The sequence below is a fragment of the Sphingobacterium sp. UBA2480 genome (assembly GCF_002341965.1).
GTDB lineage: Bacteria > Bacteroidota > Bacteroidia > Sphingobacteriales > Sphingobacteriaceae > Sphingobacterium > Sphingobacterium multivorum.
The window spans coordinates 749,728-865,070 of record NZ_DDPA01000001.1 but is presented as its reverse complement, the minus strand read 5'-3'; the positions used below and the strand labels follow the sequence as shown (position 1 = coordinate 865,070).

Below are 115,343 nucleotides of genomic sequence, written 5' to 3'. Positions count from 1 at the left end.
CGAGTCAGGATATTTATGGACACACCATTGAGCAGTACGCTGCTGACACTGCCGAACTTGTTGAATTCCTTGATCTCAAAGATGTCATTCATATCGGTCACTCAACAGGCGGAGGTGAGGTCATTCGTTACGTGAACAAATATGCTAATGGAAGAGCAAAGAAAGCTGTACTTATCAGTGCTGTTCCTCCGATCATGGTACAAAATGAAAGTAACCCCGATGGTGTGCCAATGGAGGTATTCGATAATATCAGGGATCAGACTTTGAACAATAGACAACAATTTTATATCGATCTAACACTTCCTTTTTACGGTTATAACAGAGCGGGAGCCGATATTAAGGAAGGAATTCGGAGAAACTGGTGGAGACAGGGTATGATGGGGGGAATTGTTGCCCATTATGAGGGTATCAAAGCTTTTTCTGAAACAGATTTCACAGAAGATTTGAAAGCAGTTGATATTCCTGTCCTGGTGCTGCACGGTGAGGATGATCAGATTGTTCCTTATGAAAATGCCGGCGTTAAATCTGCTAAACTCTTAAAGAACGGAACGTTGATTACTTACCCGGGGTTTCCCCACGGTATGCCTACGACTGAGGCTCCTACGATCAATAAGGATATCCTAGCTTTTATTGAATCCTAAAACAGCCGTACCAAAAAGTATAAAAAAGTGAGCTCCATGGCTCACTTTTTTTGTTAAGGAGCAATTAAGAATGGTACCTCAATTTTATAAGCCTTTCAACTAAACAAAGTTTTATTGCGCTAATGAACGAGTACCATGCTATCTCAATAGATCAACTTTTTAAAAAATAAGTCTAAAAGCTACTCCAATTCATAATAATGTGAATGACGAATGTTTTGTTACATGACTCGTTCAACGATCATATTTGCCTGTTCACCGAAAGCCAGTATCACTCGCGTCCTTTCTTCGGTAAATTTACTTTAGTAACAAACAGGAATATCAATCGTTAAAAAGAATATTATGAAAACGACATCATTAAGCTTCAAGTATGAATTAGAAAAAAAAGAACCACGCACAAATGATGGTGGTACCACCAGAGGTGCTTCTGTAACCGACTTCCCGGCTTCTATCGGAATCGCGGGTGTGTCGATGCGATTACAGCCGGGCAGTATGCGAGAGCTCCATTGGCATGCAAATGCTGCTGAATGGGCCTACGTCATTTCAGGAACCGTTCGTACGACCATTATTCATCCGGACGGTCATAGCTATACCGACAATTTTGAACCGGGTGATGTATGGTATTTTCCTAAAGGTTATGGACATTCGATCCAGGCAACAGGAACTGAAGAGTGTCACTTCATCCTGATATTTGACAACGGTAATTTTTCTGAAGACCACACGTTTAGCGTAACTGACTTCGTTGCCAGTATGCCTCCAGAAATTGTCGCACAGAATTTGGGGTTGACATTGGAAGAAGTTGCTGTACTGCCGAAAAAAGAAGCCTATTTCGCCGCCGGTATTGTCCCGGATGAATTGTCATTTAATGCCACTGCAAGACCAGATGAATCAGACATAGAACTTACTAATCTACACCGTTACCCGCTTCATGCTCAACAGCCTAGAGTCATTCCCGGGGGTGGTATTCAGCGACTGGTTACAAGTAAGGAGTTTCCGATCAGTACGACCATGGCCGGTTCTGTTCTTGAATTGCAGCCTGGGGCACTTCGGGAAATGCACTGGCATCCGAATGCCGACGAGTGGCAGTATTATATTTCGGGCCAGGCGCAGATGTCTGTTTTTCTTGCCGAGGGTACTGTAGTCACCGAACAGTTCAATGCAGGTGACGTAGGCTATGTACCTATGGGAGCTGGACACTACATTAAAAATACGGGTGATACGGTGTGCCGTGTTCTTATCGGATTTAACAGCGGGAAATACGAGTCTATTGATCTGAGCGAATGGCTTTCGGGCAACCCTAAAGATGTGGTGGTGACAAACTTTGGGCTTACAGATGGCGAGATAGAAAAATTTCCAACAAAAAAGATTTTTATTCAACCTAAAAAGTAAATCTTATGCTGCCGGAAAAAGAAGGTTTTTCTACGAGCGTTCTTTCTACCGGTAGCGGCATTCATATTGCCTATATCAACTATTAATCAATAAAATTATGTTAGAACAAAATACTGTTGCACCTGATTTCACATTATTTGCAACACCAGACCAGAAAATCACCTTATCCGAATTTAAGGGTCGTAACGTGATCTTAGCATTCTATCCTGCCGATTGGAGTCCAGTCTGCAGTGATCAGATGGCACTGTACAATGAAATGCTCAAGTACTTCAAAAAGTATGACGCAGAATTGTTCGGAATCTCCGTGGACAGCAAATGGTGTCATCTGGCTTTTTCGCAGTCCCGTAACCTACACTTTCCGCTACTTGCAGACTTTGAGCCAAAGGGTGGGGTAGCAAAGAAATACGATGTCTATAATGAGCATGAAGGTCAGTGCAACCGCGCACTTTTTGTAATCGATAAAGAAGGTATCATCCAATGGAGCTACAAATCACCGACGGCGGTAAATCCCGGTGCAGATGGAATATTGGAAGCTCTTGAAAATCTTAAAATAAAATAGTTATGTCATTAAAAATACCTGTCAGTACAACTGACCACGCCCAAGGCAATCTAAATGCCAATTTAATTATCGTAGAGTATGGTGACTATCAATGTCCTTACTGTGGAGCCGCTTATTCGGTGCTAAAGAAGCTCTTGAAAAAATTTAGTGGAGAGGTGAAATTTGTATTTAGAAACTTCCCACTTTCTGAAATGCATGAATACGCGCTTCCGGCCGCGATCGCTGCAGAAGCTGCGTCTTTGCAGGATAAGTTTTGGGAAATGCACGATGCCATTTACGAAAATCAGCGGAACCTTGACGACCAGTATCTTTTTACAATAGCGGAAAAAATAGGATTAGATATAGAAAAGTTTAAGTCCGATATACAAAAAGAGGAGCTGTTGAATAAAATAGATGCCGATTTTCAGGGCGGCGTTATCAGCGGGGTCAATGGGACACCATCGTTTTATGTTAACGGCAAGAAGTTCAACGCTGGAGCTGAAGACCTTTTCAATCTTTTTGTTAGATAACTGGCTAAGCATTTCATATGTACTACCAGCATCAGCATTTTAGCTGATGGTAGTACATAGAATACAATTCTAAACCTTATCGTCTACAATCATTTTTCGGTGTTCTCTACCCCAGTTAATCATTTCCGAAATAATATTCCCGAAAGTCCTGCAATATGCAGTGGGTTCATATTCAATTAAAACAGGAATATCGGGATAAACAGTCCGTTTAACCAACTTATTTAATTCCATATCTTTCAGCTCTTTTGAAAGCATTCTTGTGGTAATCCCGGGGATACTTCTTTCAATTTCGCGAAAACGTCGGTTGCCGTTGCAAAGCGAATTAATGACAGGGATTCTCCACTTACCTCCAATGAAATAAAGGGTGTCCTGCAACGCTCTAAGTTCTTCTGTCTGATCTCTTTCCATGGTTACAAAGTTAAGTGATATAATGTATGATACTGATATACTCGGTTATACTGATAACAAAAGTATACCATTTCGCTGATAACTTTGTAGAAAAATTAAAGAAATGAAAAAGTTGAGTAACAAGTTAGCCATTGTAACAGGTGGAAATAGCGGAATAGGCTATGCCACCGCAAAAGAGTTAATCGCCGAAGGAGCCAAAGTCATTATCACCGGAAGACGAAAAGAGGCCATTAAAAAGGCGGCAGAAGCGTTAGGGGCTATTTCTTTTGTGGCGGATCAGGGGAAGTTGGAAGATATTGAAAATTTCAGAAACCATGTTGAAAAGGAATTCGGAAAAATTGACATCCTGTTCATTAATGCAGGCATCACCGGAAGTTTAGGTCCAATCGAACATATGAGTGCCGAAAATTTTGACAATGTAATGGGTATTAATTTCAGAGGAGCTTATTTTACTTTGAGCAAATTTATTCCCCTGTTGAACGATGGTGCTTCAGTGGTATTTCTTTCATCCAACGTCGCGACCACCTCTAAACCAAATAGTTCGATTTACCAGGCAAGCAAAGCAGCATTGAATTCCATTGCGAAGACCGCTGCTGCAGAATTAGCACCAAGAAAAATCAGGGTAAATTTAGTAAGTCCTGGGCCTACAAAAACAGAGATTATGACAAAAGCAGGGTTGGACGAAAAAACATTGGAAGGTCTTGATGAATGGTTAATCAGCGGAATCCCTTTACAAAAAATGGGAACTGCTGAAGATGTTGCCAAAGCTGTTATTTATCTGTCAGATAACCATGTGGCAAGTTTCATGACCGGAACGGAAATCCTTATGGATGGTGGAATGGTTTTATAATTGGGGCCTTATTTTTTGGAATGTAAGTGCTGGAACCTTGAAAAAATTCCAGCACTTTCTATGGATATACACCAACTACCGAACGTATCGATCTATAAGATATCCAGCTCAGCAAAGCTCGGTGATTTCTCTTTTCTGATGGCTTAAATCACAGCTGTATTTAGTGCCCAGTCCTCAAAATGAACCTTGCCGGCACAATATGCTCCAGCAGGTACGAGCAATGATTTAGGAACAACAAGATGCATATATTTGCTATCGTCGTCAGAAACTACCCTTATGTGATTCCCGGTGATCGCGATATATTTCGCGACAAAATCGTCCATATTGGCCTTTATAGGCCCCGCAATCTCGACCGTGCCATTTTTAGGCTCCTCGAGTGCAAACTGCACAATGTAGTCTGTCACATCTTCCAGGGCAATGGGTTGGTAGTCGATCTTGGAAACAAATACCTCGTCACCCTGACCCTGAACGGCAATGATGGCATCAGTATGCTCATAAAACTGTGTCGAACGAATGATGGTATAAGGTATTCCGGAGTTTTTGATATTGTCCTCCTGATATTTCTTGGCGCGAAGATATCCGATCTCCAGCGCATCGTCCGTTCCGACAATGGAAAGTACGAGGTGATGCCTGATGTTTGCCGTCCGCTCCGCTTTTACCAGATTCTTTCCTGCGGTCTGAAAAAAGTGGATTGCATTTTCTTCTTCAGGAGAGGAGGAATTGGATAGATCGATGACGATCTCTGTATTTTCCAGGGCCTGGGAGAGACCTTCTCCCGTCATGAGATCCACGCCATGTGAAGGCGAACCAATGATTACCTGATGACCAAGGTTTGCCAGTTTTTTTGTGACCAGCCTTCCAGTAAGACCTGTACCACCGATTACTAAGATTTTCATAGCTAAACTATTTAAATTTACAACTTATCTATACTGCAAAATTGATCAAAAAATGAATGCCGGAAAACTGACAAACAACGGTAAAAGGTGGACAAAAAAGAAGCCGTGTTTGAGTTGAAATAGTATAAGATTGTCTAATCCAGGTTCGGATTGAAACGTAGCGTCTTTCTGTAATCGCCCGGTGATCGCCCAGTTTTTTTTGTGAAAAGCCTGATAAAGTACTTGGTGTCTTTATAGCCTAGCTGCACCGCAATTTCCTTAATACTCAATCGCGAATAATAGAGCAGGCGCTGTGCTTCGCTCAGTACTTCCTTCTGTATCAGCGCTGATGCGGATAAGCCCGTCACCATTTTAACGACATCGTTCAGGTGGGCCACGGAGATATTTAACTGCTGGGCATATGCTGCTGGGCGCTTAAGGCTGCGGTAATCACGCTTCACAAGATTTTTGAATTCGTTGGCGATACTTATAACCCTGGGGCTGTGACTTATGGACCCTGCGGCGGATCTGCGATCGTGACAAATCACCGCCTGGGTTATAAATGCTGACAGCAGCGGCTGCTGCACTTCCTTATTGGCACTATAGTTTATACTGTCCAAATTTATTAGCGAGTCCAAGATGGACGTAAACCATTGTTGCTCGGGCGCTGAGAGGGACAAAATAAGGGTTTCATTTAAAGATGCATCAAGCATGTCTTTGGCTGACCTGGTCATGTGATGGCCTTCGAAGGAAATGTAATAACCGGATGCGCCTAAAACCGTGGTGATCTGATGGACCTGATGGGGAGGGCAGACAAAAAGCGTTCCCGCTGGCATGATCAGCTGTTCAAAATCAAATAGGACTTCCAGCTGTCCAGCTTCAACTAGCATGCACGTATAGTGGTCATGCCGATGCGGATTCAGTGCTTTTAGGATGCCCGTCGTTGAATCGTCCCATATTCCAACAGCCATACTGCTGCTGGAATTCATGCTGTTCACTAAAATAGAATCTCTTTTTGGCATGCGGCGTAATTTTAAGTTCAAATTTAGTTTATATACTTTAAGAATTACTATCGATTACAAAATCAACCACGTACCGTATTCAGCAAATCGTGCGGATACCCGAGGCTAATGGAGCTTAAAGCATCCAGTTTGATCAGCTCATCAGTTTTCAAATTAATTTCAGCCGCTTTGATACTTTGCTCAAATTGATTTATAGTGCGTGCTCCCAGTAATGGAAATGCCTCTTTTGATAAATTCCATGCAAAAGCGATCTGACCGGGCGTTGCTTCCTGTTTTTCCGCGATTGACACCAGTTCATCAATGATCAGTTTGGTTTTCTCGTTTTCCGAATATTCAGCGTCAGAAGAATGACTGATGCGCCCGGCTTCTCCCTTTCTATATTTTGCGGTGAGCAGTCCGCCGGCTAGTGGCGAATACATCATTACACCAAGACCAAATTCCTTTGCCATCGGGATCAGTTCACGGTCTGCGGTACGTTGCAATAAATTATATTCAATCTGTAAAGCGGTGAGTTTTGTTGCTGATGCAATGGCCGATGCCTTCCATGCCGGGAAATTAGTGAGCCCTGCATACACTATTTTCCCTTCGCTGACCAGATCTTGAAGTCCCATGGCAATTTCTTCCCACGGAGTTACTCCATCATCATAATGAGGCATATAAATATCGATGTAGTCCGTCTTCAATCTTTTCAGACTTTGTTCAACAGCCTGTCGCATAGATTTACGGTTATTCCCAAAATTACTGATGGAAGGGTTGGGATCACTACTTCGAGTATATTTTGAACAGATAATAAAATTACTTCGCTGTCCCTCTAAAAAGTTGCCTACGATTTCTTCTGCCTCTCCAAATTGGTAAACATCGGATATATCGATAAAATTACCACCTGCATCTGCATAAGCTGTTAAGATCTTTTTCGATTCTTCGGGATCGGCTCCATAGCCTTTTCTGGTTCCAAAGTTGGCAGCTCCCAAAATTATTTCACTGGCATTCAGTCCTGTTTTTGATCCAAATAACTTGTATTTCATATTTTTATATTTACTTTGTTTCAAAGGTAAGGGCATAAAGTAATAGTGTCAATTACGGATAAATTTATCTATACCCACTTTATACCTTCGTAAATTATAGCAGCTATGTACGAAAAAAAGCTTCCGGTTAATTTAGATTGCGGTTTACATCTGTTTTTGCAGGTAGTTCAGGGAAAATGGAAAATAAACCTGCTCTGGGCCATTCATTCAGGTATCAAGCGTCCGGGTGAGCTGCAGCGGAAAATCCCCAATGCGACCCGGCGTGTACTTGATGCGCAGCTTGGCCAATTGATTGAACATGGATTAATCAATAAAGTCGTCTTTGATCAGCTTCCGCTGAAAGTAGAATATGAACTGACTGGGCTAGGGGAAAGCCTCATACCAGTCATTGCGGTAACAGCACAATGGGGTGAGGATCATAGAAATGAATTGGAAAAGATTTTGAGAAATCCCGCTTGATAGGGGATGCGCATGCTATAAGGCTAGGCATTTCTGTATGAAATCCGTATATACAGGGGAGTCGCTTCTGCTTTAGCTCCCCCATCGAGCCATTCGTCGACCCCGTATATACAAAGCTCTGTGAAATCTGGATCCTCATCTTTCTTTTCGTCTTTTCGAACTTGAAGTACATGGTCCTCCATGAGGTAATTGCTGATCGCAATGCCAAGTTTTTGACTAAGCTCAGCGGGAAGTTGGTTAAGTTTATCCGCCTGATTGGAGCCTAGATTAAAGTTGTGCTCCATCCAGTCCACAAAATTATCTCTCATAAGCTGCAGCGCTAGTGCGCGATCTACCCTAGGTAGCGCGAGAAGTGTGGCAACTTTAGCTGCCAAACCAAACTCGTCTAAGTTTTCTTTCATAAAAATTCTCTTTTGGCAAATATTTATTTTAAAGATTACTTAAACGAATGCCAAGGAATAACCTCCGTGATTTTGGAGGATTATCTTCTTTTTGAAGATTCAATTTTGCTTAATACTTGATTAATTTTAATAAATTAGATGTTCAAACAATATAAACCTTAGTCTAATAACAGTATTTGGTGGAATGATATGAAAATGTTAAGATTATTCGTTGAGAGCTTTTTCGTCTCTTCGATTTTTAATTTAATTGCAAATAATGGATTTAAGTTAAATAGAATTTGGACGCAAGCCTATTGGACCTGGACATTGGCATTTGCTTTGGCAATAGTCGTTGCTGCGCTGCTCATTCGTGTTCGGTTGAAAGTTTTGTGGATCCACTGGCAGAAAAAATATACGCAATTGCAATTATTTAGAAGGGGACGCGTGCAGACCAATAGTTTACCAAAATCAGAACTGGTATGGGCCATTCTGTCCACATCCTTAGCACTTTTAATGGTCTATCTCTGCTTTATCTATCTAATCGCTTTTGTACGTAGCGGTAGCACGTATATGTTTTTTATAAATTATTTGTTCCATTATATGCCTCTTGTTGCTACAGGATGCTTGGTCTACGTAAGCTATGTTTTTATCAGAGGACAATTATGGTGGTTTACGCCAACAAACGCATTGACGCTTTTCAGCGATCTGTTACCAGAAAAAACAGTTCCTGTAGAAAAAGTGGTCACCATACTCCCTCCAAGCGCATTGGATAAAAGTATCCCAATCGGATCACTTTATGATGTGCTTTACATCCAAGCTCGATTCGATCTAAGTGCATTGCGAAAAGATGTTGTTCGTATGTTTGATGTTCCTTTCTATTTTTCTAAAAGAGGAGAAAAACAAGTTGTACTGATTGATGGTACGCGATTAGAGGCCGGTCGTTTTTTGCAGGAGCTAGAAAAAAGAGGGCTTGACAAATGGTTTTTCCGTATAAGTAGCACCTGTAGAGTGAATATGATGCATATCCATTTTCCAATTTCGCCTAATGCGTCTCAACTGGAGTTTCGTAAGGAGGTGTTTCAATGCCTGCGGTTGAACATGACGGAAATGGAGATCGGAAACCTGCTTCTGGTAAACGAATGGATGCGAAAAGAAAAAAAGCTAAAAGATTTTTTGGATAACGCACATAATCTGCGGCATAAGGGCTGGGATCAACTTATACCATTGAACTGATAAATTCTGCTATGATAAAGATCAAACGGGTATATTTCAAATATAGTGCATCATTTCCCTGACCGACTATGCATTTAAAAAACAATTTGGCTACAGTCCGAAAAGCCTACCCAATACCGAAAAGTCCACCTAATATTTAAAGGACTAAGCGGCCTTCTGCACTTCTTTTTGTGAAGGCAAACCCCTTAAATTGGCCCCGTCACTTGGTTTAATTTTGAAATATTCGATTAAGGATAGCAGGGATAAGCCAGCAATTAACTGCAAGGCCAAACTGAAATCCCGCATCTGATAAACGGTATCCTGATAATAGCTGCTTGCAAGGTGAAGTGTTACCGCTCCCAGGGCGATACCCATACCCAGTGCCATTTGCTGTGCCGTATTGTACAACGTATTCGCATTGCTGAGCTGTCCATTGGGTACGTCTGCGTAGGCCAACGTATTCAGGCTTGTAAATTGGAGCGACCGGGTAAGCCCCGAGAAAAAGAATACGATGGCCACAAGCCAGATTGGCGTTTGCAGGGAAAGCAGGGAAAGTCCGGCCGTAAAAATTGTTAAAATAATACCGTTCCCAATCAAAACCCTACGGAAGTCAAACCGTCGTGTTATCCAAATGGCTACGGGCTTCATGCTCATACTGCCCAGCATGTTGGCCATATAGAGGAGGCCTGCATGAAATGGGCTCAGTCCGAAACCCAGCTGTAGCATAAGGGGCAAGATAAAAGGAGCAACATTGATCACCATACGGGTAATCGAGCCGGAATAGACTGTAACCCGGAAAGTCTTTATTTTGAGGATACGATAATCGATCAAGGGGTACTGTATACGTTTGGAGTGCCATACCGCAATAGCCATCAGCGCAAAGCTTGCCAGGATAGTGACAAGCGGTTTGGTATAATCTCCGTTGGCAGCGCCGATCATTTCGGTACCCAGCATGATGCCGGCGAGGCCAATCCCGCTGATTAAAAAACCGATAATATCAAGTGGACGGCTATTTTCAGATTCCATTGCCGGAATAAATGTATGCACGGCCCACAGCGCAAATACGCCGAAGGGTATGTTGATAAAGAAAATCCAGTGCCAGCTAAAATAGGTCGTAAAAAATCCACCCAGTACGGGGCCAACAATAGGGCCTAATAATCCGGCCCAGGCAATATAACCGATCGCATCGACCAGATCTTTCTTTGCGGTATGCTTCAGTACGATGAGACGACCAACCGGAACCATAAGTGCTCCGGCTGTACCCTGGCAGATGCGCGCTATAACGAAAGATGTCAAGTTGGTACTCAGTCCACAAGCGATCGACGAAAGTATAAATCCTATAATTGCTGTATTGAACACTTTTTTTGCGCCGTAGCGGTCGGCGATCCAGCCACTGATCGGTATAAATACGGCCAGCATGACGGTGTATGAAGTAATGCCCGCACTGAGGTGTACCACATTACTCTCAAAATCATGTGCCATTTTGGGTAAGGCCGTGGATATCGCTGTGGTGTCGAGCATCTCCATAAACAGTGTGCCACCAACAATGAGCGATATGATGCGTGATTCTTTCTTCATTTTGCTCTTCTTCAATCCCGAACGGGATACATGTGCGACAAAAGTAAGCCTATCGGAAAAAAGAAAAGTCATTTAAAGGCAATTAAATGACCAACATGTATCGGCAAGGGACAAAGGAAATGGACTCGCTAATAACGAGGTTATTTTGACATGGCCTCCAGCACTTTTAAATGCGATCTAAATGCTGTCCAGAAGCTCCGAAACTCGTTGTATTGTATTTTATATTCCTTGCAGGTCTGCTTCACAATCCGATTGAGCGCAGGATAATGAACATGGCTGATCTTTGGAAAAAGGTGATGTTCAACCTGAAAATTGAGGCCGCCAAGCAACCAGGTAAGTGCTTTGCTGCCCGTAGCAAAATTTGCGGTGGACTGAATCTGATGAATCATCCATTCTTCCTCGACCTTTGACTGGTCAATGGTTTTGAATTCGGTTTCTTCCACCACATGGGCCAGCTGGAATACGGTGGCCAGACTCATACCACACACAATACCAGAAATCAGCAAACCGATAAGTGTGGGCAGCCACCCGACGAAAATGATCGGAAGGATGACAAATAAGCTGAAGTGAATGAGCTTACTGACCCAAAAAATAATACGCTCTTTGACCGGAAAATGAAATTGCTCGGTTTTATGTCCCATGCGTCCACGGAAATATTTCTCATAATCTTGATAAAAGATCCACGCTAAATAGGAGATTCCATAGAGCAGCGGAAAATAAAAACGCTGATAGCGATGGTGTTTCCGAAGTTTTTGGTCGTGGTGTATACGCATAAACTTGACTTCGATATCGTGATCTTCGCCATCGATATTTGTATAGGTATGGTGTGCAATATTATGTTTGAGCTTCCAAAAGTAGATATTGCCGCCCAGTAGATTGAGCGAGTAGGACAGCACAGTGTTAAGGTTTTTATTGTCTGAAAAAGAATTGTGACCAGCATCGTGCATAATGTTGAAACCAATCGCAGCGAGATTAGCTCCGAAAATGATACATAATGCTATTGAAATACTCCAATGCAAAGGTGCGAATACCAGAAGGAGATACAATACCGCAAAGCTGATCAGGAGGATAGAGGCTTTAAGATAGATCTTACCATTCCCGGTTCTTGGCTGAAGTGAATTTTGAAAATAGTTATTAATTTTTTGTTTTAACGTTTTAGAGAACAATGTATTGACATTGCTGAATTTTACTGACTGGGACATTGGGTTTTTACTCGAGAAATATTCTTAATTTTTATTACGTTCGATCTTGAGCGATAGAACAATGTAAATGTACCATATAAAATTTGAAATATCGCGGTCGTAAAGTTAAAGATTGTTAAAGGTCAATTTACCGGAGAACAGGTCAGCGGGATTAACACTAAAATTTATTTATTACTGTTCTGTCAATTAAACGATTGTCTGAATGTTAGCGGTGAAACATTGGTTTTTTTCTTAAACAGTTTGTTGAACGATTGTGGATGTTCAAAACCGAGTTTGTAGGCGATCTCTGCCACGGAAAGGCTTGTCGCCGTGAGTATTTCCTTGGCTTCATCAATTAACTTGTCGTGGATGTGCTGCTGTGTGTTTTTACCGGTAACGGAACGGAGTAAATCGCTTAGATAACGAGCCGATACATGGAGGCTTTCTGCTAAATACTCTACCGTCGGAAGCCCTTGTTTTAAGGTTTCCTCGTTGCCGAAATAATCATCCAGCAATTTTTCCAATTGAGTTAGCAATTCGTGGTTAACGGCTTTCCGGGTAATGAATTGACGCTCATAGAACCGGTTGCTGTATTGTAAGAGCATGTCAATTTGCGACAGAATAATACCTTGGGTATGTTTGTCGATATGCTGATATTCGCTTTCGATTTTAAGAAAGATTTCTATAATGTCTTTTTCTTCGCGTTCGGAGAGATGTAATGCTTCATTAAGCGCATACGAAAAGAAATTGTAGTTTTTTATTTTGCTGGCCAGGGGGTGTGTATACAAAAAATCGGGGTGAACTAGCAGCATGTAACCTTTTCCGCATTCGGCATTCATCTTTCTGATTTCAGCAATCGTTAACGATTGGATCTGCTTGGGCGCGATGAAATTCATCGTTCCTTTGTCGAAATCATAATAGTGTTGGCCGTACTTTAATGTTGCAGTAACGTCTTTCTTAAGCGAAATACTATAGAAATTCACGCAGAACTGCTCCCAGATGTCACTTTCAGCGGGTTTTATTCCAGCGACATCAATTACACTGACGAGGGGGTGTAATGGGGCCGGCAAGGACAAGTGCCGATGAAATTCGGATATGGAATTGATACTATGCATCGTGTTTGTTTTACAAATCTACAAAAAACAACTGCCGTAGCGGCAGTTGCTTATTAAAAAAATCAGGCTCCAAATTGTTTTGCGATTTCTTGCCTGAACGCTTCTTTTCCGACTTGTAGTCGTCTTTCATAGAGTGCATGTGCGTCGTCGCCTGCCAGATAGCGTACTTGATCTTTATGGTCCGTTGCAGCTTCATACACCACTTGGGCAATCTGCTCTGCCGAGGATGCATTCTGCATCATCAGACCCATTTGTTCGAACAGTTTGTCTTCCATGTCCTGATAATCGGACGTTCGGTTCATATCCAAAGAGCGACCTGCAAAATCTGTCGCTATTCCGCCCGGAGCAACTGTTTTAATGGCGATTCCAAACTTTTTCAATTCAAAGGACATGCTTTCGCTCCAGCCCTCCAAAGCGAATTTTGTCGCATGATACATGGAATGTAGCGGGAAACCCATAAAACCACCAATGGATGTGGTCGAAATAAATGAACCACCCTTCTGTGCCCTAAAATGGGGGATAAAGGCTTGTGTAACGCGCAGTACACCCAATAGATTCGTGTCGATTTGGCGAAGTATTTTTTCGTCGCTCAAGGTTTCAAAGGCGCCCATTAATCCATAACCTGCATTATTAAAAACGACATCAATGTTGCTTAAAGAGATTGCTTTTTCGACAGTTTCTTTGATTTGGGCGGGATCGCTTACATCTAATTTTAATAGCGTTATGTTTTCGATCTCGGTAAGTTCAGTTTCATTTTCGGGATTTCGCATGGTTGCGATTACATTCCAACCCGCTTGTTGGAATAGTTTGGCAGTTGCTTTTCCCAATCCGGAAGAAGCTCCTGTAATGAAAATTGTCTTTTGCATCGTGTTATTGTTTGATTCCATAACACAAATGTCTAAAGAAAGCATAGGGTATCTGTTGCCAAATTGAGCTTGATTGTATCCAAAATGACGTCTTGGTAGTATGCATGATTCTACCCAAGTTTTGGAAAGGCTAAACAGGAGTGATCAGAACAGGAGTGATCAGATCTTGTCGAATGCCATTGGCGAAATCAAGGTGGGGATTACTGGGCTGGAAGCCGCACCTTAAAGGTGGTTCCTCCGGCCGAGTTGCTCTCTACAGCGATCTGTCCGTTATGCAGTTTTACAATTTCACGGCAGAGATACAGTCCTATGCCAAATCCTGAGATTGTTCCGACCCTATCTTTTCCTGCCCTGTAAAATCGATCGAATATCTGATCCCGGTCTTCTTCGGCAATGCCCATACCTTGGTCGCTTACAAAAATTTCGATAACGTTATTTGCCTTGGGCGAATAACCAAATGTAATCTGGGTTCCTATCGGCGAATATTTGGCTGCATTTTCCACCAGGTTTTGGACTACCTGCGAAATCTTGTTCGGGTCAGCATTAATGGATAAACTTTGCGTCAGGTCAGCGGCAATCTGATGGGTGTTGATCCTCAATTTAAATTCATCTTCAAGTTCAGCAAATAATTCCTTTAGATCAAACACTTCTCTTTCTATCACCATTCTGCCGGAGTCGAACCGCGCGATGTTTAAAAATCCATTGATTAAGTTGTTCATATTGCGGACCTGCCGAAGAGATTTCATCGTAATGTCGTGGTGATTGGTATTCGCTGTAAGGATTGCCTGACGCTGCATCAATTGAAGATAGGCATTTATAGAGGTCAGCGGTGTCTTCAGTTCATGGCTAACGATGCTTATAAAATCATTTTTCCGCTGCTCCTCAGCTTTCTGTTCGGTAATATCCCTTAACGTGCCGTTGAGGCTGGCGGCGTTTCCCTTGGCATCATAAAATACTTTACCGCGTGCCTGCACGAGTCTGCCGTTCGGATCTTGCGGGTGGAGGATACGGTATTCAATAAAGTAATTGCCATCTGACTCTTCGCTAAGTGCATCAGTTATGGCAGCCGTTACACGTTCCTGATCTTGCTCTACTATGGAAGCAATAGCGGTCGATAGATCCAGCTGCTCCTCATCGGCCAAACCAAACCATAATTTTAACAGGGCATTTCCGGAGAACAGATTATTTTGGGGCTCGTAGTAGAACGTCGCAAGCTCGCCGGCATCAATAGCCATGGACAACATTTGTTGATCCTTTTCACTTTTCCGCCGTTCAAGGACTTGGTCCGTAATTTCTTCCAGGATGATCAGAATGCCCGTTACGTCGTTATCAGCTGAAAAAATAGGTTGATAGATGGAGTTTACAATAGCCTCCCGCAGGCCGTCCTTGTGATGCAGCAGTATGGAAAGTTCATTGTTTGTTTTCCGTTCGCCTTTTTCATACACTTCCCGGAGCCATTGGCTCATGGGCTGGCCTTGTAGCTCGGGCCTTGCAATTTCGTGGGGCAGACCCTGCACATCCGCTAATTGATGTCCCCAGATTTTTAATATGGTCGGATTGGCTATGTCAATGATTAACTCCGGCCCCTTAAGCATCGCTATGCCGACGGGTGCCTGCTCAATAATTGTCCGCACTTGCTCACGGCTTTCTGCCAGAAGTTGTAAGGAACTGTTGAGTTCATCGTTTGTAGCAGTCAATTCTTCTAGCGTTGCCGCCATTTCCTCCATAAGACCTTGTTCATTTTTTTCTTTTTCCTGTATTTGTTGCTGATGCTGCCTTCTTAAAGTAACGTTGCGGGCAGTGTTTAAAATACACCAGGTTTTATTGTTTTGGTCTAATAGTGCTCTGTATTCATAATCGAAATAATCAGTCACCGGAACACCATTCTTGATGAGCCGTGCTGGTGCCTCGGTAACGGAATAGGATTTGCCTGTTCGCCAAACCTCTTGCAGAATGGCTAAGAATGGTTGGTCTTCCAGTTCGGGAATAGCACTGATCAGCGCTTTACCAATAACGGATGCATCTTTACCCCATAGGGAAAGCATGCCCGCATTGGCAAACTGAATGGTCATCTCTGTCCCAGTATAGATTGATGTCGGCTCGGGAGAACTGCTCAGCGCCTGTAAGATGTGGTCCTCGCCAAAAGCGGCACTGCCAAATTTATTATTGATGTCCATTAGCCCAAAGATAAAGAATACATTTTTATAAAAGAATAGCTATCTTTTGGCATGATTATTTGTTGTAATTCGTTATAAAAAAAGTATGAAATAGGCGCTTGGTTAGTGCTCGATTAACATACTTCTTGGGATATTCGTATTGGCGTAATTGCTGTATTTTAAAAATTTTAGAGGATCTATATTTATGCAAGGCACAATTGATGGGATAAGCGGGGAACCACATCGTTCACAGGTGTTCCGTTTAACATATAAAGGACAGGATTATCAGCTGGTGTTGTTGAAAAAGTCTTTATCAAAGCTCGATACGGAATTGCCCATTCTGCTCGATGGAATTGAGCAAAATCTGGTAAAAAGAGGTGATCACTGGTTTTTTGAAAACAGGCATTCAGATCAGCATTTTGCGACAGAGATTTGGCGCAATTTATCCCTTCGATATCGGCTTTAGTACAAATTGTCGTCCTTTTAGGGGAGTCCCTGCTACCTAATTTCGTGTTGTCATCTGCTTCTGATTTGTGTCGCTCAAAATACGGATCACAAAATATATTTTTTAATATTTGTACATGGCTTTATTTATAACACTCGATAACGTTTATCAATTATATCCTATTGATCCTTCAAAAAAGACAGACGGTATCGTTGTATTCCATCAATTGGCCGGATCAAGTGCGGGGTATACCGAGCATAGCCGGTTATTTGACGGATTGTTACTTGGTTTCATGCTAAAAGGAGCTATGAATATGCAGATCCATTTCCTGGATTACGAAATAAAGGCCGGTGATATAGCTGTTTTACCACCGCAGTTATTAATGGATACAAAATACCTGAGTGACGACGCAGAGATCGTCACCATTGGAATCTCGCTAGATTTTATGTCCGCATTTCCAATGTTGCGTGAATTTGTAATGAATGATCAGCTACGCTGGCAACCTGTAGTTAGGCTTCAAGAGGACGAAGGTAGATTGCAAAATGAACTGATAACTTTGATAAAAGGATTTTACAATAAAAAGCCAAGCCCGAATAAAGCCGAAATGCTTAGACATCTGGTCATGGTAATGATCAATATGATCTCCGAATTGTATTCAGAGCTGCCCAATTCCAAGAGTTTACCAAAAAGCCGTACACACGAGATTATCGATGATTTCTATCAATTAATTTTAAAACACACCAAAGAACACAGAAACGTTAATTTTTACGCGGAGAAATTGCATTTAACACCACAGTATCTTTCCACCTTCCTGAAGGAAAAAACGGGTAGATCGGTAGCGCAATGGGTTGACCATATATTGATCTTGGAAGCTAAGACGCTCCTTAAATCGACCAACCTATCGATCAAGGAAATCACCAATGCGTTAAACTTTGGCGAGACCAGCATCTTCTGTCGGTATTTTAAAAGAATCAGTGGGGTTTCTCCAACATCCTATCGGAATCAAAAGAACATAGCTAAACTTCCATAGGTAATCGACAAATCACCTTAAAAATTGCACGTAAATCCCATTAAGGTGTCAATGCCTACTTTTTTGACGCTGTCTATTTTTATGCCATGAAAAAAACAGCAAAAAAAGCAGCCGTTGGTTTTATATTTATCACGTTGCTAATTGATATTACAGGTTGGGGAATTATACTTCCCGTTGTACCTAAACTTGTCGGCGAACTTATCCATGGTGACATCACTGAAGCGGCGACATATGGTGGTTGGTTGGGTTTTGCCTATGCTTTCACCCAGTTCATATGTGCACCGATGATCGGCAATCTCAGTGACAGGTACGGAAGACGTCCGATCCTGTTAATTTCGCTCCTGGGATTTGGATTGGACTACCTCTTACTTGCATTGGCCCCTTCTATTGGTTGGCTATTTGTCGGACGCATCCTAGCGGGCATCACTGGAGCCAGCATATCCACAGCAAGTTCATATATTGCCGACGTGTCTACGGATGAAACCAGAACGAAGAATTTTGGTTTAATAGGTGCCGCATTTGGTCTGGGATTTATTATAGGGCCGGTACTGGGAGGCTTGCTCGGGCACTATGGTGCGCGAATTCCTTTTTATGTTGCATCGGTTCTCTGTTTATTGAACTTCATCTATGGTTATTTCATTCTTCCCGAAAGTTTGGACGAAAACAAAAGACGACCCTTTGAGTGGCGACGCGCAAATCCGATCGGATCACTAAAATTGCTGGCAAAACATCCAAAAATTTCAAGTTTAGTAATTGCATTAATTTTGGTCTATATCGGACTCCATGCCGTACAAAGTAATTGGCATTTCTTTACCATGTATAAATTTGATTGGTCGGAAAGAATCGTAGGTATGTCATTAGGTGTACTGGGGCTTTTACTTGGATTAGTCCAGGGTGTTTTGATCAGATGGACCACGCCAAAATTAGGGGAGCAAAAAAGTATCTATTATGGCTTGATTTTTTATGCACTGGGTTTATTCCTGTTTTCTTTTGCAGCGGAAGGCTGGATGATGATGCTGTTTCTTATTCCTTATTCATTGGGTGGCATCTGTGGGCCTTCACTTCAGTCGATGATCAGCAAAAGTATCCCCTCAAATCAACAGGGAGAGCTTCAGGGTGCATTAACAAGTCTGGTAAGTGCAACTTCAGTCATTGGGCCGCCTATGATGACTAATCTTTTTTACTACTTTACACATGATAAAGCACCGTTTAAGTTTTCAGGTGCTCCGTTCTTGTTGGCCTCTATGTTGATGATGCTAAGTGCTATGATCATCTATTATACGTCAAAAAAAAGCAAACCATCACCTGCGTCATAGCTGAATTTGCATCTACCCTTAATTTGGTTAGAAATTTCCTCAATTCGACTACAATTGACCATCTGTAGATGGTGAACTTTGTCCTATTAAATTTAAAATAATGAGATATGCAGACAAATGAAATAAAAGTAGCCCTTGTTACGGGCGCCAATACAGGTGTTGGTTTTCAGATAGCCAAAGCTCTTGCTGAAAATGGATATGATGTGTTTGTTGGATCGCGAAATTTACAAAAAGGGGAAGATGCCGCCAACCGGATAGGATTTAAAACACAGGCTATTCAGCTGGATATTACCGACACCAACTCAATCAAGAATGCAGTAAGCAGAATAGAAAATGATTTTGGGTATCTTACTTTGCTGGTCAATAATGCCGCGATTTCAAACGCTGGAACTCCCGGTCGCACCATGTGGGAAATTCTTAGTGCCCAGAAAGCAAGCGTTGCATCAATAGATGAAATGCGTCAGGTCTGGGAAACCAATGTCTTTGGCACCCTTGCCATAACACAGGCATTGTTACCCTTACTGCGGAATGCGAAACAATCAAGAATCGTAACGGTTTCAAGTTCCCTAGGTTCACTAACGCTGAATGCCGATCGGGACAATACCTTTCGTAGTGGATTTGATGCGGTATATGGGGCTTCCAAAACAGCGTTGAATGGAGTTTTCCTTTCTCTTGCAAATGAGTTGGAAAATACAAATGTTAAGGTAAATCTGGTAAGTCCGGGCTTTACAGCTACAGCCCTGAATAACTTTGAAGGGACGGATACGGTAGAAGAAGGGGCACTTGAGCCGATACGCGTTGCGCTCGCAGAAGATATTCCCAATGGGAGCTTTACGGGACCGGCTACTTACCGAACAGAACAAGGCGGTCAAGTTCCCTGGTAGAATCACCGATTCAAAGACCTGTAATCATGCGTTACAGGTTTTTTTATAAATTTATACTATGAAAAAGAAAGACGGTAAGTTAAGGCGCTTTATATCCATATCAGAGAGTCATGAAGCTTTTGGCCTGCCAAAACCACAGCATCCCTTGATTAGTCTGGTTCATTTTAATCAGGACAACCCATTCAATACCGATATGGCTCCAATCTATGATGTCCTCAGTTTCTACAAAATAACGTTTATAACAAAAAATAGCGGAAAACTCAAGTACGGTAGGGGTTATTATGATTTTAATGAAGGAAGTATGCTTTTCTTTGCACCCAATCAATTGGTGGGTAGCACAGAATATAATAAGGATACCTATGCCTATCTGCTGCTGATTCATCCTGACTTTTTCCTGGGTTCTCCCTTAGCACATAAAATTAGAAAGTACGGCTATTTTACCTATTCTGTGAATGAAGCGTTACATTTATCTGATCAGGAAAGAGAAACGATGATAGCTATCTTGAACATCATGAAAAATGAACTGGACAATCGGATAGACGAATTTAGCCAAGAAGTCATTATTTCCCAGATTGAGTTAATGCTGAGTTATGTCAACCGATTTTACAAGCGACAGTTCATTACTCGGAAAAATGTAAACAATGATATTTTACAGAAGGCAGAGGCGCTGTTAGATGATTATCTGAACAATGATAATTCGGTTGTTCGAGGTGTTCCAACTGTACATTTTCTTTCGGAACAGTTGAATCTCTCTGCAGGTTATTTAAGCGACATGCTACGTGCGCTCATTGGTCAGAATACCCAGCAGTTTATCCACAATAAACTTATTGAAAAAGCCAAAGAGAAATTATCAACAACACAACTTACGGTAAACGAAATCGCTTATGAACTGGGGTTTGAGCATGCCCAAAGTTTCAGCAAACTTTTCAAGAAGAAAACTGCTCAAACGCCACTGGAATTTAGGGGCATGTTTAATTGAATGAATTTGACGGGACATTTGTATGCACATTAATCCACGTTGGATCGCATTATCTTCCGTGCGGCGGAATAAAGTCTTCATAAAAGTCGGATAATCTTTTTCGCTCTGATGGAAATTCTAGCCCAAAGTTACCTAAGGCTTTGCATAAGGTAACCTTTCGATGCGGCTTGTGGTATGATAACTATCTAGACCGCTGGTGGTAACGGTCCCGGCTTCTTCGATATCAATATAGCCATCCTCTTTTAAATAGTTGTCCGGTACCAAAACAGCCTTGATCTGACCAATGACCAATGTCGTCCCATTCAGCTCAATGGCTGTTTTCTGAACAAAACTGCAGGCGAATTTTATTTTACTTTCTTGGACAAAAGGCGCCGGAATATTTTCCAGATATTCAGGGGTAAGTCCAACCTGTTCAAATTCGCTAACACCTTTTGGGTATTTGGCACTGCATTGATGCGCCTGATGTACAAATGCGGGGGAGACATGGTTGACGGTATAACATCCCTGATCCAATATATTCTCCAGTGTGCTGCTAAAATCTGTTGCCGGCCGGAGTATGATACCGCAGAGTGCCGGATCTGCCCCAAGGTGGAACAAACTGCTGAAAGTGGCCAGATTTTCACTGCCGTCCCTGTTTTTTGTACCGATCAATACCAGGCTTTTAAAGCCGCCCAGCGAGTTGATAAAATTAGCTCTGTATCTTCTTTCAAATGCCGCAATGGCCTGTTCATTATAAATCATAGTGTATGAATACTTTTTTAAGTGTTAGCGATCCTGTTGATCATGCCCTTAAATATGAAGCCGTGAAAAGGCCATACGGCATACCAATAGAGCCTTCCGGCGATGCCTAGCGGTCTGAAGGTCGCGGTCTGGACCAGGATATTATCTTCGATTTTAAATTCTAGCCATGCTTCTCCCGGGAGTTTCATCTCTGCATAGAGCAGCAGCCGTTTCGTTTTTCGATCTGCGATCAGCACGCGCCAAAAATCAAGTGCATCGCCGGCTGCGAGGTCACTTTTATTTTTGCGTCCCCGACGCATGCCTACTCCGCCGACCAGTTGATCCATGAAGCCCCGGATTTTCCAGAGCCAGTTGCCATAATACCAACCCGAATTGCCGCCAATGGACCAGATTTTGGTCAATGACGCTTCACTGTCAGGAAGCGGGGCTGTACGGACATCCTTAAAGCAGCCATAGCTGGGCACTTCCAGCAGCCGGGTAAGCCCGCCCGATAAAATTTTACTGGTCTGTGCGTCTTTCCAGCTGGACACCACGTTGTCGCTTTCAATTTTTTGAAAAGCTAAGCGGATGGATGCACGGTAGCTGATCAGCTGGATGCCGAGTTCTTCGGCTAGATGATTTGGTTGACAGACCACTTCCACTTTCATGCTGTCGACCAAGTTTTTGGCCAGGTTATAGGACGTCGAAGTCACAAAATAGAGCCAGTAGGAGGAGAGCCGCGGCGTCATGAGCGGGATCACAATGATATGCCGGCTGAGTTTCCGCTCCGCAGCATATTGCAGCAGCATTTCTTTATAGCTGAGGATGTCGGGACCGCCGATGTCATAGCTTTGGTTAAAAGTCTGCGGTCTGGCGATGACCCCGATCATAAATTCGATCACATTGCGTATGGCGATGGGCTGACATTTTGTTTTCAGCCATCTGGGGGTAATCATTAGGGGAAGTTTTTCCACAAGGTCGCGGATGATCTCGAAAGATGCGCTCCCCGAGCCAACGATGATACCGGCGCGCAGCGTGGTGATCGGAATGCGGCCGCTTGCCAGGATGTTTTCAACGTTCCTTCTTGAGTCGAGATGCTTCGATAAGTGATCTGAATTAACTATTCCGCTCAGATAAATGATCTGCTGCGCGTTGGTTTTTTCAATAAAGTTCCGGAAGTTGGTCGCACATTGGGCTTCCATCTGCTGGAAATCACCGGATTGCGTAGCCATTGAATGAATCAGGAAATAAGCGATATCAATTTCAGCCGGAATATTTCTCAGGGTCTCCTGATCTAAGAAGTCAACTTCGATAACTTCAACAGCTGCCGGGATGGCTGAGGTATCAAAACGATTCTTATCTCGTACACAGCAGATCACCTCATGGCCCTGCTCCAGCAGCACTGGCAGAAGACGTTTTCCGATATACCCGGTAACACCGGTCAAGAGAATTTTCATAGCCTGATTTCTTAAGTGCAGCTGTTTATTTTATTATATACAAATATACCAAAACTGGAGCTAATTTGTTTTTATATGGTATATTTTTATTCTATTATTTTCGTGTCATCTTTTCTATTAACCTGTGCGCGATACTGTGGTTCTTTGACTTGATGTCGCCTTTCTATTATCATGTGAACGCCCCTGTTGCTCTTTGACTTGATGTCGCCTTTCTATTATCGTGTGAACGCCCCTGTTGCTCTTTGACTTCTTCAGAGCGGACAAATTAATGACCGGACGGAAGGGCTGAAAGGAAATAAAAAAAAGGCGCACGGGAGGGTGCGCCTTACAGTTTATGAATACAGTTTTGATAAGCTGCTTTGGTTGAGGTTCTTAACTTCTGATTTCCCGCCGCATAAAAATGTAATAAGACCAGGCAAAACAGATCATCATGGCTGCGCTGAGTCCACTGATCTGGGGCCATACCATGAGAAAACTTTCCCGAAAGGAGAGTGGCGAAGGGATGGCACCGACCATCTGTTCCATCGAAATGGGACCCAGGCTGCGTACCGAAGGCATCAATAGGGTGGTGGTTGCATCGGTGTAGAGCTGGCTCGGCGATAAGCGAAGTAGATTTAAGATGAGCTCGTTATAGCCAATATATTCCTGCTCAGAAATATAACTGGGGTTGGGCAAAAAGGGACGTATTGCCAGGTTGACCAGAATAGGGAAAAATACCGTAAAAAACAACCAGATGCCGATCGCGGTAAGTGCTGAGGTCGCAGGCTGGCGAAAATGGATCGACAGCAGGATGGAAAGGCTCAGCCAGAAGGCAACATACAGTACACTGATCAGGGTGAAACCCAAAATACGTACCAATTCCTGCGGTTCTATCCGTACACCAGTGCCCAGGAGACCGCCACCGATCATCAGCATGACCAGTGCAACAAATAATGTACCCACCACGGCCAGTGGTGCAAGAAATTTGGCGAACAGGAGATTGTCACGGTAAATTGGCTGCGCCAGCAAACGGGTGAGTGTCCCTTGGTTATATTCCGCGTTGACGGCATCGAAACCTAAGGCTATTCCCAACAAGGGTGCTAAAAAGTTTAAAAAAACATGAAATGGCGGAATAGAATTATCCGTTATGGTCAGTAGCTTTAAATATAAAAATGACTGATCGGGATCGCGCATATTGCTGACAGCATCTTTGAGCCCCATGGATGATACGTAGAGGGAGGCGCCGAAGGTCAGCACGATGAGTAGGATCAGGATAATAAAGCGCCAGCTCCGGATATGCGACGCAATTTCTTTGCGGACCAGCACCTGCATCGGTATGGCTGGCCGCTTATTGATATCTTTTGAAGAAACCGTTGGATTTTTCATAGACAGTATCTGTTGTTATGCTATTCTCAAAATAGGTGTTATAAATATCGTCGAGCTGATAGTCGTTGCGGTTCACCGATACAATATCGGCGCCATTGTTTACCAGCAGGCGCACGGCCATTGCTGTTGTATCGCTGTCGGTCATTAGCTCGATCGTGGCCCCATTGACCCTAAGATCACGGAGTCCGGGCAGGGTTTTTAATGCTTCTTCAAAGTGTATGATATCGTCCTGGGCATGCTCAAGGGTAATAACTGTGTTGATGCCTTTCTGCTGCTGTAAATTTTGGGATAGGCTTTCGATAGATCCTTCGACCAGCAGCTTTCCGCCAACAAAAATACCCACCCGGTCGCATACACGCTGCACCTGGTGAAGGTGATGTGAAGAAAGCAGTACAGTAAGGTTGTGTTCTCTGCTGAGCTGTTTGATGAGTTCGAGGAATTCGTCAACACCTTTGGGATCAATACCCAGTGTTGGCTCATCAAGGATGGCAACCTCGGGAGCCTTGATCAGTACTTCAGCCAAACCTAGCCGTTGTTTCATCCCACGGGAAAACGCGCCAGTTTTTTTATGCATTTCCCGTTCGAGTCCCACGACATGTAACATGTCTTTTGCAGCAGCTTGGGCATGGGATTCTGTTAGTCCATTTGACCGGGCAATGAAGCTTAGGTTTTCCAGCGCGGTCATATCCGGGTAGAAGCCTACATTGTCAGGCAGGTAGCCGACTTTGCGTTTCACCGCGATCGGATTGCGCGTGGCATTATGTCCACAGACAAAGGCTGTGCCGGCTGTGGGTTCGGTCAGCCCCAGCATCATGAGAATGCTGGTGGTCTTTCCGGCGCCATTGGGGCCGAGCAGACCAAAGATCTCTCCGGGATAAATGTGCAGGTCCAACTGGTCTACGGCGGTTACTTTGCCATAGCGTTTTGTTAGTCCTGTCAATTGAATGATAGGATCCTTCATCATGATAATCTTTTTGTTGCGCCCTTATCTGCGGCCGTATTTGCGGATGAGAAAATACACCAAACCAATGGCCAAAACGATGACCAGCATGCCGATCCAGCCAGAAAGCAAAGAGGTCTTCACAATCATACGGAATGAAATGTCGGCGTTGCTATTGGATGACTTGATCTCAAATTTTGCCGCATAGTCACCGGCGATGGTTTTGTCGGGAACTTTGAGGTTGACTTTGACGTCGATAGATTTACCTGCTTCGAGCTGTTTGATGTTCGAGGGTTCGAAGCTTGCTTCCCATCTGCTGGGTAATTGGGACGTCAGTTCCAAAGCATTGAGTGGCAGGGTGCCCGTGTTCTTGACTTTAAGTAGAATTTCCTTGCTGCTGCCGGATACGACTTCGTCGCTCAGCCGCCCGCTGGGGGTGGTCAATTCAAGGGCATAGGAGCCTTTAACGACTGCTTCGAGATCAAGCTTTAAGGTGTCGGTCGGGGAGATCGCCCGTACCGGAATTTTATATTTATCGGGCTTGGCCGTGATCGGACAGCTGATTTCAATGCTGATTTCCTGGGCTTTATTGGGTTGCATCTGCAGGGAAGTCACCTGCGACCCTTCTACGCGGTAGCTGATCTGCCATCCATCAGGCAGCTGGGCATTCAGATTGTAGTTAACCAATTGGGCGGATCCATTGGTCAGGGTCGTTGTATAACGAAAAGGTTCGTTGCTGGGTGCTTCAATATTGATGAGCCTCGCTTCGAAACCGGATTTAAGGGGCTTTGCGGTTTGCCCAGATAGATTGAAACTGTTGGCCAGCACAACAAGTGCGATAAAAAATGGCCTGAAAGAAAAACGTCGTTCTGTGTTTGTAATTAGTAATTCTGTTAACATGATCCAATAACTAAAATTTATATTTAAATAGAATATTAGCTTTTAAAAAATGTTGGTTTGGGCAACAGGTGCCTTTTTGAAAACCGTGCCCAAATTAAAAATCAATTTGATAAAAATCAAGATTGAAATAAAAAAAATAATGTAAAAAAAATGTGTTTAAACGGTCTAAAAGCTGGTAGTTGACGGTAAATGTCGTTGCAGGCTGACATCAGTCAAAGTTAATTGAGCGGAAGGTCTTCTTGATGATCATCTTGGTATTCTCGGCCAATTCATCCAGTGTACAGTGTATGGACCGCAACTGCGTCTTCGGAATTGCGGTGTCGTTCAGCAGAAGATTGATGCGCAGCCGTCTGCTATCGGAGGTTTCGTGCTCACCGAGCAGTTCATCAAATAGTTCATGAATAATCTTTTCACAGCTGTTTTTGTCAAAACTGGCGATCGTGATGTAACGTCCGTGGCAGTACATCTGTATTTCAATATAGTAATTCGACGTTTTCATAGTCCGGGGATTAAAGACTGAAAAATAGGTTAGCCTCCATGGGAGGCTAACCAAGTTATTGCTGCTAGCTGGATTTTTAGGATATTTCGATCATCCGCGGTTCCTTCTGTTTGGCTTCTTCTTTCTTTGGTATTGTCAATCGGAGCATGCCATTTTCATAGCGTGCCTGGATATTGTCCTGATCGACAACCTCCTTTTGAAGTTCGAAGCTGCGCTGAAAAGATTGGTAGCTAAACTCACGGCGTGTATAGTTGTCTTTATGTTCCTCGTTTTCTTCTTGCTTAGCCGAAGATATGGTCAGGAGATTGCCGTCGAGTGTGACCTTGAAATCGTCTTTGGCCATACCGGGTGCAGCGACCTCCACTTCGAAAGTGTCTCCGTTTTCCTTAATGTTGACTGCAGGAACAGTGGTACTTGTTGATGAATAGTTTTTGTTGTCCCAGTTTAAAAGCTCACGGTTAAAATTATCAAACATGGGCGAAAAAAGTGAAAAATTGTTCCAGTTTCTTTTTGCAAGTTTCATAGTAACCTCCTTTTAATGAAGTATAACAATAATCTACTAATTGCCAGTCGGCCGACTGTATTAAAAATTGCACAAAAAAGATACCGAGTTCAAAAAACTGATTTTTTTTCACGAAAACTGTCAGATTTTACATGAAAAATTGACAGCAATAGTAGAATCTTCGACAGCATAGTGCTAACTTTAATTTTTTTCAAATGATATCCAACTCAACCTTGTCTTTCTCAATCTTGACTTTTAAACTGGATGTGCTGTCGTGTATTTTGCCGGTAAAGGGGCTGATCAATTGACGTAGCGGCAACAAGCCGAGGTGCCTAGCGTTTGATGGAGGCGACATTGACCATTCCTGAACAAGCCAGTCTGGACGCTAAAGCGATTGAAAGACCAACCGGACCAAGTTAATGACCGTGGCCTGGTATGTGAGGGGGTATGGCTGCCGTTAAGACATTTTTAGGCCAATTGCTGTCGGAAATGCTTGAAAATACAACGAATTGTAAATGAATGCTGTCGGATATTAGATGGAAGAATATAGCCGCTATAAAATCAGTAAATTCGAGGAAAATTGAACGATCGTTATCGCTCAATGACATCTTAAAAACAATCATAATGAGAAAATATTTGTGTATAATACTTCTTTTTATAGCCGCAGCAGGTAGTCTGCGTGCCCAGACGGTGACAACTAAATTGGTTCCGCTCCGTTTAGCGGCAAGCTTCGAACGTGTAAAAGAATCCCTTCCAAATATGGCCGGCCAGTTTGTGGACAGCAAAATGAAAATCACAGCCCTGGAAAGTACAGATTCCACGGCCAGCTTTGAAATTGAGGAGCAGGGAATAAGTATTGAGACGGTTGTGGATAACGAAAAAGACTATAATAAACTGGTCGCGGCAGCAGCGAAAGATGTTTCCAAACCAAGTATTCATCTACTGTATACGTATACCCTAAAGAATAAAAAATTGAAAGTGCCGCCGCCGAGAAAAATCTTTTTCGCTCCGGAGTACGGGGTACTCTGGACCTTGATCGTAAAAAAAGTGGCCGAAAAGGAAACCGAAATTGCCCTGCACTACAAATCGCTATCGCCTGCATTCGCCGAGAAAATCGAAAGCGAATTTGAAACCGATTCCTATTACAACCACAAAATTGTAAAAATAGCCGTCAATGATAAGCGCATGCGTCACCTGATCAACGAAGTTTTGATCAATCAGATGCATGTCGACAGGGACTATCCCGCGCCAACGTATCCCGCGCGCAATTAATGATGGCTGGGCCGCTTATCGTTCATGTCGGTTTATTGCTCTTTATTGTGCCAAGCTTGCTGTAATTTTTGGCTTTCGCCAGCAAGGAATACCGGGCATAAAAGTCCTGATGCAGGATTTATTTACTAATTTTATTAGTATATTAATCGTTTTTAGTATATTTGTTTGGTTAATGGGCGATACCCAGCGATGCGACACTCAAGCACAGGAAATGGCAGGTGTACGTATGAAAGGATTGGGAGACGATTAAAACAGATAAAATGCACGTAAAGTTTATTCAGCTGATCAAACAACACAGCCAGCTATCGGAATCCGAGATTGAGCTGCTCAAAACGTATATGGAGCCTGTGCGCTATGCTAAGCATCAGCTCATTGAAGAAGAGGGAAAGGTACCGGCTTACCTCTATTTTGTGGTGTCGGGCTTTGTTCGTCTGTTCCATTACAATGATAAAGGCGATGAACTGACGACACATATCAACTGCCCGCCGGGATTTATCTGCTCTTACCAAAATTTCAGCAACCAGACCTGCACCGAAGAAAATCTGGAAAGTATAACCGACTGCGAACTGCTACGCATCAGTAAGGCAAACCTCGATCTGCTTATGCTGCAATCGCCTGATTTTAAAGATTTTAGCATGTATGTGTTTCAGCAAGCTTTGAGTTACAATGAGAAGAGATCGAAAGAGCTAGCCACGCTTACGGCTGAAAAACGTTACCTCAAACTCATGGCCGAGCAGCCGGAGTTGCTGCACAATGTACCCATGCAATATATCGCATCTTTCCTCGGTATGAACCCCAAAAGTTTGAGCCGAATCCGCAAACAGATCATTAGGTAACATTTGTGAACTGGTTTTGAATGGCCAAAGCAGAACTTTGTGCTATCATTTAAAATCAAACACATGACAACAAAAACACTGGTATTGGTGTCGGGTGCAAATGGGCACCTGGGAAATAACCTGGTCAGACTGCTGCTCACAAAGGGTTTTCAGGTACGCGCTTCTGTGCGAAATCTCGATAACAACGCTGCATTGAAAAACTTGCCTTGCGAACTCGTATCGGCAGATATCACCGATAAGGCCTCTTTTGTCAGGGCGCTCCAGGGCGTGGATACGTTCTATGCCGTGGGGGCGGCTTTTAAGCTATGGGCCCGCGATCCGCAAAAGGAAATCTACGACGTGAATATGCAGGGTACCCGCAATACCATCGAAGCCGCCGCAGAGGCAGGCGTCAAAAAAATCATCTATGTAAGCTCTATTGCTGCACTGGATTACACGCATACGCCCACAAAGGAGAGCAACGGTTACAACCCCGACCGGCGGGATGCCTACTACAATTCCAAAAACGATGGCGAAAAGCTGGCCTTTAAACTGGCGGTCGAACTGGGCATCGAGCTGGTGTCGGTCATGCCCGGTGCCATGATTGGCAGTGAAAGCTCCCTGCCCCTCAACGTTTCCTACGATGTGCTCCGCCTTATTCTGACCAAGCAGATTCCTGTCGATACCGGCATCGCCCTCAATTGGGTGGACGTCAAGGATGTCGCCGAGGGCTGCTACCTCGCCGCCCTCCACGGAAAAGCAGGCGAACGTTATATTTTGGCCAATGAAAAGTGTATGACGATAACCGATACGACCAAATGGGCACAGAAACTATATCCCGAATTAGGGCTCAAGATTCCCGCAGCCGTTCCCAAAATGTTGCTTTATGGAGTAGCAGGACTTATGGAGCTCGCAGGATGGTTGAAAGGTGCGGCGCCAACGATTACCCGCAAAGATATTGCGATGTTTTCGGGGCTGCAGCAGGATTTTGATATCAGCAAAGCGCGCACGGAACTTGGTTTTAATCCCAAAAGCAGCGAACAGGCCGTACGTGAGGCATTGGCCTACCTGATGGAACATCGAATGGTTTAAAGCGACTTAGACTTTGTTTTAAGCCGAAGCAAACGCATATCCGATGTGATATCGAATTGCTTAAATTTGGATAAAACCTTGACTCGTACCTTTATTTAAAGGCTTTCATCAGGATGCGGTTCGGCATGCGGTATGGTAAACCAGAAATTGCTGCCTTGGCCGGGACTGCTGTCTACACCGATCTCACCACCATGGCGCTTGACAATTTCTGCCGAGATATACAGCCCCAGTCCGAGGCCGGAATATTTCTTGCCATCGGGATAGACCCTGTAATAACGCTCGAAGATCTGCTGCTGTAGCTCGGCTGGAATGCCTTCGCCATAATCCCTTACATTGATCTTAACAGATCGGGGAAGCTGCTCGATCCGCACGTCAATGGTATGCGAAGCCGGTGCATATTTGATGGCATTGTTGATCAGGTTGGAGACCACCTGTTCGATGCGCTGTTCATCAGCATGGAGCCTGGCCTCGATGTCGCCCTCCAGGTTGAGCTGGTGCTTGCCAATCATATTGATGTCGCTAAAGCAGGAGCGGATCATCTTGGCTGCTGCAAAAGTTGTGGTATTCAGTTCGAGCTGCCCTAGGCTGATGCGGTGCATATTCAACAGGTCATCTACCAGTGCCGTTATTTTTTTGATGCTAGCGCCCGACATGTCAATAAGTTTGCCGATGGTGGCATCTGCCGATTTGTCTTTCAGCATCTCCAGCATCTGTATTGTCCCCCGAAGGCTGGTAATGGGGGTTTTGAGCTCGTGGCTGGCGATACTCAGAAAATCTTCTTTTTGCGCCTCGTAATTTTTGCGGGTGGTTACATCGACCGTTACCCCGATCAGATCGATTGGGGTGCCTTCGGCATCATAGTGGGTCAGTCCCGAGGAATTGATCCAATGGAGCGAACCATCTGGCCAGCGGGTCATATATTCGGCCTGATAGGTAATCTTTTTGGCAATGGCTTCCTCCACTTTTTGCTGCACCATATCGCGGTGTTCGGGGATAATCGCCTGAATGAAGTCGTCAAATTCAAAGGTCTCATTTGGCGGTAGGCCAAAATGGCCTTTACAGGTAGCTGAAGCCTGGTTTTTCCAGTTTTGAATATCCAGGTGATAGGTGCCCAGTTCGCCGGCTTTGAGGGCCATTTCCAGCTCCTGGTTGAGCCCTTCCAGATGGTTGTTCTGCCGGATACGCTCGGTCACCTCGTTGGCGATCACAATAATGGATTCTGTTTTTCCGTCTTCGCCTTTGACCGGTTCGTAAATAAAATCAAAATAATGGGTGCTTACTATTCCATCCTCTTCTAATTCCACTGGAGCCGTATCACCGATATAGGCTTGTCCGCTCGTGAAAACAGTATCGAGCAGATTAAAATAAGGCTGGCCTTCGAGCTCGGGCAAGGCTTTTGCCAGTGGCAAGCCTACCACGGCATCGGTTTTACCCCATATATGGAGCACCTTATCGTTGGCGACCTCGATCTTCATTTCGCGGCCCGTTAGAATGGCAAAGGCGATGGGTGCTTTGGTGATAAAGGATTTCAAGCGCTGCTCGTTCTTCTTGAGGTTTTTGTTGAGCAGCAGGGTCACATCGTACGATTTGAAAAGCATGCTATTGGTCTGGGTAAGCTGCGCATTGGCAGCTTCAAGCTCGCTGTTGAGATCGAGCAGCCGCTGCTGCATATTGGCCAGATGGGTATTGACGGCGGCAACCTCTTCGATCTTCGCTAGTGCTGATTGGCGCAAAGCGACCTGATCCATAGCTGTTTGGGCAAAGGAGGCCAGCTTGTCCCGTTCGGCTTCGTTAAACTCGCGCGGCTGATGGTCGGCAATGCTGAATGTGCCGATCAGAAATCCATCGGCTGTCACTAGCGGGGCACCGGCATAGAAGCGAAGGGTTTGGCTTTCGATCCAGCTGCGATCTCCGGTCCAGGCTTTTTCGCGTAGCAGATCTTCGATCACCATCACCTGCTGATGTTCAATGGTACTGGAAAAAAGGCTATTCGCGCGGTTGATAGGCTCAGCCTGGTCGATGCCCAAGCTGGATTTAATAAAGATATGATCAGCACCGACAAAGGTGAGCAACAGCGCTGGCACCTGAAAAACCTGTGCAGCTAGCTGCAGCAGGCCATCAAAAATGCTTTCGGAAGGACTATCAATAATATCGTAGCGCTGTAATTCCGCTAGCCGATCCATTTCCCTACCGTTTACAGCAGCTTCGTTGAATGCGTTTTCTATCATATGGCCCGATCAATCTTTGAGGTAAAGATAACCCAATCTCGGCGAAATTGCTATTGCAATGCAATAATTTTTCCTTATAAAATAAAAAAAAGCTACCGTTTACTTTTCGGTAATCAAACCTATTCCAAAGGATCGTTGCTGTTTTCTTATTGTTCCTGAAATTGAAAGCCTACACGAATCGCTTTCAGGCCTACTAGGCCCTGGAGATCCTCCACCTCAAACTGTTCAATTTCATTCGTCAATAAGCCCTTGTGTTGAAGTAGGTTGATGTAGCCTAGGTACTCTGTCTCTTCATGTACATTGGAGTAAACAATGACCAGTTTACCTTTTTGGGTAATGCGTTCTGTCGAACCTTTGATCTTGGCTTTGTCGATCCGTTTCTTGGCAATTTCATAGCGCACATTGTAGGAGCCATCAATATCGAACTGCTTCTCGTCCATGCGAAAGCGGATGGAAATGGGCGTGGCAAAAACCAATATCAGGGAGGTTACCTCGAGCAGGTGGGGCAGTGAGGGTTGCAGCTGCCTAAATTCCTGTTCCATTGCACACATCACCTGCAGTTGCCACAGGCGTAAATTGCGCAGATAATACAGCTCAAAATTCCGGTCCGGAGCAATGGATGCCCCGATATACATATTGTGCTCGATACCATCTGTCTTGTAGCGCTCGTAGTAATGTGGAAAGTACTGTTGGGCTTCCACCTGCTTCTCGTCGAGGATGGCCACCAGCTTTTTGTTGATCAGCGTGATGGAGTTGTCATAATCCTGACGGGCCTCATAAAAACCGCCGATGGACAGGTTGATCCGCTCAAAATAACGGTCTATGGACTCTGTGGCGAGGCTATTTGTGTTATTCTTTCTGAAATTCTCCAGAATAGGATGGATATCCTGGTTAAAATAATCGAGCATAAGCTGTTCCGTATCCGTCAGCAGCCCATGTTGCAGCGTCGTCAGATTTCGTTCCAAATCGAATATTTTCTGCTCAAATAGGGGTAATGGCTGCGTCTGGTTGACCGCCGTAAACAGCGCGATAAGCTCCTCGCTCTGATTGATCAGATCTTGCCGGATGGCCTGATTTCGGGATTCGGAGGAGCCCTGTACGTCGATTTGTCCATATAGCGGATAAACATGGTCAAAGACGATTTCCTGCAGGGCATAGTCTTTGCCGAAGGCGCGGTCGTTGAGGAAATGGATGGCTTCTTCCTGAAACCGCCATTTGACACTCGGGTGGATCGATGTATATTCTTTTTGGATCACCGCTTCAATCTGGTTTTCAGTTTCGGAAAATGCTTTCGAAACTTTATCCTTTATAAAGGGCAAGATGAAATTGAGCTTGTTGGCATTGACCGAATTGAGTTCGCGTACCCTGGAGGAAGACATTTCCAGTAAACCCAGCACTTTGTCGCCCTCGATCAGGGGAACAAAAATAAAGCTCTTTACATTTTGCTGCTTCAGCTTATTGATAAAAAAGGCCTGTTTTGGATCAGCAATCGGCAGTTTGTCAATATCCGGCACAACAAGGTATTCGTCCTTGCTGAGCATGCGCTCCAGGGTCTCGCTGCAGAGCATGCTTTCACACTCCTCGATGGTCGAATCGTAAAGTAGATGACTGTACAGCTGTTTTTCGACAAGCCGTAAGTTGTACTCGTCCCTGACTTTTTCAAAGGAGGTGAGTCCGATCCGCAGATCATTTATTTTATAAATCGACCTGAAGATGCTTTCTATTTCCGCCATTTGGATCGCACTTTTTTCGCGCAGCAGATTGCTCTTGAAGCTCGATACCGCATTTTCAATGGTGGCATCGAAGAGCGTCATAATGGAAAAGCCCTTCAGGATCCAGCTCTGCTCGGGGAATTTGGACTTCCATAAGGCAATATCTGAAAAGTTGTCGACCAGTTCGGTAATATCTTCTGCCGAAAGGTCGATAGCCTGTTCTGTCGGAAGGACATCGATAAAATCGGCATTGAAGAGGACGCGGTAATGATGAATGATATTATTCTTGTCTGGAATATCCAAAAAGAGCGGGGCATCCATAGCATCCACCTTAAAGCCATAATATTGACTGATGATGACGCAGCAATTGAGGATATAATAGGTGTCGGGCGAGATGTCGCGCAGACTAAATTCATAGTGATCGCCGGCGTCCTGTAATATTTTTTCCAGTCTTGCGGTATGGTTGAACGTATAGAGATGGAAGGGAATGGTAATGGCCTTGATCTCATTATGCGTCAGTGAGCTTGGAAACAGATCTGCCAGCAGCACCTTGATGATAGGCTCGTATCGCAGCAGGTCTTCGGCTTTTTCGACCCCCTCGATAAGTTCGGGGTATTTGCTGATTTCTTCCAGCAGCGATCGGGCGTAATTAGCCTGAAAGCCAACCGGCGATAGGGCCGCTGCTTCAAAAGAGGGTATAATCTTATGAAAAGCGATCAGGGTTTTAAACGGACTGGAATCAAAGGCGAAATTAAACTGCATAATGGTTGTTCCCGACTAAATTAGATTATTGCTGGAAGATGTACAAAAATATAAAATAATCAGCGAAAAGAAAATCCAAAGCGCAAGGCTAAAAACGTTGTACTTTGGATTTTTCGGATGGGTCCGTCATCGGATGCGACGTAAAGCAAGATAGATGGTAGTTGCCGTTTTCATTATTGCCATACCTAGAATGGTGGTGGATTGCTGATGGGTAGGGTAGGCTACAATAAATAGGATGCGGAAATTTGGATTCGTTAAATTAATATCGTAATATTGCGATGTATTAATTTGCAATATGGGAATTACGAAAACAGAAATTTACACCGACGAGCAGAATAAACTGGCTTCATTCCTAAAGGTCTTAGCACATCCGGCACGGATAGCAATTCTTCAGTACATCATAAACCAAAAGGCATGTATTTGTAACGATTTGGTTGAGGAATTGGGATTGGCACAGGCGACGATATCGCAGCACCTGAAAGAGCTTAAAAATATAGGCATCATCCAGGGTACCATAGCGGGAAAATCAGTCTGTTATTGCATTGACGAAAATGTGTGGAAGCAAACCCAAGGTGTACTGAATACATTCTTTAACCAGGATGTAAAAGTAAAAGGATGCTGTTAGTGCATTTTTTTTGGCAATACGTATCGTAATATTGCGATATATTATTAATAAATAGCGCGTTCATTTTAAATTGAATTATTATGAGATTATCAGAAATTAAAGAAATCCTTCCAACCTTAACAAATGTTGAGTTTCAATTGGAAAACGGCAATTTTGTGCCCGAGCATTTCCATGTGACCGAGGTTGGTCAAATCACTAAGAACTTTATCGATTGTGGTGGCGTTGTCCGGAATGAGAGCGTAGTCAACTTTCAATTGTGGAATGCGGACGATTATGAGCACCGTCTCAAACCTGCAAAGCTGCTCCATATCATCAAGCTCTCTGAAGAAAAACTAGGACTGGAAGATGCTGACATCGAAGTGGAATACCAAAGCGATACCATCGGTAAGTACGACCTTGATTTTAATGGGAAAACGTTTATACTGAAAAATAAAACGACTGCTTGTCTGGCGCATGATGCCTGTGGCATACCATCGGAAAAAACGAAGCTGAACCTGGCGCAGCTACCGATAGCGCAACCCTCATGCTGTACACCTGGATCAGGATGTTGTTAAATTGTTGATCATCGCATGATATACCCTAAATTAGCGGATACCATTGAGCAGCTCAATTGGACGCGATTAGATAACGAAGGTAGCAGCACCGTTTTAAAGCCTTTGATCCTTGCTATTCAGGAGAAGGTTGATCAATCGGAGGCTGTAAACCTCAATTTCATCTGTACCCATAATTCAAGGCGCAGCCACTTGTCCCAGGTTTGGACGCAGGTGGCAAGTGCATATTTCAATATTCCAAAGGTATATTGTTATTCGGGCGGTACAGAAGAAACGGCCCTATTTCCTAAAGTAGCGGAGACGTTAGCCGGGCAGGGTTTCCATATCTTTACGGTTTCGGATACCCATAACCCTGTATATGCTATAAAATATGATGACAATGCGCTTCCCGTAATTGGTTTTTCAAAAAAATATGATAGCCCCTTTAATCCGGTATCGAAGTTTATCGCCATTATGACCTGTTCGCAGGCCGATGGGGGATGCCCGTTTATAGCAGGTGCCGATAGAAGGTTTCCGGTTACTTTTGAGGATCCCAAAATCGCTGATGATACGCCCGACCAGACCAGAATATATGCCGAGCGGAGCCTTGAAATTGCAAGGAGCATGTTTTACGTCTTTTCAAAAATCAAGCGATAGCCATGCGATCGAAATTAAAATTTCTGGACGGTTCCGTATCAAGGAAATAAGATATACAAACTGAGTATACTACTGACGGGAATACTTATGTTGTCGTAACCGTCTTTGCTACATGCTTCGGCTATTGTCACGACGAGTGCCAGGGTACATATCATGGTGATTTCGCTTAGGTGCAGGCTTGGCTCATGGAGATAGTGTCCAATTACGATCACTGTAATAAAAGCACATATAAAGAACACGGCGGATCCTACCAGTGTTTTTCGCGCACCGAATAGGCGGTAAGAACCATAAGGCCATTTTTTGCCGGATAATGCCGCCATCGGATCACATAGTGCTAAGGTGAGTAGCGGCAAATAATAAAAAATAGCCCCCTTGCCCAACATGGCCTGGGCGAGAAAGCAGAGATAGACCGCTGCGGGATAGGCTAGGCTACCGACAGATTTTCGGTCGATTGCATGGATCGATTTCAATAAACCGAACTTGATGGATAGCAATAAAATCAAGGCGAACAATCCGCATAGGATAAAAACAGACCAGTGGCTTGTGATCAAAATCGGGAATAATAGGCAGATTATCCCTGTGCCTACATGAACGAGTTTTCGGGTAAACTCGGCTTTAACCTTAAACTGTTTATACAATAGTTCGGCAAGCCCAAATAGCAGCAAGAAGAGGGTAGCTAAGAGAAGCATATTCCATAAATCGTTTTTCATCATCTTGTTTTTAAAGGCAAATGAGCCCATACATGGCTCCGCTGAATATAAAGCTGTCAAATCGGTCTAGTATTCCGCCATGCCCTGGAATGAGGGTACCATAATCTTTAATTCGGCAGATTCGCTTGTACCACGAAGCCAATAGATCGCCCAACAATGCTGAAAAGCAAATAAAAAGGCTAGTCATTAAAGTTTGCATGTCGGACAATTCCATGGAAGGAAAGAGGAACAAGCTGGTACTGCTGACAATGACCAAAGCGCCAACTAAACCCGCAATTGTTTTATTGGGACTAATCGATGGGATAAGTTTTCTTTTGCCGAATAATTGACCGCAGAGCTGGCTGAATCCATCAAAAACCACGACCGTAAAATAGATGAAACAAACCTTTTCTGTCGATGCCCTGTGGCCAAAATTTATAAACGCAGCGATAAGCGCGAGGTAAAGGACTACTACAGAACAAAAAAATAACAGCGACCGTGCTGAAGATAGATGAGCCTTGCCAATTTCGTAAAGACCGACTATTCCAATGCAAATGGCCAAAAGACTGATATAGTCCGTATAAATGGACAAAAAGACAAGGGTCAAAATAAGGAAGTAAAAACCCAGTTTAAGCCAGCGTTCCCTTGCTTGTGCAAGTGGACTATTCCTATTGAGATAGCCAGTGACCAATGCGCCAATGCCAAAAAATAACAACAATATATTCGCTATTAATACATACATGATTAAGCCCTTCTGTGTAATTGGATAAGGAATATACTTTTCAGATTGGATTGCAGCTTCGGGAGGATAATCACGAGCACCAATTCTTCCAGATAGGCCAGATAGCTTACGGCTAACATCAGGTGGAAATAAAAGGCGTTGAATCCGAATACAAAATAACCAAAGATAAATATGCCCTGAAGATAGCCCGTTAATTTATAGGACCATAAGTGGAAGCTGGGAAAGCGTTTAAATCGGATAAGCGCATAGATCTGGGGAATAATCCATAGGACAATGAGCAGGATAAATTCGATTTTATAGGCCATTACAAAGCCTTTTTCCAATGTTATCATGCCGATGAAAGCCATCAGGTATGTGCCGATATCTGCGACAGAATCTAATTTGGCGCCAAATTCCGTCTGAAGGTTAAATAGCCTGGCAATTAGTCCATCGAGGATATCACTAATCAGGTTGATGGATAATAAGAGGATAAAGAGATCCCTGTCTGCGGTGAAAAGTGCATAGCTGATAAAGGGCAATGCCAGTATACGGTAGGCGGAAAGTGCATTGGGCACATTCCATCTGTTTTCTTTTTTAGTTTCCATTTTATAATGATTTTTTTCTGCCAAATTTTTGATGTGCCTGTGTAAACTGACCTGCGGAAAGGGCTGCGGCGATCGATAATTCTCCTGCGAGAACAAGTGCTGCGGCTATTTCAGCATACTTTATGGCGTTCCCTTCGCCATAGCAGTCCATCATTTCCAGGCACTCTCTTTGGGTCGGGAGCTTTGTTCCACCACCGACAGTGCCGACAATAAGATTGGGCAAGGTCACTGCCGCATAGAGTGAACCGTCTTTATTCAGCTCCATGCGGGTGATACCGGTTGCTGCTTCGGCAACACAGGCGACATCCTGACCCGTTGCTAAAAACAAGGCGGCCAATCCATTGGCGTAGTGCCCCTGTGCTCCTATAGCTCCGCTTTGAATAACCCCCATGGTAGATGTACGCCAATAGCGGTCCATCAGTTCGGATGAAGTTTTAAGGACTTCGGACACGATGTTGGCCGGTAGTGTTATTTCGGCAGTTACCTTTTTGCCCCTAACATGATGGAAAGCCGCGGCGGTTGCTTTTTTATCTCCCGAGCTGTTTCCCTCAATAAACCAGTGACTGGGTTTGATGGGACAAGAGGCCATCATAAATTGGCAGAGAGCCTCTGTGCAGATGGTAACCATATTCTGGCCTGCTGCATCTGCAGTGAAATACTCAAAGGAGATGGTTAAATGATTGCCTTCGATCTGTATGCGGGTATCGGTTAACTTGGCAAAACGGCTTGTACGCCTTACGATTTCCTGAAAGTTTTCTTTCTCTGCGAGGAACCAGGAAACGAAGAGACTCAGATCCTTGATGGTCTCAAATTTGAATACAGGGCTTCTTTGAACCCCTTCTTGCAGACAGATCGATGTTATCCCGCCGGCCATTAAACAGGCTCTGGATCCGCGGTGATAGGATGCAACCAATGCCCCTTCCGTGGTCGCAAGCGGGATATGGTAATTTCCATTGGCCGAAGTTCCATGAACCTGAAGAGGGCCAATGACACCTGTCGGGATTTGACTCATACCGATAAAGTTTTCAATGTTGCCCTGAAAAAGTGCTGGTTCTAGGCGTGTGCCCGTCAAGATCGGGAATTGCTGGCCTGTTGCGCTTTCGAGGTAGCTTGATAATGCTGCGGTGCCCTCATGACTAATTTCGCGCGAAAATGGCAACGTCTTTGACATTTCACTTGGGCTGGCTAAGCCCTCTGGTTTATTTAATACGATTTTCATAACTGGCTTTTAATAAATAAATATCGATTGTCTTCCAAAGTTATTGTGATAATCGCAGTTAAAATTGTGGTAAACAATAATTTAATTTTTTATTTTTGTGATTATCGCAAAAAAAATAGTGAACTTATGTATCAGGAGAAGTTGATTCAGGAAATACAGCGGAAAATCGATCCCGCGAAATCTCTTATCGAGGTGATTGCAGGCGCCCTCGATATTAGTTATGATGCGGCGCACCGCAGAATCTCCATGAAGAGCAAATTTTCAATCGGGGAGACGGTGCAGCTTGCAAATCGCTTTTCACTTTCTTTGGATAAGCTATTTCAGCAAAGTGATCACATCTTAGTGAAAAAAACGCCAGAAATTCAGTCCTTTAATGATCTGTCAAATTACCTGGAGCATTCGTTTAAATCCTTAACGGAGTTTGAACCCAATCTGCAGACTTACCTGTATTACTCGGCTAAGGATATTCCAATCTTTTATACCATCAATACAGGGTTATTGTCCATATTCAAAAAATATGTATGGCTCAATTTATTGGGTTCGGACGGATTGGAACTGTCTTTCGAATCTTTTTTGGCGAATACACCTATCGATGGTAGAGGTCAGAAGCTCCACGATTATTATTCGTCCATCCGGGTGAAAGAGATCTGGAACGATACCACCATTAACAGTACCCTGCAGCAGATCATCTATTTTTCGCAGGCCGGTTTACTGACTGCCGAAAACGGAAAGCTGCTCTGTGAGCAGCTTAAAGAACTGCTATTTTCACTGGAGAAAAGTTGTGTACCAAGCAACGACCATTACCAGCTGTACTACCATGAGTTATTGATTTTAAACAATAATGTCCTTGTTGGAAATAACGACCGGAGGTCACTATTCGTTCCGCATACAATGCTTGGTTATTTTATTACCAATGATAAAGACAGCTGTCAACACGCCTTCCATTTCTATCAGCATCAGCTCAAAAACTCCAGATTGTTAAATACAGCAGGAACGCGGGACAAAAAAATGTTTTTTAATAAGGTGTACCAAAAGATCGACCGCTATAAAGCACAGGTAAGTGTGGATCATGAAATGTAAAGGTTTCGCGATGTTTATACTTATTAATCTACGCCTTTGGTGCGCATGGGGATCCTATAGATGGCTGTTGAGGCGGTTATAAATAAGTCGCTGCGATCTTTGCCTCCAAAACAGACATTGGACGTCCATGGTTCATTTACTTCAATATGTCCGATCAGCAGGCCTGTAGGACTATAGATAAAAACGCCTTTGCCTGTGAGGTAAATATTTCCTTGCTGATCCAAAGTCATCCCGTCAGATCCCTGATCAATAAGTGCCGTCTGTCTGCTGAGTTTGCCGTCAGATTCAATGCTGTACCGGTATGTTTTATTCCGTTCGATATCGGCGACATACAGGTATCTTCCATCGGCCGATCCTACAATGCCGTTCGGTTTGCTTACATCTTCAGCTACTACGATCGGTTTTTTTCCTTTTCCTGGTGGAAGGTAGTAGACTTTCTGCCCAGCGATCTCTGGCTTTTTCCTTGTCCAATAATCGCGCAGATAAAAGGGGTCTGTAAAGTAGATGCCGCCTTTCTTGTCTGCCCAAAGGTCATTTGGACCATTCAGTTTTTTCCCATCAACTGCTGAGAGCAGCACGGTAACCTCTCCATCTTTGCTGATTGACCAGATTTCGTTCTTTTCGTCGGCACAGGCGAGGAGCTGACCCTGATGGTTAAAATACAAGCCATTGGCGCGGCCTGCAGCATCTTTAAAAAGCGTAAGTTGCCCTTTGGTGTTATATTTCCAGATTTTGTTATTAGGCTGATCGGTGAAATAGATGTCCCCGGACTTATCCACTGCCGGTCCCTCGGTAAAGGCAAACTGCCCGGCTATTAATTTCAGGCTGTCCTGATGAAACAATTGCGCGCTGAGGTCTAAACCCTTTAAGGAGAAGAGCACGGACAGTAGGAGTGTCGGCCAATGCCGGCGAGAATGAGCTGAATGGAACATATCACCTAATTTATCAATTTTCGGACAAAAAATAATTTTCTCGGACGCATTAAGTTCGGATAAGTCTTTGGAGGCAAGGGGCTAAAACAAGAAAAGCCCATCGTTAGATGAGCTTTCTTGTACCTAGGGCGGGAATCGAACCCGCACTCCCTTAACGGGAACAGGATTTTAAGTCCTGCGTGTCTACCAGTTCCACCACCTAGGCAGGTGAGCGAAAAACGAGATTCGAACTCGCGACCCCAACCTTGGCAAGGTTGTGCTCTACCAGCTGAGCTATTTTCGCATTGGAATTATTATTCTTTCAATCTGTCAGAACCTTGCGTTCTTCCTTTTCGGTGGTGCCAGCTGGATTCGAACCAGCGACACAAGGATTTTCAGTCCTTTGCTCTACCAACTGAGCTATGGCACCTTTTCAATTGAGCTGTCTGCCTTATTGATGATGCAAATATAGACGGATTATTTGAATTACGAAAGCTAAAAGCGCTTTTTTTTGCGTTTAAACGCCAACCTGCTGATTTTTAAGGAAAAAAAATAAGGGGCTATTCGTGTAGAATAGCCCCTTTATTGGATGTTGGTCGAGTTGATTACGATAATTTACCAACTTCTAATACCAAGTCAACGATTTTGTTTGAATATCCCCATTCGTTGTCATACCAAGATACAACTTTAACGAAGTTATCATTCAATGAAATTCCTGCTTTTGCATCGAAGATTGATGTACGTGCATCACCTAAGAAATCTGAAGAAACAACTTCATCTTCTGTATAGCCTAAGATACCTTTCAATTCGCCTTCAGAAGCTTCTTTCATCGCAGTTTTGATTTCTTCGTATGAAGCACCTTTGTTCAAACGTACTGTTAAGTCAACAACTGAAACGTCTGCTGTAGGAACGCGCAATGACATACCCGTCAATTTACCTTTCAATTCAGGAAGAACCAAACCTACTGCTTTAGCAGCACCTGTAGATGAAGGGATGATGTTTTGGTATGCACCACGACCACCTCTCCAGTCTTTTACTGAAGGACCGTCTACCGTTTTTTGTGTTGCTGTAACCGCGTGTACTGTTGTCATCAAACCTTCAACGATACCAAATTTATCGTTTAATACTTTAGCGATAGGCGCTAAACAGTTTGTTGTACATGAAGCGTTTGAAACGATGTGTTGATCAGCTTTCAATTCTTTGTGGTTTACACCCATGACGAAAGTAGGGGTGTCGTCTTTCGCTGGAGCAGACATCACCACTTTTTTAGCACCTGCATCGATGTGTTTTTGAGCCAACTCTTGTGTCAAGAAGAAACCTGTAGATTCGATGATTACTTCAGCACCTACTTCATTCCATTTTAAGTTTGCCGGATCTTTCTCAGCTGTAACACGGATAGTTTTTCCGTTAACAACCAAGTTACCGTCTTTTACTTCTACAGAACCGTCAAATTTGCCATGTGTTGAATCATATTTCAACATATAAGCCATATAATCTGGTTCAACTAAGTCATTGATACCAACAATTTCAATTTCTGGACGATTGATAGCCGCTCTGAATGCTAAACGACCAATACGGCCAAATCCGTTAATTCCAATTTTCATATTCTTAATTTTTATTGATATAATATTTAATTAAATTGTGTATCGGTTCCTTTACAACGGTACCAATACTGATATTAAATTCCTCTGTAGCAACTTCCCGAAGTAAGTGCTCATAATTAAACGCTACTGAACCCGTAAAGTTAACATCACTATCCGGATATTCTTTCATTAGGGGCTTGATGTAGGTTTTGATAAACGTACGGAGCCCATTTTTAACCAATTGACTGATGAATAGATGATCCTTATTTTCGAGGACAAAGTCGGTAAATGAATTCAGAAAATTTGTCGGCTGTGGCGCTATATACACCTTTTCCAAAATGGTTTTCTTGTCGATGTTAAATTCTCTTTCCAGTTTATCCCGCAGATCAATAGGTAAGGTATCTGTCATGTAATGCTTGAGCAGCTGCTGGCTATTCCAGTTTGTTGCCCCCTCATCAGCCAGAATATAACCTAGACCATAATTGTTGTCAATGATTTTTTTCCCTGTATAGTAAGCTGCATTTGATCCACTGCCAATGATGCCAATAATTCCTCTTTCGTCGCCGAAAGTCGAAATAGCCGAAGCAATGACATCATGATCAACCCGTACACGTGCATTAACGAAAAAACGCTCCAGGACATTTTTTATTTTATCCTTACGTTCCTTCGACGATGATCCGGCACCAAAAAAATAGATCCTTCTGATTTTTTCGGCATTGTTGATCAGATTGGTGTTTTTATGCAAATGCTGTAGTATGGAGCGCTCATCCTGAAGATAAGGATTGATCCCGTTCATGCGGAACCCTGTCGTGATCCGACCTTTATCAGCCAACCGCCAGTCTGAAAATCGCGACCCACTATATACTACTGCTATCATGTCTGTTCAAATTATGATTATAAAATCTCAGCCATCTCCAATAAATCAGGGCTAAGTTTAATTTCCTTATTGCTGATTGCTTCTTCAATTGGAGTTGTCTTGATTTCATTACCACGGAGCCCAACAGTAACTCGTGTGTTTCCGGCCAATAATTCATTGACAGCAGCAAAGCCCAATCTACTCGCAAGCACGCGGTCGAAACTCGTCGGAGAACCACCCCGTTGCAAATGCCCTAATATACTAACTTTCGTGTCGTAATGATCAAACTTTTCTTTTACTTTTTTTGCGACATAATAAGCACCACCATTTTGGTCGCCCTCTGCGACAATAACAATGGATGACGATTTCTTCTTAATGGCACCGTCTTCTAAATGACTAATTAAATCATCAATGGCCGTTTCTTTCTCTGGAAGTAAAATGGCTTCGGCTCCGCCAGCAATACCGGCATTTAAGGCGATACAGCCTGAATCACGGCCCATCACTTCAACAAAGAAAAGACGTTCATGTGACGCCGCAGTATCTCTGATTTTATCAATCGCTTCGATGACAGTATTGTTGGCTGTATCGTATCCGATGGTATAATCAGAACCGTAAAGGTCGTTGTCTATCGTACCCGGAATACCTATAATAGGTATTTCAAATTCTTTGGAGAAGAAGTTAGCACCTGTAAAGGTACCGTCACCACCAATGACCACCAAGGCATCTACACCGGCAGCGATCAGATTGTCATAGCCTTTTCGACGGCCTTCGGGCGTCTTAAACTCCATGCAACGTGCCGTTTTTAATATTGTACCACCACGTTGTATAATATTGCTGACCGAACGTGTATCCATTTCGATGAAATTTGCGTCGATCAAACCTTGGTATCCTTGATAAATACCCGTTACTTGCAATCCTTTATGTAATGCTGTTCGAACGACAGCACGAATACAGGCATTCATGCCAGGAGCATCACCTCCCGACGTCAATACACCTATTTTTTTAATTTCTTTTATCACACGCTATATTTTAGGTTTTACGAATATAAGATTTTTATAGTGTATATTCTACACTTTGAATAAATTTTTCAATATTTTTTTGCGCATCACGTTTAGGAAGCGTATAATTGTTACAGATAACCCGATGATTAGTAACCGCTAAATTTAGCTCAGTATATTGCACATAAATAAATTTAGAAGTTTTGTATAGTAATTTTACCGTTGACTGTGTCATATTAGGCTTTCACGAAGGAGAGTTAAAAGTTCTTTTGGCCGAAAGAAATGAATATCCTTTTAAGGATTGGTGGGCATTGCCAGGTTTTTTCGTGGATAATGACGAAGAGATGGAAGATGCCGTAAAACGAATTTTGTATGAGAATACAGGTTTGAAAGATGTATTTATGGATCAGCTGCATTCCTTTGCCGGATTAAAACGGCATCCAAAGGGACGTATTCTGACGGTGGCTTATTACGCCCTCGTGCAGCTGGATAATACCAAATTGAAAACCAAACCTGTTACAAACTATATGAAGCAGGCAAAATGGTTCCCCGTTCGGAATGTACCTGAACTGGCCTTTGACCATAAGCAGATTTTGGACCTCTGTCTGGAGCGGTTGCAGCGCCGCCTCGCCTATAAACCGATTGCTTTTGAGCTGCTGCCTGAAAAATTTACACTCACCCAGCTACAGCTGGTGTATGAGGGAATCTTGAATAAACCACTCGATAAACGCAATTTTAGAAAGAAAATGCAGAATTATGGCTTTCTAAAAGAGCTCGACGAAGTGCAGACTGGAGTAGCCTATCGTGCAGCAAGGCTCTATAAATTGGATAAACGAAAGTTTTTAAAACATTTTCAGAACACGGTCGCATTCTAATAGATCTGTTCGTATAATAAAAGGCAAACTTTCGAGTTTGCCTTTTTTTTTCTGAAAGTGTCTGATCTTATTGGCCAGAAAGAACCTTCAGTTTGCTTTCATTGCTGTTGGTGTCTGCGAAGTCATGAAGGTTTTGTTGTCAGGTTAATATCAAAATTATTACAATTTCAAAATTTATTTTGTCCAACATGTTACTTTTTATATTTTTGAACAATTTTTGATAAAAGTCAGAAAGTAGAAAGGAGTTTTTTGAAGAATGGAAGATAGAAAAGATCAAATCATTCATGCGGCGATAAGACGCTTTATGCATTACGGTTTTAGTAAGACTACGATGAATGAAATTGCGGAGGATATAAAAATTACCAAAGCGAATTTGTATTACTATTATTCGGAAAAGAATGCACTTATACGGGATGTGATTGTGCGTTTGACGGATGAATATAGGGAAGAGGAGGAGAAGATGGTGGCTGTGCATGTGGGCACCACCTACGAGCTGATCATTAAAATTTTGGAACTGCGCGATGCATTTGTCCGGAAATACTATATGTTGCACATGAATGAAAATCTGGAATGGATCAAGGGACTTTCCATGCAGGATTTTTTCCAGTGCCTACACGACCGTGATGTGAAAGCCTTGTTTGAGATCCTTGAGATCGGTGCCGAAAAAGGTGAAATCGATGGGGAGCATCTCTATGAAACGGCCGAAATCTATGTGGAATTGATGAAAAGTTTATCCCTGATGTGCAATATCTCCGATATCATTTCGGGAATTCCAAATCAGGATCGTTTTGATGAAGTGCTGCAAAAGCAAAAGCTGGCTACCAAGCTCTTTTTTAATGGTATAAATAAAAAGTAGATATAAAATTAGGATAAATAAATTAGGAATGAAAACAATCAGAATACTAGCCAGCCTTTTATTAGGTACGATGGTTTTCCAGAGTCATGCACAGCAACAATTGAGCTTAAGTGATGCGATTAAATTTGCTTTGCAGAACAAAAAGGAAGCTAAAAAGGCAAAGTTAGATCTCGAAAACTCGCAATACCAGATTGATGAGGTTAGGGGGAGCGCGTTGCCACAAATTACAGCAAATGGTTCCTTAAAATACAATGTGTTAATTCCAGAAATGGTATTGGAAGCCGGTGGTCAGACTCAGAAAATTAAAATGGGACAACCCTGGAATTCTACAGCGGCCATTTCCTTAAATCAACAGCTTTTTAATCAATCGATCTTTACAGGCTTGAAAGCTGCTAAGACAACAAAAGAGTTTTACCAAATAAATGCGCAGTTAACAGATGAACAGGTGATCGAAAAAGTAGCAAATGCTTATTATGATATCTACCAAGAACATCTGAAACTTCAAACGATAGAAAATAATTTGCAAAGTACCACAAAAACGAAAGATGTGACGGAAGGACTTGTCAAAGCTGGACTTGCAAAAAAAATAGATTTAGATCGCTTGGTGGTTAATGTGAATAACCTAGAGGCACAAAAACAACAAACAACCAACGCTGTACAGATCAAAGAAAATGCATTGAAATTCGCAATCGGAAAGCCGATCGAGGAAGATATTGAATTATCTGGAGAGACGTTTGATATCAACGCAGCACTGGCGGTAGAATCGGATAATGTAGAAAATAGGACTGAGGTACAGTTGATGAAAAAGCAAATTGAGCTTTACGAACTGAACAAGAAATCGAAAGTTGCTGATCTATATCCTAAATTATCCTTAGGTGGAGATTTTGGTTTTAATGGATTTGGTAAAGGCTTTCCAATTGGTGGCGATTTTAGCTGGCCAAAGACCTCGAGTATAGGTTTAAATCTTTCGGTTCCAATCTTTACCGGAGGAACAACAAAAGCGAGAATCAACCAGGCCGATATTCAGATTAGACAAGCACAGGTTGATCTTGAGGATACCAAATTGGGCCTTAATCTGGCGAAAGAAAATGCCAAATCACAGATTAAGATCAGCTTGTTGACGATCGACAATAATCGCCGGAATGTTAAATTGGCCAAAGGTGTGCTAGATGATACCAAAAACAATTTTAACAATGGTTTAGCAACTTTAACAGAATTACTTGATGCTGAAAAAGCATTAGCTGATGCAGAAAATAATCTAAATACGAGTCTGTTGAACTATAAAGTAGCCGAAGTACAGATTATTAAGGCAAATGGCGAATTAAAATCACTAATTAAAGAATAATTGACTAATACAATATGAAACGCGGAATTATTACCTTACTTATTATTGCTGCTGGTCTAGCAGGAATATTTTTTGTGTTAAATAAAAATAAAAAGAAAAATGAGGCCGAAACTGCAGAGGTAGCAAAGAAAAATGTGGCTATTGCAGTGCGTATCGATACGGCAAAAGTATCTTCCATGGACTTACGTTATACGGCTAACGGAACATTTTCTCCGAAACAAGAAGTAACTGTTTCAGCTGAAACTGCAGGTAGAGTGGTGAAAGTATTGGTTGATGAAGGTTCTCATGTAAGCGCCGGACAGACTTTGGCGATCATCGAGGGCGATAAACTGAATGTGAACGTAGCGAATGCGCAGGCTGCATTTACCAATGCGCAGGCCGATCTGCATCGCTTTGAAAGTGCTTTCTCTACAGGTGGTGTAACCAAACAACAGTTAGACCAGGTGAAATTGCAATTTGAGAATGCGAAAAATAACTTAAAAGCGTCTAAATTGAATGCTGGCGATGTGACCATCAAAACTTCGGTTTCGGGTATCGTCAATGCACGTAAAATCGAACCGGGTACTTACCTAAATGTGGGCGCTGCAGCCTTCGATATTGTCAATGTTGCCACCTTGAAATTGCGTGTCAATGTGGACGAAAAGAATGTGGCTACCTTAAGGATCGGTCAATCTGTTGATGTGACAGCGAGTGTATATGCAGACCAACGCTTTACAGGTAAAGTAACTTTTATTGCTCCTAAATCGGATGGTAGCTTAAACTTCCCGGTGGAAATCGAGGTAAATAATGCATCGAACCAATTGCGTGCTGGTATGTACGGTACAGCCATCTTCGGTGAAGGTGTTGCTAGCAATACGTTGATCGTACCTCGTAATGCCTTTGTGGGTAGTGTGAGCGATAACAAGATCTTTGTGCTGAAAAACGGTAAAGCCATCGAAACAAACGTCAAATCAGGTAGAAACTTTGGTGATTACATCGAGATCTTAGGTGGTTTGCAAAATGGGGATCAAGTGATTGTTTCGGGTCAGATCAATCTATTTGACCAAAGCCCTGTAGAGATTATTAAATAGAGCATACTGTAATCGGTAGCAGATGGAACCTCGGTTGCATAGCTATTAAAAATAAATTATTCGAATGAAAATTACCGAAATATCGATAAAACGCCCCAGTATAATTATCGTATTATTTATAATACTGACATTAGGCGGGTTGTTTTCTTATACGCGATTGGGCTATGAATTGGTCCCTAAATTTGAAATTAACGTCATTACGGTACAGACGGTCTATCCGGGAGCTTCACCTGCAGAGGTGGAGAGTTCGGTGACCAAAAAAATAGAGGATGCCATTTCATCCTTGGAAAGTATCAAAAAGGTGGAGTCGACTTCCCTTGAAGGGGTATCGATTGTCATGATTACCCTCAACAACGGTGCGGATGTCAACTTCCTGCTTACGGATGCTCAACGGAAAATCAATGCCGTGATCAACGATCTGCCGGATGATGTAAAGACACCTTCACTCTCCAAATTCTCCCTGGATGATGTGGCCATCATGAGTTTGGCCGTCACGTCCAACTTATCGGAAAAAGAACTCTACGATCTTTTGGACAATAAAATCCAGCCGGTCTTTGCGCGGATCAATGGTGTTGCCAAAGTGGACCTGATCGGTGGTGAGGAACGTGAAATCCAGATCTCTGTAGACCCGAAGAAAATTGAAGGTTATGGACTGACAATTTCGCAAGTACAGCAAATTGTAGCATCATCCAATCTCGATTTCCCGACAGGTAACGTCAGTACTCGTGATAATCGGACAACCATCCGTCTTTCGGGTAAAGTAACTTCGATCGAGGAGCTGCGTAACCTCCCGATCACAACGCCGGCAGGGGTGCAGATTTATCTGCGCGATATCGCCGATGTGCGGGATGGTATCAAAGAGATTGAAAAAGTAGCCCGCCTGGACCGTCAGAATACAATCTTATTGCAGGTCTTTAAACAGTCTGATGCAAATGCGGTAGCGGTGTCCGAAGCGGTCAAGAAAACCATTGCGGTACACGATAAAGACGGAAAAGTAATTTCTGGTGTAGAGAAGGATTATGCTGCACAGAATATTAAAATTCTGGTGGCCAATGACTCTTCAGAATTTACCTTGAATGCAGCTGATAACGTGATCCATGACTTAATGATTGCCATTGCATTGGTGGGCTTTATCATGTTGTTCTTCTTACAAAGTTTACGTAATGCGGCGATTACCATGGTGGCGATTCCATTATCTTTGATCGCTACCTTTATTGGCTTGCTTTTGATGGGCTATACCTTAAACTTGATGTCTTTACTCGGTTTATCCCTGGTAGTAGGTATTCTTGTGGATGACGCGATCGTTGTTATCGAGAATATTCACCGCCACATGGAGATGGGTAAAAACAAGGTGCGTGCGGCCTATGATGGTGCTTCGGAAATCGGATTTACTGTAACGGCGATCACCTTGGTTATCGTGGTAGTGTTCCTGCCGATCGCGATGTCTACGGGTTTGGTGGCCAATATCCTGGCACAATTCTGTGTGACGGTAATCATCTCGACTTTATTATCCTTATTGGTGTCATTTACGGTAGTGCCTTGGTTATACTCGCGTTTCGGTAAATTGGAGCACTTGAGCAAAACTTCTTTCTTTGGTCGTATTATTCATGGTTTTGAAAGCGGTTTGAACAGCTTTACACATTGGGTTGCTGGATTGTTGACCTGGGCTTTAAAGAACGTCGGTACGAAATTGGCTACGTTGTTTTTGGCAATCGGTTTACTTGTTGCATCGTTTTTTTTGGTCGGTATGGGGTATATTGGTTCGGACTTCTTCCCGAGTATCGACCGTAAGGAGTTTTTCATCCAGTTGGAACTCGATAAAGATGCTTCCCTGGAGAAGACCAACTTGTTGACGCAAAAAGCGGAGGCTTATATTAAATCGAAACCTGATGTCAAAGAAATTATTACGACAGTGGGGCAGTCTTCGGACGGTATGGCTTCAACAACGGGTTCGCGTTATAAATCGGAGATCCACGTGATCCTCGACAAGGAAAATTTTGAGGGTAACTCACAGGTGTATTCAGCGACGCTGAAGCGTGAACTGGAAAATAAACTGATCGGTGCAAAAATCAAAACCGTCAACGTGGGTATCATGGGAGCGGAGCAGGCACCATTGAAGCTGACCATTATCGGTGCTTCTGTCGAAGATGCACAGGAATTTGCAGAGAAGGCGGCAGATCAATTACGTAAGATTCCTGGGGCTGCGGGTGTCAAATTGACTTCTGAAGCGGGTAACCCTGAGATCAATGTGAAGATCGACCGTGATAAAATGACCTCTTTGGGACTGAATGTCTCTACTGTGGGTATGACAATGCAGACGGCATTTTCAGGAAATACGGATAACAAATACAGAGCGGGTGATAATGAGTACGATATCAATATCCGCTATGCGGAAAATGGTCGTGCCAATATCGACAACGTACGTGATCTGAAATTTATCAATAATCAGGGTGCCTCTATTTCTTTGGATCAATTTGCCAATGTAACTTTTGGTTCGGGACCTACGTTGTTGGAACGTCGCGACAAGTCGCCGGCAGTATCCATTCAGGGACAGGCAATCGGTAGACCAATGGGTACCGTAGCGCAAGAGTGGCAGGCACAGTTTGAAAAACTACCGCGTAAACCGGGTATCGTCTTTATCTGGGGTGGTAATATGGAAAACCAAACCGAAGGTTTTGGTACTTTGGGTATTGCCTTATTGGCATCTATTATCCTAGTATACTTGGTAATGGTTGCTTTATACGATAGTTTTATCACACCATTTGTGGTCTTGTTCTCGATTCCATTGTCGTTTATCGGAGCCCTATTGTTCTTGGCGCTGGGAAATCAGACCTTGAATATCTTTACGATTTTGGGTATCATCATGTTGATTGGTCTGGTGGCCAAAAATGCGATCATGCTGGTTGACTTTGCCAACCATCGTAAGGAAGCTGGCGATAACACGCACGATGCGTTGGTGGCAGCCAATCACGCGCGTCTTCGTCCGATTTTGATGACGACAATTGCCATGGTATTTGGTATGATTCCTATCGCAATCGCTACTGGAGACGGTGCCGATATGAATAGAGGTCTGGCGATCGTTATCATTGGTGGTTTGTTATCTTCTTTATTTTTAACCTTGGTTGTTGTACCGGTGGTGTACTCCATATTTGACAGTCTTCAACGTCGTTTTGGAAAGAAAGAAAAGACAAATTATGAAGCCTTGATGAAGGAAGATTATGACCATGTCGACGTGGCAGAACATTAAAAAATAATACATTTTACAATAGAAAAAGGCGGCTAATAAAACATTAGCCGCCTTTTTTGTGTTAATTTTAGGTTAATCAATCGATTGCGTAAATATTTTTTATTACATTGCGGCGCATTAACAAAATATACACTTAAAATTGAGACATACATGTGTGGAATTGTAGGATACACAGGTTATCGTCAGGCGTATGGTATCGTCATTGACGGATTACAAAAGTTAGAATACCGTGGTTATGACAGTGCTGGAGTGGCATTGCATAAAGGTGAGCAGATCGATGTTTACAAAAAAACAGGTAAAGTCGCAAACTTGGAACAGTTTGTGTACGGAAAAGATCTACAGTCGACCACAGGGATAGGCCACACCCGTTGGGCTACCCATGGTGAACCTTCTGATCGGAATGCACATCCGCATTATTCCAATAGCGGACGCATCGCGATGATTCATAATGGCATCATTGAAAACTATGCTTCCTTAAAATCAGAATTAATCAATAAAGGTTATACGTTTAAAAGTGATACCGATACAGAGGTTCTGGTCAACTTTATCGAAGAAATCCAATTGCAGAATGAATGCTCGTTAGAAGAAGCGATCCGTATTGCTTTAAAACGGGTCGTCGGGGCCTATGTGATCCTCGTATTGGAAGCTGGTCATCCGGATCGTATTATTGCAGCACGTAAGGGAAGTCCTTTGGTAATTGGTATCGGTAAAAATGAGCATTTTTTGGGTTCAGATGCTTCCCCGATGTTAGCGTATACCAAAGAAGTTGTTTACATCAATGACTATGAACTGGCCATTATCACACCGGAGGAGCTGATCCTTAAAAATCTGGGTAATGAGCGCATCACACCTTATGTCCAAAAATTGGATCTGGAACTGTCAGCTATTGAAAAAGGAGGCTTTGATCACTTTATGTTGAAAGAGATCTTTGAGCAACCGCAAACGATCTTTGACTCCATGCGTGGACGTCTTGATCTGCAATCCCATCAGATTACACTCAGCGGCATTGAAAAATTTGCCAATGAGATCAGCAACACCAATCGCATTGTAATTGTTGCCTGCGGTACCAGCTGGCATGCCGGGCTTATTGCAGAATATGTTATTGAGGAATTGTGCCGCATAAATGTAGAAGTTGAATATGCATCGGAATTCCGCTACCGTAATCCGGTTATTCATCCAGGGGATGTTATTTTGGCGATTTCCCAAAGTGGTGAAACGGCTGATACATTGGTTGCGTTGGAAAATGCAAAAAAACAGGGTGCTATTATATTGGGTGTGGTCAATGTTGTTGGATCTTCTATCGCCCGACTTTCGGATGCAGGTGCCTATACCCATGCTGGACCAGAAATCGGCGTAGCAAGTACAAAAGCATTTACAGCACAGTTGACTGTATTGAACCTGATTGCCTTAAAGATTGCTTCTTTAAGAGGCTCCATCAGTGAAGAGCGTTATCAAAAACTCGCAAAGGAATTAAATGAAGTGCCTGAAAAGGTGGAGTGGATTTTGGATACGCAGGTTGATAAAATTAAAACCATTGCCAAAAAGTACAAAGATGCCCGCGACTTTCTTTTCTTGGGTAGGGGATATAATTTCCCGGTTGCCCTGGAAGGTGCGCTTAAACTCAAGGAAATTTCCTATATCCATGCCGAAGGTTACCCTGCAGCAGAGATGAAACATGGACCGATCGCATTGGTTGATGAGAACTTGCCTGTTGTTTTTATCGCTACAAAAGATGCTTATCACGAGAAGATTGTTTCAAATATTCAGGAGATCAAAGCACGTAAGGGAAAGATCATATCGGTGGTTACCAAAGGCGATACCGTTTCTGAAAATCTATCCGATGATTTTATGGAAATTCCGGAGGCCGATGAGATTATTGCGCCATTGATTTCGGTTGTACCATTGCAACTGCTATCGTATTATATTGGTGTAGAACTCGGATTGGATGTGGACAAACCACGTAACCTGGCGAAGTCGGTAACTGTAGAGTAAGGAGGCCTATGAGTGTATTGAAGAAGAAACCTTTGGAACAGCTGGGCTATGGATTTATCCCAGATGAATTTATTCCAGCAGGACAAGATGAATATACCCTGCGCTTTCAGCAAAACCCGCGTAATGACTACCGCGATCTGACGGAAACGGAGATTCAACAGTTGATTCATAACGGTAACTGGTCAAGCGACTGGACCAAGGTCAAAGTATCGGCAGTCTTCGATCCGAATCAGGTGCAGCACTGTAAGTTCTACGGTCTGGTCCGTATCGGCAATTTGAGTCCGAGTTACCTGGATTACCGCAATTTGCAGCTGCCCATTGGCCTGTACCATTCGACGATCATCAGCTCGGACTTTGGTGACGATGTTGCTGTTCATTATGTGGGCTACTTGTCCTACTTTATTGTTGGCAATGAAGTGCTGTTGAGCCAGATCAAGGAAATGGAGACCGGTAGTACAGCCAAGTTTGGTAATGGCATCCTCCGTGACGGTGAAGAGTCGGAGAAACGGATCGAGCTGGAGCTCTGCAACGAAAATGGTGCCCGCTCGGTTTACCCTTTTGATGGCATGCAGGCTGCAGATGTATACCTTTGGACCCGCAATCGGCATGATCATGCTTTACAGCAGCGATTTGGAGAACTGACGGATCAAAAATTTGGAAGTCAACGCGGCTATTACAGCCAAATTGGCGACCGTTGTGTCATCAAAAATACGTTAACGATCAAGAATGTCAAGATCGGGACTGATGTTTATATCAAAGGGGTCAGCAAGCTGAAAAATGTAACCGTCAATTCCTCGCAGGAATCGTATACGCAGATCGGTGAAGGCTGTGAGCTTGTTAATGGAATTATTGGCTATGGCTGTCGTATATTTTATGGCGTTAAAGCCGTACGTTTTATCTTGGCTTCCTATTCGCAATTGAAATATGGTGCGCGCTTGATCAACTCTTATTTGGGTGACAACTCGACAATTTCCTGTTGTGAAGTATTAAATTCCCTGATTTTTCCAGCCCATGAACAGCACCATAACAACTCGTTTTTATGTGCGGCATTGGTGATGGGCCAAAGTAATATGGCTGCTGGAGCAACTGTAGGATCGAATCACAACTCCAGAGCTGCGGATGGTGAAATTATCGCGGGACGTGGTTTTTGGCCCGGACTCTGTGTCAGTCTAAAACACAACTCCAGATTTGCTTCGTATTGCCTGATTGTAAAAGGGGATTTTCTGCATGAACTGGATATTAAGCTACCTTTCACCTTAGTAAGCAATGACGTACAACATGATCAACTGGTCCTGATTCCGGGGTATTGGTTTATGTACAATATGTACGCATTGGTACGGAATGCCAATAAGTATGCGGCGCGGGACAATCGACATTTCAAAAATCAATATTTTGAATACGATATGTTGGCACCGGATACGGTGAATGAAATGTTTGAAGGGATGGATATGCTGGCCTTGGCCGTTGCAGACAGCCTTCACACTGCAGCAGGGAAGGATGAGCGTGAACGTATTGTTGCCGGTCGGGCACTGCTTGCCAACAACATGGACCTAAAAGATCAGACCATCGTGTTGCAAGGGGCCGAAAATTCACGCAGACCGACCGTTATTCAGAAGGTTGGCGAGGCTTATCACTTATATCGTTCGTTTATTAAGTATTATGGTGTACTGCACCTGATGGATGCCCTCGAGGAAGGTATGTCACTGCAGGATATTATGGCCTCCTTAACGGGTCGATCGCGTACGAACTGGGAGAATATCGGTGGACAGCTGATCGAAAGCAATGCCCTGCACACTTTCTTAGATGATATCAAATCAAAAAAGATAGATTCGTGGGATGATATTCATGAATTCTATCATGATAAAAGTAAAGATTACCCCCTAGATAAACGTGAACATGCACTCTTATCTTTAATCGAAGTCTTAAATTTGGAAGGTATGGTTTTATCAACAGATAAAATTGTATCTTTGTTGGATCAGGCGCTTGGGCACCGGATCTGGATTGGTGAACAGATTTATAAATCCCGGGCCAAAGACTACAAAAATCAGTTCAAAAACATGGTCTATGCCAATGATGAAGAACGTGATATTGTGGTCGGAAAACTGGAGGACAATTCTTTTATCAATCAACAACAAAAAGAATTAGAGATATTCAAGATAAGGGTTGCTAATTTGAAAGGGCAATTTTAAAAGAAAGGCTTCCGCTCGGAAGCCTTTTCTTTTTTGACCTGCTGTTCTTTTTGTTGACCAGTTGCTTTTTTGACCAGCTCTTCTTTGGGCAGCTGCTTCTTTTCTTTGATTTGTCACTTCTTCATTTGGCCTGCTGCTTCTTTTCTTTGACCAGTTGCTTCTGTTTTTTGTCTGTTTTCTAATCCTGGCGGCCGAGGCTGCTGTGAAGCTTGCTTTTGTCGTTCCACGCCTTTACTCGTTGATTTTATCGAGCGGCTTACGTTTATTGTCTTTGATCTGTTTAAAGTGGCTTGGCGTCAATCCGGTTACTTTTTTGAATTGATTACTTAAATAGGCAACACTGGAGTAATTGAGTTTATAGGCAATCTCACTTAATGTCAGTTCATCGTAAACCAATAGCTCTTTGACATATTCAATTTTTTGGCCGATGAAGTATTTTTCGATGGTGATCCCTTCAACATCCGAAAATAGATTGGAGATGTAGTTGTAATCATGGTGCACTTTCTTGCTGATGATTTCGGAAAGATTAAGGCTGGTGTCGTTATGTTGATTACGGATGAGATCCAACACCACATGTTTTACCTGTTCGATGATGACGGTTCTTTTATCGTCAATAAGTTCAAACCCAAGTTCCGAAAAATTTTCAGCAAGTTGCTTGCTCTCCGCTTTGGTCAGTTCTTCTTCAATTTCCACCTGGCCCAAAGAAATATGCTTAACATGGAGATTGAGCTTCGCCAGTTCATTTTCAACAACCATTATGCATCTATTGCATACCATATTCTTTATTGCAAGTTTCATAAGAATTATTTTAAATACAAGTTACTCATGTAAACTCAAAAATCGCTAATTTATTAGACATGGGGTTGTAATATTTAGGGTTTATCTTGTAGTATTTTGAAAATAGGCTGTGGGGAAAAATAGGACGGAAGGGTTAGATCGCCTACAGATGAGTGTCAAGGGACGGATGCTAAGCGTTTATCTCAGTCAAGGCTTTATTTCCGCTAGGGCTTTATTTCAATAGTTGTGCCTATTGGAACAGCGTCAAAAAGCTCGTCAATCTCCGAGTTTGTAAGTGCCATACAACCGAAAGTCCAGTCCATGTGGCGTTGCAGTTTACCGATAAAGCCTAGTCCGTTTCGGAGTCCGTGGATCTTGATGTCGCCACCGACATCTTTTCCTAAACTTTTGGCATGGGCGATATCTTGTTCATTCGGATAGGAGACACCTAGGTTTTTGTGATAGTCGCTATATGGATTTTTATCGTTGATCGTATAAAGACCCTCGGGTGTTTTTAAATCACCTTCAAATTCTTTGTCGCCCACAGGTTGACCGCCTAGTGAAATACGGTATGATTTTAGGAGCTTTCCCTTGCTATAAGCCAATAGTGTCCTTTTAGATTTATAGACAATCAGTTTGTCCACTTTCGCATGCCGATCCAACGTTGGTTCGGGATAAAGATTATAACCTATCAGGCCCAGGCAAAGTAAGACGAGGAGGCTGATGACTGTTTTTAAAACTATTCGACGTTTTCTAGGTCGTTTCATCTTGGCGATCGTTAGCTAATGGATAAAATGTTTAGACCGAGTGCCTAACCTAGGGCTCGGCACTCGGTCTACTCATGTATTTTGATGTTACCGTCTAGAATTCGCGGTCAACATCTTTGTCGCCACGACCCGAAAGGTTCACAATAGCGACTTGGTTTTTGTCTTTGAGCAATTTCACCGCAAGGGCAACAGCATGAGACGATTCAATGGCCGGAATAATACCTTCCAGTCGGGAAAGCAACTTGTAGGCATCAATCGCCTCGGTGTCAGTCACGGGATGATAGTTTGCACGATTGCTATCTTTTAGCTGGGCATGTTGCGGCGATATCCCCGGGTAATCAAGGCCTGCAGATACCGAGGTTGAGGGGATCGGATTACCTTCATCATCGACCAGACAGTATGAAAATGTCCCCTGGAATACAGTTGGTTTACCAAAAGAAAGTGTCGCTGCTGTTTTTGGATAAGTCCCGGTGCCACCACCTTCACCACCATGAATTTCGACGGCATGATCATCGAGAAAACCCGAAAATAAGCCAATCGCATTTGACCCGCCACCTACACAGGCAAAGATGCTGTCGGGAAGGCGCCCTTCCTGATCAAGAATCTGCTGGCGTGCTTCTTTACCGATAACGCTTTGAAAATAGCCGACCATTTTTGGATAGGGATGTGGGCCAACATGTGATCCCAATAGATAATAGGATGTGGGATTTTCGACGTAATACATCAAGGCCGCGTCTACGGCATCCTTCAATGTACGGTTACCTAAGTTGGTCGTTACAACCTCGGCACCCAACAATTCCATGCGTTTGACGTTCAGGGCCTGCCGCGCAGCATCGATTTCGCCCATAAATACTTTACAGGGGATGTTTAACAATGCTGCTGCTGTTGCTGTTGCAACACCATGTTGACCGGCGCCAGTTTCGGCAATGATCTCTGTAGCTCCCATTTGTTTAGCCAAAAGAATTTGACCGATACAGTTGTTTATCTTGTGGGAACCTGTATGGTTTAAATCTTCCCGCTTTAAATAGATTTTGGAACCTACGTGTTCGCTTAAATTCTTCGCGTAATATAAAGGTGAGGGGCGACCGACATAATGTTTTAAGATCGCAATAAACTCTTTCTGGAATTCTTCTTTTTGGACATGACTATCGAAAAAAGCAGCCAGTTTATTCAATTGCTCTTCCAATACCGGTGGGATGTAAGATCCGCCAAATTCTCCATATTGACCATTGTATTGAAGCATCTTCTCATTTGCTTCGACAGATGCAGCTTGTGTTAGACTCATTTTAGGCTTAAGTTTCTTGTTGTAAAAAGATATATTATTTATTGAAGCCTAATATAGTAATCTTTGCAGGTATAGAAAAAAAACAAGGCATCTTTTCTAGAAAAGATGCCTGTAAAATCTTGTATTTGCAAACAAGGATATATTGCGGCCAGTTTTAAGCTTTGGTTTTCCGGAAGATAAAGTAGAAGCCCACCAAAATAAAAGGTATACTCAGTAATTGGCCCATGTTTAAAGCCATACTTTGCTCGAAAGCTTCCTGGTCAATTTTAAAATGTTCCAAGACCATGCGTGCACCAAATAATAGGACCATGAATATGCCAAATAATTGGCCTTTTTGGCGATTGGGATTTGATTTGAATAGGGAACCAATGATAATAAAGATCAAAATATAGGCGATTGCTTCATAAAGCTGCCCAGGGTGGCGTGGTACATTGTCTACACGTTCGAACACGATAGCCCAGGGTAGATCTGTAGGTGTGCCAATTATTTCAGAATTGAAGAAATTTCCGATACGGATAAGTGCACCGGCAATAGGGACTACAACGACCAATCGGTCCGCTAACCACAAGAAGTCGGTTTTTGTTTTTCTGCAGAATAAATAGAGTGCGAGGATAATTCCGATGGCGCCGCCATGGGAAGCCAATCCTGCGAAGCCGGTAATATGAAATCCTGTTTTATCCCATTTGAATGGCAGGAAGATTTCAAGTATATGATCTTTGTAATAGTCAAAATCGTAAAATAGGCAGTGTCCTAATCGTGCTCCGATCAAAGTGCCCAGAAAAATATAAATTGAAAGCTGATCCAACTGTTCCTGTGTGCGGCCTTCCTTTTTGAATATACGCAACATGATCACGTATGAAACAAAAAATGCTAACAACCAGCATAAGGCATAATAGCGAAGGGCAAAAGCGCCAAAGTTGAACATTTCGGGGTCAATATTCCAATGTATTGCACTTAATATTGAATTCATAAATTTTATAGCTTTTTAAATTACTTTGAAGTAAAGATAAGCTTTAATCTCATTTTTTTATTCCTACAATTTGTTTTTAAGCAGAATATCATTGGGCTGCGGATCTAATTCATTCATCGTGAACAAAATATTGTCTTTTGCGGATCCTTTTTACTTAAAGAGGAGCGTATAACCTAAAATAAATTGCGCAAACAATATTTCAAAAAACATTTTTACTTTTGCATTTCATTGAAATTTTCATATTTTGACGAAAGTAAATAGAAAAGGAAAAGATGGCAGAAAAAAACAAGAAAAAAGAGCCGAAGCACGACGCGGTTGTGACGAAAGATTCGCTTTCATTTTTTGAGAAATATATCAATAATGCTTCTCCTACAGGATTTGAGTGGGAAGGACAGCGCCTGTGGTTGGATTATTTGAAGCCTTATGTTGATGATACATTCGTTGACAACTACGGTACAGCTGTAGGGGTAATCAATCCAAAAGCGGAGTATAAGGTCGTTATAGAGGCTCATGCGGATGAGATTTCTTGGTTTGTCAATTACATTACCAAAGACGGACTGATCTATGTAATACGTAACGGTGGTTCAGATCACCAGATTGCGCCGTCTAAGCGCGTGAATATTCATACGGAAAAGGGCATTGTCAAAGCTGTATTCGGCTGGCCGGCAATTCATACGCGTTCGGGAGAGAAAGAAGAAAATCCCTCACTGAAAAATATCTTTTTGGACTGTGGCTGTAGTACCAAAGAAGAGGTTGAAGCCTTGGGAATACATGTCGGTTGTGTCATTACATACGAAGATACATTCTCTGTCCTTAACGACCGTTATTATGTTGGGCGGGCTATGGACAATCGTGCCGGTGGTTTTATGATCGCTGAGGTTGCTCGTTTGCTAAAAGAGAATAAAAAGAAATTGCCATTTGGATTATATATCGTAAATTCGGTGCAAGAAGAGATTGGTTTACGCGGTGCCGAAATGATTGCAGATCGTATCAAACCGAATGTCGCCATCGTAACTGATGTGACACATGATACGCAAACTCCGATGATCAATAAGATCACGCAGGGCGATCTATTTTCAGGGAAAGGTCCGGTATTGTCCTATGCTCCAGCGGTTCAGATTAATCTGAATAAACTGTTGGTTAAAGTTGCTGAGAAGAATAATATTCCTTTCCAGCGTCAGGCTTCTTCTCGTTTTACAGGAACTGATACGGACGCATTTGCCTATAGCAATGGTGGTGTACCGTCTGCATTGATTTCTTTACCACTCCGTTATATGCACACAACAGTGGAGATGGTGCACAAGGAAGATGTGGATAACGTGATCCGGTTGATCTACGAAACATTATTGAATATTGAGAACGGACAAGATTTTAGAACATTTACAAAGTAGAATTTAAGAATATATTAACTTATCATTAGAATTATTATGGAAAATAACCAAAATCAAAACGAATTGAGCATCGAGTTGACAGAAGAAGTAGCAGAAGGAACCTACTCAAATCTTGCGATTATCACTCACTCTAATACTGAATTTGTGGTTGACTTTATCCGTGTGATGCCAGGAGTGCCAAAAGCAAAAGTGAAATCAAGAATCGTTTTGACTCCAGAGCATGCAAAACGCTTGTTAGGTGCATTGGTTGATAACGTGAACCGTTTCGAAGCATTAAATGGCCCAATTAAAATGGACTTAGGTGTTGCTGAACAACCTCAACAAGGTGGTGATCCTACAGTTGCATTCCCTTTTGGAACGCCACAAGGTCAAGCATAGTTGATTGCAGCTATCATTGAGATATCAAAAGCGCCAATTGAACATTGGCGCTTTTTTATGTCCTTGATTTCAGCAAAGTCTTTCCGATGCTCCAATTGGGTTCATGTATGAAAAAGACGATTGCCCTAACTACCTGTTAAGGGATAAGATCATCAAGATCTAATTAAAATTGAAACATCTGCATATCAGGTAGTGCCTATTAATATTTCTTAATCAATGTTTAGACAGTAATAAGTCAGTGCATATTCAGTCTACACTGAGCAAGCACTGAACGAGCACTGAACAATCACTGAGTAAGCACTGTCTAAAATATGAAGTTGGGTGCCATCTGATATTCGCCTGTGAGCTATTGCTAGTTTTGGACTTGGCATTTACTTTTACTAAATTTAGATAACTAATTCAAAAAGGAGATTTATATGGATATTCAAGTGCGAAACTTGACAAAGAAGGATTATGTTGATTTGAAACGATCGATGGAACAGGCTTATGATGGTGCAGGTGAGACCTGGTCAAAGAAAAATATTCAGGATTTGATTGATATATTTCCCGAAGGGCAATTATGTGTGGAGATTGATGGACATGTCGTTGCCTGTGCCTTGTCCATTATCCTGAATTCAAAAAAGAATAATATTTACGATAGCTATTATGAGATTATCGATGACGGTAAGTTTACCAAGCATAGTGATGATGGAGACACCCTTTACGGGATAGAAGTGTTTGTTCATCCGGCACATCGGGCGTTACGTCTCGGCCGGCGTCTCTATGATGCGCGTAAGGAGCTGTGTGAACAGATGAACCTCAAATGTATTGTTGCCGGGGGCCGTATTCCCAATTACCATAACTATGCGGATAAAATGAGTCCGCGGGTTTACATCGAGAAAGTCAAACGCAAGGAGATCTATGATCCGACGCTGACCTTTCAGCTTTCAAATGATTTTCATGTCAAAAAAATACTCAAGCATTATCTGCCTGAAGATGCTGAATCGATGGAGTTTGCTACCCTGTTGGAATGGAATAATATTTATTATGAGTCAGAGACACGGTCCATTTCGACCACCAAGCAGACGATCCGTTTGGGGCTGGTGCAATGGCAGATGCGCTTGTTTGATAATCTGGAGGCATTTTATGATCAGATCGAGTTTTTTGTGGATACCGTGAGTGATTATGGAACAGATTTTATCATGTTTCCGGAATTTTTCAATACGCCGCTCATGAGCCCTTATAACGACCTTCCCGAGCGCCTGGCGATGGAAAGGCTTGCGCAGCATACCTCCGAGATTATCGACCGCATTCAACAGTTTGCTGTATCCTACAACGTTAATATCATTGCGGGTTCCATGCCATTGATGGAAAACAAAAAACTCTACAATGTTTCCTACCTCTGTCATCGCAACGGTAAGCTGGATGAGTTTAAAAAAATTCATATCACGCCAAATGAATTTAAATACTATGGTATGGTGGGTGGTAGTGAAGTGAAAGTATTTGACACCGATTGTGGTAAAGTAGGGCTGTTGATCTGTTACGATGTCGAGTTTCCTGAACTGAGCCGTATTTTGGCCGATCAGGGCATGCAGATTCTATTTGTGCCCTTTATGACGGATACCCAAAACGGGTACATCCGGGTGCGTACCTGCGCGCAGGCCAGGGCGATAGAAAATGAATGTTATGTGGCTATTGCTGGCTCTGTGGGTAATTTGCCGCGTGTGAATAATATGGATATACAATATTCGCAGTCCGCCGTTTTTACTCCTTCAGACTTTGCTTTTCCCAATAATGCCATCAAAGCCGAGGCGACACCGAATGCGGAGATGGTGCTTATTGCCGACGTTGATCTGTATGCGCTGCGCGACCTACATGAGTATGGTACTGTTAAAGTGAAGAAGGATAGGCGGAAGGATCTGTATGAAGTGAAACTTTTGAAGTAAAATTTAAATACGCTTTTAATCTCTTAAAATATGATACAAAAAGTCAAATGGGGGACGCTATCCATGGTCTTAATGATGATGTCATGTCAGTCAAATAAGAAAAGCGATACTGCTCAGGAGGTCCGCACAAATTTTTTTGATGTCTCAGGTATGGATACGACGGTGAATCCAGGAGATAATTTCTTCCAATATGCGAATGGAAGCTGGATGAAAAATACGCAGATCCCGGCATCGGAAACAGGATGGGGCTCCTTTTATGTGCTCGCCGACGAAAATCTGGCAAACCTGAAATCTATTTTGGAAGGGGCCGCAAAGTCCGACAACAAAAAAGGTTCAGATCAGCAAAAGGCTGGCGATTTCTATGCGAGTGGTATGGATACGGTGACGATCGATAAATTGGGTGCGAAACCGATCGAAGGGAGCATTCAAAAAATCAATGGGGTGAAAAGTATTGATGAATTGATTGCGTATGCTGCAGATGGATTTAAGGAGGGCGATGGTGATCTTTTTACCTTTTATGTCGCCGCGGATGACCGGATCAGCACTAAGAATGCATTGCAATTTTTTCAGGGGGGACTCAACCTGCCTGAAGCAAGTTATTATTTAGATCAGGATGAGAAAGCGAAGAAGATCCGGGAGGCCTATGTCGCGTATCTGGTCAAGTTATTCGGACTGATCGGTGAAGGGGCAAATGCCCAAAAGTCGGCTGAGGAAGTGCTACGCCTGGAAACAGAAATTGCCAAATCGCATGCCACACCTGTAGAATTGCGGGATCCCATTAAAAACTACCACAAATTTGCGGTACAGGAATTTCAGAAGCAAACGCCAAACCTCAACTGGAAAGATATTCTGCAACGCTTGGATGTGAAGACCGACACGATTTTGGTACAGCAGCCCAAATTTTACCTTGCTTTAAATAATTTGTTGAAGTCGCAGTCCTTAGATAGCTGGAAGACAAAACTAAAAGCAGATTTAGCGAATGCTTCTGCGACGGCACTGAGCAAAGGTTTCCGGGAGGCCAAGTTTGAATTATTCGGGAAAACCCTAAATGGTCAGAAGCAGGAGAAAGAGCGTTGGAAGCTGATGGTGAGTTCGGCGGACGAGAATCTTGGCGAGATTGTGGGTAAGTTGTATGTGGATGAATACTTCAAGCCCGAAGCAAAAAAACGAATGCTCGAATTGGTCGACAATTTGCAGAAAGTCTATAAGAGCCGCATTGAGAAATTGGACTGGATGACGCCTGAAACCAAAAAGAAAGCGATTGAAAAATTGGAAGCCTTCACCAAAAAAATCGGCTACCCGGAGAAGTGGAAAGATTATAGTGATGTGGAAGTCGCCAAAGATACCTACTATGCCAACTTGCAGTCTGCTGCAAAGCATGCTTATAAAGAAATGGTGGGTAAAATTGGTAAACCGGTTGACAAGGCAGAATGGCTGATGACAACACCTACGGTGAATGCCTATTACAATCCACCGTATAATGAGATTGTATTTCCGGCCGGCATCTTGCAGTTCCCCTTCTTTGATGCCAACGCGGACGATGCAATCAATTATGGCGCTATCGGTGCCGTTATCGGACACGAGATGACACATGGTTTTGATGATCAGGGGCGCCAATATGATAAAGACGGCAACTTGAATGACTGGTGGACTGCCGTGGATGCGAAACAGTTTACGGAACGCGCTAATCAGGTAGCGAAGTTATATGGTGGTTTTACGCTGTTGGACAATCAACATGTAAACGGTGAGCTTACTTTAGGTGAAAACCTGGCGGATATCGGCGGTTTAAATATTGCCTATGATGCCTTTAAATTAACCAAACAAGGGCAGGGGCAGGACAAGATTGATGGCTTTACCCCCGATCAACGTTTCTTCCTGAGTTTTGCGCAAGTGTGGCGCGTAAAGAGCAGCGATGAGCGCATGCGGCTACGTTTAAAAGTTGATCCACATAGCCCCGAACAATTTCGGGTAAATGGTCCCGTATACAATATGGAGGCTTTCTATAAAGCATTTAATGTACAGCCTACAGCAAAAATGTATGTGGCACCGGAGAAAAGAATTTTGGTTTGGTAAGCGGAAACAGGCGTGAACAGCGTTGTCCTAATACGGATTAAGGTCATGCTGTTCAACTGATAACGTTTAAATGGAAACGAAAAAGTAAATTTGTCTTTGAATTATGATAAAAACTGATTACTTTTGCCCTTCATTTAATAACACATTTAATTAATTAACAATGTACGCAATAGTAAATATAGCAGGACAGCAATTTAAGGTTGCAAAAGACCAGTTCCTTTTTGTACACCGTTTACAAGGAGATGAAGGCGCTAGTATTGAATTTGACAATGTATTGTTAGCAGAAGACGGTGGTAAATTTACCATTGGTACACCTAGCGTTGCTGGTGCAAAAGTTTCGGCTAAAATTTTGTCTCATTTAAAAGGCGATAAAGTTATCGTTTTCAAGAAAAAACGTCGTAAAGGCTACAAAAAGAAAAACGGTCACCGTCAACAATTTTCTAAAATCCAGATCACTGGTATTACGTTATAATTGAATTTTTAATCAGACAAATAGTCTTAAATTAAGATAAAGAAATGGCACACAAAAAAGGTGCGGGTAGTTCTAAGAACGGCCGTGAGTCACATAGCAAGCGTTTAGGTATCAAAATCTTCGGTGGTCAACAAGCAATCGCTGGTAACATCATCGTACGCCAACGCGGTACACAACACAATCCTGACACAAACGTTGGTATTGGTAAAGACCACACATTGTTCGCTTTAGTAGACGGTAAAGTAGTTTTCCGTAAAAAAGCTAACAATAAATCTTATGTATCTGTAGTTCCTACAGAACAAGCGTAAGGTTTTGCAACAATATTGGAAAGGCATCAAGAAATTGATGCCTTTTTTTGTTTGTCTGTTCTCCCATGGATCTACCCTTGGGCAATATGAACGAAATCGGATGCTACTTGCTGCACTTTCGTTGCACAGAGCCACTGTTGGCAATATCGTTGGCCCGCAGCGCTGCTGCCCCGCCAATTTATCGGAGTTGGTAATGAGTGCGTTAACGTTTTGGTTTTATTTAAATTGTTATTTTCTGTTAAATGTAAAGCTTTGGTACAATTTTTATAAAGGATAGGTGTTTTTAAGACAATAGGCGAAACATTCCTGAATACCATTGGATGCAAGCACGATTGAATAAATACTTACATATGAAATACAACAAGTTTGGATATGGTTTGTGTGCCGGGTTATTTGCCTGTTCATTTTATTCCTGTAGTTCGATTTACATGCCTAATGTGCCTTCAGCGCCGATGTTTACAGAAGCTGGGGAGGTATATGTTTCCGGTAATATCAATACAAAGGCTAATGTATCGGCCAACCTGGGGGTAGCCGTAACCGATCATGTAGCTGTCATTGCCAATGGTTCCTATGTGGATAATAAATCCAATATCAAAGACTATGCGCAAAAGATGGGCGAAGCGGGGATTGGCTATTATACACGCTTCGGTCGGAAAAATAATCGTGTGTTTGAGGTTTACGGGGGGTATGGGCTAGGCAATACCAGTGTGGTTGATAAGCGTTCGTCGACGATGGGACAAGCTATTGTGGAAACGAAGGATATGGATTTTGAAAAGGTGTTTGTGCAGGTAAACTTTTCATCGGAGAAAAAGGATGCCCTAAAGTTGTTTGGCAACCGGCACGATATCGATTACGGTACCATCATTCGGTTGAGCAATATGCGGATGAAGAATTTCGCTATTGATGGTCTTCCGGCAGAGAAAGAAGACAATATGCTTATTGAACCTGTATTTTATACAAGGATGGGCTTAGGGAAAGGATGGAAGCTGCAATATACGAACGGTATGGTATTTGGTTTTAAAAGTAATACCTATTTAAAAGCAGGGTACCCATTGTTTACACTGGGAGTTTTATATAAATTTGGAGGAAAATAGGGATTATGAGCAAGAAAATTTTATTTGGATGTTTGGTTCTGCTGGGTTTGTTTATCTCCGGCTGCGGCGTGAATCGACAAAAGGCACAGATCGAGAATTTGGCGAAATGTAAGTTCGATGTGGAATCGGTAGATAGTATTCGGTTGGCCGGAACATCATTGCAAAGACTGATCAAGAATAATCAAATCGACCTGGGAGCAGCGCCGAGCCTGGCGTTGGCCTATTTGCGGAAAGATATTCCATTGAATGCAGTTATCAGGCTTAAAATAGACAACCCGACGCTCAAAAAGGCATCCATTAATAAGTTTCAGTATATCATTCTTTATGGTGGACAGCAGCTTGTGGAAGGGATTGTCAATCAATCATTACAAATAGAGCCCGGAGAATCTACCGTAGCCAATGTGCGTATAGCGACCAATATCTATGATTTGTTGAAGAATTCGGACCTGCAGGATTTTTTAATGTCGAGCGATGAGAATAAAAAGGGAATATTTACGTTAAAAGTGAAACCTTCTATCAATATCGCAGGGCAGTCGGTATTCTATCCGGGATATATTACCATCGATAAAGCGGTAAGTCGTAAGATTCTGCTTTAGACAGGGGCATACTGTGATAAGATATTAAGGTTTTCCATGAGAATGGAAAACCTTTTTTATTGATCTTGATTTTCAGGCTAGTTAAGTTACCCTGGATACTTGCCAGCATCTGGCTAAATCGATATTACGAATGGACTATTATGTTAAGAATTAAACTGTAATAAAAAAGTTATAGTGTCAAAGTGTAAAGTATACACCTTATTTTATATTTTAGTCTTTAATTACAAACCTAAATATGTTAAAAAGAATCTTTATTCCTGTTTTGTTATTTGCCGGCGTGCACGCTATGGCTCAGAAAGCTTTCGAACCTTATGAACAACCTATTGAAGGGACTAATCTGACGTTCAAAATGCTGGCAATCCCTGGCGGTAGTTTTAAAATGGGAACTACAAGTGGTGGGAAAGAGGATGAAAAACCTGCACACGAGGTGAAGTTGGATCCATTTTGGATGGGCCAGTATGAAGTAACCTGGGATCTGTTTGAGCCATTTCTGTATAAAGATTATGAGATCGCAAAGAGTAAGGACGGTAAAGTATCGAAAGAGATTGATGCCGTTACGCGACCGACCAAACCTTATTTGGATATGACTTTTGGTTTTGGAAAGGAAGGGCACCCGGCTCTAGCGATGACCCATTACAATGCTATTCAATTCTGTAAGTGGCTGTATGTCCGTACCGGTGTATTTTACCGTTTACCAACAGAGGCCGAGTGGGAATATGCAGCTCGAGCAGGTTCAAAGACGACTTATTTTTTCGGTGATCAAGCAACGCCATTAGCAGATTATGCCTGGTTTAAAGATAATGCTGAACAGAAAACACATATTGTAGGACAGAAGAAGCCGAATCCTTGGGGCCTTTATGATATTTATGGCAATGTTGCCGAATGGACTTATGATCAATATAAGGCCGATAGTTACAATGAAGGTAAAGGCAAGGTATTGACTAATCCTATAGTCGTTCCGACAACCCTGTATCCACATGTTGTACGTGGTGGTGCTTTTGACAGTGGTGCCGAGGACATGCGCTCTGCAGCGCGTGGTGCCTCAGATCCCGTATGGAAACAGTTGGATCCACAAATTCCAAAAAGTAACTGGTGGTTTCCGGAAGCCCCATTCGTGGGCATGAGACTAGTCAGACCCCTCAACCCACCTAGTCACGAAGAGATTATGGCTTATTACGACAAACAGCCAATCAAAGACTTTTAATATAAAATAATCAATATAAAACTGTTATGGAAAATCTAGAAAGAAGAGATTTTATTAAAACTTCTGCTGTAGTTGCTGGGGGCGCTGTGTTGAGCTCAATGCCTTTATCAGGTGCATATGCCGCTGGTTCGGATGTTATCAAAGTTGCCTTAGTGGGCTGTGGGGGCCGCGGAACTGGAGCTACATTTGATGCGCTAAGTTCGGGCATGAACATTAAAGTGGTGGCTCTTGCAGATGCTTTTAAAGATAATTTAGAGAGTACTTATAAAACGCTGAAGGAAAAATGGCAAGATAAGATCGATGTAAGTGACAATCACAAATTTGTGGGGTTCGATGCATATAAAGATGCAATTCAATTGGCGGATGTTGTTATTTTAGCGACTCCTCCAGGATTTAGACCAATGCATTTTGAGGAAGCGATCCGTCAAGGTAAACATGTTTTCATGGAGAAACCGGTTGCTGTTGATATCCCTGGTGTACAGCAGGTCTTACGCGTGGCTGCAGAAGCTAAACGTAAAAAATTGAATGTTGTAGTCGGTTTACAACGCCGTTATCAAACGAATTACCGTGAGGCGATCAAACGTATTCACGAGGGTGCAATCGGTGATGTTACTTCGGGACAAGTTTATTGGAACTCAGGTGGTGTATGGGTGCGTCCGCGTAAGCCAGAGCAAACTGAAATGGAGTACCAAATGCGTAACTGGTATTATTTCAACTGGTTGTGTGGCGATCATATCGTAGAGCAGCACGTACACAATATTGATATCGCCAATTGGGTGAAAGGTGCTTACCCGGTATCGATCCAAGGTACAGGTAGCAGGGCACACCGCACCGGCAAAGAGTATGGTGAAATCTATGATAATTTTGCATTAGAATTGACCTATGCCGACAACAGCGTTGTTTATAGTCAATGTAGACACTTCGAAGGTATACATAACCGTGTAGACGAGCAATTCCAGGCAACAAAAGGACGTGCTTATCTTTCTGCAGGTGGACAGGCAGTATTGTACGACTGGAAAGGAAAGGAAATCTATCGCCATGATGCGAAGGGTAATCCAAACCCGTATCAACAAGAACATAAAGAACTATTTACGGCAATTTCGAAAGGCGAATATAAATTTGATAATGCAGAATATGGTGCTTACAGTACGTTAACAGGTATTATCGGACGTATCGCTTGTTATACCGGTAAGGTAATCAAGTGGGATGAAGCCTTGAAATCGACCATCAAATTGGGACCAGATGTACTTGCTTGGGATGCTAAACCAAAATTACTTCCGGATGCAGAAGGTTTTTACCCAGTAGCGATGCCTGGTCAAAACACCAACTTATATATTTAAGCAATTGGGCCGATGGGATTAAAGTGGAATTTGTGCCTTCTATTTTTTGCTACGATTTGTTGCATTGATGCACAGGCGCAGATACCGGCAACGAAACCCCATAAAATTCGGCTGGAGGGACCCGCGCAGGGTACCCAATTCCATATCACTTACTTCGCTTCCGACAGTCTTGTTAGGCGGTCGGAAGTTGACAGTATCTTAACGGCAATCGATTTGTCGATGTCAATTTACCGCAAAGACTCGAGGATATCCAAGTTCAATACAGATACGGTAATGTCTGTTGTGATGGATAGCCACATGGCTAAGGTGATAAATGCTTCCTTTAAATACCACAAATTATCGAAAGGTCAATTCGATATCACTATTGCCCCGCTGGTCAACCTATGGGGCTTTGGTGCTAATAAGAGCCCGGTGGCCCCGGATTCGGCGACGGTACGAAAAGCGAAGGAACTGGTGGGAATGCATTACCTGAAGGTCAGCGGCAACCGGCTGATTAAAAAGAAACAGGGGATTAAAATCGATGTTAATGGTATTGCACAGGGGTATACGGTAGACGTCTTGGCAGACTATCTCGAACGTAAGGGAATTGCCAATTATATGGTCGAGGTAGGTGGTGAAATCAGGGCTTTGGGAACTCCGCCAGGTGGGCAGGGCTTTTCCATTGGTATTGTTCAGCCCGATGGTGAAAGTGGGGAGGAATTGATGACTGCTGTTGCGCAGCTCAATGAAGGGGCGCTGACAACAGCCGGCAGTTTCGAAAAGTTTATTCAATACAAAGGGAAAAAATTGGGTCATCATATTGACCCTGTTTCGGGTTTCCCATACATGACCGATATATTGAGTGTCAGCGTCTATGCGAAGACTGCTATGGAAGCGGATGCACTGGATAATTATTTTATGGGCATGGAACCCGAACAAATTAAGACAAAGGCCAAAAAATTGAAAGGTGTGGCGGTTTTTGTCATTTTTAAAAATAAAAATCAGTCCATAGAAACGATTTATTCGGATGGATTTGGTAAATTATTTAAAAATTAATCAATTATAAATAAAATGAAGAGATCGGATTTTATTAAAGGTAGTCTTTTGGCCGCGGGGGCAGGACTAGCTGGACAGACTTTTGCGTCTACAACTCAAAATACAGCAAATACGATGGATAAAGGAAAGACATTCAATTTAAATTATGCTCCCCATCAGGGAATGTTCAAAAATCATGCAGGTGATAGTTTCCTGGATGAAATTCGGTATATGTATGATTTGGGATTCCGTGGAATAGAAGATAATGGCTATTTGGGTAGAACATTGGACGAGCAGCAGAAGATCGGTGATTTATTAGCGAAGTTAGGCATGACCATGGGTGTATTTGTTGTGGATGGCGGACAAAACTGGATGCCTTCTTTAGCGACAGGAAAACAGGAGTATTTGGACAAGTTTGTCGAAACATGCAAGAAGTCTGTCGAAGCTGCCAAGCGTTGTAACGCAAAATGGCTGACTGTGGTACCGGGCTTTTATGAAAGAAAACTGCCTTGGGGTAATCAGTTCAGCAATATCCTTACTGCGATGCGTAAGGGTGCGGAGATCTTTGAACCACTTGGTTTGGTGATGGTGTTGGAAACCTTAAGTGATACACCAGATTTGTTTTTGCAGCAAACGCATGAAACCTATGCTTTATGTAAGGCCGTGAATAGTCCATCCTGTAAAATTTTGTATGATATTTATCATATGCAACGTACCGAAGGAGATTTAATTGCAAATATGAATCGTTGTTGGGATGAAATTGCGTATATTCAAATCGGCGATAATCCAGGTCGTAAAGAACCGACTACGGGCGAGATCAATTATAAAAACGTATTCAAACACATTCATAGTAAAGGATATAAGGGTATCATGGGGATGGAGCATGGTATTTCCAAGCCTGGTAAAGAGGGTGAGGATCGCTTGGTGGCGGCATATCGCGAGGTCGATAGCTTTTTGTAATATTTTAATAGTGTACTATTGACAATTAGATTTAATTTCTTAAATTGAGCAGGTAAAACCAATTAGTAGTATTGTAAAACACCATTTTTTTTATGATTTCATCAACAATAAAATTTAAACTATCCTTTATGATGTTCCTCGAATTTTTTATTTGGGGGGGATGGTTTGTCACATTAGGTACTTTCTTGAGCAAAAATCTACATGCAACGGATTTTGAAATGGCCAATGTATTTTCAACACAATCATTGGGAGCGATTATCGCCCCTTTTATTGTCGGAATGATTGCAGACCGTTATTTTAATGCGGAGCGTATTTTGGGTGTTTTACACTTGGTTGGCGCAGTATTAATGTATCAGATGTATGGTGCTGCCGATATGTCTACTTTTTATCCGTATGTATTGGCCTATATGATACTTTATATGCCAACATTGGCCTTGGCGAGCTCAGTTTCGTTTCGCCAATTGACCAATCCGGAAAAACAATTTTCAGGAATACGTATCTGGGGAACACTTGGTTGGATTGCGGCGGGATTGGCAATTAGCTATATCTTCAAATGGGATGCAGGTGCATCAGAAGGAGCTTTGAAAAATACCTTCTTAATGTCAGGTGTAGCTTCATTGGTATTAGGCGTATTTTCCTTCGCATTACCTAAAACACCGCCGGTCAAATTGGATGAAAACGAAAAACCGTCCTTTGCATCAATTATTGGTCTGGATGCGATCAAATTGTTGAAAGACAAAAACTTCTTGATCTTTTTCATTTCTTCAGTATTGATCTGTATTCCATTGGCATTTTATTATTCAAATGCAAACTTGTTCCTGACCGAAATAGGATTGGAAAATCCAACAGGCAAGATGACGATTGGTCAGTTTTCAGAGGTCTTGTTCTTGTTGGCACTCCCAATTTTCTTTACAAAATTTGGCTTCAAGAAAACAATTTTGGTCGGTATGTTGGCCTGGGTAATCCGTTACCTGTTATTTGCTTATGGCAATGCGGGTGAATTGTCGTTCATGTTGTTGATCGGTATTGCATTGCACGGTATCTGTTATGACTTTTTCTTTGTTTCGGGACAAATTTATACAGACAGCAAAGCTGGTGTTAAATACAAATCGGCAGCACAGGGCTTGATAACGCTGGCAACCTATGGTGTTGGACAGTTGATCGGATTCTGGGTAGCAAGTTATGTTGGAGATAAGTACAAAGAATTGAAAGCAACAGACCTAGCAGGATTCTGGAATCATACCTGGGTTGTACCTGCAATTATCGCAGCTGTTGTATTTTTTATCTTTTTAGCTTTATTTAAGGACGAAAAGATCGACAGTACAAATGCTGCACACTAAACAGAAAAAATAACTATTTAAAAACAAATAATTAGAAGAGAGATGGCAACAAATACTTATGACGCAATTGTAATCGGTTCGGGGATAAGTGGTGGATGGGCTGCGAAAGAATTGACAGAGAAAGGGCTGAAAACAATTATGCTGGAGCGTGGTCGTAACATTGAACACATTAAGGATTACACTGCGCCAAATAAAAATCCATGGGAATGGCCTCATGCTGGCGGTCGTACACAAAAAATGATCGAAGAATATCCGGTTTTGCGTAGAGATTATCCGTTGAATGAGAAGAACCTGGATTTTTGGGTAAATGAAAAGGAGAGTCCATATACAGAGGTAAAACGTTTTGACTGGTACCGTGGGTATCATGTTGGTGGACGTTCTTTAATGTGGGGGAGACAATCTTATCGTTTGGGCGATTTGGATTTTGAAGCTAACTTAAAAGATGGCCACGGTGTGGATTGGCCGATTCGTTATAAGGATATTGCCCCTTGGTATAGTTATGCTGAAAAATTTGCGGGTATCTCCGGAAATAGAGATGGTGTACCATCTTTGCCAGATGGAGATTACATGCCGGCAATGGCGATGAACATTGTTGAAAAAGACCTGGCTGAGCGTTTGAAAAAGCAATATGGTGGTCAACGTCATTTCATCATGGGTAGAACAGCCAACATTACTGTTCCGCATCATGATCGTGTAAATTGTCAATATCAAAATCAATGTTGGTTGGGTTGTAATTTTGGTGCTTATTTCAGTACGCAATCGGCAACTCTTCCTGCAGCACGTAAAACAAACAATCTAACTTTACGTCCTTTTTCTATCGTAACAAAGATTATCTACGATAAAAACACGAAAAAGGCAAAAGGTGTTGAAATTGTTGATGCTGAAACAAACCAAACGTATGAGTTTTTCGCTAAAGTAATTTTTGTTTGTGCATCTGCATTGAACTCGACTTGGGTGTTAATGAACTCAGCTACAGATGTTTGGGAAGGCGGTCTGGGTAGCAGCAGCGGTGAATTGGGCCACAATTTGATGGATCACCATTTCCGTTGTGGTGCCGGAGGTAAAATAGATGGATATTTGGATAGCTATGTATATGGTCGTAGACCAACAGGCTTGTATGTGCCACGTTTTGTAAATGTAGAAGGTGATACTAAAAAACGTGACTATGTACGTGGATTTGGTTACCAGGGTGCTGCAGGTCGTGGACGTTGGTCTGGTGCTGTTGCCGAGATGGAAGTTGGTGGTGCATGGAAAGATGCGATCTGTGAGCCAGGTGACTGGACTGTTGGTTTTACTGCTTTCGGAGAAACCTTGCCATATCACGAAAATAAAATTACACTTGACAAGAGCAAAAAAGATAAATGGGGCTTACCTGTATTATCATTTGACGCTGAGATCAAGGATAATGAATTGAAGATGCGTGGCGACATGCAAAATGAAATGAAGGAAATGTTGGAAAGCATTGGCGTAAAAGATACCTATACGTACGATAACGTATATGGTTTGGGCCAAGGTATCCACGAAATGGGAACTGCCCGCATGGGACGTGATCCAAAAACTTCGGTATTAAATGGTAACAACCAAGTTTGGGATGCATTGAATGTTTTCGTAACGGACGGTGCTTGTATGACTTCTGCAGGTTGTGTCAACCCTTCATTGACGTATATGGCACTTACTGCTCGTGCGGTTGATTTCGCAGTAAGCGAATTGAAAAAAGGTAACATCTAATAGCTAAAGATTGATAACAATGGAAAATAACTCAAATAAGACGAGTAGAAGAGGTTTTATAAAGAGCGCGGCAACAGCTGCTGCGGCTTTTATGATCGTCCCTCGCCATGTATTGGGCGGAAATGGCTTTACAGCTCCAAGTGACAAATTACAAGTAGCAGGTATTGGTGTAGGGGGTAAAGGTTTTAGTGACATCAATGCATTCCATGATTCAGGAAAAGCAGATCTTGCTTTCTTGTGTGATGTGGACGACCGTCGTGCAGCTGGTGCGTTGAAACGTTACCCGAAAGCAAAGTATTACAAAGACTACCGTGAGATGTTGGATAAGGAGCACAAACGTATAGAAGCCGTTTCTGTATCAACTCCAGATCATCAACATGCGATTCAGGCACTTGCAGCTATGCAATTGGGTAAACACGTGTACGTTCAAAAACCGTTGACTCACGATGTATGGGAAGCGAGAGCATTGACGCATGCAGCTAAAAAATATAAAGTGGTTACCCAGATGGGAAATCAAGGTGCATCGAATGATGGACCACGTTTTGTACGTGAGTGGTATGAAGCAGGTCTGATCGGTGATGTACATACGGTATATTGTTGGACAGATCGTCCGGTATGGCCTTCAGGTATTGCATGGCCTACAGGCAAGGCCGAAGTTCCAAAAGAATTGGATTGGGACCTTTGGTTAGGTACAGCGCCTTATAAAGAGTATGTGGATAAATTGGTGCCTTTCAACTGGCGCGGCTGGTGGGATTATGGTACTGGCGCATTGGGCGATATGGGCTGTCACTTGTTGGAAGTTCCTTTCAGTACCTTGGGATTGACTTATGTACAGGATGTACAGGCAACTGTAGGATCGGTGTATGTGGATGAATTCAAACGTGGATATTTCCCTGAAAGCTGTCCTCCATCGAGCCATGCGACATTAACATTCCCTAAAACACCACGTACCAATGGTCCGGTGACTTTACATTGGATGGATGGTGGTATTCAGCCTGCTCGCCCGGATGAATTAGGTCCAAACGAAATTTTTGGTGATGGTGGTAACGGTATCTTACTTGTAGGTACAAAAGGTAAAATCCTTGCGGATACCTACGGCCAGAATGCACGCTTGTTGCCGACTTCAAGAAAAGAGCAGGTGGCACAGAAATATGCCCGTGTACCAGGACAAGAAGGTGGACACTACGCACAATGGGTTGAAGCTTGTCAGGCTGGATACGGCAAGAAAGAAGTAAGTTCACCTTTTGAAATAGCAGGTCCGTTGACAGAAGCTTTATTAATGGCTAACCTGGCAATCAGAGGTGCTGATTTACGTATTGATGGTAAATACCCTGGACGTAACCTGAAATTGTTGTGGGATAACGATAACATGCGTGTCACCAACTTTGACAACGTCAATCAATATGTAAAACGTAATTACAGACAAGGTTGGGAAATGAAATATAATTTCTAAAATTAAGATATTTAGTAGTATGAATAGAAGAGAAGCATTACAACGAGTTGCCTTAATTTTAGGAGGTACCGTTATCGGCGCTAATTTATTTTTGGAAGGTTGTACACGCTCAGCAACCAAAGATGTGCAAGCATTATTTGAAGCGAAGACAACTGATTTATTAGGTGACTTGGCTGAAGCAATCTTACCAGCTACCGCAACTCCGGGTGCGAAAGAAGCAGGGGTAGGAAGTTTTATCCCAGTCATGGTTCGCGATTGTTATACGGAGAAGCAACAAAAGGCATTTTTAACTGGTTTTGCGAGCTTAGATGATAAGGCAAAAGAGGTGAAAGGAAAACCATTCCTGGAGCTTTCTGCGGAAGACAGAACGGCTGTTGCAGCTGCTTTGGATAAAGAAGCAAACGAGTTTAATAAAAAGCAAGCTGAAGATCAAAAGGATATTCTGGAGAAGAATAAAGAAAAACAAAATCAATTGTATAATTATGTTGAGAACGATCCACCACATTGGTTTACGATGTTCAAACAATTGACATTGACCGGTTTCTTTAACTCGGAGCTGGGTTGTACAAAAGCATTACGTTTTGTGAAGATACCGGGAAAATTTGATGGTAACCTTCCTTACAAAAAAGGCGATAAAGCATTTGCATAAACGATGCGCTATGTAAGATAAAAAGGGAGGCCCGTAGCCTCCCTTTTTTTATTGTTTCGCGTTCTTATCTTGTTTTCCCTTTTTATTTTGTTTCTATGGCCAGCGCAAAATGAATGCGCTGCTGTTTGGTCACTGTCATAAAGTAACCCTGATCTGTCGCATCACCATTAATCTCTACAGTATCATTATAGCGTAATTCGCGCAGGTAATTCATCTCTAATGATTTGATTTGATTGGTCAATACAAGCTCAATGGGCAACCTGTCCATACACCAGTCCAGGTATTTTACATTGTTGGCGTGATTGACAATATCCAGATCCGAGAGCTTAACACAATATTCATCAAGATTTTTGACTGTTTGGGAAATATCCAATTTTGAAAATGGCCGTTGTGTTGCGGGACGATCCGGATAGGTGGTAAAATTTTCGGTGGAAATCGCGAGTGTTTCAGAGCTCCGCTTCACGGTATTGATGACAGCCCAATAACTGGTTGCCGTAACAAAGATCTGTCCATTGACGGTAATTTCGAAATTCCGTGTTGAGCGTGCGCCCTCTAATTCCTGTATCCAAGTTTTAACCTTGACGATGTCCATCCATTTGGGCAATCGTGCAATCTCTATACGTATGCGGCTAAGTACCCAAGTTTGGTTATGTTTGGCCATTTCTTTAAAACCGAATCCCACAGCATTGGCGTGTTCTCCCGCGGTAAGCTGCAGAATATTGGATAAATCGGAGAAACGAATACGGCCATTAGAATAGCATTGCGTGAAATAAATTTCCCACTCTTTTTCAAAAACAGATTTTTCCATTTACAAATTTTTTTGATCAAAAATAGGTAATATGAATGATTTGGGCTATAAATTCAAAATGAAATGACACTATATTTAGATATCTCGTTATAAATGCCTGTTGGGCCTGCCGGTGACCCTCAAAGGGGAGTAGTGTGTCCAAAGTACAATCGTTTTTTTATTGTAAAATAAATGATAGTTTTCAAGGATTTAATTGATTTTTATCATGGGAATCGGTAGATTTAAATAAGCCAATGGCAGAAAGAGATAAAATAAGATTGGCTTTAAAGCGTTATAAGAGTAGCATAGCGCAAAACAATAATTTACACATTAAATGCTAGTATTATGGTTGGAGAACTAATAGCTAAAGAGGAAATTCCTCAATTTAAATTTATCCCGGCGAGTGAAGATAAGACAGCGACTTTTATGGATAAATTGAAAGGGGCACTTCGGTTGGGAAATGAGTTTAAATCCAAAACTGAAATCGCCTTTGAGACTGATTCCGGACCAAAGCGTATCGAGACCACCGTATGGTCGTTAACCGATAGATATATTCAGATTAAAAGTGGCGTGTTAATACCACTGAAATCTATTATAGCAATAGACTATTAAATAGACAAACGAAAGGCTCCTCATTTAGTTAAGGAGCCTTTCGCTTTTTAAGAATAGATGCTGCTGAAAAGCGCTTCAAAATCCTGTCCCTTCATGAAGAGGACCTCATGCTGAAAGAAATTTCTAGTATGTTTCGCCTGTCAATTCTTTTAGCCTTATTTCGGATACCTTTGCATCATATTGTGCTGTATAGCTCCGAGTCATTACATTGATGTAGTTTAACTGCGCTGTTCTTACTTCCAAAGTTGTGATGGTACCGATACGGAATTTATCCATGGTGATGTTTAAATTTTCTTTTGCCAGCTCCTCGTTTTTCCGTTCTACATGAGCCAGTTCCATATTGGTGATGTAGGTTTGGAACAGCGTTCTGACCTGTGCCTGAATATCTTGTTTTTGTTGTTGTATCTGCAGCTCAGAACCTTTAATCTGAAATTTAGCAATCCGTTCGTTTCTATTTTGAAGAAATCCATTGAAAATATTAAGGGAAGCCGATACACCGTAGGTAAGACCTCTATTTTTATTTTCTGTCGAGAAACCGAGGGAGGAGTGGGATTCGTTCCAGTTGTAACCACTGTTTAATCCAATTTTGGGATAACGTTCGGCCTTAACTGCTTTTAAGTTGAGTTCGGCCACCCGATTGTTGATGATGGCGAGCTGGATTTGTGGATTTTGGCGATCGGCAATTTCGATCAGATTACCAAGTTTAAGATCCGTATCAAGTTTCATTTCATCTTCAACCTGAAAATCCAGGCTCAAGTCGCGTGTCATCAGCTGATTGAGGTAAGTCTTGGTATTTTTGAAGCTTTCCTGCTGTCTGAGTAAGTTTGTCTGATCGGTATTTAAATCGACTTTCGCATTCAGGAGATCCAGCTTGGAGCCTTTTCCGATCTCCAGGCGATTTTCGGCCAGCGTGACGCGGTATCTCGATAAGGTAATGGTGGTATCCAGTGCGTTTATCAGGCGCTTTTGCTGCACCAGATTGTAATAGGTTGCCATGACTTCGCTGAGCTGGGTGATCACTTGATATTTGATCTCCGCTTCCCCTTGTCGTTGTATTTCTTTGAAGCGATCGCGACGGGCAAACATACCCAATCCATCGAATATCGTCCAGTTTAGGTTAACTCCATAAGACATGTTGTCGTTTTTTGCATTGGAGATCTGCTGTATTTGACCATCTGCTCTGACCTGTCTGGAATTCTGGATGGAGTTGCTTCTGTTGAACGTTCCAGTTACTGCTGGAAGCATACCGGCGCTTCCTAAACTAGTATTCTCCCTATCAATGTTATTGTCATTTTTAGCCAGGAGAATATTGAAGTTATTGTTCAACGTGGTTTTCAGTGCATCTTCCAAAGTCAGTACTTCTTGCGCCCGAGCTTGAAACATGATGGAGTAAAGTAATACTAATAGGATGAAATTTCTCTTCATGTCTTTATTATTCGTAGCTTTTAATGTTATCAAATTCCGGTCTATGTTTTTTTTGTCTTGACCACATGTAATAGATCGCCGGGATAATGAACAAGGTTAGGATAAGGGAGAATATTGTACCGCCAACGATAACAACCCCCATACCAATTCTGCTGGTCGAAGCAGCTCCAAGTGACATGGCGATCGGTAATGCACCCAAGGCGATGGCTAAACTTGTCATTAGGATCGGTCTGAGGCGTGATTCGGCAGAGTGCATAATTGCCTCAAATTTTTCCATGCCTTCTTCACGCATTTGGTTGGCAAACTCAACAATCAGGATACCATTTTTGGTCACGAGACCGATAAGCATAATTGTTCCAATTTGACTGAATATATTCCAGGTTTGATCAAATAGCCATAGACTTATTAGTGCACCGGCAACGGCCATAGGCACCGTAAGGATAATGATAAATGGGTCGAGGAAGCTCTCAAATTGGGCTGCCAAGATTAGATATATAAGCAATAAAGCAAGACCAAAAGCAAATAAGGTATTGGAGCTACTTTCAACGAAGTCACGTGATTCACCACTAAGGTCGGTGGTGAAGCTCTGGTCGAGTACCTTTTCTTTTATGCGATCCATTGCTGCAATTCCGTCGCTCATGCTCATGCCTGGTGCCAAGCCAGCTGAAACTGTAGCCGACATGTACCGGTTATTGTGGTAGAGTTGGGGTGGACTGCTTTCTTCCCTGACGCTTACGACGTTATCTAACTGGATAAGCTGACCGATGTTATTACGTACATAAATTGAAGCAAGGTCTGTCGGCGTAGCTCTACGGTCATTTTCAACTTGGCCTATGACCTGATATTGTTTGCCATCACGCATAAAATAGGCGAAACGTTGACCGCTTAACAACAATTGGAGGGACTGTGAAACGTCAAGTACGGAAACACCCAGACTAAGTGCTTTCAGACGATCAATTTCGACATGCAGCTCGGGCTTGTTGAACTTCAGGTTGATATCCGTTGTCGAGAATGCTGGATCGCTGTTGACCTCATTCATAAATTCGGGAATCTTTTCCTGAAGTTTTTCAAAATTCTGTGCTTGGATAATGTACTGAACAGGTAGTCCACCTCTTCGATTCATGGATATCGTTGGCGTTTGCGAAACATTGACGCGTACGGCATCGTATTGTTTTGTCCATTTAGTGAGCTCCTTGGCAATATCGTCCTGTGATTTTTTGCGCTCACCAGGATCAACCAAAGTCATCCGTATACGTCCGGAGTTGACTGAGCTCGCGCCGAAACCCGGAGAGGTAATGTTTAAACTGATTTTGTTTTCAGGAATGGAGTCGTAGACCAATTTGTCCAATTCCTGCATGTAGCGATCCATGTATTCATAGGTGGCACCTTCAGGACCTGTTACATTGACGGAGATGTTACTTCTGTCATCGTAAGGCGCTGTTTCCTTTTTAATGGAGGAGAAAAGGATACCAATAATGATAAAACATAGGATCAGAATTGGAAAGCTAATCCATTTGAATTTCATGAATTTTTCCAGAGCCTTGGCATAACCTTTATTCATTTTGACAAACATGGGTTCTGTCCAATCGTAAAACTTCGTCTTTTTGTGGCCACCACCTTTGATCAGATAAGCGTTGAGCATCGGTGTAAGGGTGAGGGAAACAAATGCCGAAACCAATACGGCCGAGGCGATGACGACACCAAATTCCCGGAACAGCCTTCCCACAAAGCCCTGAAGAAATATAACCGGTAAAAATACCGCTGCAAGTGTAATTGAAATGGAAATAACAGCGAAGAATATTTCCTTAGACCCTTTTAGCGCGGCTTCAATTGGAGACATTCCTTCTTCAACTTTCTTGAAGATATTTTCGGTAACAACGATACCGTCGTCGACGACAAGCCCCGTCGCGAGTACAATAGCGAGTAGCGTCAGTACATTGATGGAAAAACCAAAAATATACATAATAAAGAATGTCGCAATCAAGGATACCGGAATATCCAATAACGGACGTAACGCTATGCCCCAGTCGCGAAAGAAAAAATAAATAATTAGGGTGACCAGTATGATCGAAATCAGGAGTGTCTCGGCGACTTCTTCAACTGATTTTTTGATGAATGTCGTATTATCAGAAGCGATGTTGAGTATAATATCCTGCGGCAGATCTTCTTTGATCTGATCGAGCATTTTATAAAAATTGTTGGCAATATCGAGGTAATTTGTCCCCGGTTGCGGAATAATGGCAATACCGACCAGCTGTTTACCATTACTCACCATTTTTGTTTCGAGATTCTCAGCGTCTATTTCGGCCCGACCAATATCGGTAAACTTGACGATACGGCTGCTGTCGGCTTTTAGAATGATGTTGTTGAATTGCTCGGGGGTAGACAGATTGCCTATAGTTTTTACGGTGAGCTCGGTTGTGTTTCCGACAATTTTTCCCGAAGGTAATTCAACATTCTGATTATTTAATGCTGTACGAATATCTGAAGCCGTGATACCATAGGCAGCCATACGGTCGGGATTGAGCCATAGCCGCATGGCGTAACGTTTTTGGCCATAGATCTGTGTGCTGCTGACGCCGGGGATGGTTTGTAACCTTTCAGAAATCACATTTTCGGCGTAGTCGCTCAGCGAAAGTTTGTCGCGTGTCTCACTTTGCAATGTCAACGTAATAATGGGATCGGAATCCGCATCGGCTTTGGATACCACCGGTGGAGCATCAATATCCTGTGGTAGGCTTCGGACGGCTTGGGATACTTTATCCCGGACATCATTTGCGGCTTCCTCCAGGTTCTTTTTTAAATCAAACTCGATGGTAATATTGCTGGATCCCTGGTTACTCGAAGAAGAGATGTTACGAATACCATCGATCGAGTTTATGGCCTTCTCTAGTGGCTCGGTAATCTGAGATTCAATGATATCAGGATTGGCACCGGCATAATTTGTTCTGACAGAAACAATGGCGGGGTCAATGGAGGGGTATTCGCGTACGCCCAGAAAACTAAAACCAATATAGCCAAACAAGATGATGGTAATATTGACGACAATAGTTAAAACAGGGCGTTTAATAAAAACTGCAGATAAATTCATGTACAACTAGTTAGCTAATGATACCTTAACTTTTGCTCCATCTTTTAAAGACAGAACGCCCGTGGTTAAAACGGTGTCGCCGGCACTGATGCCAGATAGAATAACGATGTCCTTGTCGGTACGTGCACCTGTTTCAACCTTTACTTCCTTGGCGAGGCCGTGCTGTAGTACAAAGACCTTCTTTCCGTCCTGTACGGGAACAATAGCTTCTGTAGGAATGGATATCGCATCGTTTTCCACTTCGATCGGCACAATAACGTTAACAAAGGATCCGACTTTCAATTTGCCCTGATCGTTCGTCGCTCTGGCGCGGACAGTGAGTGTTCTGGTGTTAAGTGATACTTGTGGTTCAATAGCGTAAATGTTTGCTGTAATGATCGTTGGGTCATTGGCTACACTGAACTCAATGGGCATATTTATTTTAACTATATTGCTGTATTTTTCGGGCACTGCAAAAGTAACTTTGACAAGATTGTCCTTCACTAAATTTGTAATCAGGGTACTGGATGAGACAATGGCACCTACGGAAATGTTCCGAAGTCCAATCATGCCACTAAAAGGGGCGCGGATGGTTGTTTTGGATATTTGTGCCTGAATCAACTGGATCTGTGCTAAGGAGGTTTTTAAGGCTGCACTGGCAATATCAAACTCTTCCTGACTGATTGCTCCTTTTTGCAACAGCAGTTTGGCCCGACGTTCATTTTCGGCATTCAGCTGATTTGTTGTTTGCGCTTGTCTTAATTGTGCCTGCAGCTCAATATCATCGATCTTGATCAAGGGCTCGCCCTGTTTGATACGCTGTCCTTCAGAGAAATAGATTTTGGTGATTCGACCACTTACTTCACTTCTGATTTCAACCTGCTCTTCTGCGTCAATGCTTCCCGAGAGATTAATGGATCTATCGGCGACGGAAGATTTGGCAATGATAGCCTGTGCGGGGACGGGCATATCTTTTTTTCCATTGGGCTTATCAGCTTCTTTTTTATCTTTTTTAGCAGTTATCAGAAAGTATCCACCTCCAAACACAGCACAGGCCAAAAGGAGGTAAATGATCGATTTTTTATTCATACGATATAGTCTCTTATGTACTTTTTACATTTAACAGGTAAATATAGGTTTATTATTATGCCGATATCAGTTGTCAAAAGGATTTTACAATACCACGAAAACTTTGCAAATGGACAGCGAAATGGACGAGCGCGAATGGTTGGAAATAAAAAAAGCTAGAAATAACTTTCTAGCTTCCTGTTTACTATTTCTTTGATTTTGCTTTTGGTTGGACTTCTTTTGGAGCCTCTTGTTTTACTTCCGCCTTGATTGCAGTTTTCGATACATGTGGTCTTCTTTTTCCAAAAGAACCATTCGATATTTTTCCTCTTCTGGTCTTGATGTCACCTTTTCCCATAGTGTGAAATATTTTGGTTTTAACAAATTTTATTAATTACCTAAATATACCACATTCTTTTTAGATATTCAATTTGTTCATTTTTAAATGATTGGAAAAATACGTTTTTGAACAGTTATGGTGAAATTTTGGTTAATGGTGTCGAAAAATAAATTATTGACCGGCTTGTTTTCGGCGACCAAATAGGGGATCTCTACTATTTTGTTCTTTAACTTGAGACGGTAGTAGCCGTATAATAAACCTTTGGTCGTTTGAATTGATTCGATTTTCTGAACGGCTTCTATGTCCTTAAACATGTTAAAAGCATAATTTTCTCCTTTGAGCTGTTCAATAAAAACTTCATTGGTTTTGGCATTGTACCAGATTTGCTGGCTTTTGAGCTTACTAAAGTGGTTGTTGAACAGAAAAAGATAACCCAGCAGGAAAAAGGCAATCGGAAGCAGGAACAGGACAATTTTTATCTTCATGAACAGCAAGACGGTGATCAAAATGAGGACAACCCCCATCATGGCGTTGGAAACGCTCTTCTTTAGATTTGCCTGGATGACCGGAGATGAAGCTTCAATCAACTGAAAACCTGATTTTAAATTTCTGGACATATCCTCGGTAAACCCAAATAGATTGAATTTTTTGCGTATCACCAGATAAGCAATAAGAATAATAAGTCCAATGATCAAAAACCGCATATTTTTCTAATATTGTTCGTCTTCGTTCGGATACTGTACCGCTTTTACTTCGGCCACATAATGAGCTACTGCAGTTGTGATCTGTTCGTGCAAATTAGCGAAATGACGCATAAATTTTGGTTTGAAATCAGCATTCATACCCAGCATATCGTTAACCACAAGGACTTGTCCATCGCAATCCGGTCCAGCTCCAATACCAACTGTTGGAATCACCAATTTTTCGGTAACTGTTTTAGCTAATTTTGCAGGTATCTTTTCCAAAACAATGGCAAAACAGCCCGCCTCCTGTAAAGCGAGGGCATCGTCTATTAATTTAGCGGCTTCTTGTTCTTCTTTCGCCCGCACACCAAAATTTCCAAATTTATTGATGGATTGGGGAGTCAAGCCCAGGTGTCCACATACAGGGATGCCTCCGGCAATGATTTTTTTGATGTTTTCGATGATTTCAAGACCTCCTTCTAGTTTCAATGCGTGCGCACCTGATTCTTTCATCATGCGTACAGCTGCATTGTAGGCCTCATTGGCGGAGCCCTGATAAGATCCAAATGGCAAATCTGCCAATACCATGGCACGTTCGGTACCTCTAGCAACGGCAGCGGCATGGTAGATCATATTATCTAGGGTGATAGGCAAGGTAGTTTCGTAGCCAGCGAATACGTTAGCAGCAGAATCTCCAATTAAAATAACGTCAACACCGGCTTGATCGACCATTTTGGCCATGGAGTAATCATAGCTTGTAAGCATAGAAATCTTTTCCTGACGTTCTTTCATGGCTTGCAGCATTGCTGTGCTTACTCGTTTCATTTCTTTGTTTACAGACATCTTAACTTATATTGTGTGTTCAAAAGTAAGCTTTTTATCATACATTGACCAATATTCTGCCTTGTGTTTTGTATTTTTGCAGAATGATACAAAATGAGACTCGTCTATTTAAATTCCCCAAATTTTCAGAATTAATCATCCATGAGGATGAAAATTTGATCGTTATCAATAAACCGCCGTTTGTCGCTTCGTTAGATGAACGTGAGGGAGGGGAGGTCAATATTCTTCGTTTGGCGAAGAAATATCATCCTGATGCACAGGTGTGCCACCGCCTGGATAAAGAGACCTCGGGTATTTTACTAATTGCAAAAAATCCAGAAACATACCGTACAATCTCCATTGCATTTGAAAAAAGAAAAGTGAATAAGATTTATCATGCGGTCATAGGAGGTACACATACTTTTCAGGACTTGCTTGTCGATTTACCCATTTTGAACCAGGGCAATAAAAACGTATCTATTGACCGTGCAAACGGTAAACCGGCCGAGACCATCTTCAATTCGATCAAATACTATAAGAATTATACTTTGGTGGAATGTAAACCTATTACAGGACGTATGCACCAAATCCGTATTCACCTCGCGACACAACATGCCGCTATCGTGGGGGATGACATGTATCGCGGTAAACCTGTGTATTTGTCCCAAATTAAGAAAAGGGGATATACATTGTCCAAAGATGAAGAGGAGCAGCCTATTATAAAACGTTTTGCACTCCATTCAAAACAGGTTGAATTTGAGTTGAATGGAGTTAAGATGGCTTTTGAGGCACCTTATCCAAAGGATTTTGCGACCTTATTGAAGCTGTTGGATAAGTTCGATGCTTAATACCGGGATTGCCTAATGAGTCCAAAGACAAGAAACATCATCGGAAACGTTGTATTTGTACTGCTCATCGGTTTGTTGATCTGGCCAACAAGTAGAAGTTATTTTCAGCAATTTTTAATGAAACTGGGTTTTTTCAACCCTAAACTGGAGCTTGTTTCAGCTACTAAAGAATCCGACAGGCGGGCTCCAGAGGCTTCATTCAATCATGTCTCCTTTGTCAATTCGCGGGGAGAAACAATCGAGGTGGCGGATCTGAAGGGAAAAGTGGTCTTTATTAATTTTTGGGCAACCTGGTGTGCTCCCTGTCGTGCCGAAATGCCTTCGATCAATGTACTCTATGAGCGGTATAAAGATGACCCAAATATGGTGTTTTTAATTGTGGAGATTGAAGGCGACAGGGCTAAGGCTGAGGCTTTCATGAAAGAACAGCAGTTGACCCTGCCAATTAGTTTTCCAAATAGTGATATTCCAAAAGAATGGCTCTCGGGACCGATTCCATCAACGGTGATATTGGACAAAGCGGGTAAGATCGCGACACGGCATGAAGGTATGGCGGATTATTCAAGTCCGGATGTAGGCAAATTTATGCAAGATTTAATCAATAAATAATTTTTAAGATCTCTAAATATAGTATGACAAGAGCAGAACTTATTCATCAAATAAAAGCGAAACGCTCATTTCTATGTGTCGGACTCGATACAGACCTCACCAAAATCCCGGAGCATCTTTTAGATGATGAGGATCCGATCTATAGCTTCAATAAGGCCATCATAGATGCAACAGCTGATTTATGTGTTGCCTATAAGCCTAATATTGCGTTTTATGAATGTTATGGTATTAAAGGCTGGCAGTCGCTTCAAAGAACCTGGGCAGCGTTGCCAAAGGATTGTTTCAGTATTGCTGACGCAAAAAGGGGCGATATCGGTAATACGTCGGGACGTTATGCGATGGCATTTTTTGATGAAAAGACGTCTGGACTTGGATTTGATAGTATTACTATCGCACCTTATATGGGGAAGGACTCGGTGACACCATTTTTGGATTTTAACGATAAATGGGCAATCGTACTTGCGTTGACATCGAATGAAGGTAGCCTGGACTTTCAAAATTTTGAAAACAAAGAAGGATTGCAATTGTTCGAACAGGTGATCGATAAAGTCAATACTTGGGGTACACCTGATAATTTGATGTATGTGGTCGGAGCAACACGTGGGGAGGGCTTTATTAAAATTAGAGAACATGCACCAGATCATTTTTTATTGGTTCCAGGAGTGGGGGCACAAGGCGGCTCGCTTGAAGATGTTTGTAAATTTGGTATGAACAAAGATTGCGGGCTTTTAGTAAACAGCACAAGGGGAATTATCTATGCCTCAAACGGACGTGATTTCGCTGAAAGGGCACGGGAGGAAGCGCTGATTCTACAGAAAGAAATGGAAGTAGAACTATTAAAAGCAGGCATTATTTCCTGATTTGACATTTAATAATTCATTCGTAATACTTACCTTTGCAGCATGCCAGAAAAAATTATAATTCTAGACTTCGGGTCTCAATACACACAGTTAATCGCTAGACGTGTCAGAGAACTAAATGTGTATTGTGAGATACACCCGTTCAATAAATTGCCAGATTTTGACGATACCGTAAAAGGTGTTATCTTTTCGGGAAGTCCTTATTCTGTTAGACAAGAAGATGCACCGCAAATTGATTTTGTTGCTATTCAGGATCGTTTCCCACTTTTAGGAGTTTGTTACGGAGCGCAATACATTGCTCAAAAATCAGGAGGTGAAGTGTTGCCATCTGAAATTCGTGAATATGGTCGTGCAAATCTGCAGTTTGTCAATAGCGAGAATGAATTATTGGCAGGAGTACCCATTCAATCGCAGGTATGGATGTCACATGGAGACACCATCAAAGAAGTTCCTGCAAATTTTGATATTATTGCAAGTACGGATAAAGTGCGCGTTGCAGCTTATCAAGTAAAAGGCACCCGTACCTATGGTATACAATTCCATCCGGAAGTAACACACAGTACAGATGGTGCTATCTTATTAAAAAACTTTGTTGTAAACATTTGTGGTTGTGCACAGGATTGGACACCAGACGCATTTGTTGAAACAACAGTATCCGCTTTGAAAGAACAATTGGGTGACGATCACGTTATCATGGCTTTGTCAGGGGGCGTAGATTCGACAGTAGCAGCGGTATTGTTGCACCAAGCAATTGGAAAAAATTTACATTGTATTTTCGTAGATCATGGTCTGCTTCGTAAAGATGAATACGAGCAGGTATTGGATTCTTACAAAAATATGGGGTTAAATATTAAAGGAATAAATGCCAAGGATTTATTTTATGGTAGATTAGCTGGGATCTCTGAACCAGAAGAGAAACGCAAAATCATTGGTAATTCATTTATTGATGTTTTTGATGAAGCTGCAAAAGAAATCCAAAAGGAATTACCTGAGGGAATTGAAGCGAAATGGTTGGGACAAGGCACAATTTACCCCGATATTATCGAGTCGGTTTCAGTGAAAGGACCTTCAGCAACAATCAAATCACACCATAACGTTGGTGGTTTACCTGATTTTATGAAATTGAAAGTCGTAGAACCACTTAAAACGTTGTTTAAAGATGAAGTAAGAAGAGTAGGAAAAGCTTTAGAAGTGGATCAGGCAATTTTAGGCAGACATCCCTTCCCTGGACCAGGTTTGGCAATTCGTATTTTAGGTGATATTACGCCTGAGCGTGTACGTATTGTACAAGAGGCTGATGCGATCTTTATCAATAACCTGAAGGAAGCTGGCTGGTACGATAAAGTATGGCAAGCTGGTACAATTTTCTTGCCAGTGCGTTCTGTAGGCGTGATGGGTGACGAGCGTACTTACGAGCATGTTGTTAGCTTACGTGCAGTTGGTTCTCTTGATGGAATGACTGCGGATTGGATACATTTACCATATGACCTGTTGGCAAAAATTTCAAATGAAATTATCAACCATGTGAAAGGAATAAACAGAGTTGTATATGATATCAGTTCAAAACCGCCCGCTACAATTGAGTGGGAATAAAATATGGGTTGCGGCACTTGTAGCATTATGCCTTGCAAGCTGTACAACCAAAAAAAGCACAGTATTGCGTTCGCCTTCCTCTGGTCAAGGCGAACAGCAAACTGCTGTGACTAAACCGGCCGTTGACAAAGAGACGACGATTGCCAAAGTGGGCGATGTGCAAAATGTCAATGGGCACGCCGTGAAGAATAATCGAATAGCACTACTATTGCCATTTGAGTTAAGTGGTATTGCCGGTACAATTACAAAAGAAGATGTGGAGCGTTCTTCCCTGGCACTTGATTTTTATCAGGGGTTTCAGTTGGGCCTTGACAAAATTGCCAAAGAGGGCGCTTTATTTGATTTACAAGTAATTGATTCTCGAGACAATGTTGCCTATAATGCGACCTTGGGGACAGCGGTCAATGTGAAGGATGCCGTACTTGTGGTGGGCCCGGTGTATCCACGTGAGATAAAAAGCTTTGGGCAAACATTTGCAAATAAGAATGTGCTGCAAGTTTCTCCCTTGGCGGCTACTATGGCTTCTGAATTTAGCTTACCTAATTTGGTTTCCATAACACCTTCTATTCGAACACATTCCGAGACATTGGCGAAATATGTTGCTGATCAATACTATACGGGTGATCAAATATTAGTATACGATGCCGGTGACGATGAAAGCAAACAGTTTCTAGTCAATTTTGTTAGCGAAATTTCAAAAGCTAATGCGCAAGCAAAAGTGAAAACGGTTTATAATCTTGCTGAACTGGATAATAGTCTTGTCTTGACCGGTTCAAATCATATTGTAAGTGGTACAGCCAATAAGAATCTTGTTAAAGCTTTATTGGATAAGATGGACGAACGCTTTTTGAATCCAGGTAATCAATTTAAGTTGTATGGACATCCAAACATGGCCAAGCTTTCGTATGAGAATTTCGAAAATATGGATTTTTATGGACTTACTATTACTTCTTCCAACTTGGTGAATGAGAGTGATAGTGATACCCGTAAATTTATTGGAAATTATAAATCGGCTTATAAAGTGGACCCGTCTGAGTTTTCTTATAAAGGTTATGACGCGGCGTTGTATTTCGGTCGACTGATCCACAAATATGGCGTAGATTATGTTAGCCGGATGACGCAGGATAAGTTTTCGGGATTGAATAGCGATTACAAATTTGAGTTTTATCCAAAATGGGGCTATGCCAATAGAGCTTTGGGTATAATGGTTTATCACAACAAAAAATTTGAAAGAAAATAATCTTTGAATGGCGGAATTCAGTGAAAGACGTGTTCATCAGCAAATACGTAATTTTGAGCGGGCAATGGATGGTTTTGAAGCGGATCAACCCTTTTCGCGTTATTTGACTACTTTTTTTAAGCTGAATAAGCAAATGGGATCATCCGATCGCAAGGCTACTTCCCGTTTATGTTATAATTATTTTCGTCTGGGAACGGCAGCTTCGCAGCTGTCACAACAGCGTAGATTGGTGCTTGCGGAATTCCTGTGTGAACACGAAAGCCCCTTGGTGGCTCTTTTTGAGCCTTCGTACAGCGATAAGATCCAGCAACCACTGAAGGACAAAATTGCATTTCTGGAATCAGAAGGCGTTTTTAACCTGAATGACCTCTTTCCATTTACGGATCATATTTCTGATGAGATCGACATGGTACAATTTTTAGAGAGCCAGTTGATCCAGCCTTATTTATATATTCGGGTGAAACGCGGAAAGACAAAAGTCGTGTGCGCTATTTTGGGTAACAATCAGATTCCTTATTCCATGATTGGCGATCAGACTATTGCCTTGAATAATGGAACATCTTTGCAGCGATTTGATGTGTTGGATGGGATGATAGAAGTGCAGGATCTTTCTTCACAGCGCACGTTGGATTATATGGATCCAGCTGAAAAGGAATCCTGGTGGGATGCGTGTGCAGCTTCTGGTGGCAAATCTCTCTTATTGATGGATGATTGTCCGACTGTCAATCTTTTGGTATCCGATGTTCGCATGAGTATTCTCCGAAATCTCGATGAACGTTTTGACCGTGCCGGAATAAAGCATTACCGAAAGAAAATACTCGATCTTACCAAGGATACCTTTGCAATTCTTGGGAGCGAACGATTTGATGGGGTGTTATTGGATGCGCCTTGTACAGGATCGGGGACTTGGGGGCGTACACCAGAAATGATTAGACAGTTTCGGGCTGCTAAGATTGGCGAATTCAATGCACTACAAAAAAATATTGCAAGTAATGTAGTAGGACATGTTAAAGTGGGCAAGCCTTTGATTTATATAACCTGCTCCATTTTTAAAGCGGAAAATGAAGATGTTGTCAATTACATTGTGGATAATTTTGGTTTTGAAATCGAACGCATGGACTATTTGAAAGGTTATGAAGAGAAAGCGGATAGTATGTTTGTGGCGCGATTGATTAAAAGGTAATTTTCAGAAGCAATAAAAGCAAAAGGCTATTTTTTCATTGGAAAAAATAGCCTTTTATATGTAGAAATCATTTAGTATCAGTCACATTTACTGGGAATAACGAGCACAGGGCAAGTTGATTTGCGAATGACTGACTCGGATACGGAACCAGAAATGAAATGGTCAAAGCCAGTCCGTCCATTGGTCCCCATAATAATAAGATCGGCGGACCACTCATGGGATGCCGCCAGAATTTCTTCTTTAATGGATCCGATTCGATTAAAAAGATATACTTCGCCTGCACCTGTAAACTCGCGGCTTATTTTCTCAAGGTATTTTTGTGCATTATCCTGTTCCATTTCCGATACTTCCGGAACAATGATAGGTTGCTGACCTAATAGCGGATCCGCGCCAAAGTTGGCCGGAGAAGTAGGGGGAACAACAGTGACAAGCGCTATAGAGGCTCCAAATACTGCGGCCATTTCTTTGGCATATAGTATCGCCTTCTCTGAGCATGGTTCGTCGTCGACAGCGACGAGTATCCTTTTGAATTTTGAGTTTGTATTGTCCATTTCTACTATAATTAATTTATCTTCGTCATATAATATATAATCACATTTTTGACGATTTTGTTTTGTTTAGCATATGAAATATGGTATTTGTACACTAGCTCTCGTTCCGTTACGTTCAGAACAGGCACACCGCAGTGAAATGGTTTCTCAGGTATTGTTTGGAGAACTTTTTGAGATCCTTGATGAACAGGCTGATTGGACCTCAATACGTCTATTGGAAACGGACTATTTGGGTTGGATTCAAAACGGACAGTTTCAGGAACTAAACGACTTGGATAGGCAACATTATCTGAGTGGAAAACCTACTATCGTTGGACGGGAGGGTGGAGTTCTTTTTACCGATACAACACAATTTCAGCTCTGTCATGGTACCAAGCTTTATCTAAATACAGGGAATACCTTCAATTTATCGCCATTGACATTAACGTATCAAGGTAGTATCAATACCTTTACCAGAGAGCAATTTGAAACCGAGGTGGTGCGATTGGCCTTAAGTTATAATGACGTTCCTTATCTATGGGGTGGACGTTCACAATGGGGAATTGATTGCTCCGGTTTCTCCCAATTGATTTATCGTTGCTTTGACCTTTCCTTACCTCGCGATGCTTACCAGCAGGCGGAGATGGGGCAGACAGTGGATTTTGTTTCGGAAATACGGGTAGGGGATTTGGCTTTTTTCGATAACGCCGAAGGAAGGATTACCCATGTAGGGATTATGCTGGATCGCGATACGATTATTCACGCTTCAGCGAAAGTGCGTGTCGATCGGATGGATACGGAGGGTATTTTTAATGCTGAACAGAACCGTTACACACACAAACTCCGGATTGTTAAACGGTATTATTAGTAACAATTTTGACAGGAGAAAAAGGCTATAAGTAATTATAGCCTTTCCTATTGTTAAATTCCGTACTGACTAGAAGTGGAATTGTACACCTAAAGTTGGCGCTAATGAGTTAACGTTCAGACCAAATGTATTTACTGCAACGTCATTCGTTTTATCTTTATTGTAGTTGTAATATAAACCTCTGACTTTTAGTTCGATACCGATTTTGCTTGTCGGGAAGTAAGCTAAACCTGGAGCTAGTTCCACACCATATGATTCGAATTTATTTTTTGTCTCTACGTTATTTACTTCAGTTGTGGTTGTACCCCACGCCATTGGAACTGACAATTGAGCAAAGAATCTTACAGGGCCATTTGCAGAATACTTTCTAGCGAAAGGTGATACCTGAAAAGCATCGTTTTTAACGCTATTATCTTTACTTGTTTCAGTTTTTCCCCAGTTGTAACCAATTCCAGTACCAATTGCCAAGTTGTCGCTTACAAAGTAACCAACTGTTGGGTTAATTGAGAATGAATTATTTTTATGATCAGTATCTTTCACTTTTGATGTTTCGAAGCCAAGTTGACCACCAACCATAATTTTTCCTTGTTCAGTTTGCGCTTGTGCTGCTATTGTTAAACCTGCAATGGCAGTCAATGTTAGTAAAACTTTTTTCATGTCTTTTTTATTTAAAATAGTTTGTTCTAATAAGCCAGTAAATACTTCCTGACTTTTTAAATTTGTTAGTCAAATATCGAAATCTTATTTTAATTTTTTGTCACTAGATTGTCTAGATGTTTTGCCATTATGGTAATTGATAGTGGTTCAGCGCGTTAAAATTTAGTGTATTTTTATTTTTATCGTTTCTATTTAACGATAATGATATTGGCCTGACTTTTTGTTTTTAATTGTCAATTTCAAGTAAGAAGATAAAAAAAAGCCATTTGTCAACAGCGGACAAATGGCTTTTTTTTGTATTTGAAAGACCGATTTTAATCGAAATATTCTTTGATTCGCTCGAAGAATGATTTTTCACTTTTACCTGGTTGAGGTTTAAAGTTTGGTGATTCTTTCAGTTTGTTCAATAATTCTTTTTCTTCGTTAGACACAGCTTTTGGTGTCCAGATATTAACGTATACAAGTTGGTCCCCTTTGTGATAAGAGTTGACTTCGGGAATACCTTTTCCTTTTAACCGTAAAATTTTACCGCCTTGTGTACCGGGCTCAATTTTGATCTTCGCTTTTCCATCTATTGTAGGAACTTCCACGCTAGTGCCTAAGGTCGCATCTACGAAATTAATGTATAGATCATAGATTACATTTAGTCCGTCGCGTTTTAGACTTTCGTGTGGTACTTCTTCGATCAGGATAATTAAATCTCCTGGGACGCCGCCACGCGGAGCAGCATTTCCTTTTCCACTCATGGAAAGTTGCATGCCTTCACTTACACCCGCAGGAATATTGATCGCAATTGTTTCCTCACCGCGTTCGAGTCCTTCACCTCTACAAGTTGTACATTTTGCTGTGATTTCAACACCTTCACCATTACACGTAGGGCAAGTGCTTGTTGTTTGCATTTGTCCTAAGATGGTATTTGTTACTCTTCGAACTGATCCTGATCCGCCACAGGTTTTACAGGTATGGAACGAAGATTTATCTTTAGCACCAGATCCGTCACAAGAATGACAGACCACTTGTTTGTTGACCTTTACCTTTTTCTCGACGCCTTTGGCAATTTCTTCGAGTGTTAATTTAACTTTTATGCGTAAGTTGCTTCCGCGAGCTACCCGACGGCCGCCACGCTGGCCACCGCCACCGCCAAAGAAACTTTCAAATGGATGTCCTCCACCAAAGATATCACCAAATTGGCTGAATATGTCTTCCATATTCATACCGCCGCCACCGCCAAAACCACCACTTGCAGAATTACCGGCATGGCCAAATTGGTCATAACGTTGACGTTTTTGTGGATTGCTCAAGATATCGTATGCCTCAGCAGCTTCCTTAAACTGTTCTTCAGCTTCATGATCACCAGGATTTTTATCCGGATGGTATTTTATCGCTAATTTGCGATATGCTGATTTAATCTCCTTCTCGTCCGCTGACCGCGAGACACCAAGTATATCGTAATAATCTCTTTTTGACATCGTCTTAATATTATTGACCTATAACTACCTTTGCGTGACGGATCACTTTGTCACCTAGGTAGTACCCCTTTTCGATCACGTCAACTACTTTATTCTTTAATTCTGCTGTGGGTGCAGGAATTGCTGTGATAGCCTCTTGTAATTCAGGATCGAAGGCTTGGCCTATGGTATCCATTTCCTTTAACCCCAATTGCGACAACGTTTGTCTGAATTTGTTGTTAACAATATCCATTCCTGTTTTTACAGATTCAACATCTGTCGCTGTTTCCATGGCTGTTAACGCTCTGTCAAAATCATCTAGTGTAGGTAATAGCTTACTGATGACATCTTTTCCTGCTGATTGAATCAATTCAACACGTTCTTTGCTTGTACGTTTTCTATAATTGTCAAATTCAGCAGAAAGACGAATGTATTTATCCTTTGCCTCTGCCAATTCTGCAGCCAATTTCTCTTCAGTAGACAGTTCTTCTGCTATATTATCAGCAGGCTGTTCCTGTTGTTCAGAAGAATTTGTTTCTACTGGATCTTGACCTTCATCGTAATAATTATCTTGCTCATTCATATCTTCAATGCTAAAATTAGATTCAAAAATTTACTCTATGCTTCGTTTGTCAAAGTTTTTGCCAAACAATAAAATTCCGACAGCTTGTCAGATTTTATTAAAAAAGCCTAACAATTTGTCGGAATCTTATTTTTATATGTCAGTTTTCTGTCTAGATACTGACATTGTCCTGTAATACCCCATCAGTAGTTTTGATGATGCGGGATGGCATATTACGGATAATGGTATAATCGTGTGTTGCCATTAAAATAGCCGTTCCGGAATTGGCAATGTCACGCAATAATAAGACGATTTCTTCTGATGTCGCAGGATCTAAGTTACCGGTCGGCTCATCTGCCAGAATAATTTCAGGATTATTTAGTAATGCGCGGGCAATTACAATGCGTTGTTGCTCACCACCAGAAAGCTCATGTGGCATTTTCTTAAGTTTGGAACGAAGCCCAACTTTTTCCAATACATCCAATATCCGGCTATCGATCATTTTCTTATCTTTCCAGCCTGTTGCTTTCAGTGCAAATTCGAGGTTTTTCTCGATGCTTCTATCGGATAAAAGATGGAAGTCCTGGAATACAATACCCAATTTTCTACGCAGGTAGGGAACATCATTTTCGTGCAGCTTTTTAAGATCAAAGCCCGCAATCATTCCCTCACCATTGCCGATGTATAAATCGCCGTAAATGATTTTTAGTAAACTACTTTTTCCACTGCCGGACTGGCCGATAAGATAAATAAACTCTCCTTTACCAATGTTTAAATTGACATTGGACAATACCAAATGTTTTTGTTGGAAGATATCAACGTTTTTTAATGTAATGACTTTATTTTCAATCATGGAAGCTAAAATTCTAATTTTTTAATTTGCCCAAAAGGCATTTCTTTAACCAGTTGCATGATATATTCTGCCTTTTCTCCTAATCCAATCTTATCAAGTGATTTATCTGGGCGGTCGACTCTAAAATATGCCAGCAAGGTGAAGGCATCATCTCTTAATTGAACATAATCAGGGATTTTGGCGACACCTTTTACTTTAATGATATACATAATTTCAAAGTTAGTATTTTTAATGCAATTTATTTACTATGAATTTAAAGGAAGCTTATTGGTTTGCGAATAAAAAATCCAATGTATTCACGCCGTCAGCAAAATCATCCAAAGCAGGGCATTGGCTCTCTCCAAAACGAAATACTGGCGAGGGCACATTTAAAGCTATTTCTGATACAACACATTGGATATTTTCTTGCGCTAATTGGAGTTTATTTTCAACTTCAGCCAGTGTTTCGTATGTTTCATAATAAACTACAGCAAGGGGAGAAGCTGTGCGCTCATCCTCCTTTAGCAATAAAAATCCATTATCAAAATGCTTGTCGCCGTTGATCAGATAGATGGATTTGTTGTAGTCGTAATTGTTATTATATTTAAAATGTTCCGTCACGTTGTTAAACGCAGCGATACCTTCGAAGAAGTGTGCTATTGGATAATCTTTTGGAATGAATAACTTTGATACAGAGCGACAGCCTAACCCAAAATAATCAAAGATGTCATGTCCCAGTGATTCAAGCTGGTCGGGAGATTCTTGTCCACCGATGATGGCAACACTATTTCTATTGCGACGAATAATATGTGGTTTGGTTCCAAAATAATAGTCAAAATAACGCGAGCTATTGTTGGAACCTGTTGCTATAACCAGATCGAAATCTTTTAGTTTGTCAACAATTTCAAAGGCATCGGTAAAGGACGGGTCAATTTGTTTAAGGAGGCGGAGCACATAACTTGTCAATCCTGCGTCGTCCGATGAGACTTTGATTTTGGCTCTAAAGCCACTGATCAGTACCGATAGCATATCATGGAAGCCAACCAAGGGGATATTGCCGGCCAGAATTAATCCTACAATTTTCGTTGAATTTAGATCTGGATAAGGAGCCAACCAGTGATTCAGCTTTTCTATTGTCAGATTGGCAGCAATGGCTTGAATGGCACGTTCAACATTTTGAGGCGTATACCAGGGGTTTTTATGTTGGGCGAATTGAATGATTTGAATCAAATCATCAGGTCGCTCTTGCAGCCGCTCGCCTAATTTTACAAATGCATTTATTCGTTGTTGCTTTGTCAAAATATTAAAATTTTAAAAGATGAATACACAAATTTGTATTATATTTGTGCTGTTAACATTAATCAACGTGAATCAACTAGCCTTATTGTTCAATCAGACTTTGTTTCATATTGATAATGCAAAAATAGTTTATTTATCATAATTGTGAGGTTATAAATGGCGATTAAAATTACAGACGAATGCATTAACTGTGGTGCTTGCGAACCGGAATGCCCAAATAATGCAATATACGATGCTGGTGTAACTTGGAAATTCTCAGATGGGACGGCTTTGGATGGGGTTATTGATTTTGGCGATGGTGTTACACTGGATGCCAACGAGTCTCAAGAAGCGATCTCTAATGAAGTCTATTATATTGTTTCAGATAAATGTACGGAATGTGTAGGTTTCCACGATGAGCCTCAATGTGCAGCGGTTTGCCCTGTAGATTGTTGTGTGGATGACGAAGATGTACGTGAATCGAACGATGAGCTATTAGCGAAAAAAGCTTGGTTACACGCGGAATAAATTTAGTGTTCCGTTAAAATATAAGGCAGGATAAGAAATTTTCCTGCCTTTTTTGTGCCTTTCTATTTTGGCGAAATCGATATTTTGTTGTGAATCTTGGCTATTTGGAATAATAATATTTGCAAAAGCATAGTATTTTTTTATTTTTGTTCTTTTGACCATTAAAATCTTTTAAATGTTAAAAACCAAAATAGGGTTGATAACCCTAATCACAGTTACATTAGCTTGTATCATTGCTGTATTATACGAATTTGATGTTGTAGGCTTTTCGCATGAATTTCTAATGGCTGTCCGTTGGATAGTTGCTACCGTTTTGGTTGTAAATGCGCTCTTTAAGAAAAATTTGACCACTTGGATTTTGACCTGTATGATTATGGGGATATTTGTCGGGTTGGATTTTCCAAATCTAGCGATTTCCCTGCAACCTTTGAGTAAAGGTTTTATCAAGTTAGTCAAGACGATTGTGGGACCGATTCTCTTTGCTACGCTTGTATATGGAATTGCAGGGCATTCTGATTTGAAACAGGTGGGACGTATGGCATGGAAATCGATGCTTTATTTCTTTTGCGCAACGACATGTGCTATTTTTATTGGTTTAGGTGCTATAAACCTGACTCGAGCAGGAGTGGGCGTTGATGTTGCACATATGCCACATGAAGAACTCCCTGCGCCGAAGGAAAGTATGGATGAGCATATCCTTAAAACCCTTCCGGACCATGTGCATCCTGTATACAAGTTCACTTCTTTTATACGCGACTTGTTTCCTGAAAATATTGTCAAATCTGTAGCGGATAACCAAGTTTTACAGATTGTTGTATTTTCAATTTTGTTCGGGATTGGCCTGGCAATGGTCGATGAGAAAAAGCGTAAACCCTTGGTTGATTTTACCGAAAGTATGTCTGAAACGATGTTTAAGTTTACGAACATGATTATGTACTTTGCGCCTATCGGGGTTGGTGCTGCCATGGCTTACACTGTGGGGCATCTCGGTGTCGATATCCTTAAGAATCTTTTCATGCTTTTAGCGACGCTGTATTTTGCTTTAGTATGCTTTTTATGCTTGGTATTGCTTCCTGTAGCTTTGTATTTAAAGATACCTGTTAAACGTTTTATAAATGCGATTAAGGAACCTGTTTCCATTGCATTTGCCACTACAAGTTCAGATGCGGCATTACCGAAAGCAATGAGCGCAATGGAGAAATTTGGTGTGCCACGTAAGATTGTTTCGTTTGTCATTCCGACAGGATATAGTTTTAACTTGGATGGTACTTCACTCTATTTATCATTGGCTGCCATCTTTGTCGCTCAGGCGGCTGGTATCCATTTGTCGTTTGGACATCAATTGATGATTGCATTTACATTGATGATCACCTCCAAAGGTGTTGCTGCTGTCCCAAGGGCTTCATTAATTATTTTGATTGCGACAGCGGATCAGTTTGGTTTACCAACATTTGTCATTGCTGCAATTTTAGGTATCGATGAACTCATGGATATGGCGCGTACCTCTGTCAATGTGATCGGAAATTGTTTAGCAACCGTTGTTGTTGCTAAATGGGAGGGTGAGTTTGATGAAGAAGCTCCTTATCGCGAAGATACTGAACAGGCGATCTAATAGAAATAACTAACGAATATTCGTTGCAGAAAAGCAGTCTTGACATCCCCGTTGAGACTGCTTTTTTATGAGCAAAAATAAGGACTTAGTTGAAAACACATTTTATTTCATAGAAGAGAATTTTTATGGAACGGAAAGCTGCTTGCAAGCTGTTGTTGATAGTCTGGTATGCTTTCCAATGGCTTGCAAGCAAACTATTTATATCAGCGCCCGTCAACGTAGTACCATAAATCACCTTGTTTTTTGAAGGTAGACTTTTCATGGTGAATATGAACTTCCATCTGTGGATCCAGATAATGTGCTTCAAACTCGACCGTATGGAGTGTAGATTTCAGGATCGCGAGTTGCATCCATTTATTGTCCCGCGCCCATTGCCCAATGGCCTGTTTATTTTGGAACCGTCGTGTCGAGGGGTGAAATGTATCGTATAGGAAATCGATCTGTTGTGTCACAAAAGCACTATAACGTGCACGCATCAATGCCTCTGCTGTGGTTGCTTTGGCATGGAAACGATGAATTTGTTGGCAGCATTCTCCAAAGGTATTGCCAGAGCCACAGGGGCATAATTGATCTGATGCTATCACTTGTATTTTAAAAATTTTACCAGCCTTTAATGGCGCCATTCTTGAAGACTTTTTTTGCGGTAGCTTCCACTTCAGGTGACTGATACGCTTGAATAAACTGCTGCACCTTTTCATCGTTTTTATTATCCGAACGGGCAACAATCAGATTAACGTAAGGTGATTCTTTGTCTTCTGTGAATAAGCCTTGTTTTTCGGGATCCAACCCAGCCTGAGCGGCGAAACTATTGTTGATGATGGCAATTGTAACCTGAGGATCATCCAGAACGCGCGGCAACTGTGGTGCCTCCATCTCAATGATTTTAATCTGCTTAGGGTTGCTTACTATATCTGTTACTTTAGGCTGTATGCCTACATTTTCTTTTATGCCGATAATGCCCTCGCGTTGGAGAAGTAAAAGTGAGCGGCCACCATTGGTAGGATCATTGGGGATGGCAATACTGGCGCCAGGCTGTAACTCGGTGATGCTTTTTATTTTTTTAGAATAGGCAACGATCGGAAATACAAATGTGTTTCCGACGATGGTTAACTTTGTAAAACCGCGTTGTTTGGATTGTTCCTGTAAATAAGGCTGATGCTGAAATACATTTACATCGATATCTCCTTGATTTAGGGCTTCATTGGGCACAACATAGTCGTTGAAAGCTACCAACTCCACATCAAGATTGAACTTTTCTTTTGCAACCTTCTTAGCCGTTTCTGCAAGCTCCTTTTCTGGTCCGGATACCACACCGACTTTAAGGGTATTCTCTTTCTTTTCGCTGTTGTTGCATGCCACAATCGATACGAGACTGAAGGCTAAGATTGCAAATGCATAGTTCAATTTTTTCATATGATATAATTTATGTTAACGATGGTTTACTTTTTTTGAGATGTAGTCTCCTGTATACTGTAACAGGAATACGATTAAAATTAATAAAATTAGAACAGAATTCATGATAAAAGTATCATATCCGACATAACCATACTGATAACCAATCTGTCCAAGTCCACCGGCACCTACAGCGCCACCCATCGCGGAGTATCCAACAAGTGTGATCAACGTAATTGTTGCATTGTTTACCAGCGAGGGGAGAGCCTCAGGAAGTAAAACTTTGAAAATTACCTGTTGGGCATTTGCTCCCATTGCTCTTGAGGCCTCAATCAGGCCATTTGGAATTTCTAGAAGACTATTTTCCACAAGTCTTGCAATAAAGGGAGCTGCACCTATACTCAAGGGAACCAATGCTGCGGCCATACCAATAGATGTTCCGACAAGGTTGCGTGTAAACGGAATCATCCATACGATAAGTATAATAAAGGGGATAGACCTAAACACATTCACCAGCAATGAAACAAGTTGGTGCATGGCTTTGTTTTCGAGCAGTTGATGTTTGCGGGTCAAGAACAGGTAAATCCCGAGTGGAAGACCCAGTACAAAACCAAAGAAACCTGATAAGAAAGTCATGGTTAGGGTTTCTAAAGTACCCGATAGCAGAAGATTAAATACCTGATCAGACATAGCCTAAGATTTTAGTTTGTGAATGCTTTTCTTTTAAGAAAGATAGACTATGCATAACATTTTCTTTTTCACCCGATAGTTCGGCTAATATAACACCAAATTTCATTTCGCCAATATAATCTATTTGAGCGGTGATGATATTTGTCTTGACTTGAAATTGTTGTTCCAAATGTTGTATAAATGGGATGGATTCTTCATTTGAAGTTAGATAGATTTCTACGAGTGGGTTTCCAGCGCTTTTCAAGCGTTCCTGAAAACTTAGTGGAATTTCAACTTCAAGTGAAGACTGAATAAAGTTTTTGGTTGTTGTTTCCTGAGGATTGGCGAATATTGATTCTACCGGACCAGTTTCAATCAATTTTCCGTGGTCTAATACGGCAACCTGATCGCAAATACTTTTTATAACATCCATCTCGTGCGTAATCAATAATATCGTAAGATCAAGCTGCTTATTGATTTTTTTTAGCAGTTTGAGGATAGATTTTGTGGTCGCTGGATCTAAGGCACTTGTAGCCTCATCGCAAAGTAGAATGTAAGGATCATTGGCTAATGCACGCGCGATGGCAACGCGTTGTTTTTGGCCTCCTGAAAGATTTGCAGGGTACACGTCGGCTTTGTCTTCCAACCCAACCAAACGTAATAGCTCCAACACTTTTCCGCTGATAAATTCTTTCGATTTGCCCTCAAGTTCGAGCGGGAAGGATATGTTTCCATAAACTGTTCGTGATGACAGCAAGTTGAAGTGTTGGAAAATCATACCAATTTTCCGTCTTTTTAACATAAGATCACTGGCAGGCAGCGACATCAAGTCGTTGTTTTCTATAATTACATGACCACTGTCTGGCCTTTCCAAAAGGTTGACGCAACGAATCAAAGTACTTTTACCCGCTCCGGAAGCGCCTATTACACCAAAAATTTCACCTTTTGCAATAGACAGTGAGACGTCTTTTAAAGCATCAATACGTGTCGCTTTTACCGCAAAAGATTTGGATATGTTGTTTAGTTGAATCATTGACCCTGTAGGGATTTAGCAATTTTAGTTGGACAAATGGATGATGTTGATATAAATGTACACAAATGCCGGGGATAAAATAAAATCAAGTGAAAGAAAATGGGCTCTTTCAGACTGAAAAAGAATGAAAGAACCCAGATATCTATTTTTTATAAACCTTGATAAGCTGAAATCACTTGTTTTGCCGATCCAAGTCCATCAATACCATATTCGATGACATCGCCATCTTTCAGGAATCTTTGTGGAGATTTGCCCATGCCAGATCCGGCAGGCGATCCTGTGGAAATGATATCGCCTGGAAGTAAGCTCATAAAGTGACTTAAATAAGAGATCAATTTGGGCACACGATAGATAAAATCACTTGTATTGCCGTCTTGCATGATTTCACCATTGAGTTTAAGCCATATTCTTAAGTTATCGATATCTGTGATTTCATCTTTGGTTGCTATAAACGGACCAATAGGGGCGAAAGTGTCACATCCTTTACCTTTGTCCCAGGTTCCGCCACGCTCGATTTGAAATTCACGCTCTGTCACATCGTTGTGTAGCACGTAGCCAAACACATGGTCCAAAGCTTCTTCTTCAGTAACATAAGAAGCTTTTTTTCCTATTACAATGGCAAATTCGGTTTCCCAATCAGATTTTACAGAGAACTTCGGAAGGGTAATTCCATCAAAAGGGCCATTGAATGCAGATACAGATTTCATAAATACAATAGGCTCGGAAGCTTGTTGTAATTTGGTCTCTTTGACGTGATCATCGAAATTAAGTCCTACACAAAGTATTTTGGAAGGAGCTTCCAATGGTGTACCAATACGCTCGTCGTCGGCTATCTCTTTAAGCTTGTCGCCTTTTTCAATTATATATGCTTGAAGTCTTTCCAAATTTGCAATATCCGCAAAGAAATCGCGGTTATATTGAAAATTTCCTTCCGAAACATCATATTTCTTTTCGTTTAAAATGACTCCCGCTTTTTCGGAGCCCTTTGCGCCATATCTAAAAATCTTCATAAGCCGCAAATATACGGATTTTGTCCCAAAAAGGGCGGAAATTAACGCGAATTAACAATTAATCGATATGTAAATTATCTATACAATTATTGTCCAAAAGGGGATATTTAAAAGGGAATTTCTCCTGAACAATCTTTTTGTTGCTCACCCATGTCCCATTGAGTACCATTTCCTCTCCTTTTTTTCCGAGCATCAGCTTAATCATCAGTGATGGGACTGGGAGGGGTATGTAGAATGGACCGTATTGACGTTTCGCTATTCTTTTGGTAAACTCGGCAAGCGGAAGCGGTTCAGACGAGCAGGCATTATAAATCCCGGCTATGGTATTATTTTGTATACCAAATAACAGCATGCGGCAGAGATCATCCATATGGATCCAGCTGAGCATCTGTTTGCCAGAACCCAATATCGGAACTGAACGGAAGGGTAGGAAGCGTCCGATTTCTTTTAGCATTCCCTGATCCTTACTGATAACGACTCCAAAACGGAAGACAACGAGTCTTTTTCCCAGTGTTTCAATAGGTTTTACGCTTCCTTCCCAGAGGTTGCAAACCCAGGATAGAAAATTGCCCCCTTGTGGGTCTCCTTCTGTAAAAGGTCTTTTTTGGTAGGGATCGTCAGTTCCATACCAGCCTATAGCGGAGGCAGATATAACTGCTTTTACCTGATTAGGTAGTTGTTTAAGACTTTGGTAGAGCAGTTTCCCACTTTCGACCCGGCTGGCGATAATTTCTTGCTGATATGTTTTTGTCCAGCGTTTGGCATTGAGGTTTGCGCCTGCCAGGTTGATGATATAATCGGCCTCCTGAATTGATTTGGCATCTATCTCTTGCTTATAGGGATCCCAGTGTACGTATCTGACATTCGGCTGTGCGGGATGGGATTTCGGATTTCTAGTAAAAATAATAACTTCATAGAAATTGGCAACCAATAGTTTTGTTAAATGAAGACCTATAGCTCCGGCACCACCTGTAATAATTACTTTTTCCATGAATCGAACCTTGTTTTATAATATACGCATATTGTCATTTAAGCGAACCTATTTCTGCTGATATTAAATATACTATTTTGGTTTATAAAAAATCGATCATTGCGGCAGCAATTACAAAAAAAGGTTTATCTCCCGACGAGATAAACCTTTTAAGAGTCGATTAACTGACGTTATTTGTTAAAGCGTTTGAATTGTGCTACCACAGGTTAGCATCTTTGCGCCATAGTAAGGATTTTTGATTTCTTTATGACGGCTTAACCAAGTGGCACCTTTACCTTTATTGAACATCGGGCACTTTTGATAATAAACAGCAGAAGATGGTTTTGAGTTTTTGGACAAACTATAGATATCTTCTGACAAAATTGCGAAGGATTCTCGTTGTTTGCTGATATCCTTGGCCTGTTGTAGGCTCTTTACAATGGCTTTGAGTGATGCTGTTTTGGTTTTCCAGACGTCCTGTTCCGCTTGCGTTAGATCAGCAGTTTTGACCTTGGCGATAGCATCGGCAAGATCGTTTGCGAGGCCTGCAGCTCGTTTACCATCCGCTGCTACAAGCGCATCTTTAAGCAGAAAATATTGGTCATAGATCTTTTGAAAATTGCTTGCGTTGCTGATGTTATCTACTGAAGCTACCGCTGCAATGGTTGCATCTTGGGGGGCGTCTGAAGCTGGAGGAGCTAAATTCCTTTCGTATTGACAGCAAGTGTGTAGCTTAGCATAGGTGTCTTCGGCAGCAAGGTATTTTTCATTGTCGTAGCCTGCTCCAGCGATACTTTTCAATACAGCATCTAAGGACGTTTTCTTTGCATCATAGGCTATTGTCGCTGTTTGGTTGTCTTCATTCCATTCAACTTTAGCCTGAGCGGCGGCTCCTGCATTTTCTATTGTTTTTTTACACATACCGCAGTTCCCGGCAATTTTAACATTGTTGTTCACGGTGTTGTTGTCTTGTGCATAGTTTGTCAAAGAGGATAGCACTAAAGCCCCTGTTATGATATAGTGTTGGATTTTCATAAGATTGGATAAAAGAATATATAAAAATAAGTAATCAAAAATGATTGATAAATGATCAATACGAGAATTAACTTATTTTTGGCGGAACCCAGGGACAGAAATATCCTTCAGAAATAAATGTTGGCGCTATGGGTTTATAATTTTTTTTGATGGCTATACCGCAAAGCTCATGACCTTTTTCAAGAGGGTTGGAAATTGCCAAAATCGTACAACTATAAGCACATTGACAATTACAATTTTTACAGGCTTTATGATGTTTACAGAAAGCCTTTTTTTTGGAAGATTTAAATTTTGCACAACAATGGTCCTTTTTGTCAGTGGTAGCATCATCTTGGGTGTGACTGCTGTGTGCATTCATTTTATGGCAGGCAAAAGCGCCGGGTGCACTTAACAGAAAACCTAAGGTTAAAAAAAGTAGTATAAGTCGCTTAATTGCCATGTCAGTTCAAATATAGTCGTTTTGGGCAGAATCTGCTTCCTTTTTAACTTTTTTTGGCATTAAGGACTTTTTTATTCGCTCCATGTTATTTGGGTTCTGAGGGCCGAATAACATGGAGCGACGTTTGGAATTCTTTCTTTTTTTAAGCAAAAGAAGTACTTAAAATTTAAAACCAGAGAAGAAGCCTGGCTTTTTCCAGGTACGTTTATATTCATCAGCCAGAGGAGAGTGATCCGAATAGGAAAGCACTTCATCAAGTAAGCTGTGTGCTTTTTTCAGATTCCCAGTTTTATAGTTCACATGTGCTTCTGCCAATTTAACCGATTCGACATCATCGTCATAACCCCAATCGTGTTGGGCATAAATACCGTTGAAAACTTTGACGTATTTATCTACTTCGTTTATAGCTCCGCTTTCGGCCAAAAGTTCAATGCCGAATTTTAACCAAAGAACATAGTCATTAGGCTCCATGATCGATTGGACCCAGTTATCATGCTTTTGGAATGTTTCCTTACCTGCACTAAATTCCATAAGGTAATAATGGCTTTTAATGATGAGATAGAGTGTTTTTGCCTTGTCGAAATTGTCGATAATAAATTCCGGTTTATTTTTAAGATATTGCTGCGCAGCGATGTTCATGGCTTTGTAGTTGCTCTTTTCATTATATAGCTGCATCAACACATATTGAGGCTGGGCCTCGTGTGGATATTGTTTAGCCATTTGTTCGTAATAAGAGATGCGTTGCGCTAAATTATCCTGTTCGGTTATCTGATAGATAATATGCTCGATCCCATTCTTTGACGCTTCAAAGTCACGGTAGTGATATTCGTCTAAATTGGGATGATCAATATAGAATTTGTAAATAAACTCCAGAAGCTGTTGCGCCCGGGATTGAATGTCCGCTGTACGACCCAGTTGATATTCGACGTCGATTTGATGCATAAGCATGCGGTAACAAGGAGGAAATATGGCAGACTCCGTTTCTTCGTCCTCTTCGTCTTCTTCCGAAGTAAATTCTTGCTGCGCAAGAGTGGCTTCCAACGAGATCTGATAGGTGTCAAAGTACTGTTGAAGTACTTGCTCGAGACGTACGTAATCTTCCAAGGCTGACAAGGTATCGGCTCGGGTGAAATGAAGTTCTTCAAAGTCGGAATAGCTTAATCCTTCGGTTGCGATAGCGTAACAGGTTTCCAATTCACCGGCTTCTTTATAAGCTAAAGCTAGATTATTGCAATTCATGGCCCTATTGTGACTGCCTCCAAAATAGTCACTTTCGTATTTATTTTGTTCAAAATAGTCCTTGAAGGCGTCGTAGGCTTGACGGTAAAGTCCGAGGACGAGCAATTGTAGTGCAGACTGATCGACTGCGGTTAAGTTGTCCAGGGAGTGAATGAAATCAGATAGCATAACAGCTTCATTGTAACATTCACGGGGAAGGTCATTGAAAGTAGGGACCTGATCGTAAACTGTTCCATTGGCTTTAAAAGTGCATTCAACTAGACGTCGCCAGGATGTTGCGTTCCATTTCCGTTCGCCTACCATAGTCAGATATGGAATAGCAGCAGCATACTGTCCCTCGTCATAGAGATAGGCTGCCGCAAAATGGTAACCGACGTAAGAGTCAGGATAGGCGTCGATCAATTTGAGTGCATGGAGATAATAATAGTCAAGCGGGATTCCGATTTCTTCCGAGTAATTACGCTCAATGATAAGCTGATAGTAGAAGACCTCAGGGTGCTCATACCCCTCGGCAATCAATTCTTCAAATCGAGTATGCCATTTAACCAGCTCCTGATGGATATGCACGGCTGAGTTTTCCCCTTTGATGAGCTTAAGTAAAATCTGCAATGCTAGGTCGATTGCTTTGTTTTCGTAAGCAATTTCAGCAAGATCCACATAATTCATTTCGTTGCTGCTGATGAAATGCTTAAAATCTGCTTCCATTAAAGCTAAAATATTGGATGTGTTGATCTGTTTTGTACGGTCGAGCAGATATATTTTCTTTATCCAAAAGAGGGAAAAATTATGATCAGAGGTTTCTCGTTCATCCTTGAATGTTTCTTTAACGAAATCAATACTCGCCTCCAAAGCTGGGAGCAAAGCTGTATCATCCTGGAGTCCTTCGTAGATATTGGTTAAATAGTTGTGACCATATCCGGACATATTTGGGGAAGCGATTAATTTTTTTGCATATTCGATAAATAAACCTTTATTGTCTTCGGTAATATGGGATTTTGGTCGACCAATTTGCGCTAGTGTTGCTTGATTGTCTAAAACATAATTCAGTATATGATATAGAGTCGTTTCATTATTAGGTTCGATGGCCAATGCTTTTTGAAAATAGGGAATCATTTTTTCCTGAATCACATCGAAAATAGCTTCGTGGCCCTCATAAAATAGCTGATCGTGGTAGGCGATGGCGAGGTGTGTCCAAAGCGTCACATCTTGATCGTTTTGTCGTAGTTGATTTTCTCCTTCAATAATAAAGAGGTCTAGTTGTCCGCTGTAGAACAAATCATATATATTCTTTTCTTCCATTTATTAATTCTTGTATGTATTCAGTATATTGAAATCTGTTTAAAATACTATTTAGCTTTCGAAAGCTTTTCAAAGCCAATGCCGTTCCATAGAAATTCTTCACTCTTTTTTGTGACCCTAAAATTTGGATTTTCCGCATTATCGTCGATAACTTCTCCCTCTTCAATGTATTTATAGATAATCTGATTATTTTTTCCGTGTTCGGAAGGGAAAAGAATCTTTTCATCGTAATAGAACACACCAGCATCACTAACCGAATATCGGCTAGGAAGATCAACCAGCTGCCGTCCCGTCCAGGCCACATAGTTATATTCAGAGGGTATGCCACAAGCTTCGCCCAGAAATTCGATGCGAATAATGTGTTTGACATTTTGCAGCCCCATTGCTGGCAGCAATTTACTTTGGGAGAAGGTTTGTTCTGAATAGGCGAAAGGGAAGGTGTGTTCAGCTAGAAAATTTCCATTTGCGTCGATAAGTTTTACCCCGGTTGAGAAATGATCCTGTTCCTGTTCGTTGATACCTTTGGTGAAACGTTCAAAACCGTAAATATATTGCGAGCCGTCTGATGCGGTCTGTTTTCCGAGCGCTAATAGTCCAAGCCAAATAAATCCATTCTTTTTGCTGTTACCGTCGGAATAACTTATCTCATACCAAGGAGCATAAAAATTTTTTAGTGTATTTCCTTTGATGGGATTATTATTGATCGTAACGACATTTCCGACGGATAAAGAATCTACGATTGCTGCCTTTAGACTGGGTTGAGCACGGACGTAAGCTTTGGCTGCAAAAACAGTTGCTGACTGGCCTTTCTGTATGTTCCATACGTTGAAATTATCGTCAAACTTTAAATTTTCCTGCGCTTTTAAGCAAAGTGGTCCGATGCTTAAAATAATAAAATAGCATCCAATTAACTTTTTCATTTTTCACTCTTCTTTCCTACAAAAATAGCTGAATTGGCCCATACCCCTTATCACTGGTTTCAGGTATTTTTTTGTATAGTGCCAGAAACGATATTTTATAATCCTTGAGAATGTCATTTGCTACAAAAAATTGGATATGATGAAAACAAAAATTATGAAAGAGAGCATTTTGAATATTTTCAGGAATTGAAGGAGATTATTTGTCTGCTGTGTGTCTTTTGGAAAAGAGATTTTAGTTAATGCTGTTTTTAGGAATCCACTCCAATTCTTTACCGTTGTTTTTTCTACCAATGAAGCCTATCCCCGGCCAAGGCATATGAGATGCGAGCACAAGTGTCTGTTCTTGATAACAGCGATCAAGTATTTTTATCCGTGTATCCACAGCACGATCGAAGTCAATATCCCATTGAGTTCCCCAATGAGGCTGGGAAACTAGGATCGGTGAATGTATCAGATCAACAAGATTTGTAATTGCTCTATTGTCGGATTTTATTGTATAGATGATATGTCCTGGGGTATGCCCAGCTGCTGATTCTGTATGAATGCAGGAAAATAGTTGATCGCCCGGTTCAAATAGCTGTAATTTGACCTCAATAGCAACGAGTGTTTTTCGTATTAAATCGATGCTAGCTTGAGCAATTTCTGGATTTTCGCTCTTCGAAAAATCAGGACGATCTGACATCCAGAACTCAAATTCGGGTTTAGCCATGTAGTATGTTGCGTTTGGATAATTGGGTGAACCATCGGAATCCAATATGCCACCGATATGGTCGCGATGTGCGTGCGTAATGAGAATATCTGTTATCTTATTACAGTCAATATTCGCTAAAAGCAGACTTTCCATTAAATTTCCGGCTTTGTCGGTGTCATAATGTCCCTCACCAGTATCAATGAGTATGTATCGATTCTGTTGTTTAATCAGCATGATGATGATGGGTGCTTGGTAGATCTTTGTTGAAAGTGAAAGCCTTTGCAGTTCCATTTCGACTAGTTGAGACTGTATTTTTGGGGCAAGGGTAGGCTGTAATGTTTCTAGTGTAAAATAACCATCTGTCAGGAGTACAAGTTCGAGCGTACCGAAGGGAATTTGTAGATGACCTGTTCTTTTAAGCTGTTTCATATTGCCAAAGTTGGACAAATTGCTTTTAACAATCTAATAGCGTTATGAAAATCAAACACAATGTAATAAATTGATAAAATATTTGCAATACTTATTGGGGCCTAAAGACTGTACAACGATGTTCAGGAATGTAACTTGCCTTTTGTTCGTACCTGCTTCGTACCTTATTCGGATGCGATACAGATATTGTACAAATGCTGACCTGATTCCGACCAGACTCTGTACAGGAATTATCTGGTCGGAATTAGGTCAATAATGGTCGCCAGATTGTTCATCTCCGAAGGTGGTACGAACACAATACGAACACAACCCGAGGACGTCAGCCCTAATTGGCTTGAGAATTTAAAACATTTTTTTCAATTGTTTTAAAAATTGTACGGATTACGATGGACTATGTGAAGAGTAGGATTCGATAGCTAAATTTTATAGGTGTTCTTGAACTGTCTTGTTCTCATGAACCGCTTTCTGCTGGATTTTAAACAAGGTGCTGTTTTTGGTGCTGTCTTTCACCAGAAACAAAAAAAAAGCGCTTTCTGATTTCTCTGAAAGCGCTGTTGTCTGCGGAAGAGGCGGGATTCGAACCCGCGGTACCGTTTCCAGTACGACAGTTTAGCAAACTGTTCCTTTCGGCCACTCAGGCACCCTTCCTCGTTTTGACATTGCAAACATAAGGCAATTATTTGATTCTGCAAAGTCTAAATAATAAAAAAAATGCAAAAAAAATGTAACGTTGCAATAAGCGTTTGAAATTCAATTTGTTGTTTGACAATTAAAATTACATTGTTTTTTTGCTTAAATCGTAATCTACCCGAACATGGTAGATGCTTTTGAGCATTGCCTTAAAAATAACTGCCGATTCGGTGATATCTTTTAGCGTAATGTTACTATTATTGAACTGTCCCCGCATCAATTTATGTTCAATAATCTTATCGACAAGATTATTGATAGACTCTTCCGATGGTTCTTTTAACGCACGGGATGCGGCTTCGACCGAATCTGCCATCATGAGTACGGCTGTTTCCTTTGAAAAAGGAATAGGGCCGGGGTAGGTAAATAAAGACTCATCCACCAGTTTGTCGGGATTGTTCTTGACAAAAACGTTATAAAAATAGTCAACACGCGTCGTTCCGTGGTGTGTGCGGATAAAATCAAGGATCACGTCGGGCAATTGATGTTTTTTGGCAATATCGACCCCTTTGATGACATGTGATATAATAATCTGCGCACTTTGTTCCGGTGAAAGCTCGTCATGCGGATTTTTTTCTGTCTTCTGATTCTCGATGAAAAATTGAGGGTTTGTCAATTTTCCGATATCGTGGTATAGGGCTCCGGCGCGGACCAACAGTGGATTCCCGCCGATTTTGTAGATAGCGGCTTCCGCTAGATTAGCCACCTGTAGGGAGTGCTGAAAGGTTCCCGGAGCTTTAAAAGAAAGTTCCCGCAATAATTTGGAATTACTATTGGTAAGTTCCATGAGTGTGAGATCAGAGACAATGCCAAACAACTTTTCGAATGCATAGATCATCGGATAAGCCAATAAGGTGATCATGACGCTTACGAAAAAGGGAAGAAGGTCAGACCAGTAAATGGTGTCTATTGATCCGTTTCTTGTGACGACCAAGCCGATATAAGCAATCCAATAGGTGCCGAGGATGATAGCCGAGGAAATGAACAGCTGCTCCCGTTTGACCAATGTTTTAATACTATAGATCGCAACGATGCCCGCCATAAATTGCAGGAAGACAAACTCAAAACTATTTGGTACAAAAAGACCCGCCAGCAGCACCATCAACAGATGGATATTTAGCGCCACACGCGTATCAAATAGAATACGAATAATAATGGGGACG

Annotated in this window: 110 protein-coding genes and 4 tRNA genes (2 of these 114 only partly in view); 53 read left to right on the top strand and 61 right to left on the bottom strand. The window is 41.9% G+C overall.

What is annotated here, in order from left to right; translation table 11 throughout:
* The 4 genes from B3600_RS03910 to B3600_RS03895 form a co-directional block, all read left to right on the top strand.
* A protein-coding gene (locus B3600_RS03910) for an alpha/beta fold hydrolase (RefSeq protein WP_286752129.1) crosses the window boundary here: on the top strand, nucleotides 1-641 show its 3' portion. Its footprint begins 181 nt before the window's first position; the window shows 641 of its 822 coding nt (coding positions 182-822); its start codon lies beyond the left edge, outside the window; it ends in the stop codon at nucleotides 639-641.
* 339 nt (nucleotides 642-980) lie between these two features.
* Nucleotides 981-2,027 carry a cupin domain-containing protein gene (locus B3600_RS03905; protein ID WP_286752128.1) on the top strand — a complete coding sequence of 349 codons (1,047 nt, stop codon included), beginning with the start codon at nucleotides 981-983 and terminating at the stop codon, nucleotides 2,025-2,027.
* Nucleotides 2,028-2,124: 97 nt separating this feature from the next.
* Nucleotides 2,125-2,586, top strand: a complete 462-nt coding sequence (locus B3600_RS03900; protein WP_286752127.1) for a redoxin domain-containing protein — start codon at nucleotides 2,125-2,127, stop codon at nucleotides 2,584-2,586.
* A 2-nt stretch (nucleotides 2,587-2,588) separates the two neighbouring features.
* Nucleotides 2,589-3,095 (top strand): DsbA family protein, encoded by a 507-nt coding sequence (locus B3600_RS03895; RefSeq protein ID WP_286752126.1) that lies wholly within the window; start codon nucleotides 2,589-2,591, stop codon nucleotides 3,093-3,095.
* Nucleotides 3,096-3,164: 69 nt separating this feature from the next.
* Here B3600_RS03895 and B3600_RS03890 read toward each other — a convergent pair whose 3' ends face one another.
* Nucleotides 3,165-3,503, bottom strand: coding sequence for a winged helix-turn-helix transcriptional regulator (locus B3600_RS03890; protein ID WP_286752125.1), 339 nt, complete (start codon nucleotides 3,501-3,503; stop codon nucleotides 3,165-3,167).
* A 103-nt stretch (nucleotides 3,504-3,606) separates the two neighbouring features.
* On the opposite strand from B3600_RS03890, the gene B3600_RS03885 reads away from it, so the two are divergent.
* Entirely contained in the window at nucleotides 3,607-4,353 is a 747-nt protein-coding gene (locus tag B3600_RS03885) for an SDR family oxidoreductase (RefSeq protein ID WP_286752124.1), read from the top strand.
* A gap of 143 nt (nucleotides 4,354-4,496) precedes the next feature.
* Here B3600_RS03885 and B3600_RS03880 read toward each other — a convergent pair whose 3' ends face one another.
* The 3 genes from B3600_RS03880 to B3600_RS03870 form a co-directional block, all read right to left on the bottom strand.
* A complete protein-coding gene (locus B3600_RS03880; protein ID WP_201668105.1) occupies nucleotides 4,497-5,249 on the bottom strand; it encodes an SDR family oxidoreductase in 753 nt (250 codons plus the stop codon).
* 134 nt (nucleotides 5,250-5,383) lie between these two features.
* Nucleotides 5,384-6,250 (bottom strand): helix-turn-helix domain-containing protein, encoded by an 867-nt coding sequence (locus B3600_RS03875; protein ID WP_286752123.1) that lies wholly within the window; start codon nucleotides 6,248-6,250, stop codon nucleotides 5,384-5,386.
* Between the two features lie 62 nt (nucleotides 6,251-6,312).
* Nucleotides 6,313-7,275 (bottom strand): aldo/keto reductase, encoded by a 963-nt coding sequence (locus B3600_RS03870; RefSeq protein WP_286752122.1) that lies wholly within the window; start codon nucleotides 7,273-7,275, stop codon nucleotides 6,313-6,315.
* Nucleotides 7,276-7,380: 105 nt separating this feature from the next.
* Here B3600_RS03870 and B3600_RS03865 point away from each other — a divergent pair, with 105 nt between their 5' ends.
* Nucleotides 7,381-7,734, top strand: coding sequence for a winged helix-turn-helix transcriptional regulator (locus tag B3600_RS03865; RefSeq protein WP_286752121.1), 354 nt, complete (start codon nucleotides 7,381-7,383; stop codon nucleotides 7,732-7,734).
* Between the two features lie 23 nt (nucleotides 7,735-7,757).
* Here B3600_RS03865 and B3600_RS03860 read toward each other — a convergent pair whose 3' ends face one another.
* The gene (locus B3600_RS03860) at nucleotides 7,758-8,135 is read right to left on the bottom strand and encodes a hypothetical protein (RefSeq protein ID WP_286752120.1); all 378 of its coding nucleotides are present in this window, start codon (nucleotides 8,133-8,135) and stop codon (nucleotides 7,758-7,760) included.
* Between the two features lie 195 nt (nucleotides 8,136-8,330).
* Between B3600_RS03860 and B3600_RS03855 the strand changes: the two genes are divergently transcribed.
* Nucleotides 8,331-9,347: a hypothetical protein gene (locus tag B3600_RS03855; RefSeq protein WP_286752119.1), complete on the top strand. Its 1,017-nt coding sequence runs from the start codon at nucleotides 8,331-8,333 to the stop codon at nucleotides 9,345-9,347.
* A 144-nt stretch (nucleotides 9,348-9,491) separates the two neighbouring features.
* Here the strand turns inward: B3600_RS03855 and B3600_RS03850 are convergent, their stop codons facing one another.
* The 5 genes from B3600_RS03850 to B3600_RS03830 form a co-directional block, all read right to left on the bottom strand.
* Nucleotides 9,492-10,976, bottom strand: a complete 1,485-nt coding sequence (locus tag B3600_RS03850; protein WP_204991100.1) for a DHA2 family efflux MFS transporter permease subunit — start codon at nucleotides 10,974-10,976, stop codon at nucleotides 9,492-9,494.
* Nucleotides 10,977-11,044: 68 nt separating this feature from the next.
* Nucleotides 11,045-12,106 (bottom strand): fatty acid desaturase family protein, encoded by a 1,062-nt coding sequence (locus B3600_RS03845; protein ID WP_286752118.1) that lies wholly within the window; start codon nucleotides 12,104-12,106, stop codon nucleotides 11,045-11,047.
* Between the two features lie 182 nt (nucleotides 12,107-12,288).
* Nucleotides 12,289-13,200, bottom strand: a complete 912-nt coding sequence (locus B3600_RS03840) for a helix-turn-helix domain-containing protein (protein ID WP_286752117.1) — start codon at nucleotides 13,198-13,200, stop codon at nucleotides 12,289-12,291.
* 62 nt (nucleotides 13,201-13,262) lie between these two features.
* Nucleotides 13,263-14,066 carry an SDR family oxidoreductase gene (locus B3600_RS03835; protein ID WP_286752116.1) on the bottom strand — a complete coding sequence of 268 codons (804 nt, stop codon included), beginning with the start codon at nucleotides 14,064-14,066 and terminating at the stop codon, nucleotides 13,263-13,265.
* A gap of 200 nt (nucleotides 14,067-14,266) precedes the next feature.
* Complete coding sequence (locus B3600_RS03830) at nucleotides 14,267-16,243, bottom strand: ATP-binding protein (protein WP_286752115.1); 1,977 nt, start codon at nucleotides 16,241-16,243, stop codon at nucleotides 14,267-14,269.
* Between the two features lie 184 nt (nucleotides 16,244-16,427).
* On the opposite strand from B3600_RS03830, the gene B3600_RS03825 reads away from it, so the two are divergent.
* The 5 genes from B3600_RS03825 (at nucleotide 16,428) to B3600_RS03805 (ending at nucleotide 20,876) form a co-directional block, all read left to right on the top strand.
* Entirely contained in the window at nucleotides 16,428-16,688 is a 261-nt protein-coding gene (locus B3600_RS03825) for a hypothetical protein (protein WP_115049072.1), read from the top strand.
* Nucleotides 16,689-16,803: 115 nt separating this feature from the next.
* Entirely contained in the window at nucleotides 16,804-17,697 is an 894-nt protein-coding gene (locus B3600_RS03820; RefSeq protein ID WP_286752114.1) for a helix-turn-helix domain-containing protein, read from the top strand.
* An 86-nt stretch (nucleotides 17,698-17,783) separates the two neighbouring features.
* Nucleotides 17,784-19,013, top strand: coding sequence for a TCR/Tet family MFS transporter (locus B3600_RS03815; RefSeq protein ID WP_286752113.1), 1,230 nt, complete (start codon nucleotides 17,784-17,786; stop codon nucleotides 19,011-19,013).
* 107 nt (nucleotides 19,014-19,120) lie between these two features.
* Nucleotides 19,121-19,897 carry an SDR family NAD(P)-dependent oxidoreductase gene (locus B3600_RS03810; RefSeq protein WP_286752112.1) on the top strand — a complete coding sequence of 259 codons (777 nt, stop codon included), beginning with the start codon at nucleotides 19,121-19,123 and terminating at the stop codon, nucleotides 19,895-19,897.
* 58 nt (nucleotides 19,898-19,955) lie between these two features.
* Entirely contained in the window at nucleotides 19,956-20,876 is a 921-nt protein-coding gene (locus B3600_RS03805; RefSeq protein WP_070561169.1) for a helix-turn-helix domain-containing protein, read from the top strand.
* Nucleotides 20,877-21,008: 132 nt separating this feature from the next.
* Here B3600_RS03805 and B3600_RS03800 read toward each other — a convergent pair whose 3' ends face one another.
* The 7 genes from B3600_RS03800 to B3600_RS03770 all read right to left on the bottom strand — a co-directional run bounded on the left by B3600_RS03800 (nucleotide 21,009) and on the right by B3600_RS03770 (nucleotide 27,280).
* Nucleotides 21,009-21,617 (bottom strand): flavin reductase family protein, encoded by a 609-nt coding sequence (locus B3600_RS03800; protein WP_286752111.1) that lies wholly within the window; start codon nucleotides 21,615-21,617, stop codon nucleotides 21,009-21,011.
* A 17-nt stretch (nucleotides 21,618-21,634) separates the two neighbouring features.
* A complete protein-coding gene (locus B3600_RS03795) occupies nucleotides 21,635-23,053 on the bottom strand; it encodes an SDR family oxidoreductase (RefSeq protein WP_286752110.1) in 1,419 nt (472 codons plus the stop codon).
* A 372-nt stretch (nucleotides 23,054-23,425) separates the two neighbouring features.
* On the bottom strand, nucleotides 23,426-24,418 hold the full coding sequence (locus tag B3600_RS03790) for an ABC transporter permease (RefSeq protein ID WP_286752109.1): 993 nt from the start codon (nucleotides 24,416-24,418) through the stop codon (nucleotides 23,426-23,428).
* The gene (locus tag B3600_RS03785; RefSeq protein ID WP_286752108.1) at nucleotides 24,381-25,382 is read right to left on the bottom strand and encodes an ABC transporter ATP-binding protein; all 1,002 of its coding nucleotides are present in this window, start codon (nucleotides 25,380-25,382) and stop codon (nucleotides 24,381-24,383) included. Before B3600_RS03785 ends, B3600_RS03790 begins: the two co-directional genes overlap by 38 nt.
* 21 nt (nucleotides 25,383-25,403) lie before the next feature.
* Nucleotides 25,404-26,258 carry an NEW3 domain-containing protein gene (locus B3600_RS03780; protein ID WP_286752107.1) on the bottom strand — a complete coding sequence of 285 codons (855 nt, stop codon included), beginning with the start codon at nucleotides 26,256-26,258 and terminating at the stop codon, nucleotides 25,404-25,406.
* Nucleotides 26,259-26,466: 208 nt separating this feature from the next.
* Complete coding sequence (locus tag B3600_RS03775; RefSeq protein ID WP_286752106.1) at nucleotides 26,467-26,757, bottom strand: hypothetical protein; 291 nt, start codon at nucleotides 26,755-26,757, stop codon at nucleotides 26,467-26,469.
* Nucleotides 26,758-26,833: 76 nt separating this feature from the next.
* On the bottom strand, nucleotides 26,834-27,280 hold the full coding sequence (locus tag B3600_RS03770) for an Hsp20/alpha crystallin family protein (protein WP_115049056.1): 447 nt from the start codon (nucleotides 27,278-27,280) through the stop codon (nucleotides 26,834-26,836).
* Nucleotides 27,281-27,883: 603 nt separating this feature from the next.
* Here B3600_RS03770 and B3600_RS03765 point away from each other — a divergent pair.
* From B3600_RS03765 to B3600_RS03750, 4 genes are all read left to right on the top strand, one after another.
* Nucleotides 27,884-28,531, top strand: a complete 648-nt coding sequence (locus B3600_RS03765) for a hypothetical protein (RefSeq protein ID WP_070561216.1) — start codon at nucleotides 27,884-27,886, stop codon at nucleotides 28,529-28,531.
* The gene (locus tag B3600_RS03760) at nucleotides 28,485-28,781 is read left to right on the top strand and encodes a hypothetical protein (protein ID WP_286752105.1); all 297 of its coding nucleotides are present in this window, start codon (nucleotides 28,485-28,487) and stop codon (nucleotides 28,779-28,781) included. Before B3600_RS03765 ends, B3600_RS03760 begins: the two co-directional genes overlap by 47 nt.
* A gap of 10 nt (nucleotides 28,782-28,791) precedes the next feature.
* Complete coding sequence (locus B3600_RS03755; protein WP_286752104.1) at nucleotides 28,792-29,367, top strand: Crp/Fnr family transcriptional regulator; 576 nt, start codon at nucleotides 28,792-28,794, stop codon at nucleotides 29,365-29,367.
* 63 nt (nucleotides 29,368-29,430) lie between these two features.
* Nucleotides 29,431-30,438, top strand: coding sequence for an NAD-dependent epimerase/dehydratase family protein (locus B3600_RS03750; RefSeq protein WP_286752103.1), 1,008 nt, complete (start codon nucleotides 29,431-29,433; stop codon nucleotides 30,436-30,438).
* A gap of 95 nt (nucleotides 30,439-30,533) precedes the next feature.
* Here the strand turns inward: B3600_RS03750 and B3600_RS03745 are convergent, their stop codons facing one another.
* Both B3600_RS03745 and B3600_RS03740 read right to left on the bottom strand, forming a co-directional pair.
* Nucleotides 30,534-32,666 (bottom strand): ATP-binding protein, encoded by a 2,133-nt coding sequence (locus B3600_RS03745; protein ID WP_286752102.1) that lies wholly within the window; start codon nucleotides 32,664-32,666, stop codon nucleotides 30,534-30,536.
* A gap of 146 nt (nucleotides 32,667-32,812) precedes the next feature.
* Nucleotides 32,813-35,140: a GAF domain-containing protein gene (locus tag B3600_RS03740; RefSeq protein WP_286752101.1), complete on the bottom strand. Its 2,328-nt coding sequence runs from the start codon at nucleotides 35,138-35,140 to the stop codon at nucleotides 32,813-32,815.
* A 295-nt stretch (nucleotides 35,141-35,435) separates the two neighbouring features.
* Between B3600_RS03740 and B3600_RS03735 the strand changes: the two genes are divergently transcribed.
* The 3 genes from B3600_RS03735 to B3600_RS03725 all read left to right on the top strand — a co-directional run bounded on the left by B3600_RS03735 (nucleotide 35,436) and on the right by B3600_RS03725 (nucleotide 36,952).
* Nucleotides 35,436-35,765, top strand: coding sequence for an ArsR/SmtB family transcription factor (locus tag B3600_RS03735; RefSeq protein ID WP_286752100.1), 330 nt, complete (start codon nucleotides 35,436-35,438; stop codon nucleotides 35,763-35,765).
* A gap of 80 nt (nucleotides 35,766-35,845) precedes the next feature.
* Nucleotides 35,846-36,319 carry a DUF6428 family protein gene (locus B3600_RS03730; protein ID WP_286752099.1) on the top strand — a complete coding sequence of 158 codons (474 nt, stop codon included), beginning with the start codon at nucleotides 35,846-35,848 and terminating at the stop codon, nucleotides 36,317-36,319.
* Nucleotides 36,320-36,337: 18 nt separating this feature from the next.
* Nucleotides 36,338-36,952 carry a low molecular weight phosphatase family protein gene (locus B3600_RS03725; protein ID WP_376749786.1) on the top strand — a complete coding sequence of 205 codons (615 nt, stop codon included), beginning with the start codon at nucleotides 36,338-36,340 and terminating at the stop codon, nucleotides 36,950-36,952.
* A gap of 38 nt (nucleotides 36,953-36,990) precedes the next feature.
* On the opposite strand, the gene B3600_RS03720 is transcribed toward B3600_RS03725, so the two are convergent.
* The 4 genes from B3600_RS03720 to B3600_RS03705 are packed head-to-tail and all read right to left on the bottom strand — an operon-like array spanning nucleotide 36,991 to nucleotide 40,186.
* Nucleotides 36,991-37,665 carry a phosphatidate cytidylyltransferase gene (locus tag B3600_RS03720; RefSeq protein WP_286752097.1) on the bottom strand — a complete coding sequence of 225 codons (675 nt, stop codon included), beginning with the start codon at nucleotides 37,663-37,665 and terminating at the stop codon, nucleotides 36,991-36,993.
* Between the two features lie 7 nt (nucleotides 37,666-37,672).
* The gene (locus B3600_RS03715) at nucleotides 37,673-38,383 is read right to left on the bottom strand and encodes a phosphatidate cytidylyltransferase (RefSeq protein ID WP_286752096.1); all 711 of its coding nucleotides are present in this window, start codon (nucleotides 38,381-38,383) and stop codon (nucleotides 37,673-37,675) included.
* Nucleotides 38,384-38,385: 2 nt separating this feature from the next.
* Nucleotides 38,386-38,967: a CDP-alcohol phosphatidyltransferase family protein gene (locus tag B3600_RS03710; protein ID WP_286752095.1), complete on the bottom strand. Its 582-nt coding sequence runs from the start codon at nucleotides 38,965-38,967 to the stop codon at nucleotides 38,386-38,388.
* A 1-nt stretch (nucleotide 38,968) separates the two neighbouring features.
* The gene (locus B3600_RS03705; RefSeq protein ID WP_286752094.1) at nucleotides 38,969-40,186 is read right to left on the bottom strand and encodes a hydroxymethylglutaryl-CoA reductase; all 1,218 of its coding nucleotides are present in this window, start codon (nucleotides 40,184-40,186) and stop codon (nucleotides 38,969-38,971) included.
* A 126-nt stretch (nucleotides 40,187-40,312) separates the two neighbouring features.
* Between B3600_RS03705 and B3600_RS03700 the strand changes: the two genes are divergently transcribed.
* Nucleotides 40,313-41,266, top strand: coding sequence for a hypothetical protein (locus B3600_RS03700; protein ID WP_286752093.1), 954 nt, complete (start codon nucleotides 40,313-40,315; stop codon nucleotides 41,264-41,266).
* Nucleotides 41,267-41,289: 23 nt separating this feature from the next.
* On the opposite strand, the gene B3600_RS03695 is transcribed toward B3600_RS03700, so the two are convergent.
* The 7 genes from B3600_RS03695 to pfkA form a co-directional block, all read right to left on the bottom strand.
* The gene (locus B3600_RS03695) at nucleotides 41,290-42,198 is read right to left on the bottom strand and encodes an SMP-30/gluconolactonase/LRE family protein (RefSeq protein WP_286752092.1); all 909 of its coding nucleotides are present in this window, start codon (nucleotides 42,196-42,198) and stop codon (nucleotides 41,290-41,292) included.
* Nucleotides 42,199-42,318: 120 nt separating this feature from the next.
* A tRNA-Leu gene (locus B3600_RS03690) sits at nucleotides 42,319-42,403 on the bottom strand.
* A 5-nt stretch (nucleotides 42,404-42,408) separates the two neighbouring features.
* A tRNA-Gly gene (locus B3600_RS03685) sits at nucleotides 42,409-42,481 on the bottom strand.
* Nucleotides 42,482-42,534: 53 nt separating this feature from the next.
* A tRNA-Phe gene (locus B3600_RS03680) sits at nucleotides 42,535-42,607 on the bottom strand.
* Nucleotides 42,608-42,782: 175 nt separating this feature from the next.
* Nucleotides 42,783-43,781 (bottom strand): type I glyceraldehyde-3-phosphate dehydrogenase, encoded by a 999-nt coding sequence (gap, locus tag B3600_RS03675; RefSeq protein WP_070561154.1) that lies wholly within the window; start codon nucleotides 43,779-43,781, stop codon nucleotides 42,783-42,785.
* 4 nt (nucleotides 43,782-43,785) lie between these two features.
* Complete coding sequence (locus B3600_RS03670; protein WP_286752091.1) at nucleotides 43,786-44,637, bottom strand: hypothetical protein; 852 nt, start codon at nucleotides 44,635-44,637, stop codon at nucleotides 43,786-43,788.
* Nucleotides 44,638-44,654: 17 nt separating this feature from the next.
* On the bottom strand, nucleotides 44,655-45,632 hold the full coding sequence (gene pfkA / locus B3600_RS03665; protein ID WP_376749787.1) for a 6-phosphofructokinase: 978 nt from the start codon (nucleotides 45,630-45,632) through the stop codon (nucleotides 44,655-44,657).
* Between the two features lie 185 nt (nucleotides 45,633-45,817).
* Here pfkA and B3600_RS03660 point away from each other — a divergent pair, with 185 nt between their 5' ends.
* The 7 genes from B3600_RS03660 (at nucleotide 45,818) to B3600_RS03630 (ending at nucleotide 57,188) form a co-directional block, all read left to right on the top strand.
* Nucleotides 45,818-46,489 (top strand): NUDIX hydrolase, encoded by a 672-nt coding sequence (locus tag B3600_RS03660; protein WP_075992906.1) that lies wholly within the window; start codon nucleotides 45,818-45,820, stop codon nucleotides 46,487-46,489.
* A gap of 256 nt (nucleotides 46,490-46,745) precedes the next feature.
* Nucleotides 46,746-47,345 carry a TetR/AcrR family transcriptional regulator gene (locus B3600_RS03655; protein WP_070561152.1) on the top strand — a complete coding sequence of 200 codons (600 nt, stop codon included), beginning with the start codon at nucleotides 46,746-46,748 and terminating at the stop codon, nucleotides 47,343-47,345.
* 28 nt (nucleotides 47,346-47,373) lie between these two features.
* Nucleotides 47,374-48,690, top strand: coding sequence for a TolC family protein (locus B3600_RS03650; RefSeq protein ID WP_286752089.1), 1,317 nt, complete (start codon nucleotides 47,374-47,376; stop codon nucleotides 48,688-48,690).
* Between the two features lie 14 nt (nucleotides 48,691-48,704).
* Nucleotides 48,705-49,760: an efflux RND transporter periplasmic adaptor subunit gene (locus B3600_RS03645; RefSeq protein WP_115049038.1), complete on the top strand. Its 1,056-nt coding sequence runs from the start codon at nucleotides 48,705-48,707 to the stop codon at nucleotides 49,758-49,760.
* Between the two features lie 64 nt (nucleotides 49,761-49,824).
* Nucleotides 49,825-53,007, top strand: a complete 3,183-nt coding sequence (locus B3600_RS03640; protein WP_145326907.1) for an efflux RND transporter permease subunit — start codon at nucleotides 49,825-49,827, stop codon at nucleotides 53,005-53,007.
* A 150-nt stretch (nucleotides 53,008-53,157) separates the two neighbouring features.
* Nucleotides 53,158-54,999, top strand: coding sequence for a glutamine--fructose-6-phosphate transaminase (isomerizing) (glmS, locus tag B3600_RS03635; protein ID WP_286752088.1), 1,842 nt, complete (start codon nucleotides 53,158-53,160; stop codon nucleotides 54,997-54,999).
* Between the two features lie 8 nt (nucleotides 55,000-55,007).
* Entirely contained in the window at nucleotides 55,008-57,188 is a 2,181-nt protein-coding gene (locus tag B3600_RS03630) for a DUF4954 family protein (RefSeq protein ID WP_201639155.1), read from the top strand.
* 231 nt (nucleotides 57,189-57,419) lie between these two features.
* On the opposite strand, the gene B3600_RS03625 is transcribed toward B3600_RS03630, so the two are convergent.
* From B3600_RS03625 to lgt, 4 genes are all read right to left on the bottom strand, one after another.
* Complete coding sequence (locus B3600_RS03625; protein ID WP_070561147.1) at nucleotides 57,420-57,986, bottom strand: AraC family transcriptional regulator; 567 nt, start codon at nucleotides 57,984-57,986, stop codon at nucleotides 57,420-57,422.
* Between the two features lie 203 nt (nucleotides 57,987-58,189).
* Entirely contained in the window at nucleotides 58,190-58,732 is a 543-nt protein-coding gene (locus B3600_RS03620; RefSeq protein ID WP_286752087.1) for a L,D-transpeptidase family protein, read from the bottom strand.
* A gap of 94 nt (nucleotides 58,733-58,826) precedes the next feature.
* On the bottom strand, nucleotides 58,827-60,017 hold the full coding sequence (trpB, locus tag B3600_RS03615; RefSeq protein ID WP_286752086.1) for a tryptophan synthase subunit beta: 1,191 nt from the start codon (nucleotides 60,015-60,017) through the stop codon (nucleotides 58,827-58,829).
* A 154-nt stretch (nucleotides 60,018-60,171) separates the two neighbouring features.
* Nucleotides 60,172-60,987 carry a prolipoprotein diacylglyceryl transferase gene (gene lgt, locus B3600_RS03610; RefSeq protein ID WP_120334068.1) on the bottom strand — a complete coding sequence of 272 codons (816 nt, stop codon included), beginning with the start codon at nucleotides 60,985-60,987 and terminating at the stop codon, nucleotides 60,172-60,174.
* 272 nt (nucleotides 60,988-61,259) lie between these two features.
* Between lgt and B3600_RS03605 the strand changes: the two genes are divergently transcribed.
* The 16 genes from B3600_RS03605 to B3600_RS03530 all read left to right on the top strand — a co-directional run bounded on the left by B3600_RS03605 (nucleotide 61,260) and on the right by B3600_RS03530 (nucleotide 78,912).
* Nucleotides 61,260-62,378 carry a M42 family metallopeptidase gene (locus tag B3600_RS03605; protein ID WP_286752085.1) on the top strand — a complete coding sequence of 373 codons (1,119 nt, stop codon included), beginning with the start codon at nucleotides 61,260-61,262 and terminating at the stop codon, nucleotides 62,376-62,378.
* Between the two features lie 36 nt (nucleotides 62,379-62,414).
* Nucleotides 62,415-62,756 carry a DUF3467 domain-containing protein gene (locus B3600_RS03600; RefSeq protein ID WP_046672455.1) on the top strand — a complete coding sequence of 114 codons (342 nt, stop codon included), beginning with the start codon at nucleotides 62,415-62,417 and terminating at the stop codon, nucleotides 62,754-62,756.
* Between the two features lie 416 nt (nucleotides 62,757-63,172).
* Nucleotides 63,173-64,681, top strand: coding sequence for a carbon-nitrogen hydrolase family protein (locus B3600_RS03595; protein WP_286752084.1), 1,509 nt, complete (start codon nucleotides 63,173-63,175; stop codon nucleotides 64,679-64,681).
* Nucleotides 64,682-64,711: 30 nt separating this feature from the next.
* Nucleotides 64,712-66,754, top strand: coding sequence for a M13 family metallopeptidase (locus B3600_RS03590; RefSeq protein ID WP_286752083.1), 2,043 nt, complete (start codon nucleotides 64,712-64,714; stop codon nucleotides 66,752-66,754).
* A 160-nt stretch (nucleotides 66,755-66,914) separates the two neighbouring features.
* Nucleotides 66,915-67,226: a 50S ribosomal protein L21 gene (rplU, locus tag B3600_RS03585; RefSeq protein ID WP_028068281.1), complete on the top strand. Its 312-nt coding sequence runs from the start codon at nucleotides 66,915-66,917 to the stop codon at nucleotides 67,224-67,226.
* A 44-nt stretch (nucleotides 67,227-67,270) separates the two neighbouring features.
* Nucleotides 67,271-67,534, top strand: coding sequence for a 50S ribosomal protein L27 (gene rpmA, locus B3600_RS03580; protein ID WP_046672918.1), 264 nt, complete (start codon nucleotides 67,271-67,273; stop codon nucleotides 67,532-67,534).
* Between the two features lie 350 nt (nucleotides 67,535-67,884).
* Nucleotides 67,885-68,628, top strand: a complete 744-nt coding sequence (locus B3600_RS03575; protein ID WP_115049607.1) for a hypothetical protein — start codon at nucleotides 67,885-67,887, stop codon at nucleotides 68,626-68,628.
* A gap of 5 nt (nucleotides 68,629-68,633) precedes the next feature.
* Entirely contained in the window at nucleotides 68,634-69,224 is a 591-nt protein-coding gene (locus B3600_RS03570; protein ID WP_112376352.1) for a hypothetical protein, read from the top strand.
* Between the two features lie 235 nt (nucleotides 69,225-69,459).
* Nucleotides 69,460-70,428 carry a formylglycine-generating enzyme family protein gene (locus B3600_RS03565; protein WP_286752082.1) on the top strand — a complete coding sequence of 323 codons (969 nt, stop codon included), beginning with the start codon at nucleotides 69,460-69,462 and terminating at the stop codon, nucleotides 70,426-70,428.
* Between the two features lie 26 nt (nucleotides 70,429-70,454).
* Nucleotides 70,455-71,768, top strand: coding sequence for a Gfo/Idh/MocA family oxidoreductase (locus tag B3600_RS03560; protein WP_046672915.1), 1,314 nt, complete (start codon nucleotides 70,455-70,457; stop codon nucleotides 71,766-71,768).
* Nucleotides 71,769-71,780: 12 nt separating this feature from the next.
* Nucleotides 71,781-72,803 (top strand): FAD:protein FMN transferase, encoded by a 1,023-nt coding sequence (locus B3600_RS03555; protein WP_286752081.1) that lies wholly within the window; start codon nucleotides 71,781-71,783, stop codon nucleotides 72,801-72,803.
* A gap of 15 nt (nucleotides 72,804-72,818) precedes the next feature.
* Nucleotides 72,819-73,742, top strand: coding sequence for a hydroxypyruvate isomerase family protein (locus B3600_RS03550; protein ID WP_286752080.1), 924 nt, complete (start codon nucleotides 72,819-72,821; stop codon nucleotides 73,740-73,742).
* Between the two features lie 95 nt (nucleotides 73,743-73,837).
* Entirely contained in the window at nucleotides 73,838-75,082 is a 1,245-nt protein-coding gene (locus B3600_RS03545; RefSeq protein WP_286752226.1) for a nucleoside permease, read from the top strand.
* 42 nt (nucleotides 75,083-75,124) lie between these two features.
* Nucleotides 75,125-76,810 carry a GMC oxidoreductase gene (locus B3600_RS03540; RefSeq protein ID WP_070561136.1) on the top strand — a complete coding sequence of 562 codons (1,686 nt, stop codon included), beginning with the start codon at nucleotides 75,125-75,127 and terminating at the stop codon, nucleotides 76,808-76,810.
* Nucleotides 76,811-76,829: 19 nt separating this feature from the next.
* Complete coding sequence (locus B3600_RS03535) at nucleotides 76,830-78,263, top strand: Gfo/Idh/MocA family protein (RefSeq protein WP_070561135.1); 1,434 nt, start codon at nucleotides 76,830-76,832, stop codon at nucleotides 78,261-78,263.
* Nucleotides 78,264-78,282: 19 nt separating this feature from the next.
* Entirely contained in the window at nucleotides 78,283-78,912 is a 630-nt protein-coding gene (locus tag B3600_RS03530) for a gluconate 2-dehydrogenase subunit 3 family protein (protein WP_070561134.1), read from the top strand.
* Nucleotides 78,913-78,994: 82 nt separating this feature from the next.
* On the opposite strand, the gene B3600_RS03525 is transcribed toward B3600_RS03530, so the two are convergent.
* Entirely contained in the window at nucleotides 78,995-79,720 is a 726-nt protein-coding gene (locus B3600_RS03525) for an acyl-[acyl-carrier-protein] thioesterase (RefSeq protein ID WP_286752079.1), read from the bottom strand.
* A gap of 324 nt (nucleotides 79,721-80,044) precedes the next feature.
* Here B3600_RS03525 and B3600_RS03520 point away from each other — a divergent pair, with 324 nt between their 5' ends.
* Nucleotides 80,045-80,311, top strand: coding sequence for a hypothetical protein (locus B3600_RS03520; protein WP_172462508.1), 267 nt, complete (start codon nucleotides 80,045-80,047; stop codon nucleotides 80,309-80,311).
* Nucleotides 80,312-80,434: 123 nt separating this feature from the next.
* Here B3600_RS03520 and B3600_RS03515 read toward each other — a convergent pair whose 3' ends face one another.
* The 6 genes from B3600_RS03515 to panB form a co-directional block, all read right to left on the bottom strand.
* Nucleotides 80,435-81,736 carry a TolC family protein gene (locus B3600_RS03515; protein WP_286752078.1) on the bottom strand — a complete coding sequence of 434 codons (1,302 nt, stop codon included), beginning with the start codon at nucleotides 81,734-81,736 and terminating at the stop codon, nucleotides 80,435-80,437.
* Between the two features lie 7 nt (nucleotides 81,737-81,743).
* Nucleotides 81,744-84,827: an efflux RND transporter permease subunit gene (locus B3600_RS03510; RefSeq protein WP_204991110.1), complete on the bottom strand. Its 3,084-nt coding sequence runs from the start codon at nucleotides 84,825-84,827 to the stop codon at nucleotides 81,744-81,746.
* A 6-nt stretch (nucleotides 84,828-84,833) separates the two neighbouring features.
* The gene (locus B3600_RS03505) at nucleotides 84,834-85,895 is read right to left on the bottom strand and encodes an efflux RND transporter periplasmic adaptor subunit (protein WP_070561130.1); all 1,062 of its coding nucleotides are present in this window, start codon (nucleotides 85,893-85,895) and stop codon (nucleotides 84,834-84,836) included.
* Nucleotides 85,896-86,079: 184 nt separating this feature from the next.
* Nucleotides 86,080-86,232, bottom strand: coding sequence for a 30S ribosomal protein THX (locus tag B3600_RS03500; protein WP_070561129.1), 153 nt, complete (start codon nucleotides 86,230-86,232; stop codon nucleotides 86,080-86,082).
* 83 nt (nucleotides 86,233-86,315) lie between these two features.
* Entirely contained in the window at nucleotides 86,316-86,918 is a 603-nt protein-coding gene (locus B3600_RS03495) for a hypothetical protein (protein ID WP_070561128.1), read from the bottom strand.
* Between the two features lie 6 nt (nucleotides 86,919-86,924).
* The gene (panB, locus tag B3600_RS03490) at nucleotides 86,925-87,740 is read right to left on the bottom strand and encodes a 3-methyl-2-oxobutanoate hydroxymethyltransferase (RefSeq protein ID WP_070561127.1); all 816 of its coding nucleotides are present in this window, start codon (nucleotides 87,738-87,740) and stop codon (nucleotides 86,925-86,927) included.
* Nucleotides 87,741-87,823: 83 nt separating this feature from the next.
* On the opposite strand from panB, the gene B3600_RS03485 reads away from it, so the two are divergent.
* The 6 genes from B3600_RS03485 to B3600_RS03460 are packed head-to-tail and all read left to right on the top strand — an operon-like array spanning nucleotide 87,824 to nucleotide 94,052.
* The gene (locus B3600_RS03485) at nucleotides 87,824-88,567 is read left to right on the top strand and encodes an RluA family pseudouridine synthase (RefSeq protein WP_286752077.1); all 744 of its coding nucleotides are present in this window, start codon (nucleotides 87,824-87,826) and stop codon (nucleotides 88,565-88,567) included.
* 15 nt (nucleotides 88,568-88,582) lie between these two features.
* Nucleotides 88,583-89,176: a TlpA family protein disulfide reductase gene (locus tag B3600_RS03480; protein ID WP_286752076.1), complete on the top strand. Its 594-nt coding sequence runs from the start codon at nucleotides 88,583-88,585 to the stop codon at nucleotides 89,174-89,176.
* Between the two features lie 23 nt (nucleotides 89,177-89,199).
* On the top strand, nucleotides 89,200-90,036 hold the full coding sequence (pyrF, locus tag B3600_RS03475; RefSeq protein WP_070561124.1) for an orotidine-5'-phosphate decarboxylase: 837 nt from the start codon (nucleotides 89,200-89,202) through the stop codon (nucleotides 90,034-90,036).
* Nucleotides 90,037-90,078: 42 nt separating this feature from the next.
* A complete protein-coding gene (guaA, locus tag B3600_RS03470; protein WP_046672899.1) occupies nucleotides 90,079-91,629 on the top strand; it encodes a glutamine-hydrolyzing GMP synthase in 1,551 nt (516 codons plus the stop codon).
* The gene (locus B3600_RS03465) at nucleotides 91,586-92,869 is read left to right on the top strand and encodes an ABC transporter substrate-binding protein (RefSeq protein ID WP_286752075.1); all 1,284 of its coding nucleotides are present in this window, start codon (nucleotides 91,586-91,588) and stop codon (nucleotides 92,867-92,869) included. Before guaA ends, B3600_RS03465 begins: the two co-directional genes overlap by 44 nt.
* A 7-nt stretch (nucleotides 92,870-92,876) precedes the next feature.
* Nucleotides 92,877-94,052, top strand: coding sequence for an RsmB/NOP family class I SAM-dependent RNA methyltransferase (locus tag B3600_RS03460; RefSeq protein ID WP_286752074.1), 1,176 nt, complete (start codon nucleotides 92,877-92,879; stop codon nucleotides 94,050-94,052).
* Between the two features lie 77 nt (nucleotides 94,053-94,129).
* Here B3600_RS03460 and B3600_RS03455 read toward each other — a convergent pair whose 3' ends face one another.
* Complete coding sequence (locus B3600_RS03455) at nucleotides 94,130-94,603, bottom strand: universal stress protein (RefSeq protein WP_046672897.1); 474 nt, start codon at nucleotides 94,601-94,603, stop codon at nucleotides 94,130-94,132.
* A gap of 73 nt (nucleotides 94,604-94,676) precedes the next feature.
* Here B3600_RS03455 and B3600_RS03450 point away from each other — a divergent pair, with 73 nt between their 5' ends.
* On the top strand, nucleotides 94,677-95,450 hold the full coding sequence (locus B3600_RS03450) for a C40 family peptidase (protein WP_286752073.1): 774 nt from the start codon (nucleotides 94,677-94,679) through the stop codon (nucleotides 95,448-95,450).
* Between the two features lie 69 nt (nucleotides 95,451-95,519).
* On the opposite strand, the gene B3600_RS03445 is transcribed toward B3600_RS03450, so the two are convergent.
* The 6 genes from B3600_RS03445 to B3600_RS03420 all read right to left on the bottom strand — a co-directional run bounded on the left by B3600_RS03445 (nucleotide 95,520) and on the right by B3600_RS03420 (nucleotide 100,248).
* Nucleotides 95,520-96,107, bottom strand: coding sequence for a porin family protein (locus B3600_RS03445; protein WP_046672895.1), 588 nt, complete (start codon nucleotides 96,105-96,107; stop codon nucleotides 95,520-95,522).
* A 314-nt stretch (nucleotides 96,108-96,421) separates the two neighbouring features.
* Entirely contained in the window at nucleotides 96,422-97,576 is a 1,155-nt protein-coding gene (dnaJ, locus tag B3600_RS03440; protein ID WP_046672894.1) for a molecular chaperone DnaJ, read from the bottom strand.
* A 10-nt stretch (nucleotides 97,577-97,586) separates the two neighbouring features.
* Nucleotides 97,587-98,138, bottom strand: coding sequence for a nucleotide exchange factor GrpE (locus tag B3600_RS03435; protein WP_112376358.1), 552 nt, complete (start codon nucleotides 98,136-98,138; stop codon nucleotides 97,587-97,589).
* A gap of 151 nt (nucleotides 98,139-98,289) precedes the next feature.
* Nucleotides 98,290-98,970, bottom strand: a complete 681-nt coding sequence (locus B3600_RS03430; protein ID WP_070561120.1) for a cell division ATP-binding protein FtsE — start codon at nucleotides 98,968-98,970, stop codon at nucleotides 98,290-98,292.
* Between the two features lie 5 nt (nucleotides 98,971-98,975).
* Nucleotides 98,976-99,179: a fructose-6-phosphate aldolase gene (locus B3600_RS03425; RefSeq protein ID WP_070561119.1), complete on the bottom strand. Its 204-nt coding sequence runs from the start codon at nucleotides 99,177-99,179 to the stop codon at nucleotides 98,976-98,978.
* Nucleotides 99,180-99,234: 55 nt separating this feature from the next.
* Nucleotides 99,235-100,248, bottom strand: a complete 1,014-nt coding sequence (locus tag B3600_RS03420; RefSeq protein WP_112376359.1) for an acyl-CoA reductase — start codon at nucleotides 100,246-100,248, stop codon at nucleotides 99,235-99,237.
* Between the two features lie 156 nt (nucleotides 100,249-100,404).
* On the opposite strand from B3600_RS03420, the gene B3600_RS03415 reads away from it, so the two are divergent.
* Together B3600_RS03415 and B3600_RS03410 are read left to right on the top strand one after the other, a co-directional pair.
* The gene (locus B3600_RS03415; protein ID WP_046672889.1) at nucleotides 100,405-100,755 is read left to right on the top strand and encodes a 4Fe-4S dicluster domain-containing protein; all 351 of its coding nucleotides are present in this window, start codon (nucleotides 100,405-100,407) and stop codon (nucleotides 100,753-100,755) included.
* Nucleotides 100,756-100,930: 175 nt separating this feature from the next.
* A complete protein-coding gene (locus B3600_RS03410) occupies nucleotides 100,931-102,367 on the top strand; it encodes a dicarboxylate/amino acid:cation symporter (protein ID WP_070561117.1) in 1,437 nt (478 codons plus the stop codon).
* 203 nt (nucleotides 102,368-102,570) lie between these two features.
* Here the strand turns inward: B3600_RS03410 and B3600_RS03405 are convergent, their stop codons facing one another.
* The 13 genes from B3600_RS03405 to B3600_RS03345 all read right to left on the bottom strand — a co-directional run.
* Nucleotides 102,571-102,990, bottom strand: coding sequence for a YchJ family protein (locus B3600_RS03405; RefSeq protein ID WP_070561116.1), 420 nt, complete (start codon nucleotides 102,988-102,990; stop codon nucleotides 102,571-102,573).
* Nucleotides 102,968-103,780, bottom strand: a complete 813-nt coding sequence (gene metQ / locus B3600_RS03400) for a methionine ABC transporter substrate-binding lipoprotein MetQ (protein ID WP_286752072.1) — start codon at nucleotides 103,778-103,780, stop codon at nucleotides 102,968-102,970. Before metQ ends, B3600_RS03405 begins: the two co-directional genes overlap by 23 nt.
* A 15-nt stretch (nucleotides 103,781-103,795) precedes the next feature.
* Nucleotides 103,796-104,449 carry a methionine ABC transporter permease MetI gene (metI, locus tag B3600_RS03395; protein ID WP_046672885.1) on the bottom strand — a complete coding sequence of 218 codons (654 nt, stop codon included), beginning with the start codon at nucleotides 104,447-104,449 and terminating at the stop codon, nucleotides 103,796-103,798.
* Complete coding sequence (locus tag B3600_RS03390; protein WP_286752071.1) at nucleotides 104,442-105,461, bottom strand: methionine ABC transporter ATP-binding protein; 1,020 nt, start codon at nucleotides 105,459-105,461, stop codon at nucleotides 104,442-104,444. Before B3600_RS03390 ends, metI begins: the two co-directional genes overlap by 8 nt.
* Nucleotides 105,462-105,610: 149 nt before the next feature.
* A complete protein-coding gene (locus B3600_RS03385; RefSeq protein WP_204991113.1) occupies nucleotides 105,611-106,471 on the bottom strand; it encodes a fumarylacetoacetate hydrolase family protein in 861 nt (286 codons plus the stop codon).
* A gap of 58 nt (nucleotides 106,472-106,529) precedes the next feature.
* The gene (locus B3600_RS03380; protein ID WP_286752070.1) at nucleotides 106,530-107,462 is read right to left on the bottom strand and encodes a TIGR01777 family oxidoreductase; all 933 of its coding nucleotides are present in this window, start codon (nucleotides 107,460-107,462) and stop codon (nucleotides 106,530-106,532) included.
* A gap of 177 nt (nucleotides 107,463-107,639) precedes the next feature.
* Nucleotides 107,640-108,476 carry a DUF3347 domain-containing protein gene (locus B3600_RS03375; RefSeq protein ID WP_070561111.1) on the bottom strand — a complete coding sequence of 279 codons (837 nt, stop codon included), beginning with the start codon at nucleotides 108,474-108,476 and terminating at the stop codon, nucleotides 107,640-107,642.
* A 67-nt stretch (nucleotides 108,477-108,543) separates the two neighbouring features.
* Nucleotides 108,544-108,915 (bottom strand): hypothetical protein, encoded by a 372-nt coding sequence (locus tag B3600_RS03370; protein ID WP_112376367.1) that lies wholly within the window; start codon nucleotides 108,913-108,915, stop codon nucleotides 108,544-108,546.
* Nucleotides 108,916-109,074: 159 nt separating this feature from the next.
* On the bottom strand, nucleotides 109,075-111,453 hold the full coding sequence (locus B3600_RS03365) for a hypothetical protein (RefSeq protein ID WP_286752069.1): 2,379 nt from the start codon (nucleotides 111,451-111,453) through the stop codon (nucleotides 109,075-109,077).
* A gap of 47 nt (nucleotides 111,454-111,500) precedes the next feature.
* Nucleotides 111,501-112,373 (bottom strand): SH3 domain-containing protein, encoded by an 873-nt coding sequence (locus B3600_RS03360; RefSeq protein ID WP_286752068.1) that lies wholly within the window; start codon nucleotides 112,371-112,373, stop codon nucleotides 111,501-111,503.
* A 232-nt stretch (nucleotides 112,374-112,605) separates the two neighbouring features.
* Nucleotides 112,606-113,493: an MBL fold metallo-hydrolase gene (locus tag B3600_RS03355; protein ID WP_286752067.1), complete on the bottom strand. Its 888-nt coding sequence runs from the start codon at nucleotides 113,491-113,493 to the stop codon at nucleotides 112,606-112,608.
* 561 nt (nucleotides 113,494-114,054) lie between these two features.
* A tRNA-Ser gene (locus tag B3600_RS03350) sits at nucleotides 114,055-114,141 on the bottom strand.
* A 127-nt stretch (nucleotides 114,142-114,268) separates the two neighbouring features.
* Nucleotides 114,269-115,343: the 3' portion of an HD family phosphohydrolase gene (locus tag B3600_RS03345; RefSeq protein ID WP_046672874.1), read on the bottom strand. The gene runs 1,043 nt beyond the window's last position; 1,075 of the gene's 2,118 nt are visible here — the last part of the coding sequence; the start codon falls outside the window, past its right edge; it ends in the stop codon at nucleotides 114,269-114,271.

What these genes read in the sequence shown, in the direction of transcription:
- B3600_RS03870 (WP_286752122.1), bottom strand. Translation starts at nt 7,275, where the DNA reads ATGAAATACAAGTTATTTGGATCAAAAACAGGACTGAATGCCAGTGAA.
- B3600_RS03480 (WP_286752076.1), top strand. Translation starts at nt 88,583, where the DNA reads ATGAGTCCAAAGACAAGAAACATCATCGGAAACGTTGTATTTGTACTG.
- B3600_RS03795 (WP_286752110.1), bottom strand. Translation starts at nt 23,053, where the DNA reads ATGAAAATTCTCTTGACCGGTGTTACCGGGTATATCGGAAAACGTCTT.
- B3600_RS03520 (WP_172462508.1), top strand. Translation starts at nt 80,045, where the DNA reads ATGGTTGGAGAACTAATAGCTAAAGAGGAAATTCCTCAATTTAAATTT.
- B3600_RS03740 (WP_286752101.1), bottom strand. Translation starts at nt 35,140, where the DNA reads ATGCAGTTTAATTTCGCCTTTGATTCCAGTCCGTTTAAAACCCTGATC.
- B3600_RS03895 (WP_286752126.1), top strand. Translation starts at nt 2,589, where the DNA reads ATGTCATTAAAAATACCTGTCAGTACAACTGACCACGCCCAAGGCAAT.
- B3600_RS03510 (WP_204991110.1), bottom strand. Translation starts at nt 84,827, where the DNA reads ATGAATTTATCTGCAGTTTTTATTAAACGCCCTGTTTTAACTATTGTC.
- B3600_RS03765 (WP_070561216.1), top strand. Translation starts at nt 27,884, where the DNA reads ATGAGAAAATATTTGTGTATAATACTTCTTTTTATAGCCGCAGCAGGT.
- B3600_RS03815 (WP_286752113.1), top strand. Translation starts at nt 17,784, where the DNA reads ATGAAAAAAACAGCAAAAAAAGCAGCCGTTGGTTTTATATTTATCACG.
- B3600_RS03485 (WP_286752077.1), top strand. Translation starts at nt 87,824, where the DNA reads ATGATACAAAATGAGACTCGTCTATTTAAATTCCCCAAATTTTCAGAA.
- B3600_RS03640 (WP_145326907.1), top strand. Translation starts at nt 49,825, where the DNA reads ATGAAAATTACCGAAATATCGATAAAACGCCCCAGTATAATTATCGTA.
- B3600_RS03655 (WP_070561152.1), top strand. Translation starts at nt 46,746, where the DNA reads ATGGAAGATAGAAAAGATCAAATCATTCATGCGGCGATAAGACGCTTT.
- B3600_RS03425 (WP_070561119.1), bottom strand. Translation starts at nt 99,179, where the DNA reads ATGTATATCATTAAAGTAAAAGGTGTCGCCAAAATCCCTGATTATGTT.
- B3600_RS03380 (WP_286752070.1), bottom strand. Translation starts at nt 107,462, where the DNA reads ATGGAAAAAGTAATTATTACAGGTGGTGCCGGAGCTATAGGTCTTCAT.
- B3600_RS03625 (WP_070561147.1), bottom strand. Translation starts at nt 57,986, where the DNA reads ATGAAACTTGCAATAAAGAATATGGTATGCAATAGATGCATAATGGTT.
- B3600_RS03445 (WP_046672895.1), bottom strand. Translation starts at nt 96,107, where the DNA reads ATGAAAAAAGTTTTACTAACATTGACTGCCATTGCAGGTTTAACAATA.
- B3600_RS03860 (WP_286752120.1), bottom strand. Translation starts at nt 8,135, where the DNA reads ATGAAAGAAAACTTAGACGAGTTTGGTTTGGCAGCTAAAGTTGCCACA.
- B3600_RS03500 (WP_070561129.1), bottom strand. Translation starts at nt 86,232, where the DNA reads ATGGGAAAAGGTGACATCAAGACCAGAAGAGGAAAAATATCGAATGGT.
- B3600_RS03355 (WP_286752067.1), bottom strand. Translation starts at nt 113,493, where the DNA reads ATGAAACAGCTTAAAAGAACAGGTCATCTACAAATTCCCTTCGGTACG.
- B3600_RS03620 (WP_286752087.1), bottom strand. Translation starts at nt 58,732, where the DNA reads ATGAAACGACCTAGAAAACGTCGAATAGTTTTAAAAACAGTCATCAGC.
- B3600_RS03785 (WP_286752108.1), bottom strand. Translation starts at nt 25,382, where the DNA reads ATGATGAAGGATCCTATCATTCAATTGACAGGACTAACAAAACGCTAT.
- B3600_RS03565 (WP_286752082.1), top strand. Translation starts at nt 69,460, where the DNA reads ATGTTAAAAAGAATCTTTATTCCTGTTTTGTTATTTGCCGGCGTGCAC.
- B3600_RS03760 (WP_286752105.1), top strand. Translation starts at nt 28,485, where the DNA reads ATGTCGACAGGGACTATCCCGCGCCAACGTATCCCGCGCGCAATTAAT.
- B3600_RS03560 (WP_046672915.1), top strand. Translation starts at nt 70,455, where the DNA reads ATGGAAAATCTAGAAAGAAGAGATTTTATTAAAACTTCTGCTGTAGTT.
- B3600_RS03695 (WP_286752092.1), bottom strand. Translation starts at nt 42,198, where the DNA reads ATGTTCCATTCAGCTCATTCTCGCCGGCATTGGCCGACACTCCTACTG.
- B3600_RS03525 (WP_286752079.1), bottom strand. Translation starts at nt 79,720, where the DNA reads ATGGAAAAATCTGTTTTTGAAAAAGAGTGGGAAATTTATTTCACGCAA.
- B3600_RS03780 (WP_286752107.1), bottom strand. Translation starts at nt 26,258, where the DNA reads ATGTTAACAGAATTACTAATTACAAACACAGAACGACGTTTTTCTTTC.
- B3600_RS03530 (WP_070561134.1), top strand. Translation starts at nt 78,283, where the DNA reads ATGAATAGAAGAGAAGCATTACAACGAGTTGCCTTAATTTTAGGAGGT.
- B3600_RS03505 (WP_070561130.1), bottom strand. Translation starts at nt 85,895, where the DNA reads ATGAATAAAAAATCGATCATTTACCTCCTTTTGGCCTGTGCTGTGTTT.
- B3600_RS03890 (WP_286752125.1), bottom strand. Translation starts at nt 3,503, where the DNA reads ATGGAAAGAGATCAGACAGAAGAACTTAGAGCGTTGCAGGACACCCTT.
- B3600_RS03900 (WP_286752127.1), top strand. Translation starts at nt 2,125, where the DNA reads ATGTTAGAACAAAATACTGTTGCACCTGATTTCACATTATTTGCAACA.
- lgt (WP_120334068.1), bottom strand. Translation starts at nt 60,987, where the DNA reads ATGAATTCAATATTAAGTGCAATACATTGGAATATTGACCCCGAAATG.
- B3600_RS03600 (WP_046672455.1), top strand. Translation starts at nt 62,415, where the DNA reads ATGGAAAATAACCAAAATCAAAACGAATTGAGCATCGAGTTGACAGAA.
- glmS (WP_286752088.1), top strand. Translation starts at nt 53,158, where the DNA reads ATGTGTGGAATTGTAGGATACACAGGTTATCGTCAGGCGTATGGTATC.
- B3600_RS03605 (WP_286752085.1), top strand. Translation starts at nt 61,260, where the DNA reads ATGGCAGAAAAAAACAAGAAAAAAGAGCCGAAGCACGACGCGGTTGTG.
- B3600_RS03755 (WP_286752104.1), top strand. Translation starts at nt 28,792, where the DNA reads ATGCACGTAAAGTTTATTCAGCTGATCAAACAACACAGCCAGCTATCG.
- B3600_RS03365 (WP_286752069.1), bottom strand. Translation starts at nt 111,453, where the DNA reads ATGGAAGAAAAGAATATATATGATTTGTTCTACAGCGGACAACTAGAC.
- B3600_RS03715 (WP_286752096.1), bottom strand. Translation starts at nt 38,383, where the DNA reads ATGTATGTATTAATAGCGAATATATTGTTGTTATTTTTTGGCATTGGC.
- gap (WP_070561154.1), bottom strand. Translation starts at nt 43,781, where the DNA reads ATGAAAATTGGAATTAACGGATTTGGCCGTATTGGTCGTTTAGCATTC.
- B3600_RS03770 (WP_115049056.1), bottom strand. Translation starts at nt 27,280, where the DNA reads ATGAAACTTGCAAAAAGAAACTGGAACAATTTTTCACTTTTTTCGCCC.
- B3600_RS03405 (WP_070561116.1), bottom strand. Translation starts at nt 102,990, where the DNA reads ATGGCGCCATTAAAGGCTGGTAAAATTTTTAAAATACAAGTGATAGCA.
- B3600_RS03825 (WP_115049072.1), top strand. Translation starts at nt 16,428, where the DNA reads ATGCAAGGCACAATTGATGGGATAAGCGGGGAACCACATCGTTCACAG.
- B3600_RS03415 (WP_046672889.1), top strand. Translation starts at nt 100,405, where the DNA reads ATGGCGATTAAAATTACAGACGAATGCATTAACTGTGGTGCTTGCGAA.
- B3600_RS03880 (WP_201668105.1), bottom strand. Translation starts at nt 5,249, where the DNA reads ATGAAAATCTTAGTAATCGGTGGTACAGGTCTTACTGGAAGGCTGGTC.
- B3600_RS03650 (WP_286752089.1), top strand. Translation starts at nt 47,374, where the DNA reads ATGAAAACAATCAGAATACTAGCCAGCCTTTTATTAGGTACGATGGTT.
- B3600_RS03555 (WP_286752081.1), top strand. Translation starts at nt 71,781, where the DNA reads ATGGGATTAAAGTGGAATTTGTGCCTTCTATTTTTTGCTACGATTTGT.
- B3600_RS03775 (WP_286752106.1), bottom strand. Translation starts at nt 26,757, where the DNA reads ATGAAAACGTCGAATTACTATATTGAAATACAGATGTACTGCCACGGA.
- B3600_RS03735 (WP_286752100.1), top strand. Translation starts at nt 35,436, where the DNA reads ATGGGAATTACGAAAACAGAAATTTACACCGACGAGCAGAATAAACTG.
- B3600_RS03430 (WP_070561120.1), bottom strand. Translation starts at nt 98,970, where the DNA reads ATGATTGAAAATAAAGTCATTACATTAAAAAACGTTGATATCTTCCAA.
- B3600_RS03360 (WP_286752068.1), bottom strand. Translation starts at nt 112,373, where the DNA reads ATGAAAAAGTTAATTGGATGCTATTTTATTATTTTAAGCATCGGACCA.
- trpB (WP_286752086.1), bottom strand. Translation starts at nt 60,017, where the DNA reads ATGAGTCTAACACAAGCTGCATCTGTCGAAGCAAATGAGAAGATGCTT.
- B3600_RS03575 (WP_115049607.1), top strand. Translation starts at nt 67,885, where the DNA reads ATGAAATACAACAAGTTTGGATATGGTTTGTGTGCCGGGTTATTTGCC.
- B3600_RS03515 (WP_286752078.1), bottom strand. Translation starts at nt 81,736, where the DNA reads ATGAAGAGAAATTTCATCCTATTAGTATTACTTTACTCCATCATGTTT.
- B3600_RS03385 (WP_204991113.1), bottom strand. Translation starts at nt 106,471, where the DNA reads ATGAAGATTTTTAGATATGGCGCAAAGGGCTCCGAAAAAGCGGGAGTC.
- B3600_RS03700 (WP_286752093.1), top strand. Translation starts at nt 40,313, where the DNA reads ATGTATCAGGAGAAGTTGATTCAGGAAATACAGCGGAAAATCGATCCC.
- B3600_RS03720 (WP_286752097.1), bottom strand. Translation starts at nt 37,665, where the DNA reads ATGATGAAAAACGATTTATGGAATATGCTTCTCTTAGCTACCCTCTTC.
- B3600_RS03455 (WP_046672897.1), bottom strand. Translation starts at nt 94,603, where the DNA reads ATGGACAATACAAACTCAAAATTCAAAAGGATACTCGTCGCTGTCGAC.
- B3600_RS03730 (WP_286752099.1), top strand. Translation starts at nt 35,846, where the DNA reads ATGAGATTATCAGAAATTAAAGAAATCCTTCCAACCTTAACAAATGTT.
- B3600_RS03850 (WP_204991100.1), bottom strand. Translation starts at nt 10,976, where the DNA reads ATGACTTTTCTTTTTTCCGATAGGCTTACTTTTGTCGCACATGTATCC.
- B3600_RS03540 (WP_070561136.1), top strand. Translation starts at nt 75,125, where the DNA reads ATGGCAACAAATACTTATGACGCAATTGTAATCGGTTCGGGGATAAGT.
- B3600_RS03410 (WP_070561117.1), top strand. Translation starts at nt 100,931, where the DNA reads ATGTTAAAAACCAAAATAGGGTTGATAACCCTAATCACAGTTACATTA.
- B3600_RS03670 (WP_286752091.1), bottom strand. Translation starts at nt 44,637, where the DNA reads ATGATAGCAGTAGTATATAGTGGGTCGCGATTTTCAGACTGGCGGTTG.
- B3600_RS03450 (WP_286752073.1), top strand. Translation starts at nt 94,677, where the DNA reads ATGAAATATGGTATTTGTACACTAGCTCTCGTTCCGTTACGTTCAGAA.
- B3600_RS03885 (WP_286752124.1), top strand. Translation starts at nt 3,607, where the DNA reads ATGAAAAAGTTGAGTAACAAGTTAGCCATTGTAACAGGTGGAAATAGC.
- dnaJ (WP_046672894.1), bottom strand. Translation starts at nt 97,576, where the DNA reads ATGTCAAAAAGAGATTATTACGATATACTTGGTGTCTCGCGGTCAGCG.
- B3600_RS03390 (WP_286752071.1), bottom strand. Translation starts at nt 105,461, where the DNA reads ATGATTCAACTAAACAACATATCCAAATCTTTTGCGGTAAAAGCGACA.
- rplU (WP_028068281.1), top strand. Translation starts at nt 66,915, where the DNA reads ATGTACGCAATAGTAAATATAGCAGGACAGCAATTTAAGGTTGCAAAA.
- B3600_RS03875 (WP_286752123.1), bottom strand. Translation starts at nt 6,250, where the DNA reads ATGCCAAAAAGAGATTCTATTTTAGTGAACAGCATGAATTCCAGCAGC.
- B3600_RS03370 (WP_112376367.1), bottom strand. Translation starts at nt 108,915, where the DNA reads ATGGCAATTAAGCGACTTATACTACTTTTTTTAACCTTAGGTTTTCTG.
- B3600_RS03495 (WP_070561128.1), bottom strand. Translation starts at nt 86,918, where the DNA reads ATGCGGTTTTTGATCATTGGACTTATTATTCTTATTGCTTATCTGGTG.
- B3600_RS03805 (WP_070561169.1), top strand. Translation starts at nt 19,956, where the DNA reads ATGAAAAAGAAAGACGGTAAGTTAAGGCGCTTTATATCCATATCAGAG.
- B3600_RS03845 (WP_286752118.1), bottom strand. Translation starts at nt 12,106, where the DNA reads ATGTCCCAGTCAGTAAAATTCAGCAATGTCAATACATTGTTCTCTAAA.
- B3600_RS03435 (WP_112376358.1), bottom strand. Translation starts at nt 98,138, where the DNA reads ATGAATGAGCAAGATAATTATTACGATGAAGGTCAAGATCCAGTAGAA.
- rpmA (WP_046672918.1), top strand. Translation starts at nt 67,271, where the DNA reads ATGGCACACAAAAAAGGTGCGGGTAGTTCTAAGAACGGCCGTGAGTCA.
- B3600_RS03705 (WP_286752094.1), bottom strand. Translation starts at nt 40,186, where the DNA reads ATGAAAATCGTATTAAATAAACCAGAGGGCTTAGCCAGCCCAAGTGAA.
- B3600_RS03820 (WP_286752114.1), top strand. Translation starts at nt 16,804, where the DNA reads ATGGCTTTATTTATAACACTCGATAACGTTTATCAATTATATCCTATT.
- B3600_RS03710 (WP_286752095.1), bottom strand. Translation starts at nt 38,967, where the DNA reads ATGGAAACTAAAAAAGAAAACAGATGGAATGTGCCCAATGCACTTTCC.
- B3600_RS03570 (WP_112376352.1), top strand. Translation starts at nt 68,634, where the DNA reads ATGAGCAAGAAAATTTTATTTGGATGTTTGGTTCTGCTGGGTTTGTTT.
- B3600_RS03375 (WP_070561111.1), bottom strand. Translation starts at nt 108,476, where the DNA reads ATGAAAATCCAACACTATATCATAACAGGGGCTTTAGTGCTATCCTCT.
- B3600_RS03645 (WP_115049038.1), top strand. Translation starts at nt 48,705, where the DNA reads ATGAAACGCGGAATTATTACCTTACTTATTATTGCTGCTGGTCTAGCA.
- B3600_RS03460 (WP_286752074.1), top strand. Translation starts at nt 92,877, where the DNA reads ATGGCGGAATTCAGTGAAAGACGTGTTCATCAGCAAATACGTAATTTT.
- B3600_RS03855 (WP_286752119.1), top strand. Translation starts at nt 8,331, where the DNA reads ATGTTAAGATTATTCGTTGAGAGCTTTTTCGTCTCTTCGATTTTTAAT.
- B3600_RS03745 (WP_286752102.1), bottom strand. Translation starts at nt 32,666, where the DNA reads ATGATAGAAAACGCATTCAACGAAGCTGCTGTAAACGGTAGGGAAATG.
- metI (WP_046672885.1), bottom strand. Translation starts at nt 104,449, where the DNA reads ATGTCTGATCAGGTATTTAATCTTCTGCTATCGGGTACTTTAGAAACC.
- B3600_RS03830 (WP_286752115.1), bottom strand. Translation starts at nt 16,243, where the DNA reads ATGGACATCAATAATAAATTTGGCAGTGCCGCTTTTGGCGAGGACCAC.
- B3600_RS03535 (WP_070561135.1), top strand. Translation starts at nt 76,830, where the DNA reads ATGGAAAATAACTCAAATAAGACGAGTAGAAGAGGTTTTATAAAGAGC.
- B3600_RS03630 (WP_201639155.1), top strand. Translation starts at nt 55,008, where the DNA reads ATGAGTGTATTGAAGAAGAAACCTTTGGAACAGCTGGGCTATGGATTT.
- B3600_RS03800 (WP_286752111.1), bottom strand. Translation starts at nt 21,617, where the DNA reads ATGATTTATAATGAACAGGCCATTGCGGCATTTGAAAGAAGATACAGA.
- metQ (WP_286752072.1), bottom strand. Translation starts at nt 103,780, where the DNA reads ATGAAAAAATTGAACTATGCATTTGCAATCTTAGCCTTCAGTCTCGTA.
- B3600_RS03465 (WP_286752075.1), top strand. Translation starts at nt 91,586, where the DNA reads ATGATATCAGTTCAAAACCGCCCGCTACAATTGAGTGGGAATAAAATA.
- B3600_RS03790 (WP_286752109.1), bottom strand. Translation starts at nt 24,418, where the DNA reads ATGAAAAATCCAACGGTTTCTTCAAAAGATATCAATAAGCGGCCAGCC.
- B3600_RS03835 (WP_286752116.1), bottom strand. Translation starts at nt 14,066, where the DNA reads ATGCAAAAGACAATTTTCATTACAGGAGCTTCTTCCGGATTGGGAAAA.
- B3600_RS03595 (WP_286752084.1), top strand. Translation starts at nt 63,173, where the DNA reads ATGGATATTCAAGTGCGAAACTTGACAAAGAAGGATTATGTTGATTTG.
- B3600_RS03905 (WP_286752128.1), top strand. Translation starts at nt 981, where the DNA reads ATGAAAACGACATCATTAAGCTTCAAGTATGAATTAGAAAAAAAAGAA.
- B3600_RS03590 (WP_286752083.1), top strand. Translation starts at nt 64,712, where the DNA reads ATGATACAAAAAGTCAAATGGGGGACGCTATCCATGGTCTTAATGATG.
- B3600_RS03550 (WP_286752080.1), top strand. Translation starts at nt 72,819, where the DNA reads ATGAAGAGATCGGATTTTATTAAAGGTAGTCTTTTGGCCGCGGGGGCA.
- B3600_RS03840 (WP_286752117.1), bottom strand. Translation starts at nt 13,200, where the DNA reads ATGCATAGTATCAATTCCATATCCGAATTTCATCGGCACTTGTCCTTG.
- pyrF (WP_070561124.1), top strand. Translation starts at nt 89,200, where the DNA reads ATGACAAGAGCAGAACTTATTCATCAAATAAAAGCGAAACGCTCATTT.
- panB (WP_070561127.1), bottom strand. Translation starts at nt 87,740, where the DNA reads ATGTCTGTAAACAAAGAAATGAAACGAGTAAGCACAGCAATGCTGCAA.
- B3600_RS03750 (WP_286752103.1), top strand. Translation starts at nt 29,431, where the DNA reads ATGACAACAAAAACACTGGTATTGGTGTCGGGTGCAAATGGGCACCTG.
- B3600_RS03865 (WP_286752121.1), top strand. Translation starts at nt 7,381, where the DNA reads ATGTACGAAAAAAAGCTTCCGGTTAATTTAGATTGCGGTTTACATCTG.
- guaA (WP_046672899.1), top strand. Translation starts at nt 90,079, where the DNA reads ATGCCAGAAAAAATTATAATTCTAGACTTCGGGTCTCAATACACACAG.
- B3600_RS03810 (WP_286752112.1), top strand. Translation starts at nt 19,121, where the DNA reads ATGCAGACAAATGAAATAAAAGTAGCCCTTGTTACGGGCGCCAATACA.